Annotated in this window: 87 protein-coding genes, 1 other RNA gene and 1 pseudogene; 64 read left to right on the top strand and 25 right to left on the bottom strand. The window is 53.6% G+C overall.

The features are described 5' to 3' along the window. Positions 1 to 44 precede the first annotated feature (44 nt). From ABTW62_RS01695 to ABTW62_RS01725, 7 genes are all read left to right on the top strand, one after another. Entirely contained in the window at positions 45 to 1541 is a 1497-nt protein-coding gene (locus ABTW62_RS01695) for an ATP-binding protein (protein ID WP_430902847.1), read from the top strand. Positions 1542 to 1587: 46 nt separating this feature from the next. Then, positions 1588 to 2220, top strand: coding sequence for a response regulator (locus ABTW62_RS01700; RefSeq protein WP_430902848.1), 633 nt, complete (start codon positions 1588 to 1590; stop codon positions 2218 to 2220). A gap of 607 nt (positions 2221 to 2827) precedes the next feature. Beyond that, positions 2828 to 3649, top strand: coding sequence for a GGDEF domain-containing protein (locus tag ABTW62_RS01705; protein ID WP_430902849.1), 822 nt, complete (start codon positions 2828 to 2830; stop codon positions 3647 to 3649). Then, positions 3649 to 4896 carry an EAL and HDOD domain-containing protein gene (locus tag ABTW62_RS01710; RefSeq protein ID WP_430902850.1) on the top strand — a complete coding sequence of 416 codons (1248 nt, stop codon included), beginning with the start codon at positions 3649 to 3651 and terminating at the stop codon, positions 4894 to 4896. The genes ABTW62_RS01705 and ABTW62_RS01710 overlap by 1 nt, the downstream gene beginning before the upstream one ends. 858 nt (positions 4897 to 5754) lie before the next feature. After that, positions 5755 to 5895, top strand: a complete 141-nt coding sequence (locus ABTW62_RS01715; protein ID WP_430902851.1) for a hypothetical protein — start codon at positions 5755 to 5757, stop codon at positions 5893 to 5895. A 151-nt stretch (positions 5896 to 6046) separates the two neighbouring features. Next, complete coding sequence (locus ABTW62_RS01720) at positions 6047 to 6184, top strand: hypothetical protein (RefSeq protein ID WP_430902852.1); 138 nt, start codon at positions 6047 to 6049, stop codon at positions 6182 to 6184. Between the two features lie 155 nt (positions 6185 to 6339). Continuing rightward, complete coding sequence (locus ABTW62_RS01725; protein WP_176974007.1) at positions 6340 to 6477, top strand: hypothetical protein; 138 nt, start codon at positions 6340 to 6342, stop codon at positions 6475 to 6477. A gap of 242 nt (positions 6478 to 6719) precedes the next feature. On the opposite strand, the gene fumC is transcribed toward ABTW62_RS01725, so the two are convergent. Together fumC and queF are read right to left on the bottom strand one after the other, a co-directional pair. Then, positions 6720 to 8147, bottom strand: coding sequence for a class II fumarate hydratase (fumC, locus tag ABTW62_RS01730; protein WP_430902853.1), 1428 nt, complete (start codon positions 8145 to 8147; stop codon positions 6720 to 6722). 36 nt (positions 8148 to 8183) lie between these two features. Beyond that, positions 8184 to 8624, bottom strand: coding sequence for a preQ(1) synthase (queF, locus tag ABTW62_RS01735; RefSeq protein ID WP_430902854.1), 441 nt, complete (start codon positions 8622 to 8624; stop codon positions 8184 to 8186). 60 nt (positions 8625 to 8684) lie between these two features. Between queF and smc the strand changes: the two genes are divergently transcribed. From smc to ABTW62_RS01750, 3 genes are all read left to right on the top strand, one after another. Continuing rightward, entirely contained in the window at positions 8685 to 12230 is a 3546-nt protein-coding gene (gene smc / locus ABTW62_RS01740; RefSeq protein WP_430902855.1) for a chromosome segregation protein SMC, read from the top strand. Between the two features lie 341 nt (positions 12231 to 12571). Continuing rightward, the gene (locus ABTW62_RS01745; RefSeq protein WP_430902856.1) at positions 12572 to 13711 is read left to right on the top strand and encodes a cell division protein ZipA C-terminal FtsZ-binding domain-containing protein; all 1140 of its coding nucleotides are present in this window, start codon (positions 12572 to 12574) and stop codon (positions 13709 to 13711) included. 32 nt (positions 13712 to 13743) lie between these two features. Then, positions 13744 to 13986 carry a CDGSH iron-sulfur domain-containing protein gene (locus ABTW62_RS01750; RefSeq protein WP_430902857.1) on the top strand — a complete coding sequence of 81 codons (243 nt, stop codon included), beginning with the start codon at positions 13744 to 13746 and terminating at the stop codon, positions 13984 to 13986. A 286-nt stretch (positions 13987 to 14272) separates the two neighbouring features. Here the strand turns inward: ABTW62_RS01750 and ABTW62_RS01755 are convergent, their stop codons facing one another. The 5 genes from ABTW62_RS01755 to ABTW62_RS01775 all read right to left on the bottom strand — a co-directional run bounded on the left by ABTW62_RS01755 (position 14273) and on the right by ABTW62_RS01775 (position 20507). Continuing rightward, entirely contained in the window at positions 14273 to 15787 is a 1515-nt protein-coding gene (locus ABTW62_RS01755; RefSeq protein WP_430902858.1) for a M48 family metalloprotease, read from the bottom strand. 489 nt (positions 15788 to 16276) lie between these two features. Continuing rightward, on the bottom strand, positions 16277 to 17884 hold the full coding sequence (locus ABTW62_RS01760) for an NAD+ synthase (RefSeq protein WP_430902859.1): 1608 nt from the start codon (positions 17882 to 17884) through the stop codon (positions 16277 to 16279). 36 nt (positions 17885 to 17920) lie between these two features. Further along, positions 17921 to 19297, bottom strand: coding sequence for a phosphomannomutase/phosphoglucomutase (locus tag ABTW62_RS01765; protein WP_430902860.1), 1377 nt, complete (start codon positions 19295 to 19297; stop codon positions 17921 to 17923). 61 nt (positions 19298 to 19358) lie between these two features. After that, positions 19359 to 19565, bottom strand: coding sequence for a zinc-finger domain-containing protein (locus ABTW62_RS01770; RefSeq protein ID WP_430902861.1), 207 nt, complete (start codon positions 19563 to 19565; stop codon positions 19359 to 19361). Between the two features lie 21 nt (positions 19566 to 19586). Beyond that, on the bottom strand, positions 19587 to 20507 hold the full coding sequence (locus tag ABTW62_RS01775; protein WP_430902862.1) for a branched-chain amino acid transaminase: 921 nt from the start codon (positions 20505 to 20507) through the stop codon (positions 19587 to 19589). A gap of 273 nt (positions 20508 to 20780) precedes the next feature. Here ABTW62_RS01775 and nadB point away from each other — a divergent pair, with 273 nt between their 5' ends. The 5 genes from nadB to ABTW62_RS01800 all read left to right on the top strand — a co-directional run bounded on the left by nadB (position 20781) and on the right by ABTW62_RS01800 (position 23706). Further along, positions 20781 to 22367 (top strand): L-aspartate oxidase, encoded by a 1587-nt coding sequence (gene nadB / locus ABTW62_RS01780; RefSeq protein ID WP_430902863.1) that lies wholly within the window; start codon positions 20781 to 20783, stop codon positions 22365 to 22367. 114 nt (positions 22368 to 22481) lie between these two features. Further along, positions 22482 to 22676: a hypothetical protein gene (locus ABTW62_RS01785; RefSeq protein WP_430902864.1), complete on the top strand. Its 195-nt coding sequence runs from the start codon at positions 22482 to 22484 to the stop codon at positions 22674 to 22676. Between the two features lies 1 nt (position 22677). Further along, on the top strand, positions 22678 to 22995 hold the full coding sequence (locus tag ABTW62_RS01790; RefSeq protein ID WP_430902865.1) for a cell division protein ZapA: 318 nt from the start codon (positions 22678 to 22680) through the stop codon (positions 22993 to 22995). A 26-nt stretch (positions 22996 to 23021) separates the two neighbouring features. Beyond that, a non-coding RNA gene (gene ssrS / locus ABTW62_RS01795) (6S RNA) lies at positions 23022 to 23200 on the top strand. Positions 23201 to 23250: 50 nt separating this feature from the next. Then, entirely contained in the window at positions 23251 to 23706 is a 456-nt protein-coding gene (locus ABTW62_RS01800) for an EVE domain-containing protein (RefSeq protein WP_430902866.1), read from the top strand. Between the two features lie 142 nt (positions 23707 to 23848). On the opposite strand, the gene ABTW62_RS01805 is transcribed toward ABTW62_RS01800, so the two are convergent. The 3 genes from ABTW62_RS01805 to ABTW62_RS01815 are packed head-to-tail and all read right to left on the bottom strand — an operon-like array spanning position 23849 to position 29592. Beyond that, entirely contained in the window at positions 23849 to 26998 is a 3150-nt protein-coding gene (locus ABTW62_RS01805; protein ID WP_430902867.1) for an efflux RND transporter permease subunit, read from the bottom strand. Next, a complete protein-coding gene (locus ABTW62_RS01810) occupies positions 26991 to 28313 on the bottom strand; it encodes an efflux RND transporter periplasmic adaptor subunit (RefSeq protein ID WP_430902868.1) in 1323 nt (440 codons plus the stop codon). Before ABTW62_RS01810 ends, ABTW62_RS01805 begins: the two co-directional genes overlap by 8 nt. Continuing rightward, a complete protein-coding gene (locus ABTW62_RS01815; RefSeq protein WP_430902869.1) occupies positions 28306 to 29592 on the bottom strand; it encodes a TolC family protein in 1287 nt (428 codons plus the stop codon). The genes ABTW62_RS01810 and ABTW62_RS01815 overlap by 8 nt, the downstream gene beginning before the upstream one ends. Positions 29593 to 29846: 254 nt before the next feature. Here ABTW62_RS01815 and ABTW62_RS01820 point away from each other — a divergent pair, with 254 nt between their 5' ends. The 7 genes from ABTW62_RS01820 (at position 29847) to ABTW62_RS01850 (ending at position 37693) form a co-directional block, all read left to right on the top strand. Beyond that, positions 29847 to 30647: a sulfite exporter TauE/SafE family protein gene (locus ABTW62_RS01820; protein ID WP_430902870.1), complete on the top strand. Its 801-nt coding sequence runs from the start codon at positions 29847 to 29849 to the stop codon at positions 30645 to 30647. Between the two features lie 37 nt (positions 30648 to 30684). Continuing rightward, a complete protein-coding gene (locus ABTW62_RS01825; RefSeq protein ID WP_430902871.1) occupies positions 30685 to 32007 on the top strand; it encodes a DUF3422 family protein in 1323 nt (440 codons plus the stop codon). A 323-nt stretch (positions 32008 to 32330) separates the two neighbouring features. Beyond that, complete coding sequence (locus ABTW62_RS01830) at positions 32331 to 33791, top strand: catalase (RefSeq protein ID WP_430902872.1); 1461 nt, start codon at positions 32331 to 32333, stop codon at positions 33789 to 33791. Positions 33792 to 33894: 103 nt separating this feature from the next. Further along, entirely contained in the window at positions 33895 to 34818 is a 924-nt protein-coding gene (locus ABTW62_RS01835; protein WP_430902873.1) for a histone deacetylase family protein, read from the top strand. 355 nt (positions 34819 to 35173) lie between these two features. Further along, a complete protein-coding gene (locus tag ABTW62_RS01840; protein WP_430902874.1) occupies positions 35174 to 36463 on the top strand; it encodes an AAA family ATPase in 1290 nt (429 codons plus the stop codon). Beyond that, a complete protein-coding gene (locus ABTW62_RS01845) occupies positions 36460 to 36987 on the top strand; it encodes a hypothetical protein (protein WP_430902875.1) in 528 nt (175 codons plus the stop codon). The genes ABTW62_RS01840 and ABTW62_RS01845 overlap by 4 nt, the downstream gene beginning before the upstream one ends. A 10-nt stretch (positions 36988 to 36997) precedes the next feature. Continuing rightward, the gene (locus ABTW62_RS01850) at positions 36998 to 37693 is read left to right on the top strand and encodes an RNA ligase family protein (RefSeq protein ID WP_430902876.1); all 696 of its coding nucleotides are present in this window, start codon (positions 36998 to 37000) and stop codon (positions 37691 to 37693) included. 290 nt (positions 37694 to 37983) lie between these two features. Here the strand turns inward: ABTW62_RS01850 and ABTW62_RS01855 are convergent, their stop codons facing one another. The 3 genes from ABTW62_RS01855 to ABTW62_RS01865 form a co-directional block, all read right to left on the bottom strand. Further along, positions 37984 to 38586 carry a methyltransferase domain-containing protein gene (locus ABTW62_RS01855; RefSeq protein WP_430902877.1) on the bottom strand — a complete coding sequence of 201 codons (603 nt, stop codon included), beginning with the start codon at positions 38584 to 38586 and terminating at the stop codon, positions 37984 to 37986. Positions 38587 to 38786: 200 nt separating this feature from the next. Then, positions 38787 to 39446 carry a class I SAM-dependent methyltransferase gene (locus tag ABTW62_RS01860; RefSeq protein WP_430902878.1) on the bottom strand — a complete coding sequence of 220 codons (660 nt, stop codon included), beginning with the start codon at positions 39444 to 39446 and terminating at the stop codon, positions 38787 to 38789. Then, on the bottom strand, positions 39446 to 39796 hold the full coding sequence (locus tag ABTW62_RS01865; RefSeq protein WP_430902879.1) for a TraR/DksA family transcriptional regulator: 351 nt from the start codon (positions 39794 to 39796) through the stop codon (positions 39446 to 39448). The genes ABTW62_RS01860 and ABTW62_RS01865 overlap by 1 nt, the downstream gene beginning before the upstream one ends. Positions 39797 to 39817: 21 nt before the next feature. Here ABTW62_RS01865 and ABTW62_RS01870 point away from each other — a divergent pair, with 21 nt between their 5' ends. Continuing rightward, positions 39818 to 40141 (top strand): hypothetical protein, encoded by a 324-nt coding sequence (locus tag ABTW62_RS01870; RefSeq protein ID WP_430902880.1) that lies wholly within the window; start codon positions 39818 to 39820, stop codon positions 40139 to 40141. Positions 40142 to 40215: 74 nt separating this feature from the next. Here the strand turns inward: ABTW62_RS01870 and ABTW62_RS01875 are convergent, their stop codons facing one another. Next, positions 40216 to 40506 carry a hypothetical protein gene (locus ABTW62_RS01875; protein ID WP_430902881.1) on the bottom strand — a complete coding sequence of 97 codons (291 nt, stop codon included), beginning with the start codon at positions 40504 to 40506 and terminating at the stop codon, positions 40216 to 40218. A gap of 237 nt (positions 40507 to 40743) precedes the next feature. Here ABTW62_RS01875 and ABTW62_RS01880 point away from each other — a divergent pair, with 237 nt between their 5' ends. The 3 genes from ABTW62_RS01880 (at position 40744) to ABTW62_RS01890 (ending at position 43577) form a co-directional block, all read left to right on the top strand. Then, positions 40744 to 41787 (top strand): phospholipase D-like domain-containing protein, encoded by a 1044-nt coding sequence (locus ABTW62_RS01880; RefSeq protein ID WP_430902882.1) that lies wholly within the window; start codon positions 40744 to 40746, stop codon positions 41785 to 41787. A gap of 157 nt (positions 41788 to 41944) precedes the next feature. Next, positions 41945 to 43354, top strand: a complete 1410-nt coding sequence (locus ABTW62_RS01885; RefSeq protein ID WP_430902883.1) for a surface carbohydrate biosynthesis protein — start codon at positions 41945 to 41947, stop codon at positions 43352 to 43354. A 13-nt stretch (positions 43355 to 43367) separates the two neighbouring features. Next, entirely contained in the window at positions 43368 to 43577 is a 210-nt protein-coding gene (locus ABTW62_RS01890) for a hypothetical protein (protein ID WP_430902885.1), read from the top strand. 425 nt (positions 43578 to 44002) lie between these two features. Here ABTW62_RS01890 and ABTW62_RS01895 read toward each other — a convergent pair whose 3' ends face one another. Beyond that, entirely contained in the window at positions 44003 to 44161 is a 159-nt protein-coding gene (locus ABTW62_RS01895; RefSeq protein WP_430902886.1) for a hypothetical protein, read from the bottom strand. A gap of 84 nt (positions 44162 to 44245) precedes the next feature. Next, positions 44246 to 44416, bottom strand: a complete 171-nt coding sequence (locus ABTW62_RS01900; RefSeq protein WP_430902887.1) for a hypothetical protein — start codon at positions 44414 to 44416, stop codon at positions 44246 to 44248. A gap of 66 nt (positions 44417 to 44482) precedes the next feature. Between ABTW62_RS01900 and ABTW62_RS01905 the strand changes: the two genes are divergently transcribed. Continuing rightward, positions 44483 to 44680: a hypothetical protein gene (locus tag ABTW62_RS01905; RefSeq protein ID WP_430902888.1), complete on the top strand. Its 198-nt coding sequence runs from the start codon at positions 44483 to 44485 to the stop codon at positions 44678 to 44680. Positions 44681 to 44788: 108 nt separating this feature from the next. After that, positions 44789 to 45874 carry a hypothetical protein gene (locus tag ABTW62_RS01910; RefSeq protein WP_430902889.1) on the top strand — a complete coding sequence of 362 codons (1086 nt, stop codon included), beginning with the start codon at positions 44789 to 44791 and terminating at the stop codon, positions 45872 to 45874. 190 nt (positions 45875 to 46064) lie between these two features. On the opposite strand, the gene ABTW62_RS01915 is transcribed toward ABTW62_RS01910, so the two are convergent. Further along, positions 46065 to 49253, bottom strand: a complete 3189-nt coding sequence (locus ABTW62_RS01915) for a BTAD domain-containing putative transcriptional regulator (protein WP_430902890.1) — start codon at positions 49251 to 49253, stop codon at positions 46065 to 46067. Positions 49254 to 49679: 426 nt separating this feature from the next. On the opposite strand from ABTW62_RS01915, the gene ABTW62_RS01920 reads away from it, so the two are divergent. The 13 genes and pseudogenes from ABTW62_RS01920 to ABTW62_RS01980 all read left to right on the top strand — a co-directional run bounded on the left by ABTW62_RS01920 (position 49680) and on the right by ABTW62_RS01980 (position 64662). Beyond that, positions 49680 to 51041 carry a YncE family protein gene (locus tag ABTW62_RS01920; RefSeq protein WP_430902891.1) on the top strand — a complete coding sequence of 454 codons (1362 nt, stop codon included), beginning with the start codon at positions 49680 to 49682 and terminating at the stop codon, positions 51039 to 51041. A 282-nt stretch (positions 51042 to 51323) separates the two neighbouring features. Continuing rightward, positions 51324 to 51947, top strand: a complete 624-nt coding sequence (locus ABTW62_RS01925; protein ID WP_430902892.1) for an SCO family protein — start codon at positions 51324 to 51326, stop codon at positions 51945 to 51947. Continuing rightward, positions 51944 to 52555 (top strand): DUF1292 domain-containing protein, encoded by a 612-nt coding sequence (locus ABTW62_RS01930; RefSeq protein ID WP_430902893.1) that lies wholly within the window; start codon positions 51944 to 51946, stop codon positions 52553 to 52555. The genes ABTW62_RS01925 and ABTW62_RS01930 overlap by 4 nt, the downstream gene beginning before the upstream one ends. 376 nt (positions 52556 to 52931) lie before the next feature. Continuing rightward, positions 52932 to 54395 (top strand): DUF3375 domain-containing protein, encoded by a 1464-nt coding sequence (locus ABTW62_RS01935; RefSeq protein ID WP_430902894.1) that lies wholly within the window; start codon positions 52932 to 52934, stop codon positions 54393 to 54395. A 2-nt stretch (positions 54396 to 54397) separates the two neighbouring features. Beyond that, positions 54398 to 55045 (top strand): DUF4194 domain-containing protein, encoded by a 648-nt coding sequence (locus ABTW62_RS01940; protein ID WP_430902895.1) that lies wholly within the window; start codon positions 54398 to 54400, stop codon positions 55043 to 55045. After that, positions 55038 to 58430, top strand: a complete 3393-nt coding sequence (locus ABTW62_RS01945) for an ATP-binding protein (protein ID WP_430902896.1) — start codon at positions 55038 to 55040, stop codon at positions 58428 to 58430. Before ABTW62_RS01940 ends, ABTW62_RS01945 begins: the two co-directional genes overlap by 8 nt. After that, on the top strand, positions 58427 to 59602 hold the full coding sequence (locus ABTW62_RS01950; RefSeq protein ID WP_430902897.1) for a DUF3322 domain-containing protein: 1176 nt from the start codon (positions 58427 to 58429) through the stop codon (positions 59600 to 59602). The genes ABTW62_RS01945 and ABTW62_RS01950 overlap by 4 nt, the downstream gene beginning before the upstream one ends. 162 nt (positions 59603 to 59764) lie before the next feature. Continuing rightward, entirely contained in the window at positions 59765 to 60313 is a 549-nt protein-coding gene (locus ABTW62_RS01955) for a sigma-70 family RNA polymerase sigma factor (RefSeq protein WP_430902898.1), read from the top strand. A 35-nt stretch (positions 60314 to 60348) separates the two neighbouring features. After that, positions 60349 to 60552 carry a hypothetical protein gene (locus ABTW62_RS01960; RefSeq protein ID WP_430902899.1) on the top strand — a complete coding sequence of 68 codons (204 nt, stop codon included), beginning with the start codon at positions 60349 to 60351 and terminating at the stop codon, positions 60550 to 60552. 74 nt (positions 60553 to 60626) lie between these two features. Further along, positions 60627 to 61151 (top strand): carboxymuconolactone decarboxylase family protein, encoded by a 525-nt coding sequence (locus ABTW62_RS01965; protein WP_430902900.1) that lies wholly within the window; start codon positions 60627 to 60629, stop codon positions 61149 to 61151. A gap of 227 nt (positions 61152 to 61378) precedes the next feature. Next, positions 61379 to 62716, top strand: coding sequence for an MFS transporter (locus ABTW62_RS01970; RefSeq protein ID WP_430902901.1), 1338 nt, complete (start codon positions 61379 to 61381; stop codon positions 62714 to 62716). A 161-nt stretch (positions 62717 to 62877) separates the two neighbouring features. Further along, positions 62878 to 63489 (top strand): annotated as a pseudogene (locus ABTW62_RS01975) (SagB/ThcOx family dehydrogenase). A 270-nt stretch (positions 63490 to 63759) separates the two neighbouring features. Then, complete coding sequence (locus ABTW62_RS01980) at positions 63760 to 64662, top strand: M28 family peptidase (protein ID WP_430902902.1); 903 nt, start codon at positions 63760 to 63762, stop codon at positions 64660 to 64662. 514 nt (positions 64663 to 65176) lie between these two features. On the opposite strand, the gene ABTW62_RS01985 is transcribed toward ABTW62_RS01980, so the two are convergent. After that, positions 65177 to 65821 carry a helix-turn-helix transcriptional regulator gene (locus ABTW62_RS01985; protein ID WP_430902903.1) on the bottom strand — a complete coding sequence of 215 codons (645 nt, stop codon included), beginning with the start codon at positions 65819 to 65821 and terminating at the stop codon, positions 65177 to 65179. A 105-nt stretch (positions 65822 to 65926) separates the two neighbouring features. Between ABTW62_RS01985 and ABTW62_RS01990 the strand changes: the two genes are divergently transcribed. Next, positions 65927 to 66265, top strand: coding sequence for a hypothetical protein (locus tag ABTW62_RS01990; RefSeq protein WP_430902904.1), 339 nt, complete (start codon positions 65927 to 65929; stop codon positions 66263 to 66265). Positions 66266 to 66286: 21 nt separating this feature from the next. Next, entirely contained in the window at positions 66287 to 66712 is a 426-nt protein-coding gene (locus ABTW62_RS01995) for a DUF2231 domain-containing protein (protein ID WP_430902905.1), read from the top strand. A 246-nt stretch (positions 66713 to 66958) separates the two neighbouring features. On the opposite strand, the gene ABTW62_RS02000 is transcribed toward ABTW62_RS01995, so the two are convergent. Next, positions 66959 to 67672, bottom strand: a complete 714-nt coding sequence (locus tag ABTW62_RS02000) for a hypothetical protein (RefSeq protein WP_430902906.1) — start codon at positions 67670 to 67672, stop codon at positions 66959 to 66961. Between the two features lie 504 nt (positions 67673 to 68176). Next, entirely contained in the window at positions 68177 to 69151 is a 975-nt protein-coding gene (locus tag ABTW62_RS02005) for an META domain-containing protein (RefSeq protein WP_430902907.1), read from the bottom strand. A 611-nt stretch (positions 69152 to 69762) separates the two neighbouring features. On the opposite strand from ABTW62_RS02005, the gene ABTW62_RS02010 reads away from it, so the two are divergent. Genes ABTW62_RS02010 through ABTW62_RS02040 form a run of 7 tightly spaced genes read left to right on the top strand, consistent with a single transcriptional unit; the run spans position 69763 to position 81442 of the window. After that, the gene (locus ABTW62_RS02010) at positions 69763 to 69987 is read left to right on the top strand and encodes a helix-turn-helix domain-containing protein (protein ID WP_090411844.1); all 225 of its coding nucleotides are present in this window, start codon (positions 69763 to 69765) and stop codon (positions 69985 to 69987) included. A gap of 9 nt (positions 69988 to 69996) precedes the next feature. Continuing rightward, positions 69997 to 72417 (top strand): type I restriction-modification system subunit M, encoded by a 2421-nt coding sequence (locus ABTW62_RS02015; RefSeq protein ID WP_430902908.1) that lies wholly within the window; start codon positions 69997 to 69999, stop codon positions 72415 to 72417. Then, complete coding sequence (locus tag ABTW62_RS02020) at positions 72414 to 73721, top strand: restriction endonuclease subunit S (protein WP_430902909.1); 1308 nt, start codon at positions 72414 to 72416, stop codon at positions 73719 to 73721. Before ABTW62_RS02015 ends, ABTW62_RS02020 begins: the two co-directional genes overlap by 4 nt. Continuing rightward, positions 73714 to 76374 (top strand): TrlF family AAA-like ATPase, encoded by a 2661-nt coding sequence (locus tag ABTW62_RS02025; protein WP_430902910.1) that lies wholly within the window; start codon positions 73714 to 73716, stop codon positions 76372 to 76374. The genes ABTW62_RS02020 and ABTW62_RS02025 overlap by 8 nt, the downstream gene beginning before the upstream one ends. A gap of 26 nt (positions 76375 to 76400) precedes the next feature. Next, positions 76401 to 77621, top strand: coding sequence for an RNA-binding domain-containing protein (locus tag ABTW62_RS02030; RefSeq protein WP_430902911.1), 1221 nt, complete (start codon positions 76401 to 76403; stop codon positions 77619 to 77621). A 15-nt stretch (positions 77622 to 77636) separates the two neighbouring features. Beyond that, positions 77637 to 80729: a type I restriction endonuclease subunit R gene (locus ABTW62_RS02035; RefSeq protein ID WP_430902912.1), complete on the top strand. Its 3093-nt coding sequence runs from the start codon at positions 77637 to 77639 to the stop codon at positions 80727 to 80729. Continuing rightward, positions 80729 to 81442, top strand: a complete 714-nt coding sequence (locus ABTW62_RS02040; protein WP_430902913.1) for a M48 family metallopeptidase — start codon at positions 80729 to 80731, stop codon at positions 81440 to 81442. Before ABTW62_RS02035 ends, ABTW62_RS02040 begins: the two co-directional genes overlap by 1 nt. A 280-nt stretch (positions 81443 to 81722) precedes the next feature. Here ABTW62_RS02040 and ABTW62_RS02045 read toward each other — a convergent pair whose 3' ends face one another. Further along, a complete protein-coding gene (locus ABTW62_RS02045; RefSeq protein WP_430902914.1) occupies positions 81723 to 82589 on the bottom strand; it encodes a YicC/YloC family endoribonuclease in 867 nt (288 codons plus the stop codon). Positions 82590 to 82679: 90 nt separating this feature from the next. Here ABTW62_RS02045 and ABTW62_RS02050 point away from each other — a divergent pair, with 90 nt between their 5' ends. Genes ABTW62_RS02050 through ABTW62_RS02070 form a run of 5 tightly spaced genes read left to right on the top strand, consistent with a single transcriptional unit; the run spans position 82680 to position 87223 of the window. Beyond that, positions 82680 to 83606, top strand: coding sequence for a Tim44 domain-containing protein (locus tag ABTW62_RS02050; RefSeq protein WP_430902915.1), 927 nt, complete (start codon positions 82680 to 82682; stop codon positions 83604 to 83606). Between the two features lie 18 nt (positions 83607 to 83624). Next, on the top strand, positions 83625 to 84365 hold the full coding sequence (locus ABTW62_RS02055) for a metallophosphoesterase family protein (protein ID WP_430902916.1): 741 nt from the start codon (positions 83625 to 83627) through the stop codon (positions 84363 to 84365). Then, positions 84355 to 84993 (top strand): NUDIX domain-containing protein, encoded by a 639-nt coding sequence (locus tag ABTW62_RS02060; RefSeq protein ID WP_430902917.1) that lies wholly within the window; start codon positions 84355 to 84357, stop codon positions 84991 to 84993. The genes ABTW62_RS02055 and ABTW62_RS02060 overlap by 11 nt, the downstream gene beginning before the upstream one ends. Positions 84994 to 84995: 2 nt before the next feature. Further along, positions 84996 to 86405: an NfeD family protein gene (locus tag ABTW62_RS02065; RefSeq protein WP_430902918.1), complete on the top strand. Its 1410-nt coding sequence runs from the start codon at positions 84996 to 84998 to the stop codon at positions 86403 to 86405. 2 nt (positions 86406 to 86407) lie between these two features. Further along, the gene (locus ABTW62_RS02070) at positions 86408 to 87223 is read left to right on the top strand and encodes a slipin family protein (protein WP_430902919.1); all 816 of its coding nucleotides are present in this window, start codon (positions 86408 to 86410) and stop codon (positions 87221 to 87223) included. Positions 87224 to 87489: 266 nt separating this feature from the next. Here the strand turns inward: ABTW62_RS02070 and ABTW62_RS02075 are convergent, their stop codons facing one another. From ABTW62_RS02075 to ABTW62_RS02085, 3 genes are all read right to left on the bottom strand, one after another. Further along, the gene (locus ABTW62_RS02075) at positions 87490 to 88005 is read right to left on the bottom strand and encodes a CNP1-like family protein (RefSeq protein ID WP_430902920.1); all 516 of its coding nucleotides are present in this window, start codon (positions 88003 to 88005) and stop codon (positions 87490 to 87492) included. Next, positions 88002 to 89984, bottom strand: a complete 1983-nt coding sequence (locus tag ABTW62_RS02080; RefSeq protein ID WP_430902921.1) for a DUF3501 family protein — start codon at positions 89982 to 89984, stop codon at positions 88002 to 88004. Before ABTW62_RS02080 ends, ABTW62_RS02075 begins: the two co-directional genes overlap by 4 nt. A gap of 231 nt (positions 89985 to 90215) precedes the next feature. Beyond that, complete coding sequence (locus ABTW62_RS02085; protein ID WP_090411823.1) at positions 90216 to 90635, bottom strand: rubrerythrin family protein; 420 nt, start codon at positions 90633 to 90635, stop codon at positions 90216 to 90218. A 1272-nt stretch (positions 90636 to 91907) separates the two neighbouring features. Between ABTW62_RS02085 and ABTW62_RS02090 the strand changes: the two genes are divergently transcribed. Together ABTW62_RS02090 and ABTW62_RS02095 are read left to right on the top strand one after the other, a co-directional pair. Continuing rightward, entirely contained in the window at positions 91908 to 92972 is a 1065-nt protein-coding gene (locus ABTW62_RS02090; RefSeq protein ID WP_143032276.1) for a copper oxidase, read from the top strand. Between the two features lie 37 nt (positions 92973 to 93009). Beyond that, complete coding sequence (locus tag ABTW62_RS02095; protein WP_430902922.1) at positions 93010 to 95739, top strand: multicopper oxidase domain-containing protein; 2730 nt, start codon at positions 93010 to 93012, stop codon at positions 95737 to 95739. An 82-nt stretch (positions 95740 to 95821) separates the two neighbouring features. Here ABTW62_RS02095 and ABTW62_RS02100 read toward each other — a convergent pair whose 3' ends face one another. Continuing rightward, on the bottom strand, positions 95822 to 96739 hold the full coding sequence (locus ABTW62_RS02100; RefSeq protein ID WP_430902923.1) for a DMT family transporter: 918 nt from the start codon (positions 96737 to 96739) through the stop codon (positions 95822 to 95824). Positions 96740 to 96864: 125 nt separating this feature from the next. On the opposite strand from ABTW62_RS02100, the gene dapC reads away from it, so the two are divergent. The 7 genes from dapC to hemB form a co-directional block, all read left to right on the top strand. Next, positions 96865 to 98061: a succinyldiaminopimelate transaminase gene (dapC, locus tag ABTW62_RS02105; RefSeq protein ID WP_430902924.1), complete on the top strand. Its 1197-nt coding sequence runs from the start codon at positions 96865 to 96867 to the stop codon at positions 98059 to 98061. A 183-nt stretch (positions 98062 to 98244) separates the two neighbouring features. Next, a complete protein-coding gene (dapD, locus tag ABTW62_RS02110; RefSeq protein WP_090411813.1) occupies positions 98245 to 99066 on the top strand; it encodes a 2,3,4,5-tetrahydropyridine-2,6-dicarboxylate N-succinyltransferase in 822 nt (273 codons plus the stop codon). Positions 99067 to 99252: 186 nt separating this feature from the next. Beyond that, positions 99253 to 99597, top strand: a complete 345-nt coding sequence (gene smbP / locus ABTW62_RS02115; RefSeq protein ID WP_430902925.1) for a small metal-binding protein SmbP — start codon at positions 99253 to 99255, stop codon at positions 99595 to 99597. A 146-nt stretch (positions 99598 to 99743) separates the two neighbouring features. Beyond that, positions 99744 to 100733 carry a biotin--[acetyl-CoA-carboxylase] ligase gene (locus ABTW62_RS02120; RefSeq protein WP_430902926.1) on the top strand — a complete coding sequence of 330 codons (990 nt, stop codon included), beginning with the start codon at positions 99744 to 99746 and terminating at the stop codon, positions 100731 to 100733. A gap of 45 nt (positions 100734 to 100778) precedes the next feature. Further along, on the top strand, positions 100779 to 101612 hold the full coding sequence (locus ABTW62_RS02125) for a type III pantothenate kinase (RefSeq protein ID WP_430902927.1): 834 nt from the start codon (positions 100779 to 100781) through the stop codon (positions 101610 to 101612). 197 nt (positions 101613 to 101809) lie between these two features. Beyond that, a complete protein-coding gene (gene yihA / locus ABTW62_RS02130; RefSeq protein WP_430902928.1) occupies positions 101810 to 102475 on the top strand; it encodes a ribosome biogenesis GTP-binding protein YihA/YsxC in 666 nt (221 codons plus the stop codon). Between the two features lie 934 nt (positions 102476 to 103409). Beyond that, positions 103410 to 104414, top strand: a 1005-nt coding sequence (hemB, locus tag ABTW62_RS02135) for a porphobilinogen synthase (RefSeq protein ID WP_430902929.1), incomplete at its 3' end; no start/stop codon positions are given.

Here is a 104414-nt window from a genome sequence, read left to right on the forward strand (position 1 = left end):
TCTCCTAGGCTGCCTGGCACTGTGTACTGGAGAATGAAGTGAACATGGCTCGAATAGTGGCGATTTTGATGGTCGGGCATACGGATGAGGCGGCTGGGCGGGTGCGTGAACGGCTGGGGCAAGATGGGCTGTTGGTCACGGTGCGTTGTGTTGCGGCACCGGAAAATCTGATGGATGTGTTGCAGGAACGAGCATGGGATGTGGTGTTGACTGATGACCGGCCGGATATGCGCGCCGAGCAGGTGCTGGCGCTGGTGTCGAGGCAGGTGATGGATATTCCGGTGGTCGCCCTGGTTTCCCACGACGATGATCTGGCGGCGGCGCGCTTACTGATGGCCGGGGCGCGGGATTTTTTATTGACCAGCAGTCTCACGCGCCTGACGCCGGCGATACGTTATTGTTTGCAACAGCATGAACGGCTGCAGGATTTTCATGCCACCCAGCTGGCGCTGGAAAAGAGCGAGATACGTTTTCGTGCGATCGCTTCCAATTTGCCCGGGCTGGTGTTCCAGTGTGTGCTGGAGGCGGATGGCGAAATTGCCTTTCCTTATGTGAGCGAGGGCTGCAAGGCATTGCTCGGCCTGGCGCCGGATATTCTACGGGCGCGGCCGGCCAAGTTCGCCGAATTGATTCTGGCCGAGGATGTGGCGGGCTACCGGCAATCGATGCAGGCTTCTGCCAGGCATTTTGTGGCCTGGAACTGGGAAGGGCGTATCCAGGCGCAGGGCGATACGGATATCAAATGGATCAGCCTGCGCGCCACGCCACGGCGTGCGCCACACGGTGGGGTGCTGTGGGAGGGAATCATGTTGAATATCACGCGCAACAAGCAAACGGAAATCGAAATCGCGCATTCGCGCGCCCAGCTGGCGGAATTGGTCGCCTATTCGCAGAAGGCGAAGGAGCAGGAGCGCGCCCGGATCGCACGCGAAATTCACGATGAAATCGGCGGAATCTTGACCGCGATCAAATGTGAGCTGGTGCCTTGCATGGATAATAGCGAGCGGGCGGCCGCGTTTTACCGCAACAAAGCCGCTGCGATCGAAACTTTGATCGATATGGTGATCGACAGCACACGCCGCATCGCGCTCGATTTGCGGCCGGGGATTCTCGATTGTGGGATTTTGCCAGCGGTGCGGTGGCAGGCACGGGAGTTCAGCAAGCATACCGGGGTCGCCTGTTTTGTGGTGTGCGAGTCGGAGGAAATTGCGCTGGACGGGGATTTGGCGGTGGCGGTTTTCCGGATCTTTCAGGAGGCGCTGACCAACGTCGCCAGGCATGCCGGGGCATCCGAGGTGCGGGTCAGGCTGGCGGAGACGGCTGGCTGCATGTATTTGGAGGTTGCCGATAACGGCCGCGGGATTACCCGGCCGGAGTTGGAGAAAGTGGAGTCATTCGGCATCAAAGGCATGCGCGAGCGCTGTCAGCAGCTCGGCGGGCGGTTTCATATCCAAGGGCAGCCGAAAGCGGGCACCGAGGTGATGATCTGGATTCCGGTCGAAAGCCGGGCATCCTGCCCGCCTGAAATGCCAGCGGAATGAATTGGTATGGCATACTGCCATCTCAGCAGGATTAAGGGTTGCAACCATGATAAGGGTGATGATTACCGATGATCACGCGATTGTACGCCAGGGACTGAAGCAGATTCTGAGCGAGACCGGCGATATCAGCGTGACAGGGGAGGCCGAAACCGGTTTCCAGGCAATCAAGATTGTGCGCCAGCAGGCATTCGATGTGTTGCTGCTGGATATATCACTGCCTGACCGCAACGGCATCGAAGTGCTCAAGCAGATCAGGAAGGACCGGCCGGGCCTGGCGGTGCTGATGTTGAGCATGCACAACGAGAATGAATTTGCGGTCCGCGCGCTGCGGGCGGGCGCGGCCGGTTATCTGAACAAGCAAAGTGCGCCCGCGCAGTTGGTGACCGCCATCCGCCAGGTTGCGGACGGGCACAAATACATTACCCTGGCGCTGGCCGAGGAACTGGCCAATGCCATCACCACCGGCACCGACCAGCCGTTGCATGCCGCGCTATCCGACCGGGAATATCAGACATTGTGCATGATCGCCTCCGGCAAGGGTCTGACCGAAATTTCCGAAGAAATGTGTTTAAGCCCCAAAACCGTCAGCGTATACCGCTCCCGCCTGATGGAAAAACTGAAACTCTCCAACAACAGCGAACTGATTCGTTACGCAATCAGACATCACCTGGTCGATTGAGCATTGTCACGCGGCAAGGTGTAGCCGTTGCTGTCCTGTGACTGGGATTGAGGGAACCACGAATAACAAAATTCACCTCGATTGCGTTCCACCCTTAGCCAGGCAAAGATCGTAGCCAAACCCAGACGATTATCAGTAAACTGCCACATAGAGAAAAACGACAATCCAAACCACGAATGGGCACGAATACACACGAATAATGAAAGCCACTTCGATTGTGTTTCATTCGTAATTGGGCCGGTTGTCGCGCATTTACCCTGCCGCATGACAAAACTCAACCCATGTGAGCATTACCACTTAATTATTCGTGTTAATTCGTGTCCATTCGTGGTTAGGTTTTAGTTGTATGGGCGCGAAGGCGCATGAATGGCCTTGGTTATTTCGCTTGGATGGGCTGCCTGGGTGTTGCCGCCGCCCGGCTTGGGCATGACACAATAAAAAGCGCGTTTTCTCCTCATAGTTCCCACTTTTGAATCGGCCGGATGCTGTTAATCTGCCCCTCTCGGCAGGCATTCTATTGGGAAGTTCCTTTGATTCTTTTCAATCTGTATTCCGTAGAGGGCTGCCGGAATGACTCTGGCGATGGTATAACTTGGAAGGGGCGCGCATGCGAACTTCAGATGAAAATAAATCACTGCGGCTGGTCGGGTCCTCGAACGCCGGCAAGCGCAAGACGAAGCGTGAGGACGCACATCAGTCGACACCTGGTGTCGAGGCCTATTATCAGCATGTCGAATACTATGCGCAACGGATACGTGACAGCAGCGAGGGCGCTGAAGGTGTCGAGTCCCAGGAAACCGCGCTGGCCGACAGTTACGATCAGCGCCATGGCAACGATTTGTACCATGCTCAGGAGCAGTTGCGACTGGCCGAAAAAAGAATCGAATCGCTCAAATTCGAACTGGAGCAGCTACGGGAGCAGGTGCATACCGATCCAATGACGGGAGCTTTCAACCGGCGGGGATTGAGCACCGTTTTCCTGCGCGAGGCCGCGCGGGCCGATCGCAACGAAAATGCCTTGTGCGCGGTGGCAGTCGACCTGGATGATTTCAGTTGTATTAACTATCAGTATGGCTACCAGTTTGGTGATGCCGTCCTGATGCATTTTTCGAGAATTGCACGCACGTCCTTGCGGCCGAGCGATGTGGTGGCCCGTTACGGGGGCGAGGAGTTCATCATTCTGTTGCTCGATATCACGCCGGCATCGGCGGAGTGGGTGATGCAGCGCCTGCGTACCAATTTTTCCAAAAAACCGCTGTTGGATATGGAAGGTCTTCCGGTTACGGTCACTTTCAGTGCCGGTATCGCCTTGCGGCGATTTCACGAGAACCAGAATACAGTGATCGAGCGTGCCTATGAGGTACTCTATCTCGCCAAGCGATCCGGCAAGGACAGCATGAGGGTAGCGGCCGATAGCGACAAACTCTGATGCTCAATGTTTTTCTGGGCAGGCAGCCGATTCTGAATCGCAAACAGAATCTGGTCGCTTATGAATTGCTGTTCCGGGCGGGATCGGGTAACTCGGCACACATTATCAATGATGTTCAGGCTTCTGCTAATGTCGTGATCAACGCCTATGGCCAGCTCGGCATCCAGCGGGTGCTTGGCCGGCAGCGCGGTTTTATCAATATCAGCCGTGAGCTGTTGATGAGCGACACCCTCTTGCTATTGCCCGCCAGGCATGTCGTGCTCGAATTGCTGGAATCGATTTCGATCACCGAGGAGGTCGTGCAGCGTTGTCTTGAGCTGAAACGGCTGGGCTATCGGCTCGCGCTGGATGATGTGACCCAGGTCGATGACCAGATCAGATCATTGCTGCCGATCGTCAATGTGGTGAAAGTGGATGTGTTGGCGTTGACGGATGACGAGATCGAGAACGTGATTGAAACACTAAAGAATTGGCGGGTGACCCTGCTTGCCGAAAAAGTGGACAATCAGGCGCGGGCCAGGGCCTGCATGGCGATGGGTTTCGAGCTGTTTCAGGGCTATTATTTTGCCAAACCCGAGATCGTGAAGGGTAAGCAGATAGAACCGGCCAAGCTTTCTCTTCTGGAATTGCTGGCACTGGTGACGCAGGATGGGGAAATCGATGGTGTCGAGCAGCTGCTCAAGCGCCAGCCAGGTTTGAGCTATAACTTGTTGCGCATGGTCAATTCCGTGGCAGCTTCGTTGCCGCACAAAATCGGTTCCATACGACAGGCGGTGATGGTGCTGGGTTATCGCCAGTTGCAAAGGTGGGTGCAATTGCTTTTGTTTGCCTCCAATGCTTCCGATGGCGGGATGTCCAATGCGCTCATGCAGATAGCTGCCGTGCGTGGCAAGTTGATGGAATCGATTGCTGCCATTGACCGTCCTGATGACAGAAATTATCAGGACCGGGCTTTCATGACGGGCATCATGTCCTTGCTGGATGCGTTATTCGGTATCGATATCCGGCAGATCGTGGATAAGCTGCAGATACCGGATGAAATCATACAGGCGTTGTTATATCGTGAAGGCCGATTCGGTCAACTCTTGCACTTGATCGAGGCCAGCGAAAAAGGGGACGGGGCGCAAGTTGGGGCGATCCTGACCGAGCTGGATTTTCTGGATATGCCAAGCCTGCGCCAAGCAGAGCTCGGTGCATTGAAATGGGCCAGTCATATCAATCAGCAGGCGTCGTCTACTCATAAATAGCGCAGTGTGGCTTATTTTGATAACCGCGAATGATTAAGTGGCGGCGCTCATGGGTTGAGTTTTGTCATGCGGCAAGGTGAAACCGTTGCTGCCCCTGTGACCGGGATTGAGAGAACCACGAATGGACACGAATACACACGAATGATTGAGTGGTGACACTCACATGGATTGAGTTTTGCCATGGAGCAGGGCAAATACGTGATAACCGGCCAAATTACGGGTGAAGCACAATCGAAGCGGTTTTCATTATTCGCGTGCATTGGTGTGTATTCGTGGTTATCCCGGCCCCATTCCGCATCGCGCTGGATTGCTTCGCTGCGCTCGCAAAGACGGCTGTGGTGGATGTGTCCACCGCATCCACCACAGCCACCGTCCTGGCGAGGCCCGCAGGGCCGTGGCCATCCAGCAGCTATCCGTACCCCGCCATCCACCCGCCGCTCGCCCATCGTATCCGTTCGTGGTTGACGTGCCTTTCGCAGTGGTGCTTGCTTTACGGCGATGATGTTGTTTGTTTGGGAGTGGAAGCGCCGCTAATAACCATCCTTAAGTTGTGGTTATTATGTATTTGGACTGGGCGTATATTGCCTCTGGCCTGCAAAAAAGGCTGTGGTAGATAGTCTATTTCGATGTTTGTCAACTAGAAACGGCAAATAATGGCTGAATTGGGTGCCGCTTTTGCTTCCCTTGTCAAAAATTCTGGGTTAGAATCCTTCTCAGCTTTATGGGTTTTTTCACAAAAGGTAAACGCATAAGGTGGTATTGCCGGGCATCTGAGCTGAGATAAATACAGTTTCCCGGGCGAATGGGAGTTTATCCAAAAAGGGATAAAAACATTTAATTATATTAGGAGGATAAAGCATGGGATACAATGACGCGGCAACAACTCAAAGAGAAGAATCCAAAGAAAAAGAAGCTTGGAAAGTGACCATCGTTACTACCATTGCGTTTATCGTGATCGGCTTCATGATCTGGAGCACCGGCATGGGTGGTAAGTACTAATATTTTTTTGTTGCCCTGAAGACTTGATGAATTGTAACGAAAAAGAGTATTTTATTGGTCTGGGTGGATGATTGAGAACAGGTCAACTGGTTTAATATCATGAAGCCAATTCAGGATTAATGTGAATACTTGTTTTAAGGAGATATAAGAAATGGGTTATGACGAGGAAACGACAAGAAGAGAAGAGGCTAAGGAAAAAGAAGCCTGGAAAGTCGCTATTGGCGCAACTATTGCGTTCATTGTGATCGGATTCTTGATCTGGTCTACCGGCATGGGCGGTAAATATTAACCTTTTTCTTGATTGTCCTGATAAGTTTATGAGTCAAGACTGAGAAGGGTGTTTTATCATTAGGGGTCTGTGACCAGTGGTTATGCTTGCTGGTTACAGACCCCTGAGAACATGTTTTGTTGTTTTATTGTTTTATGTAAAGGAGAGTATGAAGCATGGGTTATGATGAAGAAACTACAAAAAGAGAAGAAGCCAAGGAAAAAGAGGCATGGAAAGTCGCTATCGTCGCTACGGTAGGCTTTATCATCCTCGGCTATTTCATCTGGGGCTTCGGATTGGGCGGTAAATACTAATCATATCTACCGTTTTATACTCAACGGCCGGACGTTCTGACAGAATCTCCGGCCGTTGTTTTATTTGGAGCCAAGGAGGCTGTCCGAGAATAGACTGATCTACTGCGGACGAGCCTGATTGGCTGGATTTTACGATCCTTTTCGTTAAATAGAACGACTATTCGCCTCAAATGATCGAAAAATCCAACTCAATCAGCCTCGCCCTCGCTACGATCGCTATTCTCGGACAGCCTCCTGGAAATTCAACCAGGCTCACCTGAATTTTCCATCTGGCACGGATTGCCTGTCATCTTTTGTGGGTCGACCCACATGTCGAACTGTTCTGCCGTAACATAACCGAGCGCGATAGCCGCGGTTTTCAGTGTCGTCCCCTCGCGGTAAGCCTTTTTGGCGATTTCTGCCGCCTTGTCATAGCCAATATGGGGGTTGAGGGCGGTGACCAGCATCAGTGAATCATGCATCAGTTGTTCGATTCGGGTGTGATTGGCGCTGATGCCGTGTGCGCAATGGGCGTTGAAACTCTCCATGCCGTCTGCCAGCAGCCGTGTGCTCTGGAGGAAATTGTGAATGATCAGTGGCTTCATGGCATTGAGCTCAAAATTGCCCATGGCGCCGCCGAAATTGATCGCGACATCGTTGCCCATGACCTGACAGGCCAGCATGACCAGCGCTTCCGATTGGGTCGGGTTGACCTTGCCTGGCATGATTGAGCTGCCTGGTTCATTCTCAGGGATGCGGATCTCGCCAATACCGCAACGCGGCCCGGAGGCCAGCCAGCGAATATCGTTTGCAATCTTGATCAATGCGGCGGCCAGGGTTTTGAGCGCGCCATGGCCGTGCACTAGCGCGTCATGGGCCGCCAGTGCCTCGAATTTGTTGGGCGCGGTCACGAATGGATGGCCGCTGAGGCGGGCGATCTCGGCGGCGGTGCGGGTAGCGAATTCCGGATGAGTGTTGAGGCCGGTGCCGACCGCGGTGCCGCCCAGCGCCAGTTCGAGCAGATGGGGCATGGCGGCTGCCAGGTGGGCCAGGCTGTGGTCCAGCTGGGAGACATAGCCGGAGAATTCCTGCCCCAGGGTCAGCGGGGTGGCGTCCTGTAAATGAGTGCGGCCAATCTTGACGATATTTGCGAATGCCTCGGCTTTGGCGGCGAGGGTTGTGCGCAGCGTCTCGAGCGCGGGCATCAGTTGTTCGCGCACCGCGATGACTGCCGCCACATGCATGGCTGTCGGAAACACGTCGTTGGATGATTGCCCTTTGTTGACATGGTCGTTGGGGTGAACCTTGCGTGCGGCACCACGCCCGCCGCCGAGAATTTCGGAAGCCCGGTTGGCCAGCACTTCGTTCATGTTCATGTTGGTCTGCGTGCCGGAACCGGTTTGCCAGACAACCAGCGGAAATTCACTCGCGTGTTGGCCGGCCAGGATTTCATCGGTGGCCTGGATGATTGCCCGGGCGATCTCATCTTCCAGCAGCCCCAGGTCACGGTTGGCGCTGGCCGCCGCGCGTTTGACTACGGCCAGGGCATGAATCAGGGCAGGCGGCATGCGCTCGCCCGAGATCCTGAAATTGTCCAGCGAGCGCTGGGTTTGCGCGCCCCATAATACATTTGTGGGCACTTTTACGCTGCCCATGGCGTCATGTTCTTCGCGATATTGATCTATAGTCATGGTTGGCTGAATTATTGATATCGGTATGCGCGACGGCTAGCCGCGGGTATTCGATTGCTGATCGAATGCCTCGAGAAATACCGGCAGCTGCGGTTGCCAGCCTTTTTTGCGGTGTTCCGCCACGACGTTGGTGAAAATGCCGCCCCGGACATAAAATTTTGAGGTCAGGCGCATGAAACGGGGTTTCAGCACCGCTACCAGGTCGTCCAGTATCTGGTTGGTGACCGCCTCATGGAAAGCGCCTTCATCACGATAGGACCAGATGTAAAGCTTGAGGCTTTTGAGCTCGATGCATTTTTTATCCGGAATATAATCAAGCGTCAGCCTTGCGAAGTCTGGCTGTCCGGTTTTAGGACACAGGCAAGTGAATTCGGGAATTTCCATGTGAATCCGGTAATCGCGCGTGCGGACGGGGTTGTCGAAAGTTTCCAGGTTCCTGGAAGGCCGGGTGGAGGTTGATTTTTCAGTTTTTTCCATAGCAGATAAATCGTTTAGAATAGGCGGCTAACCGAAATTATAACCTTTTGCCTATCCAAATTGCGCCTGACCGAAATCAAACTTGCGGGTTTCAAGTCGTTTGTTGATCCCACCGTTATCCCTGTTCCCGGTAATTTAGTCGGCATCGTCGGGCCCAATGGTTGTGGCAAGTCCAACGTGATCGACGCGGTGCGCTGGGTGCTGGGGGAGTCGCGCGCCTCGGCCTTGCGCGGCGAATCCTTGCAGGATGTCATCTTCAACGGTTCAGCCAAGCGCAAACCGGTCGGGCGCGCGAGTGTCGAGCTGGTGTTCGATAACAGTGCCGGCAAGGTGGCGGGTCAGTGGGGGACCTATAATGAGATCTCGATCAAGCGCGTCATGCAGAAAGAGGGCGAGTCGGCCTATTACATCAACAACATCCATGTGCGCCGCCGTGATGTAGCGGATATCTTTCTCGGAACCGGCGTCAGCGGACGCGGTTATGCCATCATCGAGCAAGGCATGATTTCCCGAATCATTGAGGCCAAGCCACAGGAGTTGCGCACTTTCCTTGAAGAAGCGGCGGGCATTTCAAAATACCGGGAACGGCGTCATGAAACCGAGCTGCGTTTGAACGATGCGCGCGGCAATCTGTTGCGCCTGGATGATATCCTCGAAGAACTGGAACAACAGTCACATCATCTGGCCGCGCAAGGGGAAGTGGCATTGCGCTACCAGGACATGCACCGTCAGTTGTCAGCCTCGCAGTGCGCGTTGTGGTCGTTGCGCAAGCGGCAGGCCGAGGCCCAGCGGCTCAAGGCACAGGCAGACATCGAACAGCTGACCCAGGAATTGGCCGATTTGCAAACTGGCCTGCAGCAAACGGTCGTGCAACTGGATGAATGCCGCGCACAACAACGGACGGTGAACGACCGGCAGCATCGGATCCAGGGGGAGTTATACGCCGCCGATGGCGAAATTGGCCGCATAGAACAGAATATCCGGCATATGCGTGAAAATCGGGAACGTCTGGTTCAGCAGATTGCCCAGGCGGCCCACCGGTTGCAGGAGCATGAACAGCAGGCGGATCAAATGCTCGATGATCTGGCGGCATGGCGGGACAAGCTGGAACAGGCGAGTGAATACCACGCTGTTTGTGCCGAGAAGCATGCGTTCGAGGCCGGGCAACTGCCGCAGCAGGAGGCGGTTGCCCGCACCGATCAGGCCCATTTGTCAAAATTGCGGGAGGCATTGGCGCTGGCGCGCCAGAACGAGAAATTGCAACAGAATCAGCTTGCCCATGCCGAGAAAACCCTGCAACAGCTGACGCTGCGCCAGCAACGTTTGCTGGATGAGCAGCGCGATCAGCCTGTGATCGAGCAGGAACGCCTGACCACGTTGCAACAGGCGAACAGCGAGCTGGCTGCGGCGCTGGAAGCGCGCCAGCAGTCGCTGCAGGTGCAGGAAACGCGGCTGGATGCTGCGCAACAGGAGAAAGAGGTGGCTCTGCAGGCGGTGCAGGCGCTGCAGCGGGAGATGACACAAGCCAAGGCGCAGCATGATGCCTTGCAGCGGTTGCAGTGCCAGCTGGAAAGTGATCAGGATCTGAATGCCTGGGTGGCGGGGCATCAGCTGGATGCGCTGCCGCGTTTATGGCAGCAGATAGGGGTGGCGGATGGCTGGGAAAACGCGTTGGAGGCGATTCTGCGCGAACGTATCCAGGCGGTGAGCGTGGACCGGCTGGAGCAGGCGCTGGACTGGGAGGCGCAGCGCCCCCCCGGCAAGTGGTCTGCCTGCGAATGCCCGCCGGCATCGGGCCAGTCATCACCCGGCACGCAGGTCGCACCCGCCACTGACCGGCCATGGCAGCCGCTCGGCGCGCTGTTGCACTACCGCAATCCAGCGATTCGGCCTGTGCTGGAAAGCTGGCTGTATGGCGTGTTCACGATCGACAGCATGGCGGCCGGTCTGCGGGACAGAATGCAGCTGGCGCCTAGGGAGATGCTGATCACAGCCGAAGGACATAGCCTGACCCGTCACAGTGTGAGCTATTTTGCGCCCGATTCCGTTTTGCATGGCGTGTTGTCGCGCCAACAGGAAATTGAGCGGTTGGCGGCAGTGCATGAGGAACTCGAGCAATCGCTGCTGGCCAAACAGGCTGCATTCGCACAGGTCGAGCAGGATTGCCGGGATATCGCCAGCGAAATGGCGCAGACGCGTGCTGAAATTGAACAGCTTAGGAACCAGCTGCACCAGCAACAATTGCAAAGCGTGCAGCTGGCGCAGCAGAACGAACGCTTGACTCAACGGCGGCAGCAATTGGAAACGGAGCTGGCCGAGCTGGCGCTGCAACACGCGGAAGAATCGTCACAGCAGCAACAAGTGGCAATCGATCTGGCCGCTTATGCCGAGGAGAAAGCGGCGCTGGAGGAACAGGTGGAGCGGGCGGAGGCGGCCTGTCAGGCCTCCGGACAGGCCCTGGCGGCGCAGCGTTCACTGGTCGAGCGTCTGGCGCATGAATTGCGTGAAGCCGCTTTCAACGAACAGAACTGCCACGACAAAATTGCCGATTGTGAGCAGCGTACCGAGATGATCGTGCAAAACAAAGCGGATATCGCCGACACCCTGCAAAAACTCGAGCAATCGCAAGCGGGGTTTGATGAATCGGTGCTGCTTGCCGACCTGGAGCACTGGCAGGCGCAGCGCGCGCAACATGAGCAGATGCTGGGCGCTGTGCGCAATGAGTTGGAAACCATCGATCGCACGCTGATCGAAACCGAGCAGGTGCGAATGCAGACTGAACAGCGGTTGCATCCATGCCGGGAAGCGATCAATCAGGCGCGCCTGAAAGAACAGGAAGCCAGTCTGACAGTGGCCCAGTTTGCCGATAAACTGGTGGAATCTACGCTGGATGAACAGGAAGTGATGCAGCAACTGGGCCATGAACCGCAGACCAAGCTGCAGAATCGTATCAACCGCCTCACTCAGGAGATCGCCGCGCTCGGTCCGGTCAATCTGGCCGCCTTGCAGGAGCTGGAAGCCTTGCAGGCGCGCCGGACGCATCTCGATGAGCAGTCGCAGGATTTGCGCGCGGCGATCGAGTCCCTGGAAAATGCCATTCGCCAGATCGACCGCGAGACCCGTGAACGTTTGCAGGAAACATTCAATCAGGTGAATGGCAATCTGGTCGAATTGTTTGCCTCCGTCTTCGGTGGCGGCCATGCAGGCCTGGTGCTCGGCGGCGAGGATATTCTGGATGCTGGCGTGCAACTGTATGCGCACCCGCCTGGCAAACGGAACAGTTCCATTCATTTGCTATCCGGTGGGGAAAAAGCGCTCACGGCGCTGGCACTGGTTTTCTCGCTGTTTAAGTTGAATCCCGCGCCATTCTGCCTGCTGGATGAGGTCGACGCGCCACTGGATGATAGCAATTCAACGCGTTTTTGCGACCTGGTCAAGCGCATGGCGGGAGAAACGCAGTTTCTGTTCATCAGTCACAACAAAATTACGATGCAAATGGCGCAGCAGTTGGTGGGTGTGACCATGCGTGAACAGGGCGTTTCCCGGGTGGTCACAGTCGATATCGACACAATGGCGGGAGTCGATCAGGAGGCTGAACATGCTTGAGATTTTTTACGGGCTATACTTATAGGGCTCGTTAATAAATAACTTGGGCATACGTTGTTACGTATTCAGGAAAGATGCAAGGCGCGAGGCGAAGCCGAATGGTCGTTCCATTCGCAAGCCTCGCAACGCAGCAGATGCCCGAATACGCAACAACCCTTCGGGCTGGGGTCGCTTTTGGCGCATACCGGCGTTGCAAGCCACTTGTTGTGAATGACACAACGGCGTGACTTGCGCCTTGGTCTGCGCCAAAATCGCCCCCAGCATATGCTCAAGTTATTCATTAACGAGCCCTTAAGCAGGGCTAGAAAGATTATAATCGTGCACGGAGGGAGACAAAGCTTATGAGCGATTTGCAGATCAGTCTGATTATTATCGGTGTTGTGGTGATTGCCGGTGTCGTGGTATTCAACCAGATACAACAGGCGCGCTACCATCGCAAAGTGCGGGATGCATTCAAGAATGAACATGACGATGCCTTGCTGAGCGAACACAAGCCGCTCGCGAAAAATGAACGCATCGAGCCGCAATTCAATGAGGATATTCTACCGGCCCGGGTTGACGAGATCGCGCCAGCGGTCCCGCCGCCGGTGAGTCAGCCCAAGACAACGGCCGAGGCAGTCGAGCACGAAGCACCCGCATCGGCCCAGTCGACCCATTTCGATAACAAAATTTATTACATCGTGGATATTCGTGCACATGCCCCGATCCCGCACGAGAAACTCATGGATCTGCTGCAGCAGAAGTTCGATTTTGGCAAGCCTGTCCATTGGCATGGGCAGACCCAGGACGGGCAGGCATGGGAAGAGATTACCCTTGAAAATGCGGGCAGCCATGGCAGCTATGGACAATTGAAGGGGTGCCTGCAACTGGCCGATCGTTCCGGACCGGTCAGCGAGATCAATTTATCGCGCTTTCGTGACATGGTGGAGGATTTTGCCGCGCAAGTCATGGCGGAGGCTGATTGTCCCGAAATCACCAAGGTGCATGACGAGGCGGTTTTGCTGGATCGATTCTGTGCCGATGTAGATGTGATCATGGGTGTCAATATCATCAGTAAGGATGGTGGGGCTTTCGTGGGTACCAAAATTCGTGCATTGGCCGAAGCTTCCGGTTTCAGGCTTGAATCCGAGGGGGTATTCAAGTACCGGGACAGCGAGACCAACAATGTCTTGTTTTCGCTGGCCAACTTTGAATCGACACCGTTCTCGCCTTCCAATATGCGCACACTCGCTACCCATGGCGTCACTTTTCTGCTCGATGTGCCAAGAGTGGCAAACGGCGAAAAAGTATTCGACCAGATGGCCCATATCGCCAGGCTTTTTTCTTCGACCCTGAACGGTATTCTGGTAGACGATAATCGGGTGCCGCTAAGTGATAACGCGGTGACACGAAGCAGACAAAAGGTGGCCCATATCCAGTCGATCATGGCCACCCGAGATATTCCGGCCGGAAGCGAAGCGGCCCTGAAATTGTTCGATTGACCCATTTAATTAAAAATCACAAGGAGAGCGTAATGAGCGAGTCAGGTTCGAGCCAGAAATTTTCCCCGATCCAGGTTCAATTGGAAGCAGGCAAACAATACTACTGGTGTCGATGCGGTCTGAGTAAATCACAACCCTTCTGCGATGGCTCCCACAAGGGCACCGACCTGACCCCGCTGGCTTTTACCGCTGAGGAGAGCAAGTCAGCCTGGCTTTGCACCTGTAAAAAAACAAGTAATGCGCCGTTCTGTGATGGGACGCATAACAAGTTGTAATGTTTGACAATGCGTAGGGTGCGCTTGCGCACCGTCAAACATCGGTCATTGCCAGTCAGCTGTCACATAGACAAAAACCGGTGCGTAGGCGCACCCACAAATCAAACCACGAATGGACACGAATACACACGAATGATTGGGCGGTAACGCTCTCATGGGTTGAGTTTGTCATGCGACGGGGTAAAGGTGCGATAACCGGTTAAATTACGGTTAAAACACAACCGAAGTGGTTTTCATTATTCGTGTGTATTCGTGTCTATTCGTGGTTACTGCGGCTGGACTGGAATCAGTTGTTTTTTTCTTCTTCGGCAGCGATTTCTTTCACTTGCCGCAGGCGCGCTTCTAAGCTCGACAATTGATAGAAATCCTGATGTTTTTGGCGGGATGCGATCTGGAGTTGTTCGATTGCCGCACGCAGTTTGCCTTCGCGTATGAGCGCTTCGGCTTCGGCTCGGTGTTGCGAGAAAGCATTGCCAAGGGCGGCATGGCATTGCGCTTCCAGCCGGTACAGCCTGACATCATCTTGGATGAATTGCGATTGGCTTCTGATGAAGTCGAGTGCGGCTTGTGCTTGACCGTGCTTGAGCAGGGCGTCGGCATAATCGTAAATGAGTGCGCGATATTGCGGATAGGTCTGGAGTGCGGTTTGGTAAAGATTGAGCGCATCATCAATTTGCCCGTTCTTCAGCTTGACGCGTGCTGCCAGCGTTTCGATCATCGCGCCTGATTGCAAATAATTGCCGCTGACCCGGACGGGCTTGCCCAGGCGGTGGTCCTTGAGCGACTCGGCAGAGGGGTCGGATTGCATGGCACGGTACAGGGCATGCAGTTCCTTGTCGGCACGCTCGAACCGCTTTGCACGCAGCAGTGCATGTATCAGGCCGAAGCGCTCCGCTGTTTCGTTGAGGAAACGCCGGTCCTGCAGCCGGGCGTCAAATTCGTTGACCGTCTGGACAGGGTTGCCTTGGGACGCACGCAGCTTGGCGCGTACCAGGTGGAACTCAATGCTGTCGGGCACTTGGCGATAGCCTTGTTCGCGCGTGCGATTCTGAATGTCGGCAATACGTTCATGCGTGATCGGATGGGTTCTGAGGTATGAGGGTGCGCCGTTCTCGTAATAGCGGCTGGCATGTTGCATGCGCCCGAAAAAGGAGGCCATGCCATGTGGGTCAAAGCCGGCCTTGACCAGCATGTTGAATCCTACCCGGTCCGCTTCCTTCTCATGTTTGCGGGTGAAATTCAGTTGGGATTGTATGGCCCCGGCCTGGGCGGTGACCAGCGCCGCCTGGCCCGCCTGTGGGTTGGAGCGAGATGCGAGAATCGCGATCGCGAGCGCTGCAATTGAGGTGAGCATGCCGAAATATTGGTTGCCGGAAAGCATTCGCGCGAGGTGTTTCTGGGTGACGTGAGCGATCTCGTGTGCCATGACCCCCGCCAGCTCCGATTCATTCTGTGCCGCGATGATCAGACCGCTATTGAATCCCATGAATCCACCCGGTAACGCAAACGCATTGATCGTGGAATCATTCATGGCAAAAAAATTGAATGAGTGGTCGGAACCCATGCTACCGGAGGCGGCAATCAGCCGGCTACCCAGTCGGCTGAGGTAGTCGGCGATTTCCGGATCGTCCAGATAACTGGAATCGCTCCGGATCTGACGCATGATCTGCAGGCCGATTTGGCGTTCCTGACGCGGCGTGATGGTGGCTTGCGAGATATCCCCTAGGTCGGGTAGTTCGTGCCCGAAGATCTGGCTGGGAAACAGCAATGGTATAACAAGCATCAGATAATGGAGTTTCATGCCAATTTGATAGTTGCCTGCTGATCAAGTTCCTTCATCCCGTGAGACTATCTGGGAACACTCTTTTATACCAGTTGCTGCCATAGAATGAAAGCCATGCCGAAGTGGGGGGCTGGCGGCTCGACCGGGGCGTGTGATCAGTGACGGGTCTAGGAGGCTGTCCGAGAGTAGACTGATCTACTGCGGACGAGCCTCCTAGTGCTACGTTCCATCAAACCGCTTACATGAAATCGCGCCTTCGCCTGTCATGCGTTGTTGCAAATCCTCGCCATAGCTACGGCTATGACTGCGGTTTGCGCCTAGCCTGGCAGGCGAATCCATCGATTTCATTTGTAAGCTAATTGACGGAACGTAGTACTAGTACGGAAATGAGCAAGCCGCTTATGGAATGCCTGGGATCATTTGTGGTGCTTATCCGGTGGCTCTCCTTACCCTGCCACCTTGGCAAGCTGCAGCATACCCAAGCAATCAGGGAGTGACCGGCCGCATTTATTTTAGGAAGCGTGATGTCAGCGGGAAGCGCCAGGATTGGCCGAAGTCACGCCGGGTGATGCGTATGCCGGGCGCAGCCTGTCGACGCTTGTATTCGCTGGAATGAATCAGGCGCAGCACACGCTGGACCTCGTCTTCCGGGTAGCCCATGTTTGCGATGGCTTCCAGCGACATGCCTTGTTCGACATGTGCCGCGATGATTGCATCCAGTCTGTCATAGGGAGGCAGGCTGTCCTGATCGGTCTGGTTGGGACGTAATTCAGCCGAGGGTGGCCGCTGCAAAATGCGTTCGGGAATGATGGGCGAGATGTGGTTGCGGTGATAGCAAAGTTGATAGACCAGCGTTTTGCTGACATCCTTGAGTACCGATAAACCGCCGGCCATATCGCCATACAGTGTGCTGTAACCAACCGCTGTCTCGGATTTGTTGCTTGTGGTCAGCACCAGTAATCCATACTGATTGGCCAAAGCCATCAGCAGCGTGCCGCGTATGCGGGCCTGCAAATTTTCGGCTGTGGTGGGATTGCCGGGCGACGGGAAGGCTTCCAGTGCGGGACGTAGCGTTTGCAGGAAATTTTCGAACAAGGTGTCGATCGGAATTTCTTCGTGGTGTACACCCAGATTGCCTGCCATCTCGCGCGCATCCTGAATGCTGATGTCGATCGTATAGGGAGAAGACATCATGACGGTTCTGACTCGGTCGCTGCCGAGCGCATCCACCGCAATAGCCAGGACCAGCGCCGAGTCGATCCCGCCCGACAGACCGATCAGGACGCCTGGTATCCGGTTTTTTTCGATGAAATCCCGTACACCCAAACACAACGCCGAATAAATGCCAGTGATCCGGTCCTGCATCGGCGTGCAGGGACTGGGAATCAATTGATCATCCCTGATCTCGACCTGGCCGAGTTTTTCCTGAAAGGCGGGGAGCTGGTGTGTGACTTCGCCTTGGGTGTTGATCGCGAATGAGGCGCCATCGAATGCCAGTTCATCCTGTCCACCGACCAGGTTGACGTAGATCGCTGGTATGCCGGTGTGCAGAATGCCGGCGCGAACCTGCTGCTGGCGATTAGTCAGCTTGTCGAGGCGATAAGGGGAGGCGCTTAATATCAGCAATATCTGTGCGCCCATCTGCCGTGTCGATTGCAAATGTGGCAGATGCTGGCAATCCGCGCAGATTGCCAGACCAAAGGTGACGCCATCCTGTTCGAAAGTGCATGGCTGATCGCCCGCTTCGAAGTAGCGCTGGTCATTGAGCAGGCCATCGCTGGGTAGATGTCTTTTGTGGTAAGTGGCCAGGATGCGGCCTGCCTGGATGACGGATGCGGCGTTGTACAGTTTGCCGTCCAGATAAGCCGGATGCCCGACGACCAGCGTCATGTCATGGATCTGGGTGGCGAGACTGGCGAGTGCCTGCTGACAGGCCTGGATAAAGTCTGTCCGTAACAGCCAGTCCTGCGGGGGGTAACCGCATAGTGCCATTTCCGGCGTAACGACGAGTCCGGCACCGGCTTGCCTGGCCTGCTGGCAGGCGTGCAAAATTTTGGAGATATTTCCAGCCAGATCTCCTACCGTGCAGTTGAGCTGGGCGAGCGCGATGTTCACGGCCAGATGCGCCTGCAGGGTATGCGGGCGGCCCAGTTAGAACGGGAGCTGGGCATCGGGTTTTGCATGCAGAATCACCTCGCGGAATGCCTGCTGGATGCGTGCCAGAGCGGTCTGGTCATTTGCTTCGAAACGCAGCACGGCAACCGGTGTGGTATTGGAAGCGCGGATCAGGCCAAATCCATCCGGGTATTCAACGCGCAGGCCATCAATGGTGATGACCCGGTCGGCACCGGCAAAGTGTGCTTCGCGTTGCAGCTGCGCGATCAGCGTGTGATTTTCGCCTTCTTTGAGTTTGATCTGTAATTCTGGGGTATTGAGCGTATCGGGCAAGGCATGCAGGGCTGCAGCCAGATCGGCTTGCCTGCTGAGCAACTCCAGCAGCCGTGCGCCGGCATACAGACCATCATCGAATCCATACCAGCGTTCCTTGAAAAAAATATGGCCGCTCATCTCGCCGGCGAGCAGCGCACCCGTTTCCTTGAGTTTGCCCTTGATGAAAGAATGGCCGGTTTTCCACATAATGGGCTGGCCGCCATGCTGTTCAATCCAGGGCGCCAGGTTGCGCGTGCATTTGACATCAAAGATGATCTGGCCGCCCGGATTTCTGGAGAGCACATCGGCGGCAAACAACATCAGCTGGCGATCGGGATGGATGATGCTGCCATCCTTGGTGACGACGCCCAGCCGGTCTCCATCGCCGTCGAAAGCGAAACCGATTTCGGCGTCACTGGTTTTGAGTGTCTGAATCACATCCTGCAGGTTCTCGGGGACGGATGGATCCGGGTGGTGGTTGGGGAAGGTGCCATCGACCTCGCAAAACAGCTCAATGACTTCGCACCCCAGCCGGCGATACAATTCGGGCGCGAATGCGCCGGTTACCCCGTTGCCGCAATCGACGATGATTTTGAGCGGCCGCGCGAGCTGGATATCGCTCGCGATGCGTTGCCAGTAACTGTCGGCAATCGCTTGCTGGCTGTAATTGCCTTCGCCATGCAGCAGGTCGCCGGTTTCTATACGGATGCGGAGTGCCTGAATGGTTTCCGCAGCCAGGGTTTCGCCGCCCAGGACAATTTTGAGGCCGTTGTAATCCGGCGGGTTGTGACTGCCGGTGACCATGACGCCCGAGTAATCGCTCAATTCGTGTGCGGCAAAGTAAAGCATGGGAGTGGCCACCATGCCGACATCAATGACATGGATGCCACTTTTCTGGATGCCCCGGGTCAGCGCCGCAACCAGCGCCGGGCCGGACAGACGGCCGTCGCGACCGACTGTGATGGTGCTGAGCTGGCGGGCACGGGCTTCGGAGCCAATGGCATGGCCGATGCGTTCTACCACATCGGGGGTCAAGGCGGTGTCGACAATTCCGCGGATATCGTAGGCCTTGAAGATTTCGTGTGGAATGCTGTTCATATGGCGTTGCCTCTACGGTTCGATGATCTGGGGTGCAGTGCCCGCGACGGGTTGCATGGGGTCAATGATGCCCTGCGATGGGTCCGCCTTTGAGGATGTAGCGTGTGCCGCAATAAGGACACATGGCCTCGCCGCTGGCCTCGATCGAGAGAAAAACACGCGGGTGCCAGCTCGCCGGATCCATCAGTGGATTGGGGCAGTGCAGCGGTAAATCGTCCGCAGTGATTTCAATTGTGCTTGGATAGGTTTGGGGGGAGGGATTGCTCATTGATTACTCCATCTGATTCAGTTATACGTAATGCAGCCAGCTGGCGTGTGCATCTGATCTGCCATTGACACAATCGAAGAACAGGGTCTGTAACCGTTCAGTAATGAGACCGCGATTGCCGCTGCCGATCGTGCGGCAGTCCAGCTCGCGTATCGGTGTGATTTCCGCCGCCGTGCCGGTGAAGAAGGCTTCGTCCGCGCAATACACTTCATCCCGGGTAATGCGTTTCTCAATGATTTCGATGCCGATTTCCTGCGCCAGTTCGATGACCGAGGCGCGCGTGATACCTTCCAGGCAGGCTGTCAGGTCGGGGGTGTAGAGCTTGCCATGCTTGACGATGAAAATGTTTTCACCCGAGCCTTCCGCGACATAGCCATCCACATCGAGCAGCAGCGCCTCGTGATAGCCGTCTTGCGCAACTTCCTGATGGGCCAGAATCGAATTGGTATAGGTGGCGACCGATTTGGCGCGGCACATGTTGATGTTGACGTGATGGCGCGTGAATGAGGAGGTCTTGACCCGAATACCCTTTTCCAGACCATCCGCCCCCAGATAGGCGCCCCAGGGCCAGGCAGCCACCGCGACATGGACGGACAAATCCCGGGCGGACAATCCCATCGCTTCCGCGCCGTAAAAAACGATCGGGCGGATATAGCCGGAAATGAGACCGTTATGCCTGACGACATCCCGCTGGGCCTGCATGAGGGTGGCTTGATCGAAAGGGATTTTCATTTTGAAGACATGCGCGGAATTGAATAAGCGCTCGGTGTGCTCCGGCAAGCGAAAAATGGCCGAACCGCCGGGCGTCTCGTAGGCGCGCAACCCCTCAAACACTCCCATGCCGTAGTGCAGGGTATGGGTCAGCACATGTGTCGTGGCATTCCGCCACGGAACCAGCTCCCCGTCGTACCAGATAACTCCATCGCGGTCCGCCATTGACATTCTGAAACTCCTGAAATTAGATCAACAAATTATAGGTAATAAGTGAATGGGAAGCGTCCGGATTGCCGTATGGCGCTGAGTGGTTTCTGGTTTCGCCATGGACAGCGATCGATGCTTCCCTGAATAAACTTTGCCGTATTCTAGCTTATTTTTTTAATGACAATGGCAGGACATGTTAGCGTAACCGGACCGAAGGCAGGCGAAAAAGTGCGATAATTTTGTTTCACGATTTTAAATGTCACTTTTGTTACCCAATATTTCGGGATTGTTTACATGCAACCACTTCATTTTGATGTACTCATCATCGGCAGCGGTCTGGCCGGATTCACGCTCGCGCTGAATTTGGCAAAAACCCAGAAAGTTGCCCTGGTTACCAAAAAGGGGCTGCATGACAGTTCCAGTGCCTGGGCACAGGGCGGGATAGCCGCCGTGCTTTCGATTGAGGATACGCCGGATGCGCATATCCAGGATACCCTGATCGCCGGGGGAGGGTTGTGCAATGAAGCGATGACACGCTATATCGTGGAGAATGGGCCGGATGCCGTCAGATGGCTGATTGCTCAGGGTGTGGATTTTACCCGGGATGCTCATAACGAGACCGGTTATCATTTGACCCGGGAAGGGGGGCATAGTGTGCGCCGCATCATCCATTCCGAGGATGCCACCGGCAAAGTGATCCAGCACACACTCGACAAGCAGATCGCCAGCCATCCCAATATCGTGGTGCTGGAACAGCATATCGCCATCGATTTGATCACCAGTGCAAAATTGACCCATGGCGATCAAAAGGATAATCGTTGCCATGGGGCTTATGTGCTCGATATCCATGCTGGTAAAGTGCGCACGATTGCCGCCAGCAACACGATTCTGGCCACTGGCGGTGCGGGCAAGGTCTATCTGTACACGACTAATCCCGATGTGGCGACCGGTGATGGCATTGCCATGGGATGGCGGGCGGGATGCCGTGTCGCCAACATGGAGTTCATCCAGTTCCACCCGACCTGTTTATACCATCCACATGCCAAATCCTTTCTGATCAGCGAGGCGGTCAGGGGGGAAGGGGGCGTATTGAAACTGCCCAGCGGCGAGCGTTTCATGCCCTGGCACGATGCGCGCGCCGAGCTGGCACCCCGCGATATCGTCGCGCGCGCGATCGATTTTGAAATGAAAAAACGCGGGCTGGATTGTGTCTATCTGGACATTTCCCACCAACCCGCCGATTTCCTTACCCAGCATTTTCCGACGATCTACAAGCGCTGTCTGAAGTTGGGTATCGATATCACGCGCGAGCCGATTCCGGTTGTGCCGGCCGCACACTACACCTGTGGCGGCATCGTGACCGATCATCGTGGCAGGACCGATCTCGACAATCTGTACGCGGTCGGTGAAACCGCACATACCGGATTGCACGGCGCCAACCGCCTGGCCAGCAATTCCCTGTTGGAATGCCTGGTGATCGGTCTGTCGGCGGTCGAGGACATACTGACGCGCGAGCCGGCACCGGAACGGCCCCTGCCAGGCTGGGATGAAAGCCGCGTGACCGATGCGGATGAGGAAGTCGTCATCTCGCACAACTGGGACGAATTGCGCCGTTTTATGTGGAGCTATGTCGGGATCGTGCGGACCAACAAGCGTTTGCAACGCGCATTGCATCGCATCAACTTGTTGCGCGGAGAAATCCATGAGTACTATTCTAACTTCCGGGTGACGAGCGATTTGCTCGAGTTGCGCAACCTGGTATGCACCTCTGATCTGATTGTGCGCAGCGCGATGTGCCGGCAGGAAAGCCGGGGGCTGCACTATAGCCGGGACTACCCTGATACGTTGTCGCAAGCAGAGAATACGATCCTGCATCGCTGATCGCATGGCAAGCAAGCAGTGCATGGGCCAGGATACCGCTGGGGCACGATGGGGAAGATGGCGTTGCCGGTGGCTCCGGGTTGTTGACTAGAACAGGGAAACTATATTGAACCTATGGATGCAGAACTGAAGTTACTGGAAGAAAAAATCGATCGGCTTGTACAGCTTTATCAGGACGCTCGCCAGGAAAACTCCCGATTGTGCCGGTTGCTTGAAAATGCGGAGGCGGCCAATCATCAATTAGCCGAGAGAATGGGGGCTGCCGCAGGACGCCTTCAGACCTTGTTGAACAATCTTCCCGAGAATTGATATGGCGCATGAAACGACGCTGGATGTGACCGTGATGGGTCGAGAATTTCGTATTCATTGTACCGAGGCCGAGCGTGAAGGATTGCTGCTTGCGGTCTCCTATCTCGAGCAAAAAATGCAGGCAATCAAGCAGGCGGGCAAGATCGTGGGAACGGAGCGCATTGCGATTGCTGCCGCGCTCAGCATTACTCATGAACTGCTTAATCTGCGCGCTGGCAAAGGTTTTGACATCAAGGAATTTAAGCGTAGAATTGAATCTATGGTGTCCAAATTGGACAATGTGCTTTCCGGGCAAGACCACCCTGATACGCTGAAGTGATTTTCCCTGGAGCAGTGCAGATCCGTTTATCCCTGCGGTGTTAGTTAAGATTTGTATTCTTTGAACCAATTCTTACAGCATGGTTGCTAGTCAAATGGTTGTTGTTGTGAGCGTCTTTTATTAGATGCGCCTGATGCAACCGGCCGGCGACCCTCTTGGACCCTATGGTTCAAGACATCAATCTGACGGCATTCGCGGGGACCTCCGCTTTCAGATTTTTCTCGACAATCCAATCAATCCAACTATCTGTTGAAGATGCGTTACTGGCTGATGAAGTCCGAGCCGTCGGAAATGAGCATTGACGGTCTGGCCTCGAGACCGGGTCAAACGGTTGCCTGGGATGGCGTGCGCAACTATCAGGCACGAAATTTCATGCGTAACCAGATGCAAATCGGTGATCGGGTGCTTTTCTACCATTCAAGCTGTCCTCAGCCGGGAATCGCCGGAATTGTGGAAGTTTCCGCGCTTGCCTACCCTGATGAAACGCAATTTGATCCCGGCAGTAAATACTACGATCCGAAATCAACTCGGGAGCATCCGCGCTGGTTCAATGTCGAGGTCAAGTTTCTCAGAAAAACCAGGCTGCTTTCGCTCAAGGAGCTGAGAAGCTATCCGGAGCTTGTCGGCATGCGTATCCTGCAGAAGGGCAACCGGCTCTCCATCACGCCGGTCGATCCGGCCGAATGGGCGTTTATTCTGGAAAAGCTGTAGTTTTGTTTTCTGCTAACGTATCTCTGAAGCCCCCATACCAGCCAAGCTGGCGGTTGATCGATCTGCGATTTAAGCGGAAGGCATGCAGCTTCCGAGAATTTGGGGTATTTTTGGGGAGCGGGAACTGGGGTTAAATTGGTGCTTATGTGTTTGTTTGTTCGCGCCATTCCAAGAATTGCAATACCAGGCTATAAAGCACCGGAAATACCAGTAGCGTGAGTATCAGCACCGTTAGCATACCGCCCAATGTTGGCGCGACGATACGCTGCGTGACATCGGCACCGGCACCGGTCGCCACCATGAAAGGAATTAAGCTCAGCATCGTCGTGAAGGCGGTCATGGCAACCGGGCGTACGCGTAGGGCCGTGGCCGCTTCGACCGCCTCCTTGATTTCCGCCGCCGTCAATGGCGTCTGCTTTTGCTTGCGTAGTCTGGCTATTTCGATATCGATGAACCTCAATACCATTACTCCAGTTTGAGCCGCAGTGCCAGCCAGCGCGATAAAACCGACATAAACGGCCACCGACAGATTGAAGCTATACCAATAGACTAACCAGATGCCGCCGATCAGGCCGAAAGGGATCGTCAACATCACGATGACCGGTTCGACAAAATTCCTGAAAGTAAAATACAGCAGTAGCAGAATCAGCGACAGCGTCAGCGGAATCACGATACGCAGCCGTTCCGCAGCCCTTTCCATATACTCGAACTGGCCCGACCAACTTATGGTGTAACCTTTGGGGATTTCAATCCGTTTTGCCAGTATCTTTTTGGCTTGTTCGACATAACCGCCAATGTCGGACGTTTTGATATCGACATAGATCCAGGTGTTGGGCCGAGCATCTTCGCTTTTGATGCTGGGCGGTCCGCGATTCAGTTCAATGGTGGCAACCTGGGCTAGCGGGATTTGCGCGCCTTGGGGTGTCGGTATCAGTACGCGCTTGAGGTTTTCCTGGTCGTCGCGCAATTCGCGCGGATACCGCAGATTGACCGGATAGCGTTCCAGGCCCTCCACTGTTTGCGTGATGTTCTCGCCGCCGATCGCGCTTTGTATGACATCCTGTATATCGCCGACGGTCAGGCCATATCGCGCTGCCTCGCTGCGGTCGATGTTGAAATCCAGGTAATAGCCGCCGACCGCGCGGTCGCCCATTGCCGACAGGGTATCCGGCAGATTTTTCAATTCTTGTTCGATGCGTTCGGTGATGACCTGTAAAACGGTCAGGTCGGGACCGGACACTTTGATACCGACCGGGGTTTTGATGCCGGTCGACAACATGTCGATACGATTTCTGATCGGCATGGTCCAGGCGTTGGCCATGCCGGGAAAGCGAATCGCCCGGTCCATTTCTGCGACGAGTTTTTGCTGGGGCTTGCCGGGGTCGGGCCATTCCGTTCGGGGCTTCAGATGGACGATCGTTTCGATCATTGACAGCGGGGCCATATCGGTCGCGGTTTCGGCGCGCCCGATTTTACCGAACACATGATGCACCTCGGGAAAGGTTTTCAAGATTTTATCGGTTTGTTGCAGCAGTTCCTTGGCTTTGGTGATCGAAATGCCCGGAAACGTGGTCGGCATGTACAGAATATCGCCTTCATCCAACGGCGGCATGAACTCGCTGCCTAGCTGGGACAGCGGGTACAGTGTGCTGGCCAGCAGCAGCAAGGTGATTAGCAAGCTGACGCTACGATTGCGCATCGCCAGTTTCAAGACCGGCGAGTGGACGGCATGCAGAAAGCGGTTGGCCGGATTTTTGCGTGCCGGAATGATTTTGCCACGGATACAATAGCCCATCAAGACCGGCACGACCGTGATCGTCAATAGTGCCGCGGCCGCCATCGCGTAGGTTGCGGTGAAGGCGAGCGGGCTGAACATGCGCCCTTCCTGCGCCTGCAGTACGAAAATGGGTATAAACGACACGGTGATGACTAATAATGAAAAAAACATTGCTGGTCCAACTTCCTTCGATGCCGTGGCAATAGCCTGCCAGCGCTCTTGTCGCGTTAGTTCGGCCTGCTTTTTTTTGGTGGCTTCGGCCAGATGTTTGTGGGCGTTCTCGATCATCACGATGCCGCCGTCGACCATGTCGCCTATTATGATCGCGATACCGCCCAGCGACATGATATTGGCGTTGATGCCTTGCAATTTCATGACGATGAAGGCCATGAGCACAGCCAACGGCAGGGTGATCACGATCACCAGCGACGAGCGCAGATGCAGCAAAAATAAGCCGACCAGCACGCAGACGATGATGAGTTCCTCGGACAGTGCCTGATATAAAGTGTCGATCGCACGTTCGATCAAATCACCTCTGTCGTAAACCGGTACGATCTCGACTCCTTCGGGCAGGCTTTGCTTGAGTTCTTCCAGTTTTTCCCGCACGCCGAGAATCGTGGCCAGGGCGTTTTCACCGAAACGCATGATCACGATGCCGCCGACGACTTCCCCTTCGCCGTTCAGCTCGGCGATGCCCCGGCGCAACTCGGGGCCGATTTGCACGTGTGCCACGTCCTGTATGCGGATCGGCGTGCCGTTATTATCGACGCCGAGCGGTATGATTTTGATGTCTTCCAATGAGCGAATATAGCCCGGTGCGCGCACCATGTATTCGGTTTCAGCCATTTCCAGCAAGCGGCCGCCGATGTCGTTATTGCTGCGTTTGACGGCCTGTTTAACTTGCGCCAGCGAAATGCCATAGGCGGCCAGCGCATTCGGATCGATCTCGATCTGATATTGTTTGACGAAGCCGCCGACCGGCGCGACTTCGGCAACGCCCGGCACGGTTTGCAGCGGATAACGCAAATACCAGTCCTGTATCGAGCGCAATTCTGCCAAATCGTGCTGCCCGGTCTTATCGACCAGGGCATATTGATAGACCCAACCGACCCCGGTCGCATCCGGACCCAATGACGGGTTGACGCCTTGTGGCAAGCGCTCGCGGATGTAATTCAAATATTCCAGGACGCGTGAACGGGCCCAATAAATATCGGTGCCGTCCTCAAAAATGACATAGATGATCGATAATCCGAAATCGGAATTGCCGCGAACGACTTTGGCCTTCGGCACGGCCAGCATCGCCGTGGTCAACGGATATGTGACCTGGGTTTCGACAACTTGCGGCGCCTGCCCTGGATATTCGGTGAACACGATCACTTGTACGTCGGATAAATCAGGTATTGCATCCAGTGGAATGGTCTTGAACGACCAAAATCCGGTCACAGCCAGCAGCACCGCCGCCAATAAAACCAAAAAACGGTTTTGCAACGAACTGCTGATGATGGCCTTAATCAAGGCGATGCTCTCCACTATCGTGGTGCATCGGCGCGTCCAGCATTTTCGCGGTCGCTTCGCGCAGTTTCGATTCGGAGTCGATCAGAAATTGCGCCGAGATGACAATTTCCTCGCCTTCGTCGAGGCCGTCGAGAATCGCTATCCGGCCGTCTGAATCCAAGCCTAATTGAACTTGACGGGGCTCAAACTTACCGGGCTCCCTGACCACGAACACTTGGTTGCGGGTGCCGGAACGGATGATTGCTTCGGTGGGCACGGTCAGCGTCTTGTATTGTTTTTGTGTCAATATCGTTACGTCGGCGAACATGTCCGGCTTCAATAAACCTTCGGGATTATCGAGCACCATGCGGATCCGGTTGGTGCGAGTTTGTCTTTCGGCGTAGGGATAGATGAATTCGACCCGACTTGTGAAAACGTGTCCTGGAACGCCGATCAAACGGATTTCGGCTGGATCGCCAAGCCTGACCCAAGGCAATTCGTATTCATAGACGTCGGCGTAAACCCAGACTTTGCCGACATTGGCTATCGTGAAGATTTCGGTGTCCGGCGTAACATACTGACCTTCTCGGGCATCAATTTGAATCACGATGCCATCGGTCGGTGCGTGAATATGCAGGCTCTTGATGATACGTTTTTTATCAGTCAATTCATGCAGTTGATGGTCCGGGACATCGAGCAATTGCAAACGTTTCCGAGAGCTTGCCAGGAGATCGTCTGCACCCCGGCGGATGCTTTCGAATGGGCTATTCGACAGAATCTCTTGGTTTTGCAAGGCCAAAACGTATTCCTGCTGAGCGGCGACCAATTGCGGCGAATAAATACTCAACAAATCGGCATCTTTTGCGACCCACTGGCCGGTTTTATCGACATGCAGTGCTTCGATCCAACCGGCTGTTTTGGGATGCAACCGAAAGATGCGCTCTTCGTCATAATCGACCCGGCCGACCGCGCGCACGTTTCGGGTAAGTGTGGTCCGCGCGACCTTTGCGGTTCGCACGCCGATGTTTTGTACCGTGACCGGATCGATTCTGACCGTACCGGGCTCTGTGGTGGTTTGTTCATCCGCGTATACCGGAACATAGTCCATTCCCATTGAGTCCTTGGCCGGCACTGGGGAGGTAATCGCCGGATTCATCGGATGCCGGTAAAACAAGGGCTGTCCGGGCCCCGGTTCTTTATCGTCAAGCGGAGTCTTGGTATGGTCAGGGCCATGCACCTTGAGGAACAGGCCTTCAAGATTGCCGGCCAGCCAATAACCCAGGCCGATACCTGAAACCAGTATCAGCAAACCGGTAACCCATAACCACTTATTCATAAATGCCTGCCTGGCCAGTCGCAGCGACAAGCTGCGCCAGGGCCTGGTTGGCTTCGATGAAGGACTGCCAATATTGCGCTTCGTAATCGTAGACAGTGATCTGGCTGCGTATCAGATTCAGAAAGTCGACTTTATTGACTTGATAACCGGCCAGCATCGATGCGACTGTTTGCTGGGCCTGCGGAATGATGCCGGTTTCATACAATAGCACTTGTTCCTTGGCACGCCGGTAGTCGTTGCTGGTTTGCGATATTTGTTTGCGGATGCCGTTCCATTGATCCTGCAGGGCGTATTGTTCGCGCATCAGCTCGCTCGTGGACTGGCTTACGCCCTGGGCTTGTTTTTGCCCGTAAAATATCGGCACATTGATGCTGACGCCAAGACTGAGCAGATCCGACCGCCGGCTGCCATCGGGCATATTGTTCCGGGCGCCGTAAGCAACGCTAACATTAAAATCCGGTAATATTGCTTTTTTTGCCAAATCCAGCTTGGATTTGGCAGCGTTGACCTTTTCCCGTTCGCTTGCGAGTAAAGGTCTGTTGGTTTCGGCCAATTGATAAAGCACTTGATCGCCATGAATGTCGGGCAATTGCAACGATACCTTAGTAGGTAACCGCACTGCGTTGTCGCCAGGCCGGTCCAATAGGGCATTCAAGCTTGCCGCGGCATTGCCGCGCAGGCCGTTAATCTTGATTTTCCGATCCAGCAGTTTCGATGATTCGAGTTGCGCGAGCAAGACATCTTGCTGCAGGCCGTCGCCGACTGCATATTTTGTGCCGGCAATATCGACCAATTGCTGCAAGAGCATCAGATTGTTATCGGTGATTTCAAGCAAGCGGTCCAAATAAAACAGCTGCCACCAGACAGTTTTGACATCGCTTTGCAGGCTCAGGCGCCATTCCTCCTCACTGTGGGCAGCGGCCTGTGCTTCATAAGCCGCCGCTTGCTCACGCAAGGCCAGTTTGCCAGGGAAGGGGATGACCTGTGAAATTCCGAAGCCGATTTGCGCCATGGGTTCTTTCCGGGTATCGAAATGATCGACTGGCAAGTTCATGACATTGAAGCCGATGACAGGATCGGGCAGGGATCCGGCTTGGGAAGGAATGGCCGCCAATGCTTGCGCGGCAGCCTTGATCCGGGCCAGGCTGGGATTGTTTTGCTGTGCCTGGGCAAGCGCAGCCTCGAGTGTCAGAACGGTATCTTCTTCAGCCGAAGTTGTGCTGGAAATGACAATCAGTAGAATTGCGATGCCGCGTATCAAGTATTTCCGTGCTGGCATCAAAGCCCCCTATGCACGTTTATCCCGGATTTTTCATTATAGCTGTATATCTCAGCCCGTCACGCCACCTTTCTTGAGTGGATAGTGCTTGCCATCACGCAAGATTGACTAGCATAGTATGCTTCTGTGCAAAATTTTTAGTAGGAATAGGACGCTCGGCATAATCCGATTGCGTTTCGTGGCGCGCGAACGCACCCTGAAACAGTTGTTGCTGCGCATACCGGTTCACTCATTCCTGAATTACGGATATAGACATGGAAGCATGGTTCATTTACTTACTGACTGGCGGTGTGGTCGGTTTTTTTGCTGGGTTGCTGGGTATCGGCGGTGGTTTGCTGATGGTGCCGATTCTGGTTTCCGTGTTCGTGTCGCTTGGCTTTCCGGATGACCGCATCCTGCATTTGGCGCTGGGCACCACCACCGCGATTATCGTTTTGACCTCGATTGCCAGTCTGCGCGCGCACCATGCGCATGGTGCCGTCAATTGGTGGATCGTGCGCTATATCTCGCCTGGTATCATCCTGGGTGCGCTGGCGGGTTCTACTCTGGCCGGGCAGCTTCCAAGCCAGGTTCTGGGCATGATCTTTGTGCTGTTTATCTATTGCGCAGCCACGCAAATGTGGCTCAATATCAGGCCCCATGCCGGCTATTCGCTGCCGGGCAAAGCCGGTATGTTTGTGGCAGGCGGCTTGATTGGTGCGGTCTCCAGTCTGGTGGCCATTGGCGGTGGGTTGCTGACGGTGCCGTTTCTGGTCGCCTGTCAGATCGGGATGCATCATGCGATCGGTACGGCGGCCGCAGTCGGTTTTCCGGTCGCCCTGGCCAGTGCCGTCGGCTATGGTCTCAATGGTATGATACAAACACAACCGTTGCCGGAATATGCATTGGGGTATATTTACTTGCCCGCATTCACCCTGGTCGCAATGGCGAGCGTGCTGACCGCGCCGCTGGGCGCGAAAACCGCACATGTTCTGCCAACCGCTGCACTCAAAAAAATTTTCGTCGGGCTGCTGTATCTTTTGGGGACCAAATTGCTGCTCGATTTTTGGAATTGATTTCGTATTTTCAGTGACCACGCATTATTAATCATCTATGACAAAAGATTTTTCCAGGCATGACCTGATGGGGATTGTGGAATATTCCGAGCGGCAGACGCTGCACGCCGAACTGAACGCGGATATTTACGAGCTCCTGAGTATTCCCTTGCAGCTTTCCCACTTGGTATTGCTGTCCGATCGGCAATGGGTGGGGCGGGAGCGCAACCTTGTTATTCAGCTGTGTGAGCGCTTCGGTGTCAAGATTATGAATGGCACTTTTGATCAGCTGAGCGTCGAGCTGGGACTTTTTCGGTTGCGCTGGGAGCGTCATACCGAGTATTCCACTTACACCTTCTATGGCACGGGTCCATTCGATGTGCCTTTTGCCAAGCCGACCATCTCCTTTGTGCCGCGAGATTGGCTGGCGAGCCTGCCGGGAGAGGTGCTGGTGGCCACGCATATCGCTCTGGACGATCGCAGGCGTCCCAGCCGCAGCTTGAGTGAGCTGGCTACCCTGTTTGCCTCGAATACGGTCATCGGCTCCAAGGTTTCCGGTGGCAGCGCCAGTGTCTGGAGCGACAATCAGATTCATCCGGATGGCTTCACGCGCATTCTGATACACGACGACAATCTGCGCAGCCGCCAGGTTGGGCGGCTGGTGCAGCGTCTGCTGGAGATCGAAACCTATCGCATGCTGGCCATTCTGCCACTGACCATGACACGGGATGTCATCCCGCAATTGGAGCAATATGAAGATCAGCTGGCCGATCTGATCGTATCCAACCAGGCGCTCAATAACATCGAAGATGAACAGCAGTTATTGGTCCAGCTGACTGGCCTGGCCTCCGAGATCGAAAAGATTTCGGCCCAGTCCGGCCATCGCTTCAGCGCCTCGCAGACCTATCACGCCATTATGCAGCAGCGAATTGCCGAATTGCGCGAGGAGCGTATCGAGGGGCTGCAGATGCTGTACGAGTACAGGAAACAGCGCGTCACTTCCGCCATGGGTACATTTGATCTGGTGCGCTCCAAACTCGAGATCCTGTCCTTGCGTGTGGCACGCGCCACTTCGATGTTGCGCACGCGGGTGGATCTTTCCATGGAATCGCAGATCCGGGATTTGCTCAAGTCCATGAACAGCCGTGCATACCTGCAGCTGCGTTTGCAGGAGACCGTGGAAGGATTGTCGGTTGTTGTGCTGAGCTATTATCTGCTCGGCATTACGGGTTATGGCTTCAAGGCGGCCAAGGCTGCCGGGCTGGCTATCAATGTCGAGTTGATGACCGGAATCGCAATTCCTTTTGTCGTGGCGATAGTATTCCTGGCGATCAGAAGATTTCGCCGCATGTTGAGCAAGTCTGGTGATGGGGGTGAGTGAGGTGTCGTTCCGGATTGACTGATTGATGGGCACCTCTAAAAATTCAGCGTTTTAAACAAGACGAGGCGAGAACAAAAAATGTTGACGCAGCATATGATGGATATGTCAGGAGACATTTTTTGTGAACAACGACGTATTGTGACGAGACGGGGTAAGCAGGCAATTCCCGAAGGGAATGCTCGCAAATATGAATTTTTAGAGGTGCCCTAATGGCGGTTTGCCATTCCCGTCAGGGAGGGGTGGATCGAGCGTGTTGCTGCTGGTGCTTTCCCATCGAGTGCATCCGACTCAGGGATCCGGGATAATTTTGAAGGAGGTGGAACATGGATGACGGAAAAAGGAAGCTGACGACCAGCGCTGGCGCACCGGTAACTGATAACCAGAATGTCATGACCGCCGGACCGCACGGCCCGATGTTGCTCCAGGACGTCTGGTTCCTGGAAAAACTCGCCCATTTCGACCGCGAAGTGATCCCCGAGCGCCGGATGCACGCCAAGGGTTCCGGCGCATATGGCACGTTCACGGTCACGCGGGATATGACCCGCTATACCCGGGCGAAAATTTTTTCAGAGGTTGGTAAACAAACCGATTTTTTTCTGCGTTTTTCCACCGTGGCGGGTGAACGGGGGGCGGCTGACGCGGAACGGGACATACGCGGTTTCGCTGTCAAGTTATATACCGAAGAAGGCAACTGGGATCTGGTGGGCAACAATACGCCGGTGTTTTTCTTGCGCGACCCGCTCAAATTTCCCGATCTCAACCATGCCGTGAAACGGGATCCGCGCACCCACCTGCGCAGTGCCCAGAATAACTGGGATTTCTGGACGCTGCTGCCGGAAGCACTGCATCAAATCACCATTGTCATGAGCGATCGCGGCATTCCTGCGACTTACCGTCATATGCATGGCTTCGGCAGCCATACCTTCAGTTTCATCAATGCCGAGCAGGTGCGTTACTGGGTCAAGTTTCACTTCCAATGCCAGCAGGGGATCCAGAATTTGACCGATGCCGAGGCCGAAACATTGATCGGTAAGGACAGGGAGAGCCATCAGCGCGATCTATATGACAGTATCGAGCGTGGGGAATATCCGCGCTGGATTTTGCAAGTGCAGATCATGCCGGAGAAAGAGGCGGCGCATTGTCCCTATAACCCGTTCGACCTGACTAAGGTCTGGCCACACAAGGATTATCCGTTGATGGAAGTCGGTGTGCTGGAACTGAACCGCAACCCCGACAACTATTTTGCCGAAGTTGAACAAGCTGCTTTCAATCCAGCCAACGTCGTGCCGGGTATCGGTTTTTCGCCGGACAAAATGTTGCAGGGCCGGCTGTTTTCCTATGGCGATGCGCAGCGCTACCGTTTGGGTGTTAATCACTATCAGATTCCAGTCAATGCGCCGCGCTGCCCCTTCCATCACTATCATCGTGACGGCGCCATGCGGGTCGATGGCAATTATGCCGGCACACTTGGATACGAACCCAACAGCTATCAGGAATGGCAGCAGCAGGCTGAATTCCAGGCGCCTCGCCTGGATCTGGAGGGCGCGGCAGGGCACTGGGATCATCGCGTGGATAAGGATTACTATACCCAGCCCGGCGATTTGTTCCGCCTTATGATCGCTGCGCAACGGCAGGCCCTGTTTGAAAATACCGCCCGCTCCATTGGCGGCACGCCGCGCGCGGTGCAGAAACGGCATATCGCCCACTGCCTGAAAGCTGATCCGGCCTATGGGGAAGGCATTGCCCAGGCGCTGGGGATGCCTGTGGACGAAGTTACCGAGTAAGCGCGCATCCATGAATTTTCTTCGCTCCAGTGAGAAACAGTGTCTGACAGACCGGCAAAGGTGGCCGGTCTGCCATGATCATCAACCGAGAACCTGAACGACGATGGTGACCGCATTCATAACGCATCCAGTTTGTCTGAAACACGCAATGGGATTGGGGCATCCGGAATGCCCGGAAAGGCTCGAGGCAATCAAACGCCAGCTCGATACAGCAGGTATTTTTCCGGCGCTGCAACAGCATGATGCGCCGCCGGCCGAACGGGAACAGTTGCTGCGCGTGCATACCGAGAATCATGTCCGTCGGATCGAATCATCTGCCCCGCAGCATGGCCTGGTAAGCCTCGATCCGGACACATCGATGAACCCCTATACGCTGGAAGCGGCCTTCCGGGCAGTCGGGGCAGTGATTCTGGCGACCGATTTGGTCATGCAAGGAGCGGTCGCCAACGCGTTTTGCAGCATACGCCCCCCCGGTCACCATGCGACCCGTGATCAGGCCATGGGGTTCTGTTTCTTCAATAATGTCGCGGTCGGCGCGGCGCATGCCGTCTCCCGGCACGGGTTGTCGCGTGTGGCAATCGTGGATTTCGACGTGCACCATGGTAATGGCACCGAGGATATCTTCCGGGATGATGCACGCGTCATGCTTTGTTCGACTTTTCAGCATCCGTTCTATCCCTATAGCGGTGCGGCGGGCAGTAGTGACCATATCATCAATGTGCCGCTGGTGGCGGGATCGAATGGCGAGATATTCCGCCAGGCGGTTACGCGCTACTGGCTGCCTGCCCTGGATGCTTTTCGTCCAGAGATCATTTATATCTCAGCCGGGTTCGATGCCCATCGGGAAGATTATCTGGCCGGCCTGAATCTTGATGAAACCGATTATGTCTGGGTTACCGAACAAATAAAAACGGTAGCGGATGAACATGCACAGGGGCGCATCATCTCGGTATTGGAAGGCGGCTACGAGCTGGCTGCGCTGGGCCGGAGTGCGGCAGCGCATATTCAGGTATTGTGCCGCAGCTGATTAATTGGCGCTTGCCGGCAAGCCACAGCGGGGCTCCCGGGCTGAACGATGGCAGGCAACTGGACAGGCCGTAGTAAAATACCTGTTTGCTCGTGCAATGCACTCAAAACTATGTGTCATCACTCGAATTGTCGCAATTTATCGCAAGTTTGTTGGGGCGTAAACGCCCCCACCATGGGGGCTATTGTTGCTTTGATCCTGACCCCAGCAGATGGTTGGTTGCATCATCACGATTTGATTCGCCCTGCCGGGGGTGGTTGGGAGGCATGTTGAATATTTTTACCCGTGTCGGGATGGCCCAGGCAACCATGCAGCAAGATCTTGCAGGGGATGGCAAGGGGGGGAGGGCCCGGTCATGTTGACAGCGTTGCGCCTGACCCACTTCAAGGCCTGGCAGGAAACAGGCGTGATCGCGCTCAAGCCTGTCACCATGTTGCTGGGCACGAATTCCTCGGGGAAATCTTCGTTGATCCAGAGCTTATTGCTGTTGAAACAGACCGTGCATTCACCGGATCGCTCGATTCATCTGAACTTGGGTGCAGACGAAGTCCACGACTATTTCAATTTTGGAAGTTTTGACGATGTGCTCAAGTCCGGCACGCAATCTCCTCGCCAGTTCGCCATCGAGTTCGCTTTTCAGGCGCATCCACAGACGCGCATCACGAGCGGTCGGTTTGCCTGCGGTTATGGGCAAACGGCCCAGGGCGCTACAGTCATTCAGGCACTCACCTTGTCCACTGCCGGGCACCGCTTTCGCGTGGTGCGGCGTGAGAAAGGCGCTTACGCCATTTTTGTCAATGATGAGGTGCGCCCGCGTGCCAAAGGCCGGCATCTGACGCCGGAACGCTCGATTGCATTGTCCGCGGAGGCGATTGCCGTATTGGGTCATGCGGGTGCCATCGTGGAAGATTTGAGCCTTGCGATTCGCCGCGAACTGGAAAATATCGTTTATCTCGGGCCGCTGCGGCGCAAGCCCGAAAGGGATTATGTCTGGAATAAAATGACGCCAGGCCAGATTGAAAGCGATGGCCACCGTGCCATCGATGCTCTGTTGGCCAGTGCGCTGACCAGAGGGGCGCAGCAAAATGCGGTGCTGGACGGGGTATCGTTCTGGTTGAATCGCATGAAGGTGGCGGACAAACTGGAGGTCAAGCAGCTGGGCCGTTCCAGCCGTTATGAAATCGTGGTGCATCAGGCTGGCGTGAGCGCCAACTTGCGCGATGTCGGCATAGGCATCTCGCAGGTTCTGCCCGTGCTGACTGTCGCCTACTTCGCGCCCGCTGGCAGCACCATCATTCTGGAGGAACCGGAAATTCACCTCCATCCGCTGGCGCAGTCGGTATTGGCAGAGTTGTTCGTGGCAATGAGCCAGGCGCGCAGGATTCAGTTCATCGTGGAAACCCATTCGGAGCACCTGTTTCGCCGCATGCAAACGCTGATTGCCAGAGGCGAGACGTCAGCCGAACAGGTTGCGCTGTTTTTTGCTGAAAGAGAGGCGGATGGCGCGATGCTGAGAAAATTGACAGTGGATGAATTTGGCCGGGTAAGCAACTGGCCCAAATATTTCTTCGGTGATGCGCTGGGCGAAACCAGGGAACAGGCGCGATTGATGTTCACGCGCCAACAGGCGCAAACCGGCCAATGAAACGCCGTTACATTGTGGATACCAATGTGCTGGTCGCGGCCAGTGCGGCGGTCCTGCAGCCTTCCAGGGCAATGAACGCCACGCCACAGGATCCTGCCTTGCGTTTCAAGATCTGGCAATGGCTCTCGGCCTTTGAGGCCAGTTCCTCCCATCTGGTGCTGGACATGGCCGGCAAGATCGCGCAGGAATATGATAATAATCTGGATTTCAATGACTATGGCATCCAGGTGGTGATCCAGAAATGGAGCACCGCTGCGGTGGACAGCGTCGAAGTGCATTACGACCAGGACGGTCATGGCATTCTGCAGCCGCCGCTGGACAGGGTGGTGCATGACCTGGCCGACCGCAAGATGGTAGCGGCGGCCCTGGCCGCGCTGAAACTGGAGGGCGACAGCGCGATCGCTTTCGCTGGCGATACCGACTGGCATGACTGGGAACAGGCGCTGACCGATGCGGGACTGTCCCTGGAGCCAATCATAGAAGAATGGTCGCGTGCCAAGCACGCCGAAAAAGTGAAAAAGTGAATAGATAGCGATGCCGGAATTTTTTCGTTTTCCCCATACCCCGCATTTGCTCTGGTTAGGCGAAGGCCAGCCCAGGGACGATAAAGTATTGTCGGCACCCGAAGTGAGGGCGCTGCTGCAAGCGGAAGTCCTCATAGAGGAAAAACTGGATGGCGCCAACCTCGGCATTTCGCTCGACGAAAACGGCCAGCTGCGAGCCCAGAATCGCGGGCAATATCTCCAGCAACCCTATGCCGGCCAGTTCTCCCGTCTGAATGGCTGGTTGGGTCAGCACGATGCCATCCTCAGACAACATCTGACGCCAGCTCTGCTGCTGTTCGGCGAATGGTGCGCTGCCCGGCACTCACTGGATTACGATGCGCTGCCGGACTGGTTTCTGCTGTTCGATGTCTATGACCTGGGGGCAGGCAAATTCTGGAGCGTCGAACGGCGCAATCAATTGGCTGGCAAGCTGGGCCTCACCGTCGTGCCGCTGCTCAAACGCGGTGTGCTGACACAGCCACAACTGATTCATTTACTGGAAAACACGCCGAGCCAATACCGTGCCGGCAAGGTTGAAGGAATCGTCGTTCGCCATGATTCAGCCTGCTGGAATGAAAATCGGGCGAAACTGGTCAATCGGGAATTTGTCCAGGCAATCGATGATCACTGGCGCAGCCGGGCGATAGAATGGAACCTGGTGAAAACGGCGCCTGCCAGGTTCTGACTTAAGAGGCTGTTTGGAACTGTCAATTCCAGACCGGTTTGCGCAACGCTTTAGCAGGCGGGTGCATTTGTGCACCGTCAAACGCCCGGTCCACGGCAACCAGTCGTCACGCAGTACAAACCGGTGCACCCTACGGGACGGTGGTTGTGCTGTGGGTCGTGGGGACATCCAACGAAGCCGTCTTTGCGAGCGCAGCGTTGTGGTTGTTTCATTTCCTGGCATTGCCGCGTTGTCCGGCACTTTGAGAACTGCACGCTGCAGCCCGTTCGGCTGAGAATTCCAGGTGAAAATCATGCCGATATAATGAAGCGTGCCATTTGCGTTGAACTGCCGCGCAGTGGGTCGGCCGGTCCGATAGCGATGAAATGGACCTCGTAGCCGTTACGTGCGGCGATACCCTGCGCCCATTGCTGAAACCGGGCGCGGTTCCATTCGAAATGATGGCCCGGGTGGCGCATCTGGTGCGGCAGCATGCCATACAGGATGTTAAATTCCTGATTGGGGGTGGTAACCAGTACGGTCCGTGGATGCATTTTTCCGAACACGGCAAGTTCCACCCGGGTCAGGCGGCGGGGGTCGATATGCTCGATGGTTTCGACCAGTGCTGCAGCATCGAAATCGGTCAATTCACAATCAGCCTCCTCGAAGGAGCCATAGCGCACCTGCACGCGATCGGCCGGATGGGGGATACCCAATCCCAGGCTGAGGCGCGCTTCATGGAGGATGGTGGGGTCGATATCGATGCCGACCAGCCGAGTGAATTGCGGCTGCTGTGCCAGGCGCTGCAACAATTCTCCCGGGCCGCAGCCAAGATCCAGTACACGGGCGGCGCCACTTTCCAGTAAATATTGAACAACTGTATCCAGGCGTTCCTCGTGCAAGTTGCTGGCCATAATTCTGCAATTTCCGGTTGGGGGGCTATTTTATATTGCCAATGTGTGGTTGTGAACAGAACAAGTTGTCGCTTCCAGACTTGTCAAGGGAATGATGCGCGACAAGCCAGATGGCAACGTGACAACGCTTTGGCATGGCGCCATCCTGCCGCAGCGCTGCGGCATGTCCAGTGGCTTGGAAACCACATATTTCAGCCCGTTCAACCGGAATTTTCAAGATGATGCGTAACGGGTTTGTGCATCAATGCCACGTTCGGGAACGGGAATTCGCAGTGCCAGCCGTGATATGCCGCCAGGTAACGCAACGTCGCCTCGCGGTAGAACACTACGTGCGTCGGGTCGCGCCGGTAATGCCAGTTGGCGAATTTCGCATCGTCATGCTGCAGCGTCGTCATCAATGCCAGCCAGCCGCCGGGATTGAGCAGTGCATCGAGTTTGCTGAATTCTTCCGCGGGCCGGTGAAAGTGTTCGGCAACCTCGGTGCAGGTGATGAAGTCGTATGTGCCGGCCAAAACTGCCGGATCGGGATAAAAAAAGGGATCAAACAGCGCGACAGTGTGCCCTGCTTCACGCAACATGACCGCCAGTGCCGGTCCCGGTCCGCAACCAAAATCCAGCCCTTGCTGGGCGGGTGGCAGACGTTCCAAGAGCGGGCTGGCGGCCCGATCGAGAAATGCCCGATAAGCGGTATCCATGGGGTCGTTACGGTGGAGGTAGTATTGCGCGAGTTCATCCTGACTGGAAGGGTGTTGCAATGGGTCGAGGAAGGTTGCGAGACATGTCTCACAGCGCCAGTAGTCGCGGTCATTCACTGACAGAAAAGCGCGGCAGCCTTCATTGTTGCAGACTGGACAACGCATCAACGTGTTTCATGTTCGCTGGCACAGGCAATGCACAGCGAAGCGGTCGGATCGATTTCCAGTCGGCGCGGATCGATAGCCTCTTCACAGGATTGGCATATGCCGTAATCCCCGGCAGCCATTCGGGCAAGCGCGCGTTCGATACGCCCAGCGAGAATTTTACGCCGCCGTTGTGTTTCAATGGCCATGGCTTGCCCCTGCATCGCATCCATGCGCGACAGCCGGCCGACGCTGGCTTGATCAAGTATCACCGGTTTTGCCGCTTCGCGGCTGGTGTCCTCGCCGGCATGCAGAGCCTCGCGCATTTGCTCGAGTCTAGTTTTGAAATTTTCGAGTGTCTGTTTATGCATGCTTTGGTTTTGCTGTGATCAATGAGTCGTTTCCGGTTTGATAATCCCTCGAATCCCTCGCATCGTTTTGTCGTGCGTCAATGCATCGGCGCGTGGCTGAGAGCTGTTGCCCAGTGTGCATGCCATGCATGCCGCTTGCCGGTGCGCCGTATGGCGATCATTGCAGCTGTTGGACTGAATCGCCAGACATCGTGGGAGATAGGTGTCGAGGCCGGTAACGATCATGCTGTCAGGCCTGGTAACGGCATGAAATGGGTTGAAATTACCGGAAATTTCTATATCGGCTTTACGTATATACTATACGTAAAGCCGCAGGTCTGGACAAATGCGCTGCCGCTGCGCTAAACGCAGAGGAAAATACGATATGATTCCACGGCCGTACAGGCATATGACCAGACATTCAGTTGCCGGTTGCAGCATTATTCCTTGAATGGTGCTTGCTCGGGCTCCATGCTTTCAATCTGGGGAATGGCTTTTTTTGGATGTTGCTTGACGATTTTTTTCAATCTATCGTCCTTGCGGGGGCCATGGACGCCGCTCTGCTGGATTTCCATATCCGACGGAAATTCCTGCGATTCGGTCATACTGTCCTGGTATTCCGCTTCGGCCGCCAGCTGATCATCCAAAGCACGCTCGGGGCTAGTTGTTCCCTGTTGCGGGATGTTGGTGTTGCTTTGTGGATTGCTGGCGGTGCGTGTTTGTTTGGCCATGTTTTTGTCCTCGATCGTTGAAGATGCGGGGGGTGCGCAACGAACGATACCGGGGCGAGTGTTGTGCACCCATGATAATTGCCTGATCAGGCAACAAATTTAAGAAAACCCCGATATTTGGACAGCGTATTGAAATACGTTCGCGAAAAGAATACGTATAAACACGTAGGGGAAAAATCAGTGTGCTATTTTCAGCCCATGCTGTTGCTTGTCAGGTAAGTTTCAGCAGGAGAGCGTATGCAATCAGCTTACGAAGTCCACTTTGGCGGGCCGGATCAGGGTTCTGGTTATCTGCGCAATCTGCTGGCGCGGCATATTGCTGCCGTGCCGGTTGGGGGAACGATCGATTGGACGACTTATTATTTTCGTGATCTGGCACTTGCCAAGGCACTCATCCGGGCGCGCAGGCGTGGGGTCCGCATCACGCTATGTCTAGCTGGCCAGCCACGTATTGCGGATGCGAATGACGAGGTGATCCGGTTGTTCTCAGGGTCAGGCGGGCTGGGTGACCGCTTGCGCACCGTTACTCTTCCCGGCGTGCTTGCGCCTCGCAAAAGAGCATGGCGGCCCCAGTTACATGAAAAACTCTACTGTTTTTCACATCCAGCACCGGTGGCTTTTATCGGTTCCTTCAATCCATCCGGCAATCCGTTCGAACAGCGGCAGGACATCATCCGGGAGATTGGTGATCAGGATCAGGGCCATAATATGTTGGTAGGTCTGCATGATCCGCTTCTCGTAGCGCCATTGGTGGATCATGTACGGCAATTACATCAGACTTCTCCCGGGCTGCTGTATCGCTTTTCCAAACAGGCAAATCAGATCGTTCGTAGCGCCGAGACCACCATTCACTTCCGGCCCAGTTTCCAAGCGCATCCTGTGATTCGGTTCCTGAATGAATTTGGAAGTGGCGCGCATGTCCGTATCGCCGCCTCGCATATCAGGACAAAGCGGGCAGTGGAAGTGATGGCCGGCCTGGCCAAACGAGGCGCGGCCGTAGAGATCATTGCAGAGCGAACATTCAGGCGGGTTACGCCGAGGGTGGAGCAAAGCCTGCTTGCCGCCGGCATCCGGTTCACGCGCAAAAAATCTGCCGACGGCTTGCCGATGCATTTGAAGTTTGTACTGATAGAGGACCGTGGACAAGTGTGGTCGATTTTTGGCAGCTTCAATTGGACGAGGCCTTCATTCTGGCTGAACCATGAAATCATTGCGATTTCAACCAGTTATCAGCTGTATCGGGCCTTTTTGGATCGATGGAAAATGCTGGAAAATGAATAGCATGCAAGCTTTCCCTGGATTGTATCTGTGAATGATGTGCCGCATGGTGTCCATCTGGGCTTCGCAATCTCGGGTGAATGCTGTGGACTGCAATTAAGATATTGTCATAAAAAGAATAGGTTGCTATTTTCGTGTTCGATCAATTGAAATTGCCAGGATGAAAAATCAAGCATCAGCGTCAACCCTCATTATTCCAGTAGAAAGTCAGGTCCGAGAACTTGATGCCAAACTGCTGTTGTCATGTGTGGCGGCGGAACGTGGTTTTCCGGTCATCATGGGCTCGCGGGCCTATACCCATTTCCAGGTGGCTTCCATAGCGCGTGGCGTTTATCTGGCCAAAAGCATGCGCAGTCTCAGCAACTCGATGTTCACGATTCTGCGGCAGCTGGGCCATGAGATCGTGGCGTGGGAAGAAGAGGCGCTGGTGCATCCGCCGGCCGATACTTATTTCACCCAGCGGCTTTCTCCCGTAACAATCAATCAGGTCGCGCAGATGTTTGCCTGGGGGCAGGAAAATGCCGATCTGATTCGGCAGTATCCTGCATTGCCGGAGAATATGCCGGTTCATATTACCGGCAATCCGCGGGGGGATATGCTGCGGCCGGAAATTCGCCCTTACTTCGCACGGGAGGTGGAAGGGCTGCGCGACCGTTATGGCGATTTCATCCTGATCAATACCAATTTCAGCGGTGTGAATCCGTTTATTCCAAACCTCGGTTTGTTTCTGCCAGCCAGGGGGCTCTGGAAAAAGCGTGTGCGGCTTGGTCAACCCGGTATGGGAATGAGCCGGGAATTCGCCGAGGGACTGCGCAACCATAAACTGGCCGTTCTGGCGGACTTCAAACAACTGATCCCGGCGCTTGAACATGCATTTCCCAGTTTGCGCATCGTTGTCCGCCCCCATCCCAGTGAAAGCCACCAGATCTATCATGAGATCGCCGCGCAATGCCAACGGGTGGTGGTAGAAAATCAAGGCAATGTCATTCCCTGGCTGCTGGCCGCCAAAGCGCTGGTGCATAACGGCTGTACAACCGGACTCGAGGCCTACATGCTGAGGGTGCCCGCCATTTCTTATCTGGCCTCATTGCATACGTATTACGACTATGATTTCCAGGGTCTGCCTACCCGGCTCAGTCACCAGTGTTTTGATTTTCAGGCACTGACAAATACGCTATCCGGCATTCTGGCCGGTGAGCTGGGTGCCGCAGCGGGGCGCGAACGCCAAGTGCTGATCGACTACTATCTGGCTGCGCAAAGCGGCCCGCTTGCTTGTGAACGCATGGTCGATGTGCTGGAAGCCAGCGGTTACCGCAACCAGCAGCCGCCAGCCAGACCGCTAGGCACGTATCTTCAGGGATGGCTGTCCGCACGCCTGAAAGCGCTGCTGACTGGCCTGTATATGCGTCGCCCCGGCCCCAACCGGCTGGCCTATCACAGTCACCGCTTTCCGGCACTTACGGTTGCGGAAATCGAATCGAGAATCGCGCGGTTTGGCCAGTTGCTGAATCGCTTCGATAAGGTCAAAGTGGCGCTGCATTCGAAGCATGTTTTTAGAATCAGTGTGTAATCTGAGCAGTTGTTTGGAAATTTCCGTTTTAGGCCCGTTGGGCCTCGGCATGAACGGTGCTTCAAGTCAGGCAAATTCTGGAGAAGAACAAACATTTTTTGCCACCGGCGTAGATACTCTGTCTTCAGTCAAGCCAAATTTACGTATTAGCGGCCTTCATTTTGAAAAACTTGTCACCATCAAACGGCATGTTGTGATGCAGCATGCCGTAAAAATCGCCTGATTGCAAGCAATCAGCGGTGACTGCTGGGAAAAATTCGGGGTTTCCAGGCAACATTTCCCAAAATTGACAACGCATATGTTTCTGACATACATCATTTTGCCGCATTTTAGTCAACGTGATTAAAAATTAGGCAGGCCGATGGTGGAAAATGAAGTTCTCGGGCAGACACTACGTACAGGTTCGAGACCTCAGGGTGCAACGGCTTCCCCAGAAAACGCTGCTACTTTACAGTTTTAAGCGAGTTCGCTGCTCACTTTTAATATACAAGGGTGCACATGTGCACCGGTTTTTGTTATGCGAGGCGATTTGCTGGCGGTGGCTAGATTGTTTGACGGTGCGCGAGCGTACCTTGCCGTTTTGCGAGCCGCGAAAGTGGCGCGGTAATCCAGTCCAACTTTAACCTGGCCTGGATGCTGGCAAACACATTATCGTACTACGTTGATTGGTATCGCATCGTAATAGGCGTTTCCGACATTCAGGCGCCCGTCCATGATGGTGTCGATCCCGAAATAGATCGTATAGCGCCCGGCTGGAAGACTGCTGGCGGGAATGTTCAGTACCTCAAACTCATCGAGAAAAAACAACAGGCCGCGGTGAGCAGGCTGGAGTGTTTTGTGCCAATCTGCGAAGGTATAGTAATAGACATCGGACGCGTTGACTGCGACAAGTCACCAGTCGGCGATATCCCGACTATTGTTATTGTCTAGCCGGATCATGACCGCCAGATTGTCCAGAGGCGTCAGCGTGACAGGTTCGTCCTGATCATTGACCAGTGCCGATACGACAACCTTCGGCGGATAGTTCGATGATGAATGCTGCCGGCTCAGCACACGCCACACTTGGCGTCATCAGTCTGGTTCATCCGCTCCAGTCAATGATTTCGCTTTGAATTCCAGGTACGTTAAATGACAACTATCTTCTTTCTGATAATCGCAACCGCTGTGCTGGTTGGTGGGCTGGTTTGGCGCCGTGCGCGCGGGCCGCAGCAATCGGGGGCATGGTCGAGCGCATTCGTTGCGGTCGTGCTGGTGCTTATCCTGTTGTTCATTATATGGCTGGCTATTATGGTGCTGGCAGTTGGTCCGGCCATGCGTGAAAAATAACTGCGCCTGGAATCAGGCCGCTACCCATTCTCAATTCTTCTTTATTCCACTCTTGCCTGCAGGCATTATTGCGTATGATCACTATCACGCAACGGCACACCAGGGTGTATGGCGAATTTTATTCGAGACGGTTCGATGGCATTGCTGCTATTCCTCAGCCTGTGGCTGGCGGATGACCGCAATGCCCATGCGCATGAGGAGGGGAAAGCGCATGTGCGCAGCGAGATCGAGCCGCTGGCAAACGGTGATGACGAAGCGCATGAAGATGCCGAGGAAAGGCAGGACAGGCTGTGGATAGACAATGTGCAGTTTGCCGTGACCTCGACCGTGGATACTGCGGCACGGTGGGTGGATCGTTTCTTTGGTGATCCACGCTGGTTTGACGACCAGCCGGCCGATGACCCCAGACTGGCCACATCGGTCGGCCGCTTGTCGATCGGCCCAACCTGGGATCAAGCCGACGGCTGGGGTGTGATCTCAAATCTACGGGCACGTTTTTTTCTTCCTTACATGGAGAATCGATTCTCGGCAGTGGTCGGCCGTTTGGGGTTCGATGAATTCATGACCGGTGATGACAGCGCCCGGCCTGGATTGTTGCGCGAACCAGGGGCTGACAATGAATGGCTGCTTGGGCTCGGCTATGATCCTGTCATTCAAGAACGGCGCAGGCTTTCATTCGGAGCGGGTTTCCGGGGCGGGCTGCGTTTTGATCCCTATCTGCGTGTCCGCTACCTGATGCAAAGCGAATTGAGTGATCGCAGTCAATTGCGTTGGCAATCGGTCGTTTTCTGGCGCAATAGTGACGGTTTTGGGGTGTCACAACGGCTTGATTACGAGATCGGTTTCGGTGAGCGCTGGCTGGGGCGCTGGTCTGGCCGTGGCGTTTTCGCCCAGCAAACCGACGGGTTCCGCTGGCGTACATCAGGCAGCCTGTTTTACCTGTATTCCAACGACCAGGCCTATGCCGGTGAAATCTGGGCCCGGGGTGAAACTGCTCATGCGGTGCCAACGGAGGACTATGGCGTGCGGGCGATCTACCGACAGCGCTATCTACGCGAATGGTTTTTCGTCGAGCCCTGGGTAGGCATGCACTGGCCGCGAGAGAAGCTCGATCAGCATCGCAAGGCCTCCTGGATCGTTGGACTCCGGCTCGAAATTATTTTTGGACAATCCATCATAGAGCGTGAGTACTGATTAGCCATTTATTGCTAGGAGGCTGTCCGAGAATAGACTGATCTACTGCGGACGAGCCTGATTGGCCGGATTTTACGATCCTTATCGTTAAATAGAACGACTATTCGCCTCAAATGATCGAAAAATCCAACTCAACCAGCCTTGCCCTCGCTACGATCGCTATTCTCGGACAGCCTCCTAGGTGCAGGGGTTATTCCGGGTTGTGTGCCAGCGTTTTCGCAAGTAGCTGAATTTCGTTCGAAAGCGGTAAATTAAAGCCCTTGTGCAGAACCTGGTAGCATTGATGATAAATCTGTAATGCCCGATCAGGCTGGCCGAGGTTGATGTAATACTTCATCAGCTGTCGATAATTGGTTTCTATCAGCGGTCTCAGTTCCAAGCTCTTGTGCAGTAAAGCGCAGACGCGCGCTGATTCTTGCTGCTGTTCATGAAAAGTGATTGATAAATCAAGTGTGTGGCACAATTTGTTCAGTAATTGTGCTTGCTTCAGTATCGCAAGTCCGGCACTGGTGTTTTGTAGGAAAGCACCTTGGTATAGGGTGATTAAGCGGTCAGTCAATTTGACGATCAGGGTGGACGGTTCGTTGCACTGCAGTGCTTGCTCAAGCGCATCGATCGTGGTTTCAAATGCCCATAAATCCAGCCAGCAATAATTTTCATTGAGGGATACCAGGCCGGCGTTCAGTAGTACGGCTTCCTTCCCGATCAGCTTGCGTAGCCGGTGGAGTGAGGTTTCCAGGGAATGCCTGGCCAAATCACCATCCGCGTCTGGCCAAAGCATTTCGGCCAGTTGGTCACATTGAACGCGCCGGCCACCCAGGAGCACCAGTGATTCCAGCAGCTCAAGTATTTTTTTCTGACTTTTGCAGCAATGCTCGATTGGCTTGCCTTCGGCAATGACAGTTAACGGGCCAAAGCTGTAGATGCGCACCGGCCATGGCCATTGGGCAAGATATGTGGGAGGGCAGGCTGGTAAGCGATGCCGTCTCAGCAGACGGATGGCAAATGCTTTCTCAATGTCATGCTCGATCGCTACCAGGCAGAGCGATTCCAGTATCTTGGGTTGCCAGTTGAAGCAGAAATAAACCTGTTCGGCGCTCATGATGCGCAGCAATGACTTGAGCGCGGCGATGGTGCGCGTTTCGTTCCGCTGCGCATAGGCCAGCCATGCATCGGTCATGTGATACTGGATCATGGTGAATGGGTCGGATATGTCCTTGACCGATTTGTGCAGCCGGGACAATGTCGATTCTGCGTGATGCCATTGCGACAATTCGGTCAGAATTTGCGTCTCGAGTGCCAATCCACAAATGCAGCCGAGTCCCCAGTGCGCAGATTTTGCCGATTGCAGTGCTTGCCTGTTTTGTTCCAGGGCGTAGTGCAAATGGCCGGATAATGCGGCTATCCAAGCAACATGTGCATAGAGCAGGGCACTGGCCCCGCATTGCTGGGGATCAACCGATTTCATTGCCTGGAGCAAGGCATTTTCGGCATTCGCGAGATCGCCATCGGCGATATGGCATTCAGCGATGCCGGTCAGCAATAAATGCCTGAACAGACCGATATTCGATATGTTCGATAATTCAAGCCCTTGATGTGCATATTCAAGCGCTGTGCTGGTATCGGCGGCGTATAGCTTCTGGGAAAGCAATAAGTATGCGCTCATGATGCGTGCCGGAGCGGGCAGCGATTCATCTGCCAATGCCGATTGCAAGCAAGGTGCGATCATCTGCAGCCTGCTCAGTCGTGCGGTGAGACAATAATAGCTCCCCAGCGTCACGCCTAGTGAATGGGTTGCTGTGCTGACCGGAGTAGTAAGGAATACGGTTTCGCAGTTTTTTTGTAACGGGTGTTGATGTATATAAGAATGCTGTCCATGATAAGTGGCGCATGCATGCAGCGCCCTGGCCTGGCATTGGATATCCAATGCCAGGCCAGGGCAAGACGGGTGCTGCTTGCGCAACGCTTCAAAACGCGTCATCCAGAGCCCTATCCTGGAAAAATCATGCCAGGCGAACAGGATTGACTCAATCGCTGCTTGCCAGGCCGTGTAAGCGCCCACTGCATCGTACTGATTCATAAACTGGCGATAACTGATCGCCAGCCGTTGTTCAGCCAGGCGAGGGTCGGTCGCTTGCAGTGCGGCCGCATACCAGTAGTTCAACCAGGGATCCGCATCGAGACAGTCATCCGGAAATGCTCGCATGAACTGGCCAACAGTGACCGCCTGCCCTGCTCTGATCAATGGTTCCGCTTGTTGTATCAGCAAACTTTTTAAGGCAGGCCAGTCCTGCAATCGGTTGTAAATCACCATGGCCTGGAGGGTTTCGCCCTGGTCGATGAGAATTGACGCTGCCTTTTGTTGCGAATTTTGCCATGCTTCTGGCGTGAAAAGCGCCGTGGCCTGGTGCAGTAGCAATTCCCTCAGCAGCGGGTGAAACCGGTAAACGGACGGGTGATCCGCTGATCGCTCGGTCAGGAGATTACGGACAACCATGTCATCGAGATAGCGCTGCGCCATGCGGCAGCCAGTCAGTTGGGCGCTGGTTTCCGCAGTGAACTGAGGGAGCAAGGCATTGATAGCCAGAAATGTCTGCAGGGACGGTGGAATATGGGCAAGCACTTCCGCAGAGAGGTAATTGAATAGAGCCTCTGTGACGTGATCGTCGATAGCTGATCCAGAAACGCCTGGTTGCTGGGCCAGCATGGCCATCCCGGCTATCCATCCTTCTGTTTTGAGCTGGATGGCCTGTATCTGCTGGACGCTCAGTAGCGGATTCCGCCATTTCAGGAAGGCTTCACTTTCCTGATCTTCCAGTTGTAATGCACAGTTTCCAATTTCCAAGATATTGTCCAGCTTCGTCGGATGGTGCAAGGCAAGAGGAAGCGGCATTCTGCTGGTACAGATACATTGCATGGCAGGAGGCAATTGATCGAGAGCAGATTGCAGCAGTTGCAAAAGGCCGTTGTCTTTTTTCATATCCGGGCAATTGTCCAGCACGATGACCGTTTCCGTAGTGAGTGCGGCGAAGAGCTGACGAAAATAGCTGCGTGCGAAGCTTTCTCGATTCTTGAAGTGACGGGCAGTGTAAACGGGGAGATGCAGTTTCTTGCCGGGATGGTTCCTATGAGCGGCCAGTGACAGAAAATAAAAGGCCTCGGCAAAATTGTCTTCCTGGCTGTCGATGCTGTACCACAGAAACGAGGCCTGTCGTTTTCTCAGCAGATCAGCCACGAAGGTGGTTTTTCCCGATCCGGGAGGACCGCTTACCCACATCAGCCCGGCCATCTTTTTCTGTTCGGCAAGCTTGAACAAGCGAGTGCGTTCAAAAACATGCGAGTGATCTGGCGGTAAGATTTTGGCGGGAAATCTCTTCATTTGCATGCTAGCCCCTATGCCAAATTGATGTTTTATTCAATTTGTATGTTATCTGTGAGTCTACTCCTGATAATTTTCTATGCAAGGTAGATTGTGAATAATCTGGGGAAGAGAGCTGATAGATTGGGGTAATTTTTTGGTATGCAATTGAATAATATGAATAAATATATTATTTGAGTGCAGTGATTATAATTGCTGAAGAGCGATTGAGAACAATTATGAGAATGATGCCGATCAACTTTGAAAGTTTCTAAAAACTAGTCGCAAAGCTATGCTCTTGGCATCAATGGGTATTGACTGAGTGTGAGGAATTTGATCGAGAATGGTTGATTTTTTCGATCCGGTGTTCTTAAGCGGCCTGGCTTTTTGCCACTTTCTGTCGCATAAGAACGAATTGTGTCATAACCAAGCTAGAGGAGGTTACTGATGATAAAGATAAACAAAACTGTTCGTCACAAGGCTTTGATCGCTGCCATAGGTTTGCTGGTATCGGTTGCCTTACCTGTCAACGCGAATAATCACCGCAATTTGCCATTGCCGGTCTATCAATATCCCAGCACATACAATGAATATCTGCAGCCGGTTGTCACCGCAATTGATTATCACTCCAGAATGCTTTATCTGATTAATTATGAAAACGACAAGCTCATAATTGTCGATCCGGCCGGGATTGATGGCTGGCCCGGGAATGTTCCGTTACAACATACGGTAGTATTGCCGGAGGGCAACAGGATATTCGTCACTTCAGACAATACCCAGGAAGATCCGGCTTATATCATTGCATTGAGGGTCGATCATCTTGACTGGGAAGCCGGCACGGTCAGCCTGGCAGTGGAGACGGTATTGGCCGCGGACAATGCAGGCACACCGGCCGAACTGCCTTTTGTCGAATCAATCAATCGTAACCAGGCCGTTCCCAACTGGTTGCTGGCAGGGTCGACCCAGATTCACGGGCCGACCCTGCTTCCCTATTCGGATTATCTGTACTTTACCGAATTTACATCCGACCGGGTCAGGGTGATCAACCACAGAACCAATGAATTTGCGAGTGTTGATCCAATCAATATCCCCGGCTATACGGAGCAGACGCATGGCGTCAACTTCAACAAATCAGGCACCATTGGGCTGGGAACAGGCTATTTCTTCGATAACAATGTGATCGATGTTTATAGGCCCAACCGTGAAACTGGTGAATTGCAGGCGGTGGGCCAAATCATGCTCGGCGATGAGAAGCGGCATGCAGCTTTTACCCATTTCGTCTATTGGCTGGACGAACGCTTTGCACTGACGGCCTCGATGCAGTTTGACAAAACCTCGCTGACCGCCGCCACCACCCAGGCAATCATTCCGCCCAGCGTTTGGATGATTGACACCCTGGAGGGTCGTGCCACGCAGATCCTCAGGCATGTCAGGCACGCCCAGGGCCAAGGTGTATTCCGTTCCGCCTCCGATCTGGCAGTCGTCAACGGCAAACTCTATATCGCCGAGGAGGATACCATTGACCATGAATTCGGAAGAGACGGTTATGTATCGATTTTCGACCTGAGCGATCGTTATCGGCCTCGCTTCATCAAAAGACTGCGGCCCGGCCACGAGCTGCCGGCCGGCTATGCGGTAGCGCACACGCTCAGCCCGACGCCTGACAACCGTTATCTGATGCTGGCAAGCTGGGTATCCGGGTTTGTAGTCAAGATCGACACGACAACGGATACCGTCGTAAAAGTGTTCGGTCCCGACGATGGACTCGTGATGCCGCATGGCATCTTTGCTGCCGGCGCTACCCGTTGACCCTGAAAGCAGACTAGGAGGCTGTCCGAGAATAGACTGATCTACTGCGGGCGAGCCTGATTGGCTGGATTTTACGATCCTATTTCGTTAAATAGAACGACTATTCGCCTCAAATGATCGAAAAATCCAACTCAACCAGCCTCGCCCTCGCTACGATCGCTATTCTCGGGCAGCCTCCTAGTGTTGCGCCGGCTCGTCTGTTTGTCAGCTGGCAGCAGGAATAGATGACCGGTCGCAAGCTGGTCTGTGCCGGTATTTCTAAACAGAGTGGAGGATTTGGCCATGAAACAGAAGAGACTGGTTATGCGAACAATTCAGGCAATGCTATCGAGGCTGCGGATCGTGACCATGTATCTCATCCTGTTTGTCGGTGTCCCAAGCAGTTTACAGGCAGCCCCGTTTATTCTGTCACAACCGGTGGCGTTACCTGCCGAGGTGGTGACGCACCTGAAGTCCGTGCGGCCAGGTGCTGGGCATCGATGGCAGCTCGTCGTATTTGGGTTTACCCATTGCAAGGACATTTGCCCGATGTCACTTGCCAATTTATCCATGCTGGTCAAGGCGGCGGCCGCTGAGCAGATCGATCTGGGCGGGGTATTCGTGACAGTCGATCCGGACAGGGATTCCCATGCGCAATTGGCCAGCTATATCCAGGGCTTCGGGTCGGATATTGCCTATTTGCGTTTCGAGAGCGAGGCGCTCGCGCATTTCAAAGCCACTTTCGGTGTGGAGGCGGTTTTTTTTACCAAGAATGCAGGCAATCAGTCGAGTTACCAGGTCGATCACAGTACCACTGCATTCCTTATCGATCCGGCCGGCAGGATCCGGCTGATTTTCGATGCGCTGGAAGATGCCGCACAGCTTGCGAAACTGTTTCGTGAAAACAGGGCATTGTTCGCGTTATGAAAACGCTATTGATTTTTCTGCTGCTGTGGCTGACGACCAGTTTGCCCGTTTGCGCGATGAGCATGTATGACGATCCGCGTACGATCCTGTCATTCAGGGATAAAGCCTTGTCGCCCGAACTTGATATATTGCGCGTCATGGTCACGCTCTCGCCAGCAAACCAGCTGATTTTTCAGGTCAAAACTAAAGGAGAGCGGCAATCGGGTGCAGCAGATGAATATTTGCTGCTGCAGATATTGCATGGAAAGCACTATATACTGCTGATCCCGATCAATGCGCAGCAAACCCCGTATGGACTGGTTTACGAAGGTACGCTTCAGTCGGAAGATGCACCCCCAGTGCTAGTCGGCAGAAAATTCCGGACTGTGGCTTCGTCCGATGGATTTGCCGTTAAACGTATTCCACAGGGGGTAAAGTTCATTGTCCCGCTGGAGTGGATCGATTTCAGCGTCGACTTCGGTTATGATGCCTATACCGTGCAGGCACGCTTGCAAGACGGTAGCCTGCAAGTCAGTCATATCTACGATCAGGCAGGAAAAGGGCGGCCTGGACCAAACCGCTTTTCCGCCATCACTTTTCTCAACCGGATTTGCTCTCCGCAGCGGTAGAATTTTCACGGGCTTGATCTGATTGATCGGCCCGCGTAACGAGAAACACCTCGATTGAAGTTACGCCTATATTCTCAATGCGTGATACGACAGCGACATTGCCTAGCTGCCCATATGGATTGTCTCAGTCCCGGGTCCGAACGATCATCTTGAAAGGTCACGGCAAGCAGCCGAACTGCTTGAATCCACATTTTTCATTGGAAGATTGGTTTTCCGATCTGCTGAAAATGCACTGCATGACGTGATTCTTTGCTGAATAATTGTGTGAAATATAGGAAAATCTACGATTTGCCACGAAACACTCAAATAGCCATTCAGGCCGAGTCGTTCTTGCGCGGCTAACCGACGTGCAAGAACGAATGCAGCCATTCCTGTCATGACCCTTGATTACGCCACGCTCGATCTGCTGCGCCAGAACCATCCTGCCTGGCGCTTGCTGCGTTCCGATCATGCGCCATTGGTAGCCAGTTTCCTGCAGCGTGTATTCGTTATTCCCAATGTGCGAGTGATGGTGCAGGCGGATCTGTCCGAGGCGTTGGAGGATGAGTTGTTTAATTTGCGTGAACAGCTGGGTGATGGGGCTTTTCCCAAGTCTGCGCTGGAATATCTCAATGACTGGGCCAGTATTGAAAAAGGCTGGTTACGCAAATTCTACACCCACGGATCGGATGAGCCGCATTTCGACCTGACGCCAGCCAGCGAGAAAGCAATCGCCTGGCTGGGAACACTGATTGAGCGCAGTTTTGTCGGAACGGAATCACGCTTGCTGACGCTGTTCGAGTTGCTCAAGCAGATGAGCGAAGGCAGTGAAACGGATCCGCAAGCGCGGATTGCGGAGTTGCAAAAGCGCCGTGACGAGATCGATATGGAGATTGCCCGGATAGCGGCGGGGGATCTGCCGCTGCTGGATGATACAGCGCTCAAAGATCGTTTCCAGCAATTCACGCAACTGGCACGTGAGTTGCTTACGGATTTCCGTGAGGTGGAACACAACTTTCGTAATCTGGATCGGCGTGTGCGTGAGCGCATCGCATTGTGGGAAGGCGCGAAAGGCGTATTGCTGGAAGAGATCATGGGCGAACGCGATGCGATTGCCGACTCGGATCAGGGCCGCAGCTTTCGGGCGTTCTGGGATTTTCTGATGTCGAGCAGCCGTCAGGAGGAACTGACAGCTTTGCTTGAGCGGGTATTGTCCCTGGCGCCGATTGCCGAGCTCAAACCCGATGCGCGCACCCATCGGATCCATTACGATTGGCTGGAAGCCGGTGAACATACGCAGCGCACAGTGGCCCGGCTTTCACAGCAATTGCGGCGCTTTCTGGATGATCAGGCCTGGCTGGAGAATCGCCGTATCATGGATATTCTGCGAGGATTGGAGGCCAAGGCATTGGCATTGCGGGCATCGCCCCCATCGGGCGAGGTGATAGCCATCGCTGATTTGGCGGCTTCCATCGAGTTGCCGATGGAGCGGCCGCTGTATACGGCCAATGCCAAAACAGCGATCGCCGATATCGTGCTGCCGCCAGGTGACGACGATGCGCAGGAATGGCTGATGGATGCGCTGTATTCGCAAGTGGTCATCGACAAGGATCGCATGGCCCGGCATATTCGGCATGCCCTGCAGGACCGTTCGCAAATCACGCTTGCCGCACTCTGTCAGCTGCATCCGCTGCAGCATGGCCTGGCGGAGCTGGTGACTTACTTGGAACTTGCGGGCAAGTCCGCCAAAACCGTCGTCGATGAGGACACGACTGAAACCATCACTTGGCAAAGCGCCACGCCCGATGGAAAGCCCATTATGAAGCGTGTGCATTTACCGCGCGTGATTTTCGTGAGATAGGCATGACAGAAGAGCGCCTTGAAGAAACCGCATCCACCCACGATTTATCGTCACTGGTCATCCCATTGCTCAAGGGTGTGATTTATCAGGAGGGCAACGCCGTGCAGTGGAGTGCGCTGCTTGCGCTGCAGCCCCGCGTACGGGATTATGTGGCGGTGTTGGGGCTGGAGCTGGTGCTGGATGAGGCGGAAGGCTATGCTTTCCTACGTGCGCGTTCGGATGATGGGGATGATACGGTCTCCAAATTGCCGCGGCTGATTGCCAGACGCCCGCTATCTTTTCCGGTGAGTTTGCTATTGGCACTGTTGCGCAAGAAGCTGGCCGAATTCGATGCCAGTGGCAGTGATACGCGGCTTGTGCTCAGCCGGGATGAAATCGTTGACTTGATCCGGGTATTTTTACCGGAAAGCGGCAATGAGGTTCGCCTGGTCGACCAGATCGAGACACATCTCAATAAAGTGGTGGAACTGGGTTTCTTGCGCCGGTTGCGTGCGGGTGCGGCGCGTCCGGGAGGGCAGGCAGCCATGTTTGAGGTGCAGCGCATACTCAAAGCATTTGTCGATGCCCAATGGCTGGCTGAGTTGGATGCGCGCCTGGCCGGCTATCAGGCGCATCTTGCGGGTGAATCAGAGGAAAACAGGGATGGGTGAATTGGGGACGCAACAGCTGGATTTCACGGGCGACGATACGCTGGCCGGTTTTCGCCTGCGCCGTTTGGAGGTTCTCAATTGGGGGACCTTCGGTGAGCGGGTGTGGGCTTTGCAGCTTGACGGCAAGAACGGCCTGCTGACGGGCGATATTGGTTCGGGTAAATCCACGCTGGTCGATGCCGTGACGACCTTGCTGGTTCCGGCGCAGCGCATTGCATACAACAAGGCTGCCGGTGCGGACAGCAAGGAGCGCACGCTGCGCTCCTATGTGCTCGGGCACTACAAGTCGGAGCGGAATGAAATGAGTGGCGCCGCCAAGCCGGTTGCGCTGCGTGATGCCCGCAGTTATTCCGTGATCCTGGGGGTGTTTCATAATGCGGGCTACGACCAGACGGTGACGCTGGCGCAAGTGTTCTGGATGAAGGATGCGCAGGGGCAGCCGGCCCGTTTCTTTGTGGGTGCGGAGCGCGCTTTGTCGATCGCTGCTGATTTTACGCACTTCGGCCCCGATATCGCGCAATTGCGCAAGCGGCTGCGCGCGGACAGCGGCAGGCGGAGCACGGAAGTATTCGACAGCTTTCCGCCCTATGGCGCCTGGTTCCGGCGGCGCTTCGGGATCGACAATGAACAGGCGCTCGAGCTGTTTCACCAAACGGTGTCGATGAAATCGGTCGGCAATCTGACTGATTTTGTCCGCAGCCACATGCTCGAGCCTTTCGATGTCGCACCGCGTATCGCTGCGTTGATCGATCATTTCGATGATCTCAACCGGGCACATGAGGCAGTGCTGAAAGCCAAGCAACAGGTGGAGCTGCTGTTCCCGCTGGTTGCCGACTGCGAGCGGCATGCTGCACTGAATCTGCATCTGGAAGAACGCCGCGCCTGTCGTGAAGCGCTCAAACCCTATTTCGCGGGCTTGAAGCTGGCATTGCTGGAGAAACGGTTAGTGAATCTTGCCACTGAGTGGGCGCACCAGGATACTCTGATCAAGCGTGATGAAGCGCGGCGTGAGGCCCAGCTTGCCGCAGCGGAAGAGCTCAAGCGCAGCATCGCCGAGAATGGCGGTGACCGTCTTGAGCGGCTGGCTGTCGAGATTCGCAATAAGGACCAGGCACGCCAGGCGCGTGAGCGCAAGGCGCAACGCTATGCCGAGCTGGTGCGGGCGATTGACGAAGCCCCGGCTGGCGATGAAGCGGAATTTATCACGCAGCGGCAACGTTTCGGGGAGCTGGAAGAAGCGGCACGGGCGCGCGAGGCCAGCCTGCAGAATGACCTGACCGAGCATGGCGTCAGTCTGCGGCAGGGGAAACAGGCGCATGATGCATTGGTTGCCGAAATCGACAGTTTGAAAGCCCGGCGCAGCAATATCCCGGCGGAGCAGATTGCCATGCGCGCCGCGCTCTGCAAAGCGCTGGGAGTGCCCGAGACGGAGATGCCCTTTGCCGGTGAGTTGTTGCAAGTGCATGAGACGGAGCGCGATTGGGAAGGCGCGGCGGAGCGATTATTGCGCAACTTTGGTTTGTCGCTGCTGGTGCCGGACGCGTATTACGCGACGGTTGCCGAATGGGTGGATAAAACACAACTCAGAGGACGGCTGGTTTACTTCCGGGTGCGTCCGCATACGCGCGCCGAGCCTCCCGGGTTGCTGCGGGATTCGCTGGCGCGCAAGCTGATCATCAAGCCTGATTCTCCCTTCTACGATTGGCTTGAACGCGAGCTGGCATACCGGTTCGACATTGCCTGTTGCGATACCCAAGCACAATTCCGCCGCGAGATGCGCGCCATTACCCGCGCCGGGCAGATTAAAGCGCCTGGCGAACGGCATGAGAAAGACGATCGCCACCGGCTGGATGATCGCAGCCGCTATGTGCTGGGCTGGCAGAACGCGGCCAAGATCGCCGCACTCGAAACCAAGGCGAAACAGCTGGCGAGCAATCTGGGCGAGCTGGGTGGCCGCCTGGGCAAGATTCAGGCCGAGCAGACTGTGCTCAAGGAACGCCTGACGGTATTATCCAAGCTTGGTGAATACGATGATTATCATGAGCTCGATTGGCAGTCGCTCGCCGTGGAACTGGCGCGACTGCAGGATGAAAAGCGGCAGCTGGAATCGGCCTCCGATGTGCTCAGGCAATTGACTGGGCAATTGAATGCGGCCATCCTGGCGCTGAAGGAAATCGAAACCCAGTTGGAAGCATATAAAGACAAGCGCTCAAAAATCGAGCAGAAGCAAAGTGATAGCGAGGCCTTGCGCGCACAAACGCAAACCTTGCTGAACGATGCCGCTGGGGTTGATGCAGATCGCGCAGCCTATTTTGAAATACTCGACGAGGCGCGTGGTGAAGTGCTGGGCGAGCATACACTGACCGTCGAATCCTGCGACAACCGCGAGCGCGAAATGCGCGACTGGCTGCAAAAGCAGATTGAGAACGAAACCAGAAAACTCAGCACATTGGGGGAGCGGATCGTCAAGGCGATGACTTCCTATAAGGAAGCATTCAAGCTGGAGACTTCCGAGATCGATGCCAGCATCGAGGCGGCATTTGAATACCGCAATATGCTGCACAGCCTGCAGAGTGATGACTTGCCACGCTTTGAGGCGCGCTTCAAGGAATTACTCAATGAGAACACGATTCGGGAAGTCGCGAATTTCCAGTCGCAGCTGGCGCGCGAGCGGGAAACGATCAAGGAGCGAATTGCGCGCATCAACGAATCACTGACCGGCATCGACTACAATGCCGGCCGTTATATCGTGCTGGAAGCGCAGCCGACACCCGATGTCGATATTCGGGATTTTCAGTCGGAACTGCGTGCCTGCACCGAAGGCGCGCTGACGGGGTCGGACGACAGTCAGTATTCCGAAGCCAAGTTTCTGCAGGTGCGGCATATTATCGAGCGTTTCCGTGGGCGCGAAGGCCAGTCCGAGCTGGATCGCCGCTGGTCTGCGAAAGTGACCGATGTGCGCAATTGGTTCATGTTCGCCGCCAGCGAGCGTTGGCGAGAGGACGATAGCGAGCATGAACATTATTCGGATTCGGGCGGCAAATCCGGTGGCCAAAAGGAAAAGCTGGCCTATACCATTCTGGCCGCGAGCCTGGCCTATCAGTTTGGCCTTGAATGGGGCGCGGTACGCTCCCGTTCTTTCCGCTTTGTGGTTATCGATGAAGCTTTCGGGCGTGGCTCGGATGAGTCGGCGCAATACGGGCTGCGCCTGTTTGCCCAGCTCAACCTGCAGCTGCTGATCGTTACCCCGTTGCAGAAAATCCACATCATCGAACCTTATGTCGCCAGCGTGGGGTTTGTGCATAACGACGATGGCCGCGCTTCCAGGCTGCGCAATCTCTCGATCGAGGCATACCGGGAAGAGAAAGCCAGAATGACTGGATGAACTGGACGAGTCCGGCGGATTTGCGCGCCCAGGTGCAGAAGCTATGGGCGCGGGGTGACATTCTGGCCAGTCTGGTGACAGGCGAATCCTTGTTTCCCCGGCGCTTGCTGCTCAAGTGTCCTGCATCGGCTGAAATGGCGGAGCATTTCGATGCCGTGCGCGCCTGGATCAGTGCGCTGCGGGCGATGGCCTGCTGCCGGGTGGAAATGCGCGCGTTCAGACACCGGGTCTTCGGCACCAATGCAGCGCCGCATGCGGTATGGGTGGACAGCACCGAAGACGCCCTGAAGCTGATAGGCAAACAGCGGGAAGCAGCGCGTTTTATTGCATTGGTTGAGATGACGCGCGCCTGGCATCCGGAATTGTCAGATTGGCTGGTCCGGAAACCGCAGCGGGCGCTGGCGCTGGATGATGATTGGGAGCGCCTGTTGGCAGTCATCACCTGGCTGAAGACGCATCCGCGCCCAGGTGTATACCTCCGGCAGGTGGATATTCCGGGCGTGCATAGTAAGTTTATCGAGCGCCACCGGGGGGTGCTCAGCGAATTGCTGGATAGCGCGCTGCCAGCCGGCGCAATTGATGTCACAGCGTCCGGTGTGACGCAATTCGCCCGCCGTTATGGTTTTCTGGATAAGCCGGTTTGTATTCGCTTCCGGATGCTGGATCGCGCGCATGCCTTGTTGCCTGAAATAGGGGAACAGGATATTTCACTGGATGCGGAGAGTTTTTCCCGGCTTGATCCAGGCGTGTCACGGGTGTTCATTACCGAGAACGAAATCAACTTTCTGGCTTTTCCTCCCATTCAGGACAGCCTGATCATTTTTGGGGCAGGCTATGGCTTCGAAATGTTGGGCCGGGCGGAATGGTTGAAGCGTTGTCGCATCCACTACTGGGGCGATATCGATACCCATGGTTTCGCCATGCTCGACCAGCTCCGCAGCCAGTTCGGGCATGTGGAATCGTTCCTGATGAACCGTGCGACCTTGCTGGCGTTCGAGGTGCACTGGGGCACGGAAACCAGGCCAGCCACGCGTAACCTGGCGCGGCTCAGACCGGCCGAACAGGCGCTGTATGACGATCTGCGCGATAACCGGCTGGGTAAGAACATTCGGCTTGAGCAGGAACATATTGGATTTGGCTGGCTGGAATCAGCGCTGGCTGCTCTGGTGTGATTTGCATGATACCGGCCGGCAAGCACGCAGCGTCGTGGCCGGCTGGATAACGTGTCCTCTGCTTTTTTGTTGATCATGGTATTTTCTACTGATAACAAAAAGATGTTGCATTAACCCCCTGAACGCTCAATTTTCAGAGCTTCCTTAAATATACAAACATGGTTGGATGAACATGGCGACTATTTGTATGGCTACGCATTTCTGAAAGTTAAAGACAGACATCTTGCCGAAGATATGGTACAGGAAACATTTCTGGCAGCCATAACTGCTAAAAATACTTTTTCCAATCACGCCAGTGTTCGGACATGGCTTACCAGCATTCTTAAACATAAGATCATCGACCATTTTCGGCGGCAAGGGCGTGTCACGGCGATCAGTGATCTGGCTGACCAGAATGATGAAGACAATCTGGATTATTTATTCAGAAATAACGGAAGCTGGATTGAAAAACCGGCGCCATTTCCCAGCCCCGATTCTGCATTGCAGCAAAAACAATTTTGGAAAATATTTGTACATTGCTTGTCCGGATTAAAACCCAGACAGGCTGAAATATTTCTTGCCAGAGAAATTCATGACATGACTAACGAAGAGATCTGTAAGCATTTTTCAATTACGCCGTCTAATGCATGGGTCTTGATGCACCGGGCCCGGCTAGCATTGATTCAATGCTTAAAAGCCCTCTGGATAGATAGCGAAAAAAATAAATGTTGAATTGCAAACAAGCCAGTCAGTTAGCATCACGAGTCATGGATGAAAAACTACCTTTCTGGGAAAACCTTTCACTGAGAATACATCTTTTTTTATGTCGAAACTGCGCCAATTTTTCACAACAGCTCAGATTCTTGCGGGATGTCTCGCGTCATGACAGGAGAGCCCCTAATTTTCATCTGACTGAAGAAGCAAAGCGGCGCATTGTTGCTGCATTGGCAAATAAAGAGAACGGTGATTGAGGATACGCAAATAACATGAGGCGGCCCGCTATCTTAGTGAATCCTAAAACACGTTACGCGAGGAGTTTAACCATATGTTACAGGAAGTTAATCACGCAGCAACAGACTTATCAGCTGCTGCGTTGCTGGAAATAGAAAAAACTTTTGGTGGCCATGTGCCCAACATTTTCAAAGCCTATGCTGAGCATCCCCCCTTGCTCGCGGCAAACTGGGAAAAATTTAAGGTTGTAATGCTTCAGGGAAGTTTGCGCCGGCAAGTCAAAGAAGCTATCGCCATGCTGATTTCTTATGATAACGATTGTAAATATTGTGTCGCGGCGCATAGTGCAGCGTTGCGCAGCCTAAAAATCAGTGATTCGAATATCACGGCCATGCATCAGGGTATTTTGCCCGATGATTTTACCGATCAGGAAAAGGCACTGGTACGATTTGCCCGCAAAGCCAATACACATTGGCATGCTATGGGAAATGCCGATTTGCAGGTTTTAATTGATCTCGGTGTTGAGCAATCCGAAATACTTGAAGCCCTGGGCACCATGGAACTTTTTATCGCGTTCAATCGATGTGCTGATGTACTGGGTATTGAAATCGATTTTTAATCTTCAATCCATTGCGCCTGTGAGCATTGTGAGTGATGCAGTCAGGTCGCCAGCAGCAGGAACCCACCGAAGCGACTCATCCCGGCTCGATGCTGGGGTGAGTGCCGCAGGAATCCCCGACTTTAAACGAGGGAGGATGTCAAGAAACTGCGCAAACATTGTGATATATCTGGCATTGTATAGGCTGGGTTTGTTTGGCTTGATCGTTATCCGGCGGGAAAGGGTTTATGGCGCAACGCATAAGAGCTTCAAAGAAGGAAATATTCGGCTGGGCGATGTTCGATTTCGCGAACCAGGCTTACACATTGTTGATCGTGACGGTCGTGTTCGGTGATTTGTTTACCCGGGTGATTGTCGGGGACGCGCCCGATTACCGGTTGGGCAATCTCTTGTGGAGTTTGTCGTTGGCGACGGGCTATCTGGGGGTGGTGCTGCTTTCGCCGATTGCGGGTGCTATCATGGATTACACCGCCAGCAAGAAGCGTTTCTTGTTCGCCAGCTATCTGCTGACCGCCGTCAGTACCGCAGCACTCTACTTTGTGGCGCCGGGCTATGTCTGGCTGGGCGTGCTGTTGCTGATTGTGTCGAATTTTGCTTATTCGATTGGCGAGGCGTTCATTGCCGCCTTTCTGCCGGATTTGGGTCCGCCCGAGGATCTGGGAAAAATATCCGGTTTTGGATGGGCGCTGGGTTATGTCGGCGGCATGGTGTCAGCAGTTTTTGTGTTGCTGGTGCTGGGCGAGGTGAGCGCAGAAAATTTCGAAAACATACGCTGGGTCGGCCCCTGGGCGGCGTTCTTCTTTCTGGTGGCGGCTATTCCGACCTTTCTATGGGTCAGGGAGCGAGGGGTGCCCAGGCCTTTGCCGTCCGGGGTCAATTATCTACGTCTGGGATTTAGCAGAGTGCGGACCACCATCGAACATATCCGGGATCGGCGTGATTTGGCTATCATTCTGGTGTCGATATTTTTCGCGATGAGCGGCATTTATATCATTATCACTTATGCTTTTATCTATGGCGCCCAGATCATCGGCTGGGACGAGCAAGTCAGGACATGGATGTTCATCATCGTGCAAATTACTGCCGCGCTTGGGGCGGTGGCCTTTGGCTTCGTTCAGGACCGGTTTGGCGCCTTGTTTACTTATCGTCTGACATTGTTGTTGTGGATGCTGGCGATTGCGCTGATTTTCTTGACCCCCGATATCGCCGAAGCGGTACGTGTGCATTTCGGGCTCGAGTGGCAGGCGCAATATATATTTTTGCTGGTGGGGAGTGTGGCGGGCTTGAGCCTGGGTTCTTGTCAGTCATCCACCCGCACGTTGGTGGGTTTGTTTTCGCCGTTGTCGCATTCGGCCGAGTATTTTGGGTTCTGGGGGCTGTCGATGAAGCTGGCGGGTATGGTGGGATTACTGGCAATCGGTTTGCTGCAGATCCTGGTCGGCCTTAAGAGCGCGATTTTGTTCTGTGTGGTGTTGTTTGCGGCGGCATTGTTCTTCAGCCGTAATGTCAACGAGTCGCGCGGGCGCCAGGCAGCCGATCGCGCGGAGAACGATTTTCCAGTATAGATCGTCGATTCCTGATAACTGTTGATCGGCACGGGGCTGCCGCAGTCAAGGAGCTATACATGTATCGATCCTGCATCGATTGGTTCGCCAAGGTCCGGCAGCATGGGGCGATGGGCTGGTTCATCCCTGGGTGCCTGATTTTGACAATGGGGGGCAATGCCATGTCCGAAGACCGAGAAACGCGTGAAATACGGTTGCCCGCCGCCGTTCACCGGGGTGCGGTTTCGCTGGAGCAGACATTGTCAACGAGGCGATCCGTGCGTGAGTACAGTGATGCGCCCTTGACTTTGGTGCAGGTGTCCCAGCTGCTATGGGCCGCCCAGGGTGTCACCCATCCCGGCGGTTTCAGGACTGCGCCCTCGGCCGGAGCACGTTATCCTCTGGAAACCTATCTGATCGCCGGGAAAGTAAGCGGCCTGCAAACAGGTATCTATCAATATGTTCCACACAGCCATACCCTGGTCGCGAAAGCGCTCGGGGAGAAGCGTGTAGCACTCAGCTAGGCCGCGCTCCAGCAACAGGCAGTGAGCCAGGCGCCAGCAACCATTCTGTTGGCAGCCGTTTATACCCGCACAACCGGCAGGTATGGCGAGCGTGGTATGCGCTATGTGCATATGGAAGCTGGGCATGTTGCGCAGAATGTCGCTTTGCAGACTGTTTCCCTGGGGCTTGGCGCTGTGTTCATTGGTGCATTCCAGGATGATCTCGTGCAGCAGGTCGCTGGTTTGCCCGCGTCGGAGGTGCCTTTGTATCTGATACCGGTTGGGCGGTGACAGATGCACTGTCCAAATTTTAGCAAAAAATTAGCGACAGGCCTTCAGGCCTGTCGGTCAAACGTGTTTTGGAAGGGGTTTGCATCCCCTCCCAAACTCCCACCGCCCTGAAGGACGAGGTTTCGAACCGGAGTCAGTTTTACGATGAATGGAACCCATGTCAAGTCATTGCTTGCCAGAATCAATATCAGGCATAGGTGCATTGCCAACCTTTGGATCTGGACAATCTTTGTTATCCTGGTGGGGTATTTGTCCACTGGCGGAGCCACCATGAGCGACTTTCAATTTGACAAAAGCGACAGCATGCGGCGCATGGAGACGCATCTGCGTCTGCTCACCGTGGAGATTGGTGAGCGCAGTGTGTACCGGCTGGATCAGCACAGCAGGGCGCGGGATGCCATTTATGCGGCTTTTGAGCAGATTGGCCTTCAACCCAAGTTTGAAACTTACGACTATAAGGGAGCGGCGGCTTCCAATGTGGTTGCTGAAATCACACGGGGAGAGAATCCGACCCGGCGCTATGTTGTCGGTGCGCATTACGATAGCGTTTACGGTACGGTGGGTGCGGATGACAACGCCAGTGGCGTGGCGGTGTTGCTGGAACTGGCGGCCATGCTCCAGCAGAACCGTGCATTGCTGGCCGATGACCTGGTGATTCGGCTGGTTACCTTTGCCCTCGAAGAACCGCCTGTCTTTTCGACGCGTTTTATGGGAAGCCGAGTGCATGCACGTGCCATGCGGGCTGGTCAGGAGGCACTGGAAGGCATGATCTGCCTGGAAATGGTGGGCTATACCTGTCATGAGAAAGGGTGTCAGTCCTACCCTTTCCCCCTGAATTTCATGAATTATCCTAAAACAGGCGATTTCATCGGCATCGTGGGGAATTTTTCATCCAGAAGCTTTACGGCCGCGCTGCAAGCGTCTTTCCAGAACAACCCGGCGCTGCCCACCGTTTCGCTGAATGTGCCATTCAATGGCTGGTTGACGCCGACCATACGCTTCAGCGACCACGCATCCTTCTGGGATGAAGGTTATCCAGCGGTCATGATTACCGACACGGCCTTTTACCGCAATCCCCACTACCATCGCCGCTCGGATACCATGGATACGCTGGATATCGATTTCATGGCAGAGCTGGTGCGCAGCCTGCTTCTCTTTTTCACGCAGCGCTAGGAGGCTGTCCGAGAATAGCGATCGTAGCGAGGGCGAGGCTGATTGAGCGGGATTTTTCGATCATTTGAGGCGAATAGTCGTTCTATTTAACGAAAAGGATCGTAAAATCCGGCCAATCAGGCTCGTCCGCAGTAGATCAGTCTCTCAAGAAACACCATATAACATATTGATAAAAAATGATTAAATCTTACGATATTTTTTTGTTTCTTCGGGGCGATTTGCGGCTGCGGCCCGATTACTTCGCTATTCTCGGACAGCCTTCTAGGAGACATCCTGCAGGATAAACCTGCATTCTGTCTATTGCGGGTGGCTATGCGCCTGGGCAGGCTCGTTGTGATTGCCGGCAAATTTTCTAGTACTCCGTTCCTCCAAACCGCTTACATGAAATCGCGCCTTCGCCTGTCATGCGTTGTTGCAAATCCTTGCCATAGCTACGGCTATGACTGCGGTTTGCGCCTAGCCTGGCAGGCGAACCCATCGATTTCATTTGTAAGCTAATTGACGGTACGGAGTACTAGTTGACGGAATCGGCGACTCTGAAACAGCAGCGGTTGCCGTTCCGGACGATGCACTCCTTGTGTTCGATTTTTGCCTTGAGCAGCGCGGTCAAGAAGCTTAAATCGAGCGTACAGAAGCCTTCGCACTGCTGGGCGAGCGCCTGGAAAACGCAATTATTGGCAATGATTTCCTGACGCTGTTCCGCTGTTTGCACGACATTGGCATCATAGCCCAGCTCGGACAGGATGGCGGCCACTTCACGCAGTTTGTCGGCCTGCGATGCGTGTTTAGCGAGCCGGCTTTCATAATCGCTCGCCATTTGTTGGCCAAGATCCGTCAGGCAGCTTTCGAGCGCTTGCTCCCCCATGTGCTTGTTCGTCCAGGCAAGCAGAAGTTTGGCCAGAAAAGCGTATTGTCTTTGAAAAAGCTCCAGGCCAATTGGGGTGAGCGTATAGACGCGGCTGGGTCTGCCGCCGGTGCTTTCCAGCAAGCTGCTTTGGATAAAACCATGCTCGCCGAGACTGGCAAGGTGCTGATTGACGGCGTTGCGCGAAATTTCGAGCCGGCCTGACAATTCTTCTATGGTGAGCCCCTTGCGATGATGGAGCAGCGCTGTCAACAACGATTGCTGGCGCTGGCCTAAAAGTGAAAGTGCAGACATTTTCAGGATAGGTTGATTGATTTCCAGCTTTTGACATATATATGTTGAAAAAGTGCCGGAATATGCAGTATAGTTGAATTCCTTACTCAAAAAAGGAGAGAATCGATGCTTACATATGTTATTTTGGTATTAGCCGTTGCTGCTGTTGGCGGTATTTTTCTGGCTTCTAAAATCTTTTCAGGCCAGCTGGCGCCATGGCCAGTCTCCATTGTACACGCCTTGCTGGGCGCCACGGGCCTGGTCATGCTGATCATGATGGTGCTGGGCGGCGCGGCTGAAGGGCGTTTGAGCGCCGCACTCGGCTTGCTGGTGGTGGCTGCATTGGGTGGATTTTATCTTGCCTCGTTGCATGTCAAAGGTACTGTCGCGCCCAGGAATGTCGTCATCATTCATGCAGGGGTGGCGGTCGCAGGCTTCCTCACGTTACTCAGTCTATTGTTTTAAAAGCAACATTCAGGTGATGCCATGAGACACCCCTTACATCCGATTATCGTTCATTTTCCCGTCGCAACCTGGCTCCTCTCAACCATTGGGGATATGGCCGGCTTGTTCGGCAACGAGCAAGTCAGTTGGGTGGCAGGGGTGTTACTCACGGTCGGTACAATTACCGCCTTGCTGGCCATGGTGACCGGCCTGATAGAGCTTGGTAAAATCGATCCGCAGCATGCTGCGATGAAGGCCGCCAATCAGCATATGCTGCTCATGCTGATAAGCTGGTCTTGCTATGCCGTGAGCCTGTTTCTGCGCCTGGATGGCGCCAGCCTCGGCCAGCCGGGTATCTTCGCCCTGATCCTGTCGGTCGCGGGGGCCGTGACCTTGTGCATCGCTGGTTGGCTGGGTGGCAAGCTGGTCTATGAACACGGCATCGGTGTGCGTTCCTCTGGTACTTGAAGCAAGGCTCGCGGTGACCCGGCTATGTTCCCATACAATTTCACTCCCGCCACACGGCTCCGATAATCCCCGTCATGGCCGCTTGTCTACATGGTTCGACAAGGCACGCGGTAGGGGGCGCTTGCGCACCATAAAATCGACGATCAGTCATGCCAGGGCTGCATATGCCGCTTGCTCTGGCGCCAGCATGATTTAAACCGTTTTTACAAGTCTTATTGTGCTGGCGCAAGCAATCTGATTGGCTGGTTAGGGGTGGGCAAGACAAAGATTCGTTACCGTTTTGTTATCGTCGGCGTGCGCCACGATTCGGAAAGATACGGGCATGGCCTTTCTGAAAGCCGCGTTGTGAAAGTCTTGCAGATTCAGATTCTGGACTGAAACAGTCGGACCGGGTTTGTTGCCATTTTCGACTATCACCTCGTTATCTGGACTCACATTATTTCGGGTTGCTAGGGTTCTCGCCAGATCGACTTCCAGATCCAGGCTGCTTGATCCGGTTGCAGCCAGGCAGATATCGGTTGCCGGCTTCAGATCCAGAAAATGTGCATGCCAGGTTGCATCATTGTGTTCTTCATCATCAATACCAAAAAGTGCCGCCAGCAGGCCGATAGTGTTATCGCCGCATACATGGCCTGCGGGGCCTTGCACCAGGCTGTCCGCCACACAGAGATGGGAGGTCAGAGCGAGTACGTTTTCTGGATAGCCGTCATTGTTAACGCCGGTTATGACACCGTAGCCGATGGCGCCAAGCGAGCCCTCTGTTGGAACCGGGCCACCCGCATGAATCGTGATATCGACCTTGTTTTTTGATCTGGTGATGACCAGATCGGCGATTTGCGCCCATGTGCCGGTATTTTCTGTTGTGAGCATATTCTGGACAAGTCCATCGGATGATGCTGCCTGCATGCCAACGAATGTTGATAGAGTCAGCAAAACGGCTGACAGAGATGTCTTGTTCATATTCTTGTCCTCCAATTGCGCGAGTAAAATTTGGAAAATCCTCATCGAAACCGAAGCTGCTTGATTTTTCTTGCCTGGCACGGCCAGACTTTGATTCCCCGCCATCAAACTTTTCGCAAGACGCTGACGATGCGGGGTTGCTGCACTGATTGACACCTGAGTGCCGCGGGCCTGATATAGCGCTGACCCGTTACCGAATCTAACAAGGCAGAACTCACAGATGACTTACAGATTGGAAGAAATAACGATTTGTGGGCAAATCGGCTCGCATGTCACTTCGGAAGGAAGCTGCTGGTTACGAAGCGGGTATGCGAAGCGTGATGGAGTGGGTGTCAGTCATATACCTGAAAAATAGAACAATTTCGCTTAAACTTGCATTATTCTCCGGCAATGAAAATAGGGTGCGCTGATCTGTTGGGCGGGCTATCGTGACATGATTGGGGTGCCCCAGCGTGCCAGCTTCGACGCTGCCTTTTCATCGGGATCAGCTGTGGGGCAACGCGGTTACTGTGCGTGAAGTGTCGGCTGGTCGATCTGCAAGCGGGCGCTGAGCCGCCGGTTGTCCGCGGCGAGCAGCACCAGTTCGCCGTTGGTGCCGATATCGAAACCGATGACCTGGTCAAGGTATTGGATCAGCCGGTTTTCCAGTACCATGAGCGGCTCGCTGCAGGCCATCCTGGTGCTGGCCAGCGGCCCGATACGCAGGCCCTCGCCACTCAGTGTGTGCCGTCCGCTGTAGCGATTGCAGAAGGCTTGGCCTGCCACCAGTCCGTCAGCGAAGAACTCGATGGTGCCAATGGCATCTTCTGCCACCAGTTCATCATCGATGGCGATAACGCGCCATGCTGCGCCCTGTAGCAGGTTTTCCGGCGCGCCGGCGCAGCCTTGTGCAAGTATCTGGTCGCGTGTCAGTTCGGCGCGATAGGGATAAGGCATGCCGGTCATCGAGTCCTTGCAGAGCTGCTGATAAATATCGAGCACAACTTCCACGCCATCGACCTGGGCGCTGATCCGTATGCCACCATTGGCGAGGGCCTGCCGGTGGCCTGTGACTGGCGTTGGGTCCGGGTTGTCGGGTGTGCGCACTGTCAGTTGATCGCCGTGAACATCTGTTTTCCAGAAAGGCTCATTACCACGAGCCTGCAGCCGGTCGGGCAGGGAACCCCGTTCAATGCAATCCGGCCAGAGGCGGCCGGCAATCTGCAAGTAGGCGCTGTTGCCCTTGCTCCAGAAAAAAGTCTGCTCGTTATCAGGCAGTTGGTATTTGGCGCCGGAGGCGCTGCGCACCGCCTTCAGCATCAGCTCCGCCTCTCCGGCGTTGACTGTGGCGTGCTCGTCAGCGTAGGTGACTGTTACCGGCAGGCGCCCGCAGTCCATTTGTACAGTCAGGTTTTGGGTCGCATGGGGCTGTGTGGCGCAGCCGGCCAGTGAGCAGACCCAAGTCAATGTGGCAAGGCACAAAATGATGAATCGTGACATGGGTGGTCTCTCCATTGCATGACCTTTGGTTTAGGCGCTATGTACTTATGCTGGGTTAGCCCGGCGACGTTCGCCGGGGGAAAAATTGAGAGAGTGAGCATCATGGAAAATCGCGCAATGTTTTGGATCTGCTCGCCGAATACAGAAATTGTACAATATTAAATCAATTGGTTAACGAAACAATTGTCCGGGAAAATTTCGTATTGTCCGCTACTTTCGCGGCTCGTCCCAAGGGTGCGCTTGCGCACCATTAAATACCCGACCGGCAGCTAGGAGGCTGTCCGAGAATAGACTGTTCTACTGCGGACGAGCCTGATTGGCTGGATTTTTCGATCCTTTTCGTTGAATAGAACGACTATTCGCCTCAAATGATCGAAAAATCCCGCTCAACCAGCCTCGCCCTCGCTACGATCGCTATTCTCGGACAACCTCCTAGCCGTCACACAGCAAAAGCCGGTGCGCAAGCGCACCCTGCAGGATGTAAGTATGTCAATAAAAATTTCATTTCAACTGAAATAAGTTGTCATAAATGGAAATCGTGGTAGGGTATCGAACATTAATCCAATACCGGCAATAAGGGTGAAAAGTATCCCCAACCACGGAGAATCTACATGATCCGCTGCCACCTGGCTCGGCTGATGGGCGAGCATAAAATGCGCATAAGCGATGTGATCCGCGAAACCGGCTTAAGCCGCAATACCGTCACCCTGCTTTACAAAGAAACTGCTCAAAAAGTGGATTTAGAAGCGCTGGATAAGCTTTGCGTGCTGTTTGACTGCGAAATACACCATATTCTTGAGCGTGTGCCGGCCAAGGGCAGCACGTCAGCAAATTAAGGACGCCAAATGGCCATTAAGAAAACCGAGCTCTACTCCTCCCTTTGGGCCAGCTGCGATGAGTTGCGCGGCGGGATGGATGCCAGTCAGTACAAAGACTATGTGCTGACGCTGCTGTTCATGAAGTATGTGTCCGACAAATACAAAGGCGACCCCTACGGCATGATCGCTGTGCCCCAGGGCGCCAGTTTTGATGACATGATCGCCTTGAAAGGCGACAAGGAAATTGGCGACAAGATCAATAAAATCATCAGCGCCCTGGCCGAAGAGAACGATCTGAAGGGCGTAATCGATGTCGCCGATTTCAACGACGAAGACAGGCTGGGCAAGGGCAAGGAGATGATCGATCGCCTGTCCAAACTGATCGGTATTTTTGAAGGGCTGAATCTCTCGGCCAACCGCGCTGACGGTGACGACCTGCTGGGCGATGCCTATGAATATCTGATGCGCCACTTTGCTACCGAATCGGGTAAATCCAAGGGGCAGTTTTATACGCCGTCAGAAGTGTCGCGTGTGCTTGCCAAAGTGATCGGCATTCACGCCGGCACGTCACAAGATGCCACCGTCTATGATCCGACCTGTGGTTCCGGCTCGCTATTGCTGAAAGCCAGTGACGAAGCGCCCCGTGGTCTCTCGATTTTCGGCCAGGAGATGGATAACGCCACCAGCGCGTTGGCGCGCATGAACATGATTCTGCACCACAATGCTACCGCCAAAATCTGGAAGGGCAACACGATTTCCGACCCGCAGTGGAAAGACGCCAACGGCCAGCTCAAAACCTTCGACTTTGCTGTCGCCAACCCGCCGTTTTCCAACAAGAACTGGACCAGCGGCATCAACCCGGCGGAGGACGCGTTTGGCCGTTTCACCTGGGGCATTCCACCGGAGAAAAACGGCGACTACACCTTCTTGCTGCACATCATCAAAAGCCTGAAAAGCACCGGCAAAGGTGCGGTGATCCTGCCGCATGGCGTATTGTTCCGGGGCAATGCCGAAGCGCTCATTCGTGAAAACCTGATCAAACAGGGTTACATCAAAGGCATTATCGGCCTGCCCGCCAACCTGTTTTACGGCACCGGCATTCCCGCCTGTATCATTGTGATCGACAAAGCACACGCCCAGGCGCGCACGGGCATCTTCATGGTCGATGCCAGAAAGGGTTTCATGAAGGATGGCAACAAAAACCGCCTGCGCAGCCAGGACATGCACAAAATCGTCGATGTCTTCACCAAACAACTGGAACTGCCACGCTATAGCCGCATGGTGCCGCTTGCAGCGATCGCGGCCAACGATTACAACCTGAATATCCCGCGCTATATCGATGCCAGTGAGCCGGAAGACCTGCACGACTTGCATGCCCATTTACAAGGCGGCATTCCCAACCAGGACATTGATGCCTTGGAACCCTACTGGCAAGTTTTTCCCAGTCTTCGCGCTACTTTGTTTGCAGCAGACAGGGCGGGTTACAGCAAAGGCTTGGTAGCGGCCAGCCAGGTTAAAAACACCATTTTGAACCACAGCGAATTCAAAACCTTTGCCGAGCAAAGTTTGCGACCCTTTAGCGCATGGTGTGAACGGGCGGCGTTAAAAGCCCTGCAACAGGGAGAGGTGCCCAAACAGATCATCCACCGCATCAGTGAAGACCTGCTGGAAAGCTACGCCCACACCCCGCTGCTGAGCAAGTATGATATCTATCAAATATTGATGGACTACTGGGCGGAAGCCATGCAGGACGATGTCTATGTGCTGGTGCAGGACGGCTGGCCAGCCGGAAAAGTGCTGCGGGAACTGGTGGCCAAAAAAGGCGAAAAACTCAAAGAAACTCCCGACCTCATCCTCAACAAAACCAAGTACAAAGCCGAATTGATCCCGCCTACTTTGATTATCGCCCGCTATTTTGCCAGCGAGCAGGCCAACATGGATGCGCTGCAAGCCGAGTTGAACAGTGCGACACAGGCGCTGGAAAGCTTTATCGAGGAAAACAGCGGTGAAGACGGCAGCTTAAGCGCAGCCCTGAACGATAAAGACAAAGTCACCAAGGCCACGGTCATGGCGCAGCTGAAACTCGCTACCGATCCAGACGAAAAAACCGCCCTGGCACACGCCCAAAAGCTGTTTGATCTTGAGGCCGATGCCAGAAAAGCCCTCAAAGACGCGCAAGAGGCGCTGGATCTGGCAATATTGAAACAGTATCCGCAACTCAGTGAAGCAGACATCCAAACCCTGATAGTCGAAGATAAATGGCTGGCCACCCTCAAAGCCCGGATCGAGGCGGAAATCGAAGGCATCACCCAGCAACTGGCCACTCGGGTCAAAGAACTGGAAGAGCGTTACGCCGAGCCATTGCCTACGATTACCCAGACGGTTGAAAACCTGAGCGATAAAGTGGCTGGGCACCTGAAAGCCATGGGTTTGGAGTGGGCGCAATGAATGACCATCAGGTTGCGGAAGTAAGTGCGGAATATCTGGCGGAAGCAGCGGATAAGGTTGTGCCTGCTGGGTATAAGCAAACTGAAGTTGGGGTTATTCCTGAGGGTTGGCATATTAAGAAAATCGGAGATGTAGCAGACGTTATTCGGGGAGCAAGTCCAAGACCCAAAGATGACAAGCGTTACTACAATGGAAACATTCCAAGGTTAATGGTTGAAGATGTTACGCGAGATGGAAAATATGTTACACCTATCGTGGACTCTCTGACGGTAGCTGGAGCTAAATTAAGTAGACGCTGTCCTAAAGGCACCTTAACTTTGGTATGTTCTGGTACTGTAGGAATTCCATCGATATTAGCTGTAGATGCATGTATACACGATGGATTTTTGGGGCTAATCAAGGTTTCTAAAACCGTATCAATTGAATATCTTTACCACTTTTTAACTACTCAGCGAGAGAAATTCAATAACTCAGCTACACATGGTGGTGTGTTTACGAACTTAACCACAGAGGGTGTGAAAGAGTTTTTGATAGCACTGCCAGCTAGTTATGAAGAACAAACCGCCATCGCCAATGCCCTGTCCGATGTTGATGCGCTGATCAGTGAGCTGGAAAAGCTGATCGCCAAAAAACAGGCCATCAAAACCGCCACCATGCAGCAACTGCTCACCGGCCGCACCCGCCTGCCCCAATTCGCTCTGCGCGAAGATGGCTCGAAAAAGGGTTATAAGCAAAGTGAGTTGGGGGAGATTCCGGAGGATTGGGAGATTGCACCATTTGTAAGCCTGCTATCCATTCGTCACGGCAAAAATCAGAAAAGTGTAGAGGTTGAGAATGGGGAATATCCAATTTTAGCTACTGGCGGACAAATTGGATGGGCGAATAGTTATTTGTGGGATAAGCCATCGGTGCTTATCGGTAGAAAGGGCACAATCGACAAACCACGTTATGCAGATAAACCATTTTGGACAGTCGACACACTCTTTTACTCAGAAATCAAGCCTTGGGTAGATGCAAAGTTCGTTTACTACAAGTTTTGTATGATTGACTGGATGCAATACAACGAAGCTTCTGGAGTACCAAGCTTGAACGCAAGCATTATAGAAGGAATTCGTTCTGTGATCCCCAAAAAAGAGGAACAAACCGCCATCGCCACCATCCTGTCCGATATGGACGAGGAAATTCAAGCACTGGAGCAACGCCTCGCCAAAACCCGCCAGATCAAACAGGGCATGATGCAGGAGCTGCTGACGGGGAAAACGCGCCTAGCTAAACCTTCTAATGAGGAGCGTGAGAGTGGCTGATCAAAATAACAAATACACCAAAGCACGCTTTTTTAAATGTGCGCTACAGGTTAATCCAGCTGGTTATGTCAAATACCGTGGTGAGCAACAGGAGTTCACGGAAAATGAATACAACCAACAACTGCTGGATGCCGCACTGGAATCGGGTATTGAGGTGGTTGGATTAGCTGATCATGGTTCTGTGAATGGTTATGAGAAGATAAGAGATTTATTTAATCAGCATGACATTGTGGTTTTCCCTGGCTTTGAAGTTGCCTCCAGTGAGAAGATTCACTTTGTTTGCTTGTTTGATGAGTCTTCTTCTGCAGATTTAATCACGAGGCATCTAGGCGCCTTAGGTGTGGATATAAACCAACCTGAAGCGCCTGTGCGGAAGTCTGCCATCGACATTATCAATTATGTGAACGATAAGGGTGGTTTCATATTTGCGGCGCACAGTACCAATAATGATGGCGTATTAAAGCGTCGGATGAACCACGTTTGGCAGCATGATGGGTTGCTTGCTGCGCAAATCCCCGGTCCGATTGAAGATCTTAAGGGTGTAGAGGATGATATTTACCGAAAAATTTTCCTTAACAAAGATGCCAATTATCGTCGTGAGCGGGAAATGGCCGCGATCAATGCTGCCGATGTAGCAAAGCCCGAAGATATTAAAAGCGATGCTGCATCCTGCTTAATTAAAATGACCAAACCCTGCTTTGCCTCATTTAAGCAAGCCTTTTTGGATGCAGGCTCCCGAGTGCGGCTAAATTCAGATAAGCCGGAATGCTTTGCCTCTGCGATTGAACGGATACGTTTTGTAGGTGGCTATCTCGATGGTATGGATATTGAGTTATCCGCGCATTTAAATGCAGTGATTGGTGGCAGAGGGACGGGTAAGTCAACCCTGCTGGAATGTATTCGTTTTGCGTTCGACTTGCAGCCGTTTGGTAAGGCAGCGAAAGCCCAGCATGAGGCCATTTTAAAATACAACCTAGGCAATGAAAAAGGCTTGATTGAAGTGACGGTACGCTCTGCTGCCATGCATGGTCGTCAATTTATTGTTAGTCGGAAGTATGGCAATCAACCCGTGGTTGTGGGTGAAGACGGCAATGTTTCCCCGTATCAGCCCAAAGATTTGCTGCCAGGTATAGCGCTTTATGGTCAAAACGAAATCTACGAGATGACCCGCAATGATCAAAGCCGCAACCAGCTTATCGAGCGCTTTTTAGAAGGTGAGCATGAGCAATTTGATGCTGCAATCACCAAAGTGTTGGCAAGGCTCAAAGAGAATCGAGAGTCGATAGTGCGTGCACTTGCACACAAGGCTGAGATTGAAGCAGAAGTTGAGCGCTTGCCCAAGTTGATGGAGCAAGCAAAGCAATTTCAAGCATTGGGCATCGACGAGAAACTAAAAATCATTCCCAAGCTTGAGAAAGAAAAGCAGCTGGATCGTCGCGTCAATGAGGAAACTGATCGGTTTAAAGAGGCAATTCATACGCTTAAAGACAGTTTGCCAGATACGGTCTTTTTAAGTGATGCCAGCTTGGAGGGGCTGCCGCATGCCAACTTATTGAAGCAGCAGCGCGAAGCCTTAGAAGGATTTAAAGCGTCTTTGACGAAAACTGTGGCGCAACTCGAACAGGTTGGCGCTTTAACAACAGAGAAGCTGTTACCCATCCAACAGCAGTTAAATGAGTGGATTCGATCGGAAGAGCAAAAACTGGAAAATGCCTTTAAGAAAATACCGGCAAGCCAGGGTAAGACGGGCCGGCAAATTGGTGTTGAATACCAAACGTTACTGAAGCAAATTGAGAAAATTCGGCCAAAGCAAACCGCATTGCAGGCCAGACAGACGCAAATTAATGCGCTTTACAACCAGCGCAAAAAACTATTGCTTGAGCTGGATCAGCAAACTAGCGCCCGTGCCAGCGCAATGCAAAAATCAGTAAAGCGTTTAAACCGTAAGCTCGACCAGAAAGTACGCCTGAGTTTAAACCCGGAAGGTAATCGCCAGGTGTTAGTGGATTTTCTTAACGCCTACAATTTAGAGGGTGTCGGGGTTAGGCGACTTGCCTGGGTGCTGGAAAATGATTTTTCACCCGCCAATCTTGCCGCCACTATAAGGCTGGGAGAGGCAGGGCTAACCGTTAGTTTTGGTATTTCGGATGCCATAGTAAGGGCGCTGTGCCGTTTGCCGGAACATATGCTTCTAGCGCTGGAAGAACTCGTTGTCCCAGACACAATGGCTATCGAACTTAATGTTGCACATGGCGAACGAGAAGCGATTTTCCGTCCTATCGAAGGCTTATCAACAGGTCAACAATGCACGGCGGTTCTGCACCTGTTGCTTCTGGATAATCAAGATCCGCTCATTCTCGATCAACCTGAAGATAATCTGGATAACGCCTTTATAGCCGATCGTATTGTTGCTGAGTTGCGTAGGGCAAAGCTAAGTCGTCAATTCTTGTTCGCAACCCATAACGCTAATATTCCTGTATTTGGCGATGCTGAGTGGATTGGTGTGCTCAGTGTTAAAGACAATAAAGGCCAGATTCTTCCAGAACAACAAGGCGCAATTGATGTGCCGGAAGTACAAAAATTAGCAGCAGACATTTTGGAGGGTGGCAAGAGCGCATTCAATCAACGCCGAGAGAAATACGGTTTTAATTAAGTGCGATACTGCTTTGAGAGAACAATATGTTGAAAACTGAATTGCTAGAAATCATCGCTAATGGTGAAAACTCCGGTGTGGAGTTTAAGCGCGATGATATTCGACCTGAGCAGTTGGCGAAAGAGGTGGTCGCCATGGCTAACTTCCATGGCGGCAGGTTGCTGCTGGGAGTGGAAGACGATGGCACAATTACCGGCATTCAAAGGGATAACCTTGAAGAATGGGTAATGAACATCATGCAAGATAAGATTCACCCGATGATTTTGCCTTTCTATGAGGAGGTCAAACTGGATGAGGCGATTTCTATCGCAGTCATTAGTTTTCCGCAGGGCATCTCTAAACCGTATGTAGTTCGTGATCGTGGCCGAGAAGAGGTGTATATACGCGTTGGCTCTACTTCGAGACTGGCCACCAGAGAGCAACAAATGCGTTTGTTTGAACTGGGTGGCATGTTGCACACCGAAGTGATGCCAGTGCCCCGCACTGACATGAATTGTTTGGATGAAGTGCGCCTGACAAATTATGTCCGTGATATTTTACGTGACCCAGATGTTCCCAAAACCCCAGAAGCGTGGCAGACCAGATTACTGGGCCTGGGCTTTTTAACCGAAGCGGCTGGTAGTGTTTGCTGCACTATCGCTGGGTTGGTTTTATTTGGTAAGCGTCCGCGACGCTATCTTAAACAGGCCGGTTTGCGGGTTATGGCGTTTAGCGACGTTGATAAAGAGTACCAAGCAGCACTGGATGACATTATTGACGGCCCAATGGTTGGTCGCTGGGACAAAGAAAATGGAGAAAATCAGCTAGTCGATGGCGGCGTTATTGAGCGGTTCATGGATGCAATAGGGCCGTTTATCTCCCAGGAGGCAAGCCAGATAGACGAGGGATTGCGGCGGGAGAAAAAATGGTTCTATCCCCTTGAAGCGGTTCGAGAAGTTCTGGTCAATGCGCTCGCACATCGTGATTGGACGCGTTTTGTCGAAATTGAGGTTGCCAGCTATTCCGACCGCCTTGAAGTGATTAGCCCCGGTGCGCTACCTAATTCAATGACGATTGAAAAAATGAAAGCCGGACAGCGTTCACCCAGAAACACCCTCATTATGGAAGTACTTCGGGACTATGGCTATGTCGATTACCGGGGGATGGGCGTCAGGACCAAAATTGTTCCGCTGACGCGGGCGTTGACCGGGAAAGATCCCGAGTTTGTCGTCACAGACGATTATTTGAAGACCGTTTTATATCGGTAGCTTTAGGGAATTCGAATGAGCAACGTCGGCCAGCGCGAACGCGCCACACAGAATCGCATCGTCCAATTCTTCCAAACGGAACTGGGCTATCGCTATTTGGGCGATTGGCGGGATAGAGGCCATAACAAAAATATTGAAGTGGATATTCTGACCGCCTGGCTGAAAAAGCGTGGGGTGAGCGCTGCGCTGATCACGCGCGCGATTCGCCAGTTGGATGCGGCGGCGGCACTGGGCGAAGGCAAAAAGCTCTACTACGCCAACAAGGATGTTTACCGCCTGCTGCGCTACGGCGTGAAGGACAAAGCAGGCGCGGGTGAGCAGAACCAGACCGTGTGGTTGATTGACTGGCAAAACCCCGCAGCCAACGATTTCGCCATTGCCGAAGAGGTTTCCATAAAGGGCGAATACAAAAAGCGCCCTGATATCGTGCTGTATGTGAACGGTATCGCGCTAGCGGTGATTGAGCTCAAGCGCTCGTCGGTATCGGTGTCTGAGGGCATTCGCCAGAATCTGGATAACCAAAGGAAAGACTTTATCCGCAACTTTTTTACCACCATGCAGCTGGTGATGGCGGGTAACGATACCCAGGGGCTGCGCTATGGCACCATTGAGACGCCTGAAAAGTATTACCTGGAATGGAAAGAGGATGTCGCCAATCCCTATGCGCACCCGCTGGATTTTCACCTAAGTCGCCTTTGCAATCCGCAGCGATTTTTGCAAATCATTCACGATTTCATCGTGTTTGACGCAGGGATTAAGAAAGCCTGCCGCCACAATCAGTTTTTTGGTGTTGAAGCCGCCAAGCGCCATGTCGCTAGACGGGAAGGTGGAATTATCTGGCATACCCAGGGCTCGGGCAAAAGCCTGACTATGGTCTGGCTGGCCAAATGGATACGGGAGAATGTGACAGGTAGCCGTGTGTTGATCGTCACTGACCGCACCGAACTGGATGAACAGATCGAGAAAGTCTTCACGGGTGTCGAGGAAGATATCTATCGCACTCAAAGCGGTGCCGACCTGATTGCGACCCTAAACCAGCCCAATCCCTGGCTGGTTTGTTCATTGGTGCATAAATTTGGCCGCCAGTCGGATAGTGAAAGCGATGCGGCCACCGAGGCGTTTATTGCGGAGTTGAAGCAGTCTTTACCTGCCGGCTTCGAAGCCAAGGGTGATTTGTTTGTGTTTGTCGATGAGTGTCATCGGACGCAGTCGGGCAAACTGCACGAGGCCATGAAACTGATCTTACCGGAAGCCATGTTTGTGGGCTTTACCGGCACGCCGTTGATGAAAAAGGACAAGAAGAAGTCCATTGAGGTGTTTGGCGCTTACATCCATACCTACAAATTCGATGAGGCGGTCGCCGATGGGGTGGTGCTGGATCTGCGCTATGAAGCGCGGGATATTGATCAGAACATCACTTCGCAGAAGAAGGTGGACGAATGGTTTGAGGCGAAAACCCGAGGGTTGTCTAATCTGGCGAAAACCCAGCTCAAGCAAAAATGGGGCACCATGCAAAAGGTGCTGTCCAGCAAGTCGCGCTTGCAGCAGATCGTGAATGACATCTTGCTGGATATGGATACTAAACCACGGCTGATGGATGGTTATGGCAATGCCATGCTGGTTTGCTCCAGCGTGTACCAAGCCTGCAAAGCCTATGAAATGTTCAGCCACAACGATTTGGCAGGCAAAGTGGCCATCGTCACCAGTTTTCAGCCGACAGCGGCCAGTATCAAGGGCGAAGAAACCGGCGAGGGATTGACCGAAAAGCTGTTCAAGTACGATATCTATCGCAGGATGTTGGCCGATTACTTTGAGCAATCCGAAGAGCAGGCCGTCAACCGTGTCGAGGCGTTTGAGCAAGCGGTCAAGCAGCGTTTTATCAAGGAGCCAGGCCAAATGCGCTTGCTGATTGTGGTGGATAAACTACTGACCGGCTTTGATGCCCCCTCCGCTACCTACCTGTATATTGACAAACAAATGTCCGACCACAGCCTGTTTCAGGCCATTTGCCGGGTGAACCGGCTGGATGGAGATGACAAGGAATACGGTTATATCGTCGACTATAAAGACCTGTTCCGGTCTCTGGATAAAGCCATCTCCGATTACACCCAGGGTGCGTTTGACGGTTACGATAAAGAGGACGTGGCGGGTTTGCTGAAAGACCGTTTGGAACAAGCCAAACTCGACTTGGACAATGCGCTGGAAATGGTGCGTGCGCTATGTGAGTCGGTAAAAGCCCCGCGTCACACGGAAGACTATATTCACTATTTCTGTGGTGAGTCGGGCAGTAATCAAGACGAGCTGACCGAAAAAGAAGCGCTGCGCCTGACGCTGTATCAAAACGTGGCGAAATTGCTGCGTGCTTTTGCCAACATTGCCAATGAAATGCTCGATGCGGGTTATTCCGCGCAGGAGATCGAGTCGGTCCACAACGAGGTGACTCATTTCGAAAAAGTCCGTGAAGAAGTGAAGCTGGCCAGTGGCGACTTGGTTGAGATGAAACGCTTTGAGCCAGCCATGCGTCACTTGCTGGATATGTATATCCGTGCTGACAACAGCGAAACACTGATGGATTTTGAAGAGCTCGGCTTAATCGAGTTGATCGTTGAAAAAGGCGCGGATGCAATGAATTCACTGCCCGAGCGCCTTCGCAACAGCCCCGAGGCGATGGCGGAAACGATCGAAAATAACGTGCGCAGGACCATTGTGGATGAAAATCCGGTCAACCCGAAATACTATGAGCAGATGTCGGTATTGCTGGATGAGCTGATTACGCTGCGCAGACAAAAGTCGATTGAATACCAGGAATACTTGGAGCGCATCCGGTCGCTGGCGCGCAAGGTGGTTCGTCCGGATCAGACCGCTTCAAACTATCCACCGTCTATGAATACGGGCGCCAAACGTGCGTTCTACGATAACTTTGGCAACGATGAGGGTTTGGCGACCAAAATCGATCGCGCCATTCGCTACACTAAAAAAGCCGACTGGGTGGGCGACCGATTTAAAGAGCGTGAAATCGCCAATGCGGTACGCGAGGAAACTGCCGATTACCAGGTGGATATCCAGAGCGTCATGGCGCTGGCCAAGGCGCAGAAAGAGTACCACTGATGGCAACGCTGGAGATCGGCCCAATCACGATGCAGCTCAATCGCAAGGCGATCAAGAATTTGCATATCAGCGTTCTGCCACCAGATGGTCGCGTTCGGGTATCGGCGCCTGAGTCCATGACGGAGACGGCTATCCGCATGGCGGTGATTAGCCGTCTACCCTGGATTAAAAAACAGCAAAGTGACTTCGCCAAACAACCCCGACAGTCTGACCGGGAGATGGTGAGCGGCGAATGTCACTACCTGTGGGGCAAGCGGTATCGCTTGAATGTCGTGGAACGATCTGGACGCCATGAAGTTAAGATTGGACGTGGCAAAATCCACCTGTACGTCAATCCCGGTACCTCGCTTGAGAATAAAGCGTTGGTGCTTTCGGCGTATTGTCGCGTGGGTCTGAAGGCACGAATAGTCAGCCTGCTGGAATACTGGCAAAGCGAAATGGGTGTTGAGGCTGCCAGTTGGGGCGTAAAAAAAATGAAAACCAAATGGGGAAGCTGCAATACCGAAGCGAAACGCATTTGGTTGAACCTGGAGCTGGCCAAGAAGCCGCCAGAATGTTTGGAATACATACTGGTGCATGAGCTGGTTCACTTGCTGGAACGCAAGCACAGTGAACGCTTTAAGGCGTATATGGATAAATTCCTGCCTGATTGGAAGGAGCGTAGGAATCTTCTCAACAGGATGCCGCTGGCGCACAACCACTGGGTTTATTGAGGGTTTTTATCTCGCCCAGGACTTTGGGCCGACATGGCAAGCGGCGGCGGTTTTGGGGTGTGCAAAAAATTATGTGCCTGTGAATTATTTTCAGTAACGCGACAGATGTGACCGGTCCCTATCCGGGCGGTAAGTGGCGGTATCGATCGGTGCGCAAGCGCACCCTACGACGATTGGATCGTCACCGGCTCCTGCTTAGGATGCGCTTGCGCACTACCCAACCGACAAAGAACTGCGCCGTGCTTCTATCCTACTGGAAATTGTATCGAGGCATAAATAATTATTCAATGTTCTGGATCTGTTCGCGCAGTTGTTCGATCAGCACCTTGATTTTGACCGAGGCCTGGGTGATTTCGCTGTCGACGGATTTTGAGGCCAGGGTGTTGGCTTCCCGGTTGAGTTCCTGCATCAGGAAGTCGAGCCGCTTGCCGGCCACGCCCCCTTTTTGCAGGGTGCGTTCGACTTCGTCCAGATGGCTCTGCAGGCGCGATAATTCTTCATCCACATCGATTTTGTTGGCAAATAATGTGAACTCTTGGCGGATGCGCTCGTCTCTTTCATCAAGACCGGCTGCTTGCAGACGGTTGAGTAATCTTTCCTGAAAACCTGTCAGCATGGCCGGCAGGCGGGGCTGCAGGTCCTGTACCAGTTGGCGCAATCGGTGCAGGCGTTCCAGCAACAGGTGCTTGAGCTTTTCGCCTTCGCGTTCGCGAGTGGCGATGAGTTCGTGCAGGGTGGCTTGCAGTAATTCCATGCAGGGAGCGTGCAGTTCGTTGATGGAGACGCGATCGCTGTCGAGTATGCCGGGCCAGCGCAGGATGTCTGCCAGGGTGAGATCGCCGGCATTGGGAAAGACCGATTTGATCTCATGGCTCAGGTCGCGCAGCTCGTGCAGGAGCGTGTTGTTCAGCCGTTGCTGTTGAATGGCGCCGGGATAGGCGGTGAAGGTCAGGCGGCAGTCGATTTTGCCGCGCGCCAGCCGGGTGCCGAGCAGTTCGCGCATTTCCGGTTCCAATGGTCGGAATTCATCAGGCAGCCGGAACAGAAGATCGAGATAGCGATTGTTGACCGAGCGTAGCTCCAATGCCAGAGAACCTTGCGGGATTTCCTTGGAGATTGCTGCATAACCTGTCATGCTAGTGATCATAAGCGCATTCCCCCGGTGTGTGGTCCAGCAGTATTCAGGATGGTGCTATACTCGATATCTGAAATATATTTTTGACTCACGGAGAGATTCATGATGAGAATACTAACACTTTTGACGCTAACCTTGTTTACCTTCAGTTTGATGGCATTCGATGCCGAGGCCAGACGTATGGGCGGCGGGAAAAGCTTTGGAAAACAGCGCGAGTCGCTCAATCTCAACAAGCAGCAGGCGGCTCCCAAGCCGCAGCAGCCTGGCCAGTCAGCTACGGGCGCGGCAGGTGCCGCTGGGGCAGCCGGCGCGGCCGCCGGGGGCAGCAAGTGGTTAGGCCCTCTGGCCGGATTGGCCGCTGGTGGCCTGTTGGCAGCATTGTTCATGGGTGGCGCTTTTGACGGCATCAATTTCATGGATATTCTGGTATTGATTGCGCTTGCGGCCGGGATATTCTTTGTTATCCGCATGCTGCGCAAACCCGCGGGCGGACAGGCATCGCGGCCGATGCAGTATTCCAGCGCCGGAGCAGGGGGTGCGGCGGGCAGTGTGTTGTCGCCCAAGCCGGAGATGCCTGCTTCTTCTTCCATCGGCGCGGCTGCAGCAAGTGGTTCGGCCAGTAGTGGCGACACTTTTGAAGTGCCGGCGGATTTGGATGTGGATGCGTTCCTTATGCATGCCAAACGCTCGTTCATTGCTTTGCAGGCTGCCAATGACAAAGGCGATCTGGAAGAAATTCGCGCTTATACGACCCCTGAATTGTTCGCCGAGCTGAACAAGCAGATTCAAGAGGAAGGACCTGTCGCGCAACAAACGGAAGTCGTGTTCGTGGAAGCCAGCTTGGTCGATATGACAACCGAAGGCAATCAGGCGATTGCGAGTGTGCGCTTTAGTGGACAATTGCGGGACGCACCGGATGCGCCGGCCGAGTCGTTCGACGAAATCTGGCATGTGCAGAAAGATCTCGACGATTCCCGCGCTGCTTGGCTGTTGGCTGGCATTCAGCAAGTGTCGGATATGAAACACTAACTGCAGTTTCTTCATACCATGCGCCTTGCAGTCGTTTCGGACATTCATGGCAACCTGCCTGCTCTGGAGGCGGTCATGGCGCACTGCAAGCGTCATGGTGTGGATCAAGTCATCAATCTCGGGGACTGTTTATCCGGTCCCCTCCTACCTCTCGAAACCGCACAGTTTTTGATGGCCCAGGATTGGGTGCATCTGGCCGGGAATCACGATCATCAGATTCTGGCCTACGGGACACCAGCTTGTACCGATGTGGATGAAGTGGCATATGAACAATTGGGCGCCAGCGAGCTGGCGTGGCTGAAAACATTGCCAGCTGTCAAATTGATATGGCGTTCGGGGATTTTGCTATGCCACGGTACGCCTGCCAACGATCTTGAGTATTTTCTGGAGACGGTTGAATCCACCGGGGCACGCATGGCCAGCTGTCAGGAAGTGGAAGCGCGGCTGGGTGCGACGCAGGCCAAACTGATTTTGTGCGGACATACGCATAAGCCGCGCGCGGTCCGGGTTACATCCGGGCAGCTCGTGGTCAATCCGGGCAGCGTGGGATTGCCTGCTTTCGACGATGCGATACCTTATCCGCATGTGATCCAGACCGGCTCTCCGGATGCGCATTACGCATTGCTTGAACGTGTGCACAACGAGTGGAGCGTGGCGCTGGTATCGGTTCCTTATGATTATCGACCGATGGCGAAGCTGGCGCAGTCACGCCATTTCTATGATTGGGCACATGCATTGGAGACCGGTTATGTCTCGTGATTCGGCGCGGCCCGCGCTGGCACAGGCGGAGATGGGTTTTGAAGTGTTGGAGAAAGTCATATGCTTTCAGGGCTTTTTCCGCATGGAGCGGTATCGTCTGCGGCATCGCAAGTTTGACGGCGGATGGAGCCGTCCGATTACCCGCGAATTGCTGGAGCGGGGGCATGCCGCCGCAGTGTTGCCCTATGATCCGGAAAGGGATCGGGTGGTGCTGATTGAACAGTTCCGGGCAGGTGCCATGTCGGCGCCAGGCGGGCCCTGGCTGCTGGAGATCGTGGCGGGGATGATCGACACGGATGAGCCGGCCGAGCAGGTTGTGACACGGGAATCGGTGGAAGAGGCTGGCTGCTGTGTCAGCGATCTGATTCCGCTTTACGATTATCTGGTCAGTCCTGGTGGCACGACCGAGCGGATTGCGCTGTTTTGTGGGCGTGTGGATACAAGCGGGATCGGTGGTATCCATGGTAAGGCCGAGGAAGATGAGGATATCAAGGTCCATGTCATGGCTTTGGCTCAGGCGCGGGCGTTATTGAATAGCGGCCGGATCGGTTCGGCCAGCGCTATCATTGCCTTGCAATGGCTGCTCCTGAATCAGGAAATTGTTCGTCAACGTTGGCTATCGGGGTAATCATGCATACATACAGATCCAGTCAATATTTCATGATGCGATGTGTCGGGTTGCTTGGGCTTTTGCTATGGGCTGGTATTCTGTTCGGGCAGGTGAATGCAGGTGACAACAGCCGCGCCAATGGGCTGGCGGTGTGGCTGGATGTCGACGGGGCGATTGGCCCGGCGACGCATGATTACGTCAGACGCGGCCTGGCCAAGGCGGTGGAGCGGCAAGCGCGAGTGGCCATCATCCGCATCAATACGCCAGGCGGCCTGGATGCGTCGATGCGTGAAATCATTCAGGAAATCATTGCCACACCGATTCCGGTTGTCGGCTATGTGGCGCCGGGCGGGGCTCGTGCGGCCAGTGCCGGTACCTATATTCTCTATGCCAGCCATATTGCTGCCATGGCGCCGGCGACCAATCTGGGCGCGGCCACGCCGGTGAAAATCGGTGGATTCCCACAGTTGCCGGATGCGCCGGATGGCAAGCCGGGAGACGAACAAACGAGGCAGCCCCGTCCTCAGGATGCAATGACGAACAAAATTATCAACGATGCAGTGGCCTATATCCGTGGGCTGGCCGAGATGCGGGGACGCAATGCCGACTGGGCGGAGCTGGCGGTGCGCGAGGGCGTCAGCCTGACTGCCAGCGAAGCATTGAAAGAAAAAGTCATCGACCTCGTCGCGGATGATATGGACGATTTGTTGACCAAGATCGATGGCCGGCCGGTCAATGTGCTGGGGCAGGAGGTGATCCTGTCCACGCAGGCGTTGACGCTGGCGCACATCGAGCAGGACTGGCGTACTCGGCTGTTGGCGATTATCACTGACCCCAATATTGCCTATATCCTGATGCTAATTGGAATATATGGCCTGATTCTGGAGTTTGCCAATCCGGGCACGATCATCGCCGGTGTGGTTGGGGCGATCTGTTTGTTGCTGGCGCTGTTCGCTTTTCAGGTGCTGCCGGTCAATTATGCCGGGGTTGCGCTGATTTTTCTTGGCATCATTTTTATGCTGGCAGAGGCGCTGATACCAAGTTTCGGCGCCCTAGGTGTCGGGGGTATTATCGCTTTTGTCATCGGCTCCATTATGCTGATTGATACAGAGATCCCGGGGTACGGTATTTCCATTCCACTGATTGTGACATTCACGCTGCTTTCTGCCGGATTTTTTATATTTGTGCTCGGCATGGTGCTGAGAGCCAGAAAGCGGCCAGTGGTCACTGGAAGTGAGGAACTTGTGCATAGTATAGGTGAAGTTGTGGAGAGCTTCGATCATGAAGGCTGGATTCGGGTGCATGGCGAATTATGGCGAGCCCGGACCCTTACGCCGCTGTCATCCAAGCAAAAAGTGAAAGTGGCGGCCGTTCATGGCTTGATGTTGGAAGTGGAACCTTGTCTAACCGATCACACTAAGGAGCGTTAATCATGGATTTTAATATGGATGTGGATATGCTATATGCCATTACGATGGTGCTTGTCTTCATTGCCTTTTTTCTGGCCAGCGCTTTCAAGGTGTTGCGGGAATATGAGCGTGGTGTGGTATTCATGCTCGGGCGGTTCTGGAAGGTCAAGGGGCCGGGGCTGGTCATCATCATCCCGATTATCCAGACAATGGTGCGGGTCGATTTGCGTACCATCGTCATGGATGTGCCCAGCCAGGATGTGATCTCCCGTGACAATGTCTCGGTAAAAGTCAATGCGGTGCTGTATTTCCGCGTGGTGGATGCGCAAAAGGCCATTATTCAAGTCGAGGACTACAACATGGCCACCAGCCAATTGGCGCAAACGACGCTACGATCTGTATTGGGGCAGCATGAGCTGGATGAAATGCTGGCCAGTCGGGATAAGCTGAACAATGATATCCAGTTGATTCTGGATGACCAGACTAATGCCTGGGGAATCAAGGTGGCCAATGTGGAAATCAAGCATGTCGACCTGAATGAAACCATGATTCGGGCAATCGCCAAGCAGGCCGAGGCTGAACGTGAGCGTCGCGCCAAGGTGATCCATGCCCAAGGGGAATTGCAGGCTTCCCAGCATTTACTGGAAGCGTCACAAGTGTTATCGAAACAACCTCAGGCCATACAACTTCGTTATTTGCAGACGCTTACAGAAATCGCTGGTGAGAAAAATTCTACGATCGTTTTCCCGCTACCGATGGAATTTTTGACTACTTTGCAGAAAATAACGGAAAAGCAACCTGACAATAATAAACAGCCGAGTAGTACCAACTCTTTGTGATGCGGTGTTCTCATCTCTCGTTATCATAACGGCATAAAACCAGCCAAAGCAATTCCCCGGTTTTTTGGGAACTACTAAGAGGCTGTCCGAGAATAGACTGATCTACTGCGGACGAGCCTGATTGGCCAGATTTTCCGATCCTTTTCGTTGAATAGAACAACTATTCGCCTCAAATGATCGAAAAATCCAACTCAACCAGCCTCGCCCTCGTTACGATCGCTATTCTCGGGCAGCCTCCTAGGATTGCTTTGGTTCCTGCGGTAACTTCAGCGCTCAAGCTTGGGATGAATGCCTGCCTTGAGCGCGCGGATGGCTTCACTGGCGGAGCCTACGACCAGTCCACGTGGACAGAAATAATATTTGGCCAGTTCCTTCTGGGCATGGAGCTGCGCGACGTGTTCCAGTGGCTGCCACGCTGACACGCGTGCGCGCACCCACTCGCGCGTGTCACTGTTTCCCAGCGCATAGCGCTTGTGTTCGCGGGTCTCGCAGCGCAGGCCCTCATACGAAACATTTTCCGCACCTTGTGCCGAGCGGATGATCAAGCTGTAACGAATGATGCGTTTCTCATCGACGCTGATCGAGTCGGCGTCGATGAAGTAGCGCAGAGTTCTGGCGGGGCCGGCATCGAATTCGAGTAAATTCTCCGATTGCGGATAGGCCGGAAGATGCGGTTGAATCGCTGCCCAATCCCGGTTGTGATCAAGCGTGTCGATGAATTCGCTGCTGCTCGCGCAAGCGGTCAAGAATAGGCACAGAAACAAGCGGTAGGCTGTTTTCATCCACTTACCAGATCTTTGGCGAGTGCTGTGCGTATGTTTTCTTCGACAGCCGCTATGGTCGCCTGATAGGCGGGATGATCGACTCCGATGCTCAAGGCTGCGCCCTGATGGAGCGCCTGGATCATTGCTGGGGTTAATTCGAAGCGAAGGAAATGGACGGCGGATGTTTTTTCCTGATTCTCGCGTTCTAGATCTTCATCGGCAATGGCATGGACAGGATCATGCCCGGCTATTTTGATCCATATTTTGTCTTCGATGCCAATCATTTGCGCCAGCCGCTCCGCCCGCTCAGCTGGGTCCGCATATTCGATCAGCATGGTAGCTTTCCAGTTGTGGCCATCGGGAATAAGCGGATTGTAGACTTCGAGCTCCTGCAGGATGCCTTCTTCATCGAAGATCTTTTCGGCCCGCAGCATTTCCTGGATCTGATAGCGGATAGTCAGTTCATCTTCGAACAGAAGGGTCACATGCTCACCGAGATGTACACAGCGGTGTTTTTTATGTGCCATGACTTCGGAACGGAACGTGTCCCTGGCCTTGGCATAGGCTTCCAGCGTCATGAGGCTGTCTCGTGATAATTTGGTCATCGGTTTGTCTCCTGGAGTGAAGGATGTTTCGCTATCTGGAGACGCTGCCGGTAATCCGGCCGGGCCATCTCCATAGGCCATGCGCAGCAACGTCAGGGGATGCAGGGCCTGCAGTGAGTCATCGCCGATACCCTGGTGGATATGCCGTCCGGCGATCGCGCAATCGGAGCTGATGTAATCAGGCGCCGCTTCTGCCATCTGTCTGAAAACAGGTCGGCCGATCTTCATTGAATCCTCGAAGTGCTCCTGTTTGACGCCCCATGTTCCGTCATGACCCGAGCAGCGCTCGACGACAGTGATTTGTGTGTCGGGAATCATTTGCAGCAAATCACGGGTTTTTTTTCCGAGATTCTGTACCCGCAAGTGGCAGGGGACGTGGTAGGACACTTTACCCAGTGGGTGTTTGAAATCGGTCCTGAGCAAGCCGTCGCGATGGCGGAGCATCAGGTATTCAAACGGATCAAAAGTGGCCGCGGCAACGGCCTGTACGGCTTCGTCATCCGGAAACAATAGTGGCAGTTCCTGCTTGTACATGAGTGTGCAGGAAGGGACTGCCGACAGGATGGCATAGCCTTCCCGAGCGAGTTTGGCCAGATGGGGAATATTCCGGTTTTTGAGCACTTCCACACTTTCCAGATCTCCGAGTTCCAGTTTCGGCATGCCACAACAGGCCTCTTTTTCGACCAGGCGGGCAGGAATTTCATTGTGCGCCAGGACGCGCAGCAGGTCATGGCCGATTCCGGGTTCGTTGTAATTGATGTAGCAGGTGGCAAAAATTGCGACTTTGCCTGGTGTATGCGCGCCGTCCTGGACGGCAAAGCCATCGTTGGCTTGTGCGTGGGTGCGGAATGTCTGGGCGGTATAGGACGGTAATTTTCTGTCCGGATGAATCCCGAGTGTTTTGCTGAACAGTTTGCGCGTGGTTGGCGTCTGGGTGATGGCGTTGGTGGTCTGCACCACGACGGGAATCGTGGCGAGTTTTCCCATGGCGTCAGTGCTGGATAGCAGCTTATCGCGGAAACGGGCGCCTTGCTGCTTGTATTTGACCGCCTTGGCGCGCAGCATCAAGTGCGGAAAATCGATATTCCAGGGATGGGGTGGCACGTAGGGGCATTTGGTCATGAAGCACATGTCGCACAAATAGCAGCGGTCGACGACTTGCCAGAAATCCTGTTTGGCAACGCTGTCCAGTTCCCCGCTGGCGCTTTCGTCTACCAGATCGAACAGGCTCGGAAAGGCTGTGCATAGGTTGACGCACCGGCGACAGCCATGACAGATATCGAACACTCGGTACATTTCATCGTACAGGGCGTTTTCATTATGGAATTGCGGGTTTTTCCAGTCAAGGGGCTGTCGTTTGGGGGCGTCCAGACTGCCTTCGCGAGTTGTCATGGGTCAAGTAGAAAAGGTATAAGTTCAACAAGAAATTCTGCCAGCGGATAACTGGTTTTTACGCGTGTCAATATAATCCGGTGAAGCGCGTGCTTTTCGAACAGGAGCGGGTTGGTTGCCACTGCCGATAATCAGCCTGGCGTGCCGTATGGGACGACGATTCTCACCTGGTGGGCACTTCAGACCGCTGCAGGCCGCGTGGCTTGCGCACCGGTCTGAAGCGTAGGACAGTTAGTCAGTCAGGCTGTCCAGTGCCCGTTGGAAGCGGTTGGCGTGCGAACGTTCCGCTTTGGCCAGGGTTTCAAACCAGTCGGCAATTTCGTCGAATCCTTCATCGCGGGCAGCCTTGGCCATGCCAGGATACATGTCGGTGTATTCATGGGTTTCACCGGCAATGGCTGTTTGCAGGTTTTCGCGCGATGAGCCGAATGGCAGACCGGTCGCTGGATCGCCGCAAGCTTCGAGATATTCCAGGTGGCCATGCGCATGGCCGGTTTCACCTTCAGCGGTGGAGCGGAATACGGCCGCGACGTCGTTCTGTCCTTCAACATCGGCTTTGGCTGCGAAATAAAGGTAACGGCGATTGGCCTGAGATTCGCCAGCAAAAGCGGCTTTCAGATTCGCTTCGGTTTGAGATCCTTTCAGTTGCATGGTGCTCTCCTTTTAATACAAAAGTAAAAAATGATTAATTTTATTATGTGACTGAAGTATGGCCGGATACCAGTAGGCTGCCCGAGAATAGACTGATCTACTGCGGACGAGCCTGATTGGCCGGATTTTACGATCTTTTTCGTTAAATAGAACGACTATTCGCCTCAAATGATCGAAAAATCCCGCTCAACCAGCCTCGCCCTCGCTACGATCGCTATTCTCGGACAGCCTCCTAGTACTCCGTTCCGTCAATTAGCTTACAAATGAAATCGATGGATTCGCCTGCCAGGCTAGGCGCAAACCGCAGTCATAGCCGTAGCTATGGCGAGGATTTGCAACAACGCATGACAGGCGAAGGCGCGATTTCATGTAAGCGGTTTGGCGGAACGGAGTACTAGATTGTCTCGCGCGCGCATTTCATATTGGATCTAAACGGAACAATCCCGTTCCTGCGGGAATGGTGCGGATAGCCCGCTTTGGTATCGATGCTGGTAAAAATGCGCCACGCAGACTAGCGAACGGCCTTGTGCTTGTCAACTCGATTATAAACCCTGTATTTCGCGATTCAAAATTTATATCGGGCTGAGCCCGACCAGCGAGGACTGGCTGTCATCGTGCATAGTATGCGGAAGGGGGAGGGGGTTAGCTGCTCCGCCGGGTTGCGCTGCAACAGTGATCATTCTTGAAGAAAGTCGTGCAGCAGAAGGGTTGCTGACGGTTTTCAATGCAATTCTGAGAGAGCGGTTGTCGATATTTTTTACACCCCTTTTTTCTTGTAGACGGTTTTTAAGTTTCTGTAATCAATTGTTTATGTATGTTTTATTGTGCGGAGATGCGCAGATAGCATGATATGCCGCTGAAAAAATGTTCGAAATGGCGACGGAAGATGTCGAGTTTTCTTACGTGCGTAAGTATTCCCCCTAGATGCCCTGCGGGTGCGGCATTTTGTCGCATCTATAGGGATTATCTGTGTAGGGATAGTCAAAGAAAGGCGTAATAACTGGGTAAGAAATGTCGGTTTTTTTTACAATCAGACGCCTGCTTTTATCGATTCTAGCCATAGCGGCTAATGGAGCCGCCCCCTGCGACCCAATGAAATCCATACTCATGTTGTGGATATAGCGCCTCCATTCATATTCAATATGAATTAATATAATTTTTTGGCATAAATGTTGCTCTTATTCTTTTGCAGAGTCTTTTGTTCTTTCTTGATTTTTTGGTAATGGCTCTGTTTTGCCATGAAATCAATAGGTGTAAAGGGGGATGTAAAAAATGAAGCAAACTGCATTAAGTTTTGTGGGCCTAAGTTGCCTGCGGTTTTCCCAAAGATGTGGATGGTTCGATTGTAGCAGGCAGAATCCAGGTAGCTTCTGGTCAAAGTCTATCAATAGTGGACTGCCCATCACATTTGTCCTGATGTCGGCAATCCTTGCACTAGTATTATTGCCTGCTAGTGCAAGTATTGCCGCTGAGCATGTAATTAGAATGTCTGCAGAAGAAGTTGCAGCCTATGATGATGGGTTGGGCAATAAACTGTTGGGTTACAAAATGCTTAGCCATACCGTTGACGGCAACGATATTACTGGTCGGTATAGTCCTTACGCGACGATTCCCGGGCCGACTTTATTTCTGACTGAAGGCGACACAGTCAAACTGACGATTGAAAATGAAATTTCTGATGGATTTGATGAAATTACTGATGTAGATCACCATCTAGGGAAAATCAGCAACCAAGTCAGCGTGCATGTGCATGGCGTACATTACAAAATAGTCAGTGATGGCACCCTCAAAGTAATCAATCAACTGGAAGACCAGGGCGCGGGAGTGGGGCCAGAAAACACTTTTCACTATTACACCTACGAATGGGATGTGGCGCTGGGAACAGCCGGCACCTGGCCATACCATGACCATAACTATGAAACGCATAATGGTGCGGAGCACAAGGGGCTATATGGTGCAATCATTGTGGATTCTGTCGGTGCGCCCCAATACGCAAAGGAATATGTTCTCTATTTGACGGATGATTCTTTCTGGGGAATGGAGATCGATGGTGTAACCAAAATTCAAAGCAAGCATGGCAGTAATCCCGGCCTGTCAGCTGCAAGAGGCAGCGATGTGAGGTTTCACGTGATTCCATTGGGCACCGATCTCCATGAGTTTGTTCTCGATAGTTATCGCTGGAGCGACCCAGGGACAAGAAGGCGTATTGATCGTGCCGTGATCGGCCCACTTGAAAAACATGTCTTCGCTGTTCGAGCCAACCGAAGCGCGTATTACCGCGACAAAAATTTTACTAACGATTTAATGGGTGTGCGTGGATTGTTTGAAGTCCGCTAAGCGAGCGAATTTACAGAATATTGATAGGGAAGAGAAAATGAATAGAAATATTGCTGGATTTAAAGATTCGATTGCCACGTTAATGGCGCTGCTGCTGTTTGCGGTCGCGCTATTGGCTTCTCCCATGGTGTTGGCGGCTGTTCATCATATCGCATTGACAGCGGAAACACTGCCGAATGGTCAGCTGGCTTACAAGCTGGCTAACAGTGAGCAAGCGGTTATTCCAGGTCCGACTATATTCGTTAAAAGAGGTGATCGAGTCAATGTCACCCTTACAAATAATACCGCCGTGCCGGTAGGATTTAGCATACCGGGCCGACCGTTGCTTGGTGCAGCAGCCAAGGCACTGCCGGGTACAAGCAGAAATTACAGCTTTACCGCCAGTACTGTGGGTGCCTTTTTATATCATGGGGATAACGGCAAGGAGCGCCTGGGATTATTCGGCGCACTGATAGTGGATAACAAAGATCCTAGACCATTGGACCACTACGTGGATGATGATGGTGCGATCGTACCGGTTACCCAGGATAACCTGGACAAGCAATATGTGCTGTTTATGGTGGATTCAACATTCTGGGGTACCGAAATCTCTGCGGATGGCGCAACACAAAGACCGCTTTGGGCAAACCCGACGCCGGGTGCAGTTCTTGGCGAAATTGTCAGATTTCATGTTTTGTCGATTGGACCTGGCCATACTTTCCATATCCACGCACATCGTTGGTTGAAGGAAGGCACGGATAAAGTGATCGACACGAGAATACTGACCGATGGATTTGATACGCATTCATTTACCGTCAAGGCAGGATCAGGAGTCGGTGCGGGCGACTGGCAATTCCATTGCCATCTGATTGCGCATATGGAAGCAGGCATGCACGGCAACTTCAAAGTGGTGGAAGCCGGTGGCGATGGTTCGGCCATAGTCGGCGCTTCTCCCTACGGGCGGATTTTGTTGGGGCCTGAAGATGTGCCGGGTGTCGTGACTTTCGAAGTTTCGGATGAGCCAGCAAGCTGGTTCAGGAGCGCCCGGGGCGATGCGATTGTGGGTTTGCCTTTTGATATTAAAACCAAATCACTTGAAGTGATTGCTCCTGGCAGCAGTGTCAACTTTACGATGTCCGACACCAATGCGGTCCATACTATCAGTTCACTGCTGTGGCCGAGCGGTGCGGAGCATATGCCTTTCGATCAGTCTGCCGCCTATAAAGGAGGGGGATTTGTAACCTTGCATACACCTGGGCTGTATGTCTTTACTTGTAAGGTGCATCCTTACATGTTTGGGGCGGTCATTGTGGACGATCCCAGTACGGAGGGGCTCGATCTGGGTAATCCGGCGCAAGACTATACCATCGATCTGGTGACGGGTATCAGAGATTTGCCCACCAATAGCGATCTCGCGATCCGTTTGCTGACCACATTCTTTGTGGCCACCGCACCAGATAATTGGCAGGATTATTCATCGGGCGTATGGAACGTAACTTTTCCTAGTCTCCCTGTAAGAATTTCAGGCGCACCAAGAAGTGAAGCACTCACGGACGGAGGGGTGGCTGCGCCGCTGAGTATTCTTAATGTTGTGAATGCAGCGCTTCCAGCACCCAATCCGCCGTCAATTCCGGGAATCGGCGAGGTATGGGTCAATGCACAGTTTGAGAAAACCGCCAATAAAACCAAGCCTGGTACGATTACTGTGCTGGATGCAGGTGATTGGAAGGTCAAGCGCAAAATTGCGCTGCCTGCGATCAATATGAACAACCCCCATAACTTGTGGCCGAGTAACGATCAATCCAGGATTTATCAAACCCAGTGGTTCGATACTAAGTTAACTGTGATCAATCGTGAAACGGGCGCCATGTTGCACAATATCAAGGTAGGTGAAACGCCGTCGCATGTATTGACTTTGCCTACCAACGATCAGATTGTGGTGGCGATCAATGGCCAGAATGGGATGGCGATGATAGACGCTGGCGCCTCCGAAGTTAACAGAATTACACCCACGCAGCCACATGGGCATAAATCGGCCCACCCGCATGGCCACTGGGTCAGCGCGGATGGAACCAGGATCGTAACGCCGAACATCAATACCGATGATGTCGGAATTTATTCGGCGGATGGGGCTATCCAGTCCAGAACGTCGACAGGGAATAATCTACCCGGTGCGCATCCAATCGCCATTGGCATGATGCCTGATGATAGCAAGATCTATGCATCCAACCTGTTGCATCACTCGGTCAGTGTGATCAATGGCCATACAGGAGCATTGATAGATACCATTAATCTGATAGAAAACTATCATCCGATTACGGGCAATATTACTGGGCCGGTCGGCGTGCTGCCGATTCAGATTCCGGTGTCGCCAGATGGTAAGGCGGCCGTGGTGGCTAATACCGGCGGGCAGATTATTGTCATTGATACGGAAACTGACACTATCGTCAAGATGTTCGAGTGTGATCCCGGCTGCCACGGTGCCAATTTTGGGGCCAAGGCAGGCGGCGGCTATTATGCTTATGTCACGAGCAAATTCAGTAACCGTATGTTTGTGGTCGATATTGATCCAAATGGTGATGGCAATATCGAGGATGTGGCGATCGCGGGTACTGTTTCCTTGGTGGCTGATGATGAAACGCTTAGGGATGATGGTATTGTCGGTATGGCCGGCATGGGTGGCCAGGGTGTGCTGGCGATTCCCAATGTGTATAACGGTTGGGTGCAAAAATTACCCAGTAATTTCAAAGAGAGTCTGACAGCGGCACAACTCAATCCAGTTCAGTAATAATTGCACCAAAACTGAACTACCACCTACTGAAAGTAGGTGGTTTTGACCAAATTTATGGAAATAAAAGGGGATATCGAGATCAAGTTTCTCCCTTGCCGCTAACCGGATGCGCTTGTTCGGTTGGCGGGTTCTTTTTTTGCAGCGGCTCGCGGTTGACTCTGGCGGAAAACAAACTGGCGGATACGATCAGGAGGCCGCCGACCCAGTCCTTGGCTGCCAGGTGTTCGTCTGCGAGATAATGTGCGGCGATCGAGGCCACCACCAACTCGAACAATAAGATTACGATCGCCTGATTGGCTGGCGTGTGGGTTAATCCGTATTGCCATAGCAAGCCCAGAAAGAAAACCAAAAATCCGACATTCAGCAATAGTAACCATGTATCGGGCTGGAGCAAGAGGAAGTTGGGAATATTGTCCAGCATCAGTGCTACGGAGAAGCCGATCAAAGCCGTGCCGGACCAGGCGGCAAGTGATTTCAATCGAATATCGTGTTGCTGATCCTTGCGGACCAGTACATTGGTCAACGCGAACATTAATCCCCCGATGAGTCCCATCCAGTCGCCATAAGAGGTTGGCACCGGAAGTTTCTGGCCCGGTTGCCAGAGTAGCAGCAGGGCGCCGGTCAGTGATGACAGAATGATGGCGTAACCATGCTTGCTCAGGCGTTCGGCAAGCAGCATGCGCGCAAACAAAATGGTCCAGAGTGGTGCCAGATAGAACAGAAATAGCACCCGCATGACTTCACCGTGAATGATTCCCAGTGTGTAGGCAACGCTGGCGCATCCGGCGCATAGCGCGATTCCCAGCAGGAGATGAAATGCCGGGCCGCGGATTTTCGACAGCCTGATATGTTTGCGAAACAAAATCAAACCAGTCAGTAAGGCGACGAGATAGGTCAGTGCCGTTGATAATTCGCCACTGATGCCTGCTTGTTGCAGTAATCGGAATGGATACCAAGCCACACCCCAGATGCTGGCACCTAGCAGCAAGGTGGTCATGGGCAGTATATTTTTTTTGGTCAACACTGCGTGCGCCCTTTATAATTGCTGTTTCGCACCTCTAATTTGCCCTGGAAACATATTTAATTCGCAAGCATCTTGCTCGTGGAGAACCTTGGAACAGCATGAATTCCTCGCTAGAAAATCTTCAGCCATACCCATTTCAGAAACTTGCCAAATTGCTTGAGGATTTATCACCCGATGCCTCATTGTCACCGATTGGTTTGCATATTGGTGAACCCAGGCACGCGACCCCCGAGTTTATCAAGCGCGAGTTGATCAATCGTATCGAAGGGTTGGCGCATTATCCCACAACCCTTGGCACCAGTTGGTTGCGGAGCAGTATCGCGACCTGGTTGGCGCGGCGTTATCATTTGTCCAACGTCAATCCAGATACGGAAGTGATTCCGGTTAATGGCAGCAGAGAGGCCCTGTTTGCGTTCGCACAGGCCGTTGTCGATACCCATGTCGGGGTGGCGCCGGTTGTGGTGTGCCAGAATCCCTTTTATCAGATTTACGAAGGTGCAGCGCTGCTGGCGGGTGCCACGCCTCATTTCCTCAACTTACTGCCTGAAAACAACTTTTCGCCGGATTGCGCGCAGTTGTCTGATGCGGTCTGGGCACGCACGCAGCTGGCCTATATTTGTTCGCCCAACAATCCCACCGGCAGGGTGTTGTCACTTGAAGAGTGGCAGCACTTGTTCGCGCTGTCCGATCGCTATGGGTTTGTGATCGCTGCCGATGAATGCTATTCAGAAATTTATTTTGATGAAGACCATCCCCCCCTGGGTGCCTTGGAAGCAGCGGAGAAACTGGGGCGTAGCGGGTTTCCCCGGTTGGTGGTTTTTGGCAGCCTGTCCAAGCGCTCCAATGTGCCGGGTATGCGCTCCGGGTTTGTGGCGGGCGATGCCACTATTCTCAAGAAATTCCTGCTTTACCGGACCTACCACGGCAGCGCGATGAATCCCGCTGTGCAGGCGGCCAGTACAGTCGCCTGGAGCGATGAGCAGCATGTGGCCGAAAACCGCGACTTGTACCGCGAAAAATTTGCCAGCGCCATGAAGATACTCGGAGATACTTTGCCAGTCAGCATGCCCGATGCAGGGTTTTATTTATGGTTGAAAACGCCTGTCAGCGATGTCGAGTTCTGCAGGCATTTGTACCATGAGGGGGGGGTCACAGTATTGCCGGGCAGCTATCTCGCCCGTGAGGCGCATGGGACCAATCCAGGTGAAAATTTTGTGCGGGTAGCGCTCGTGGCCCCCGTGGCGGAATGTGTGGAAGCGATGGAAAGAATTCAACAAATCTCTAGAAAATTCTAGGAGGCTGTCCGAGAATAGCGATCGTAACGAGGGCGAGGCTGGTTGAGTTGGATTTTTCGATCATTTGAGGCGAATAGTTGTTCTATTTAACGAAAAGGATCGTAAAATCCGGCCAATCAGGCTCGTCCGCAGTAGATCAGTCTATTCTCGGACAGCCTCCTAGTTCTATAATTAAGGAGCCCTATGGAACAATTGCAAGCGACGATAGAAGACGCTTTTGAACGCCGTGCCGAGATTACGCCGCGTAATGTGGAAGCCAATCTCAAGGAGTCCGTGGCGCAAGTCATCGATTTACTCGATACCGGCAAACTGCGGGTTGCCGAGAAAATCAACGGCGAGTGGGTGGTGCATCAATGGATCAAGAAAGCGGTGCTGCTGTCTTTCCGAATGGAGGATAACAGTTTCATCAAAGGGGGGTTTTCCAATTATTTTGACAAGATTCCATCCAAGTTTGCGGATTATAGTTCGCGTGATTTTCGTGATGGCGGTTTCCGGGTGGTTCCCCCGGCGGCGGTCCGCAGGGGTTCGTTCATTGCCGGCAATGTTGTGTTGATGCCTTCTTATGTCAATATCGGTGCCTACGTTGACGAGGGGACCATGGTGGATACCTGGGCAACTGTCGGTTCCTGTGCGCAGATCGGCAAAAATGTGCATTTATCCGGTGGTGTCGGTATTGGTGGTGTGCTAGAACCCGTGCAGGCCAGCCCGACGATTATCGAGGACAACTGTTTTATCGGCGCGCGCTCAGAGATCGTCGAAGGCGTGATTGTGGGCGAGAACTCGGTGATATCGATGGGGGTGTATATCGGTCAAAGTACCAAAATATACAACCGTGAAACCGGAGAAGTCAGTTACGGCCGTATCCCACCGGGGTCGGTCGTCGTCTCCGGCAATCTGCCTGCCGAGAACGGGCGCTATAGCTTGTATTGCGCGGTAATTGTGAAACAGGTCGACGCCAAGACCCGTTCCAAAACCGGTATCAATGAATTGTTACGCGGCATATAGTGAAGAAAACGGTCATATCTTTTTATATAGATATGGTATAAAAGGGTATACGTACAGTCTGCAAGGGGTTGCATTGCCACCTTTGGCTGGTGGTTGGATTCCAAGCATGTTCAAATCTGATTGCACGTATGGTAGGAAATTTTCTGGCGCCATGTTTTAACTTTAATCTTTAAAGGAGGTAACATGATGAAAACCCTGACAAGCCTGGTTGCAGCGAGTGCTTTGGCACTGTGCATGAGTGCTCAGGTTTATGCAAAGGATGCAGGCCATACTTCTGAAGCGATGGAGCATGCGGGTAAAGCCCATGCACATGGGGAAGACGGGCATGCCAAAGAGTTACTCAAGCATGCGAAGAAAAGCCTGGATCACGCCAAGCAAGCTTCCAAAGAACATGCTGAAGCCCATCAGCATATGGATGAGGCAATCAAGCATTTAGAGGAAGCGATCAAGCATGCAGAAATGGGGCATGCCGATGTTGCGACCGGACACATGGATGAAGCAATCAAGCATATGCAGAAATCTGGTCACTAAATGCAGATATAAATGCGCCCCCGGCTATATGCCGGGGGCATCTTGCGGGAAAAAGGAATGAAAATGGCGGATTTTTCCGCTTTTTTTATGTGTGAGACAAGAAATACCAGGGAATGCACCTGCCGGTAATTCAAACTAAACCGTCAATGAAGCCCGCGACATTTGCTGTTTTAAGAAGTCTGAGTGATGGGGATTACCATTCAGGTACCGGCCTGGGGCAGGCATTGCATATTTCGCGAGCCAGCGTGTCCCATGCGCTGCGCGATCTGGAACAATATGGATTGGTCATTCATCGTGTGCGTGGCCGGGGATATCGCTGGCTGAATCCGATTCAGTGGCTGGATATCGATCAGATCCAGCATCATCTTGATGAAATGGCGGATGAATTTCAGGTAGAGGTTCTCGATACTACTGAATCCACTAACTCGTTATTGCTGCAACGGGCGGTCGAGCATGATTTTCCCGATAAGCGCTGCAAGCAGGTCGTGGTAGCGGAGCTGCAGACGGGCGGGCGTGGCCGTCGTGGCCGTTCGTGGTTGTCCGGCTTGGGAGATAGTTTAACCTTTTCCCTGCTATGGCCATCGCAATGCACAGTGCATGCGCTTTCCGGACTGAGTCTGGCAGTGGGGCTCGCGATTGTCCGGGCATTGACCAGGATCGGTGTGCAGGGTGTCGTGCTCAAATGGCCGAATGATGTGCTGTTTGCCGCGCGCAAGCTGGCGGGCGTCCTGATTGAACTGCATGGAGATATGCTCAGTCCGAGTACGGTAATTATCGGCGTCGGTCTCAATCTGAAACTATCCGGCGGCATCAGGAACCGGATCGATCAGGCTGTGACGGATGTTGCCGGTATCACAGACCATATGCCTGATCGAAATCGCCTGTTGGCACTTTTGTTAAGAGAGTTGAAGGCAGTACTCGATGTTTTCGAGCAACAGGGCTTTCAACCGTTTCAAGAGGAATGGATGCGTTATCATGCCTACCAGAACAGACTGGTTCAGGTTGATTTTCCAGATGGTTCCGTCAAGCATGGCATTGCAAACGGCGTGACTCCGAATGGCGCGCTCCAGCTCAACACCCCTGCCGGCATGCTGCACTTGAACAGCGGGGAGGTGAGCCTGCGTGGCGTGGCCTGAATTGCAAAATAGGTGTGTTGGGTCTAACGGTTATGTAATTGGGGTGTGGGCGAGCCAGGCTATCGTGCTGAATTGGGTTCGGTATGTTCTTGGCTGTATCCTCCTGTCCATCCGGTCGAGGAGGCAGAGCTGAACGATTTATCTTGTCTATTAGCAATTGATTCCGGCAATACCGCCATCAAGTGGGGGGTGTATGCTGGCGATCAGTGGATGGTGCGCAGCATGGTGCTGCAGCGCGAGCGCATGCTGTTGGCCCAGGCCTGGTCGGAACTGCCTGCGCCAAGCTTAATTGTCGTTTCAAATGTTGCAGGTTCTCTGGTTGCCAGAGAGCTGGAAATACTGTTGGGGAAGTGGTCTGCGCCGTCAATGTGGATAAAGGCGAAAGCCCGCCAGTGTGGCGTGCAGAATCGTTACGACAGTCCTGGCCAGTTGGGGTGTGATCGCTGGGCATCATTGATTGCCGCATGGCACAGCCTGCGGCAGGGATGTCTGGTTGTCAACGCGGGCACGGCTATGACGGTCGATGCGCTGACTGATACGGGAGAGTTCCTGGGGGGCATTATTGTGCCGGGCTTTCATTTGATGCGGCAGGTGTTGCCGCATCAAACCGGGGTGCTATCGATTAGCACACCTGGCAACTTTCAGAGGTTTCCCTGCAATACTGGCGATGCCTTGTATAGTGGCGCAATCCAGGCGTTGGTAGGCGCGTTGGGACGCATGTACGATCACCTGGCGGTACATTTGAACAAACGTAATTTGACAATTCTCCTGAGCGGCGGAGACGCGGCGTTGCTGAGTGCCCATCTTCGGGCGCCTCACCAGGTGGTCGATAATCTGGTGCTGGCAGGGTTGGTGGTGATAGCCCGGGATGCAGAGTAATCGCTCCGGATGGCTGTGATCCTGCTCGACCGGGAGTGAAAGAACGATATCAGCTTGTTTTGGTATCCTTGGCCGAGTGTGCCAGCGGCACGTTCCGGCCAGTAAACACGTGCGTTGCCGGTATTACTGCCAACTGCTAAATTCTAGTTTCTAGTTTATGCACGAGATAGATAACAGTCCATAGAGAATCCAGGCTTATGCCACATCCACTTTTCAAAAACGCTGAATTCTATACGACAGTCAATCATTTAAGAGATTTGCCCGATGCCGCTGGCGTTGAGATCGCTTTTGCCGGACGTTCGAATGCCGGCAAGTCAAGTGCAATCAATACCCTGGTAGGCCGGAGCAGATTTGCTTTCGTCAGTAAAACACCGGGCCGAACCCAGCATATCAATTACTTCCAGCTCGGGGATGGGCGCTATATGGTGGATCTGCCGGGATATGGCTATGCCAAGGTGCCGCTGGCGATTCGTCAGCATTGGGTGCATTTGCTGAGTACTTATTTGCAGACGCGCACATCGCTCTATGGCATGGTGCTGATTATGGATATCCGCCATCCCTTGACAGAGCTCGATCGGCAAATGCTGACATGGTTTGCGCAGACACAAAAACCGGTCCATATTTTGCTGACCAAGGCGGATAAGTTGAGCCGAAGTAAAGCCATTGCGGCATTAAGCAGCGTGCGCCGCTTGCTCGCCAGTGACTACCCGCATTGTACCGTGCAGATTTTTTCCAGTCTGACAGCCGAAGGCGTGGAGGATGCCATTCAAATACTGCAGAATTGGTTCGAAGCGGGTGCCACTCAGCCAGGGAAGCAGGAAGGATTGGACGGGCAAAAAAGAACCCCGGCCAAAGGGGATTAAACCGGGGCAATCGTCATGTTTACAACACCTCGCTTCAGGGAGGGGAAGCGAGAAGCAGTTGTTGTCAACCACTTGCCTATAGGATTCGGTGCATTGAGTTTAGTTCAATATTTATTATGCAGTTTTTATTTGCCTCAGCATGATGTCCTGTCATGCAGGATGCTGTCCTGTTGCAACAGCCCCAGCTGAATGAAAGCATGTCAGAGATGGGCGTTGATAAAAGGATGGGAGCGATAAGAAAACCCCCGGTTAAAGGGGAATAAACCGGGGGAATTGCCTTGCTTGTATAAGGCCTCGCCTCAGGGAGGGAAGGCGAGAGGGGTCAATATCAACCACCTGTTATTAAGATGCTATCAATCGGAATTAGTTCAAAAATTTACCCGATAATTAAATGGCCGGATTCAATTCTCAAATATGCTCAAAGGGTGAGCAATGCTATCCCCTTATGACGGAAGGGTTGTCGGGGCAAGGTGCTGGGATTTGGTTGAATCGGGCGATCAGGCAAAAAAAACCCCGGTTAAAGGGGATTAAACCGGGGGGAATCGCCTTGTTTGTAAGGCCTCGCCTCAGGGAGGGAAGGCGAGAGGCAGCCATATCGACTACCTGTTTATAAGATGAGCCAAATTTAATTTAGTTCAACAATCGATTAAATTTTTTTATTATTTCTTTGTCACTATGCTGCTGGCCCGCATTTGGCACCGTGATAGCTTGGTGCCTTGGCAGGTTGGGCAAGCGCTGCAACCGTTAAAACGAGTCATGGCGCACGCTTGGCGAAGCCTTGCCGGAACGATTGCAGTATCAGTAAATTCCTGGGTGCCACGGTCTCGTGCATCTTGTGATGATCCGAAATGACGGATTGTTCGGTGTTTTCTCAGGTTGGACAGCCGGGTAACGGAATGAGTAACCGATATTTTTTATTATTGATAAAACCAACATGACATTTTTTTGCCAATTTCCACAAAAAAGAATGCGACGCATTCGCCGGGATGCGTTCTCACGCCGTTTAGTCAGGGAAAATCATTTGCGGGCGGATGATTTGATTTACCCAGTATTTGTTCTGGATGGAAGCAACCGTGAAGAGAAAGTGCCGTCAATGCCGGGTATCGTTAGGCAAAGCATTGATCTGCTCTTGCACCAGGCGGAGCAATGCCTGCAGTTGGGCATACCCGCCATGGCCCTATTTCCGGTCATCGATCCATCGTTGAAGAGCCTGACGGCGGACGAGGCGTTCAATCCCGATGGCCTGGTGCCAAGAGCAGTCCAGCAACTCAAGCAACGCTTCCCGGAACTCGGCATTATCACCGATGTTGCGCTTGATCCTTATACCAGTCATGGTCAGGATGGCTTGATCGATGAGAAGGGCTATGTTCTGAATGATGAAACCGTGAGTGTGCTGGAACGGCAGGCGCTCACGCATGCCCAGGCTGGCGCAGATATCGTGGCGCCCTCGGATATGATGGATGGCCGGGTCGCCTCGGTCCGTGCGATATTGGATCGTCACCACTGCATCCATACGCGGATATTGGCCTATTCGGCCAAATATGCTTCCAGCTTTTATGGTCCATTCCGGGATGCGGTGGGTTCAGCGGCCACGCTTGGCGCGGGTAATAAATATACCTACCAGATGGACCCTGCTAATTCAAACGAAGCCTTATGGGAAGCCGGTTTGGATATACAGGAAGGGGCGGACATGATCATGGTCAAGCCGGGCCTGCCTTATCTCGATATTGTACGCAGAATCAAGGATGAGTATGGTGTTCCGACTTTCGTCTACCAGGTCAGTGGCGAGTATGCCATGCTGAAAGCGGCTGCGATGAATGGCTGGCTAGATGAAGAGGCCTGTGTGACAGAGGCATTGTTATCCTGCAAGCGCGCCGGTGCGGATGCGATTCTGACTTATTTTGCGTTGGATGTCGCAGCCTGGTTACAGAAGCGTAGT

Origin of the sequence: Nitrosomonas sp. ANs5 (genome assembly GCF_050584665.1) — a bacterium.
Classification (GTDB): domain Bacteria; phylum Pseudomonadota; class Gammaproteobacteria; order Burkholderiales; family Nitrosomonadaceae; genus Nitrosomonas.

Bases quoted from the DNA above. Each gene is read 5' to 3' on its own strand.
- ABTW62_RS01935 (WP_430902894.1), top strand. From the start codon at position 52,932: ATGACCCTTGATTACGCCACGCTCGATCTGCTGCGCCAGAACCATCCT.
- ABTW62_RS01725 (WP_176974007.1), top strand. From the start codon at position 6,340: ATGGGTTATGATGAAGAAACTACAAAAAGAGAAGAAGCCAAGGAAAAA.
- ABTW62_RS01865 (WP_430902879.1), bottom strand. From the start codon at position 39,796: ATGCATAAACAGACACTCGAAAATTTCAAAACTAGACTCGAGCAAATG.
- ABTW62_RS01840 (WP_430902874.1), top strand. From the start codon at position 35,174: ATGTTGACAGCGTTGCGCCTGACCCACTTCAAGGCCTGGCAGGAAACA.
- yihA (WP_430902928.1), top strand. From the start codon at position 101,810: ATGCCACATCCACTTTTCAAAAACGCTGAATTCTATACGACAGTCAAT.
- ABTW62_RS01915 (WP_430902890.1), bottom strand. From the start codon at position 49,253: ATGAAGAGATTTCCCGCCAAAATCTTACCGCCAGATCACTCGCATGTT.
- ABTW62_RS02075 (WP_430902920.1), bottom strand. From the start codon at position 88,005: ATGAAAACAGCCTACCGCTTGTTTCTGTGCCTATTCTTGACCGCTTGC.
- ABTW62_RS01860 (WP_430902878.1), bottom strand. From the start codon at position 39,446: ATGCGTTGTCCAGTCTGCAACAATGAAGGCTGCCGCGCTTTTCTGTCA.
- ABTW62_RS01990 (WP_430902904.1), top strand. From the start codon at position 65,927: ATGCTTACATATGTTATTTTGGTATTAGCCGTTGCTGCTGTTGGCGGT.
- ABTW62_RS01820 (WP_430902870.1), top strand. From the start codon at position 29,847: ATGGAAGCATGGTTCATTTACTTACTGACTGGCGGTGTGGTCGGTTTT.
- ABTW62_RS01715 (WP_430902851.1), top strand. From the start codon at position 5,755: ATGGGATACAATGACGCGGCAACAACTCAAAGAGAAGAATCCAAAGAA.
- ABTW62_RS02005 (WP_430902907.1), bottom strand. From the start codon at position 69,151: ATGTCACGATTCATCATTTTGTGCCTTGCCACATTGACTTGGGTCTGC.
- ABTW62_RS02055 (WP_430902916.1), top strand. From the start codon at position 83,625: ATGCGCCTTGCAGTCGTTTCGGACATTCATGGCAACCTGCCTGCTCTG.
- ABTW62_RS02120 (WP_430902926.1), top strand. From the start codon at position 99,744: ATGAAGCCCGCGACATTTGCTGTTTTAAGAAGTCTGAGTGATGGGGAT.
- ABTW62_RS02010 (WP_090411844.1), top strand. From the start codon at position 69,763: ATGATCCGCTGCCACCTGGCTCGGCTGATGGGCGAGCATAAAATGCGC.
- ABTW62_RS02045 (WP_430902914.1), bottom strand. From the start codon at position 82,589: ATGATCACTAGCATGACAGGTTATGCAGCAATCTCCAAGGAAATCCCG.
- ABTW62_RS01695 (WP_430902847.1), top strand. From the start codon at position 45: ATGGCTCGAATAGTGGCGATTTTGATGGTCGGGCATACGGATGAGGCG.
- ABTW62_RS01870 (WP_430902880.1), top strand. From the start codon at position 39,818: ATGAGTCGTTTCCGGTTTGATAATCCCTCGAATCCCTCGCATCGTTTT.
- dapD (WP_090411813.1), top strand. From the start codon at position 98,245: ATGGAACAATTGCAAGCGACGATAGAAGACGCTTTTGAACGCCGTGCC.
- ABTW62_RS01850 (WP_430902876.1), top strand. From the start codon at position 36,998: ATGCCGGAATTTTTTCGTTTTCCCCATACCCCGCATTTGCTCTGGTTA.
- ABTW62_RS01790 (WP_430902865.1), top strand. From the start codon at position 22,678: ATGGCGCATGAAACGACGCTGGATGTGACCGTGATGGGTCGAGAATTT.
- ABTW62_RS01755 (WP_430902858.1), bottom strand. From the start codon at position 15,787: ATGAAACTCCATTATCTGATGCTTGTTATACCATTGCTGTTTCCCAGC.
- ABTW62_RS01875 (WP_430902881.1), bottom strand. From the start codon at position 40,506: ATGGCCAAACAAACACGCACCGCCAGCAATCCACAAAGCAACACCAAC.
- ABTW62_RS02070 (WP_430902919.1), top strand. From the start codon at position 86,408: ATGGATTTTAATATGGATGTGGATATGCTATATGCCATTACGATGGTG.
- nadB (WP_430902863.1), top strand. From the start codon at position 20,781: ATGCAACCACTTCATTTTGATGTACTCATCATCGGCAGCGGTCTGGCC.
- ABTW62_RS01750 (WP_430902857.1), top strand. From the start codon at position 13,744: ATGAGCGAGTCAGGTTCGAGCCAGAAATTTTCCCCGATCCAGGTTCAA.
- ABTW62_RS02000 (WP_430902906.1), bottom strand. From the start codon at position 67,672: ATGAACAAGACATCTCTGTCAGCCGTTTTGCTGACTCTATCAACATTC.
- ABTW62_RS01905 (WP_430902888.1), top strand. From the start codon at position 44,483: ATGACAACTATCTTCTTTCTGATAATCGCAACCGCTGTGCTGGTTGGT.
- ABTW62_RS01810 (WP_430902868.1), bottom strand. From the start codon at position 28,313: ATGAATAAGTGGTTATGGGTTACCGGTTTGCTGATACTGGTTTCAGGT.
- ABTW62_RS01910 (WP_430902889.1), top strand. From the start codon at position 44,789: ATGGCGAATTTTATTCGAGACGGTTCGATGGCATTGCTGCTATTCCTC.
- ABTW62_RS01950 (WP_430902897.1), top strand. From the start codon at position 58,427: ATGAACTGGACGAGTCCGGCGGATTTGCGCGCCCAGGTGCAGAAGCTA.
- ABTW62_RS01970 (WP_430902901.1), top strand. From the start codon at position 61,379: ATGGCGCAACGCATAAGAGCTTCAAAGAAGGAAATATTCGGCTGGGCG.
- ABTW62_RS01995 (WP_430902905.1), top strand. From the start codon at position 66,287: ATGAGACACCCCTTACATCCGATTATCGTTCATTTTCCCGTCGCAACC.
- ABTW62_RS01980 (WP_430902902.1), top strand. From the start codon at position 63,760: ATGAGCGACTTTCAATTTGACAAAAGCGACAGCATGCGGCGCATGGAG.
- ABTW62_RS01815 (WP_430902869.1), bottom strand. From the start codon at position 29,592: ATGCCAGCACGGAAATACTTGATACGCGGCATCGCAATTCTACTGATT.
- ABTW62_RS02080 (WP_430902921.1), bottom strand. From the start codon at position 89,984: ATGACAACTCGCGAAGGCAGTCTGGACGCCCCCAAACGACAGCCCCTT.
- ABTW62_RS02065 (WP_430902918.1), top strand. From the start codon at position 84,996: ATGCATACATACAGATCCAGTCAATATTTCATGATGCGATGTGTCGGG.
- ABTW62_RS02035 (WP_430902912.1), top strand. From the start codon at position 77,637: ATGAGCAACGTCGGCCAGCGCGAACGCGCCACACAGAATCGCATCGTC.
- ABTW62_RS02085 (WP_090411823.1), bottom strand. From the start codon at position 90,635: ATGCAACTGAAAGGATCTCAAACCGAAGCGAATCTGAAAGCCGCTTTT.
- ABTW62_RS02020 (WP_430902909.1), top strand. From the start codon at position 72,414: ATGAATGACCATCAGGTTGCGGAAGTAAGTGCGGAATATCTGGCGGAA.
- ABTW62_RS01985 (WP_430902903.1), bottom strand. From the start codon at position 65,821: ATGTCTGCACTTTCACTTTTAGGCCAGCGCCAGCAATCGTTGTTGACA.
- ABTW62_RS01885 (WP_430902883.1), top strand. From the start codon at position 41,945: ATGAAAAATCAAGCATCAGCGTCAACCCTCATTATTCCAGTAGAAAGT.
- ABTW62_RS02030 (WP_430902911.1), top strand. From the start codon at position 76,401: ATGTTGAAAACTGAATTGCTAGAAATCATCGCTAATGGTGAAAACTCC.
- ABTW62_RS01940 (WP_430902895.1), top strand. From the start codon at position 54,398: ATGACAGAAGAGCGCCTTGAAGAAACCGCATCCACCCACGATTTATCG.
- ABTW62_RS01700 (WP_430902848.1), top strand. From the start codon at position 1,588: ATGATAAGGGTGATGATTACCGATGATCACGCGATTGTACGCCAGGGA.
- ABTW62_RS01775 (WP_430902862.1), bottom strand. From the start codon at position 20,507: ATGTCAATGGCGGACCGCGATGGAGTTATCTGGTACGACGGGGAGCTG.
- ABTW62_RS02015 (WP_430902908.1), top strand. From the start codon at position 69,997: ATGGCCATTAAGAAAACCGAGCTCTACTCCTCCCTTTGGGCCAGCTGC.
- dapC (WP_430902924.1), top strand. From the start codon at position 96,865: ATGAATTCCTCGCTAGAAAATCTTCAGCCATACCCATTTCAGAAACTT.
- ABTW62_RS01800 (WP_430902866.1), top strand. From the start codon at position 23,251: ATGCGTTACTGGCTGATGAAGTCCGAGCCGTCGGAAATGAGCATTGAC.
- ABTW62_RS01920 (WP_430902891.1), top strand. From the start codon at position 49,680: ATGATAAAGATAAACAAAACTGTTCGTCACAAGGCTTTGATCGCTGCC.
- ABTW62_RS01830 (WP_430902872.1), top strand. From the start codon at position 32,331: ATGGATGACGGAAAAAGGAAGCTGACGACCAGCGCTGGCGCACCGGTA.
- queF (WP_430902854.1), bottom strand. From the start codon at position 8,624: ATGGAAAAAACTGAAAAATCAACCTCCACCCGGCCTTCCAGGAACCTG.
- ABTW62_RS02050 (WP_430902915.1), top strand. From the start codon at position 82,680: ATGATGAGAATACTAACACTTTTGACGCTAACCTTGTTTACCTTCAGT.
- ABTW62_RS01930 (WP_430902893.1), top strand. From the start codon at position 51,944: ATGAAAACGCTATTGATTTTTCTGCTGCTGTGGCTGACGACCAGTTTG.
- ABTW62_RS01880 (WP_430902882.1), top strand. From the start codon at position 40,744: ATGCAATCAGCTTACGAAGTCCACTTTGGCGGGCCGGATCAGGGTTCT.
- ABTW62_RS01825 (WP_430902871.1), top strand. From the start codon at position 30,685: ATGACAAAAGATTTTTCCAGGCATGACCTGATGGGGATTGTGGAATAT.
- fumC (WP_430902853.1), bottom strand. From the start codon at position 8,147: ATGACTATAGATCAATATCGCGAAGAACATGACGCCATGGGCAGCGTA.
- ABTW62_RS01945 (WP_430902896.1), top strand. From the start codon at position 55,038: ATGGGTGAATTGGGGACGCAACAGCTGGATTTCACGGGCGACGATACG.
- ABTW62_RS02040 (WP_430902913.1), top strand. From the start codon at position 80,729: ATGGCAACGCTGGAGATCGGCCCAATCACGATGCAGCTCAATCGCAAG.
- ABTW62_RS02095 (WP_430902922.1), top strand. From the start codon at position 93,010: ATGAATAGAAATATTGCTGGATTTAAAGATTCGATTGCCACGTTAATG.
- ABTW62_RS01770 (WP_430902861.1), bottom strand. From the start codon at position 19,565: ATGAGCAATCCCTCCCCCCAAACCTATCCAAGCACAATTGAAATCACT.
- ABTW62_RS01845 (WP_430902875.1), top strand. From the start codon at position 36,460: ATGAAACGCCGTTACATTGTGGATACCAATGTGCTGGTCGCGGCCAGT.
- ABTW62_RS01710 (WP_430902850.1), top strand. From the start codon at position 3,649: ATGCTCAATGTTTTTCTGGGCAGGCAGCCGATTCTGAATCGCAAACAG.
- ABTW62_RS02060 (WP_430902917.1), top strand. From the start codon at position 84,355: ATGTCTCGTGATTCGGCGCGGCCCGCGCTGGCACAGGCGGAGATGGGT.
- ABTW62_RS02090 (WP_143032276.1), top strand. From the start codon at position 91,908: ATGAAGCAAACTGCATTAAGTTTTGTGGGCCTAAGTTGCCTGCGGTTT.
- ABTW62_RS01785 (WP_430902864.1), top strand. From the start codon at position 22,482: ATGGATGCAGAACTGAAGTTACTGGAAGAAAAAATCGATCGGCTTGTA.
- ABTW62_RS01855 (WP_430902877.1), bottom strand. From the start codon at position 38,586: ATGGCCAGCAACTTGCACGAGGAACGCCTGGATACAGTTGTTCAATAT.
- ABTW62_RS01705 (WP_430902849.1), top strand. From the start codon at position 2,828: ATGCGAACTTCAGATGAAAATAAATCACTGCGGCTGGTCGGGTCCTCG.
- ABTW62_RS01720 (WP_430902852.1), top strand. From the start codon at position 6,047: ATGGGTTATGACGAGGAAACGACAAGAAGAGAAGAGGCTAAGGAAAAA.
- ABTW62_RS01745 (WP_430902856.1), top strand. From the start codon at position 12,572: ATGAGCGATTTGCAGATCAGTCTGATTATTATCGGTGTTGTGGTGATT.
- ABTW62_RS02100 (WP_430902923.1), bottom strand. From the start codon at position 96,739: ATGACCACCTTGCTGCTAGGTGCCAGCATCTGGGGTGTGGCTTGGTAT.
- smbP (WP_430902925.1), top strand. From the start codon at position 99,253: ATGAAAACCCTGACAAGCCTGGTTGCAGCGAGTGCTTTGGCACTGTGC.
- ABTW62_RS01960 (WP_430902899.1), top strand. From the start codon at position 60,349: ATGGATGAAAAACTACCTTTCTGGGAAAACCTTTCACTGAGAATACAT.
- ABTW62_RS01925 (WP_430902892.1), top strand. From the start codon at position 51,324: ATGAAACAGAAGAGACTGGTTATGCGAACAATTCAGGCAATGCTATCG.
- ABTW62_RS01835 (WP_430902873.1), top strand. From the start codon at position 33,895: ATGGTGACCGCATTCATAACGCATCCAGTTTGTCTGAAACACGCAATG.
- ABTW62_RS01765 (WP_430902860.1), bottom strand. From the start codon at position 19,297: ATGAACAGCATTCCACACGAAATCTTCAAGGCCTACGATATCCGCGGA.
- ABTW62_RS01965 (WP_430902900.1), top strand. From the start codon at position 60,627: ATGTTACAGGAAGTTAATCACGCAGCAACAGACTTATCAGCTGCTGCG.